Origin of the sequence: Marimonas lutisalis, from assembly GCF_005434965.1 — a bacterium.
Taxonomy (GTDB): Bacteria; Pseudomonadota; Alphaproteobacteria; order Rhodobacterales; family Rhodobacteraceae; genus Marimonas_A; species Marimonas_A lutisalis.
In genome coordinates, this window is sequence record NZ_SKCI01000001.1 from 195,370 (window position 1) to 305,615 (window position 110,246).

At 63.4% G+C, this 110,246-nt stretch carries 120 protein-coding genes and 1 tRNA gene (1 of these 121 running past the window's edge); 92 read left to right on the plus strand and 29 right to left on the minus strand.

Going from position 1 to position 110,246, the window contains the following annotated elements:
- Position 1 precedes the first annotated feature (1 nt).
- From tuf (E0501_RS00925) to nusG, 6 genes are all read left to right on the plus strand, one after another.
- A complete protein-coding gene (gene tuf / locus E0501_RS00925) occupies positions 2–1,177 on the plus strand; it encodes an elongation factor Tu (protein ID WP_137699479.1) in 1,176 nt (391 codons plus the stop codon).
- Positions 1,178–1,352: 175 nt separating this feature from the next.
- Positions 1,353–2,015 carry a CatB-related O-acetyltransferase gene (locus tag E0501_RS00930; RefSeq protein ID WP_137699480.1) on the plus strand — a complete coding sequence of 221 codons (663 nt, stop codon included), beginning with the start codon at positions 1,353–1,355 and terminating at the stop codon, positions 2,013–2,015.
- Positions 2,016–2,074: 59 nt separating this feature from the next.
- Positions 2,075–2,150 (plus strand) — tRNA-Trp (locus tag E0501_RS00935).
- A gap of 226 nt (positions 2,151–2,376) precedes the next feature.
- Positions 2,377–3,135, plus strand: coding sequence for a hypothetical protein (locus E0501_RS00940; RefSeq protein ID WP_137699481.1), 759 nt, complete (start codon positions 2,377–2,379; stop codon positions 3,133–3,135).
- Between the two features lie 55 nt (positions 3,136–3,190).
- Positions 3,191–3,388 carry a preprotein translocase subunit SecE gene (gene secE / locus E0501_RS00945; RefSeq protein WP_137699482.1) on the plus strand — a complete coding sequence of 66 codons (198 nt, stop codon included), beginning with the start codon at positions 3,191–3,193 and terminating at the stop codon, positions 3,386–3,388.
- Between the two features lie 276 nt (positions 3,389–3,664).
- Positions 3,665–4,198 (plus strand): transcription termination/antitermination protein NusG, encoded by a 534-nt coding sequence (gene nusG / locus E0501_RS00950; protein ID WP_137699483.1) that lies wholly within the window; start codon positions 3,665–3,667, stop codon positions 4,196–4,198.
- A gap of 34 nt (positions 4,199–4,232) precedes the next feature.
- Here the strand turns inward: nusG and E0501_RS00955 are convergent, their stop codons facing one another.
- A complete protein-coding gene (locus E0501_RS00955) occupies positions 4,233–5,222 on the minus strand; it encodes a Hint domain-containing protein (protein WP_137699484.1) in 990 nt (329 codons plus the stop codon).
- Positions 5,223–5,677: 455 nt separating this feature from the next.
- Here E0501_RS00955 and rplK point away from each other — a divergent pair, with 455 nt between their 5' ends.
- The 5 genes from rplK to rplL all read left to right on the plus strand — a co-directional run bounded on the left by rplK (position 5,678) and on the right by rplL (position 9,614).
- A complete protein-coding gene (gene rplK, locus E0501_RS00960) occupies positions 5,678–6,103 on the plus strand; it encodes a 50S ribosomal protein L11 (protein ID WP_137699485.1) in 426 nt (141 codons plus the stop codon).
- A 1-nt stretch (position 6,104) separates the two neighbouring features.
- Positions 6,105–6,803 carry a 50S ribosomal protein L1 gene (rplA, locus tag E0501_RS00965; RefSeq protein ID WP_137699486.1) on the plus strand — a complete coding sequence of 233 codons (699 nt, stop codon included), beginning with the start codon at positions 6,105–6,107 and terminating at the stop codon, positions 6,801–6,803.
- 211 nt (positions 6,804–7,014) lie between these two features.
- A complete protein-coding gene (locus E0501_RS00970) occupies positions 7,015–8,364 on the plus strand; it encodes an adenylyltransferase/cytidyltransferase family protein (protein ID WP_137699487.1) in 1,350 nt (449 codons plus the stop codon).
- 278 nt (positions 8,365–8,642) lie between these two features.
- The gene (rplJ, locus tag E0501_RS00975) at positions 8,643–9,155 is read left to right on the plus strand and encodes a 50S ribosomal protein L10 (RefSeq protein WP_137699488.1); all 513 of its coding nucleotides are present in this window, start codon (positions 8,643–8,645) and stop codon (positions 9,153–9,155) included.
- Between the two features lie 75 nt (positions 9,156–9,230).
- Positions 9,231–9,614: a 50S ribosomal protein L7/L12 gene (rplL, locus tag E0501_RS00980; protein ID WP_137699489.1), complete on the plus strand. Its 384-nt coding sequence runs from the start codon at positions 9,231–9,233 to the stop codon at positions 9,612–9,614.
- Between the two features lie 82 nt (positions 9,615–9,696).
- Here the strand turns inward: rplL and E0501_RS21065 are convergent, their stop codons facing one another.
- Positions 9,697–9,852 carry a hypothetical protein gene (locus E0501_RS21065; protein ID WP_161594523.1) on the minus strand — a complete coding sequence of 52 codons (156 nt, stop codon included), beginning with the start codon at positions 9,850–9,852 and terminating at the stop codon, positions 9,697–9,699.
- Between E0501_RS21065 and rpoB the strand changes: the two genes are divergently transcribed.
- Positions 9,851–13,990, plus strand: a complete 4,140-nt coding sequence (rpoB, locus tag E0501_RS00985) for a DNA-directed RNA polymerase subunit beta (protein WP_137699490.1) — start codon at positions 9,851–9,853, stop codon at positions 13,988–13,990. The genes E0501_RS21065 and rpoB overlap by 2 nt on opposite strands.
- Positions 13,991–14,045: 55 nt before the next feature.
- A complete protein-coding gene (gene rpoC / locus E0501_RS00990) occupies positions 14,046–18,293 on the plus strand; it encodes a DNA-directed RNA polymerase subunit beta' (RefSeq protein ID WP_137699491.1) in 4,248 nt (1,415 codons plus the stop codon).
- Positions 18,294–18,544: 251 nt separating this feature from the next.
- Here rpoC and E0501_RS00995 read toward each other — a convergent pair whose 3' ends face one another.
- Complete coding sequence (locus tag E0501_RS00995; protein ID WP_137699492.1) at positions 18,545–19,225, minus strand: hypothetical protein; 681 nt, start codon at positions 19,223–19,225, stop codon at positions 18,545–18,547.
- 251 nt (positions 19,226–19,476) lie between these two features.
- Here E0501_RS00995 and E0501_RS01000 point away from each other — a divergent pair, with 251 nt between their 5' ends.
- Genes E0501_RS01000 through E0501_RS01010 form a run of 3 tightly spaced genes read left to right on the plus strand, consistent with a single transcriptional unit; the run spans position 19,477 to position 22,324 of the window.
- The gene (locus tag E0501_RS01000) at positions 19,477–20,550 is read left to right on the plus strand and encodes a site-2 protease family protein (RefSeq protein ID WP_137699493.1); all 1,074 of its coding nucleotides are present in this window, start codon (positions 19,477–19,479) and stop codon (positions 20,548–20,550) included.
- Between the two features lie 48 nt (positions 20,551–20,598).
- A complete protein-coding gene (locus tag E0501_RS01005; protein WP_235857720.1) occupies positions 20,599–21,435 on the plus strand; it encodes a glycosyltransferase in 837 nt (278 codons plus the stop codon).
- A gap of 1 nt (position 21,436) precedes the next feature.
- Entirely contained in the window at positions 21,437–22,324 is an 888-nt protein-coding gene (locus tag E0501_RS01010) for a DMT family transporter (protein ID WP_193555866.1), read from the plus strand.
- On the opposite strand, the gene E0501_RS01015 is transcribed toward E0501_RS01010, so the two are convergent.
- Entirely contained in the window at positions 22,278–23,168 is an 891-nt protein-coding gene (locus E0501_RS01015) for a glycosyltransferase (protein WP_235857721.1), read from the minus strand. The two genes, E0501_RS01010 and E0501_RS01015, sit on opposite strands and share 47 nt — an antisense overlap.
- A 294-nt stretch (positions 23,169–23,462) precedes the next feature.
- Between E0501_RS01015 and rpsL the strand changes: the two genes are divergently transcribed.
- The 13 genes from rpsL to rplP all read left to right on the plus strand — a co-directional run bounded on the left by rpsL (position 23,463) and on the right by rplP (position 33,005).
- Positions 23,463–23,834 carry a 30S ribosomal protein S12 gene (gene rpsL, locus E0501_RS01020; protein WP_109385713.1) on the plus strand — a complete coding sequence of 124 codons (372 nt, stop codon included), beginning with the start codon at positions 23,463–23,465 and terminating at the stop codon, positions 23,832–23,834.
- 14 nt (positions 23,835–23,848) lie between these two features.
- Entirely contained in the window at positions 23,849–24,319 is a 471-nt protein-coding gene (gene rpsG, locus E0501_RS01025; protein WP_137699494.1) for a 30S ribosomal protein S7, read from the plus strand.
- A gap of 21 nt (positions 24,320–24,340) precedes the next feature.
- Complete coding sequence (gene fusA, locus E0501_RS01030) at positions 24,341–26,458, plus strand: elongation factor G (protein ID WP_137699495.1); 2,118 nt, start codon at positions 24,341–24,343, stop codon at positions 26,456–26,458.
- A gap of 90 nt (positions 26,459–26,548) precedes the next feature.
- Positions 26,549–27,724 (plus strand): elongation factor Tu, encoded by a 1,176-nt coding sequence (gene tuf, locus E0501_RS01035; protein ID WP_137699479.1) that lies wholly within the window; start codon positions 26,549–26,551, stop codon positions 27,722–27,724.
- An 84-nt stretch (positions 27,725–27,808) separates the two neighbouring features.
- A complete protein-coding gene (gene rpsJ / locus E0501_RS01040) occupies positions 27,809–28,117 on the plus strand; it encodes a 30S ribosomal protein S10 (protein WP_037273464.1) in 309 nt (102 codons plus the stop codon).
- A gap of 15 nt (positions 28,118–28,132) precedes the next feature.
- The gene (gene rplC, locus E0501_RS01045) at positions 28,133–28,975 is read left to right on the plus strand and encodes a 50S ribosomal protein L3 (RefSeq protein WP_137699496.1); all 843 of its coding nucleotides are present in this window, start codon (positions 28,133–28,135) and stop codon (positions 28,973–28,975) included.
- Positions 28,972–29,589: a 50S ribosomal protein L4 gene (gene rplD, locus E0501_RS01050; protein ID WP_137699497.1), complete on the plus strand. Its 618-nt coding sequence runs from the start codon at positions 28,972–28,974 to the stop codon at positions 29,587–29,589. The genes rplC and rplD overlap by 4 nt, the downstream gene beginning before the upstream one ends.
- Positions 29,586–29,882 (plus strand): 50S ribosomal protein L23, encoded by a 297-nt coding sequence (locus E0501_RS01055; RefSeq protein WP_137699498.1) that lies wholly within the window; start codon positions 29,586–29,588, stop codon positions 29,880–29,882. Before rplD ends, E0501_RS01055 begins: the two co-directional genes overlap by 4 nt.
- 480 nt (positions 29,883–30,362) lie before the next feature.
- Entirely contained in the window at positions 30,363–31,205 is an 843-nt protein-coding gene (gene rplB / locus E0501_RS01060; protein WP_137699499.1) for a 50S ribosomal protein L2, read from the plus strand.
- A 3-nt stretch (positions 31,206–31,208) separates the two neighbouring features.
- Complete coding sequence (gene rpsS / locus E0501_RS01065; RefSeq protein WP_068348022.1) at positions 31,209–31,487, plus strand: 30S ribosomal protein S19; 279 nt, start codon at positions 31,209–31,211, stop codon at positions 31,485–31,487.
- Positions 31,488–31,491: 4 nt separating this feature from the next.
- The gene (gene rplV, locus E0501_RS01070) at positions 31,492–31,872 is read left to right on the plus strand and encodes a 50S ribosomal protein L22 (protein ID WP_137699500.1); all 381 of its coding nucleotides are present in this window, start codon (positions 31,492–31,494) and stop codon (positions 31,870–31,872) included.
- Positions 31,872–32,579, plus strand: a complete 708-nt coding sequence (gene rpsC / locus E0501_RS01075) for a 30S ribosomal protein S3 (RefSeq protein WP_137699501.1) — start codon at positions 31,872–31,874, stop codon at positions 32,577–32,579. Before rplV ends, rpsC begins: the two co-directional genes overlap by 1 nt.
- 12 nt (positions 32,580–32,591) lie before the next feature.
- A complete protein-coding gene (gene rplP / locus E0501_RS01080) occupies positions 32,592–33,005 on the plus strand; it encodes a 50S ribosomal protein L16 (protein ID WP_137699502.1) in 414 nt (137 codons plus the stop codon).
- 192 nt (positions 33,006–33,197) lie between these two features.
- Here rplP and E0501_RS01085 read toward each other — a convergent pair whose 3' ends face one another.
- Entirely contained in the window at positions 33,198–33,818 is a 621-nt protein-coding gene (locus E0501_RS01085; protein WP_137700804.1) for a 2OG-Fe(II) oxygenase family protein, read from the minus strand.
- Positions 33,819–34,058: 240 nt separating this feature from the next.
- Here E0501_RS01085 and rpmC point away from each other — a divergent pair, with 240 nt between their 5' ends.
- From rpmC to rpmD, 11 genes are all read left to right on the plus strand, one after another.
- Positions 34,059–34,265, plus strand: coding sequence for a 50S ribosomal protein L29 (rpmC, locus tag E0501_RS01090; RefSeq protein ID WP_137699503.1), 207 nt, complete (start codon positions 34,059–34,061; stop codon positions 34,263–34,265).
- Positions 34,266–34,279: 14 nt separating this feature from the next.
- Complete coding sequence (gene rpsQ, locus E0501_RS01095; RefSeq protein ID WP_137699504.1) at positions 34,280–34,510, plus strand: 30S ribosomal protein S17; 231 nt, start codon at positions 34,280–34,282, stop codon at positions 34,508–34,510.
- A gap of 66 nt (positions 34,511–34,576) precedes the next feature.
- Positions 34,577–34,945 carry a 50S ribosomal protein L14 gene (rplN, locus tag E0501_RS01100; RefSeq protein WP_011567679.1) on the plus strand — a complete coding sequence of 123 codons (369 nt, stop codon included), beginning with the start codon at positions 34,577–34,579 and terminating at the stop codon, positions 34,943–34,945.
- Position 34,946: 1 nt separating this feature from the next.
- On the plus strand, positions 34,947–35,258 hold the full coding sequence (rplX, locus tag E0501_RS01105; RefSeq protein WP_137699505.1) for a 50S ribosomal protein L24: 312 nt from the start codon (positions 34,947–34,949) through the stop codon (positions 35,256–35,258).
- Positions 35,251–35,814, plus strand: a complete 564-nt coding sequence (gene rplE / locus E0501_RS01110; protein ID WP_137699506.1) for a 50S ribosomal protein L5 — start codon at positions 35,251–35,253, stop codon at positions 35,812–35,814. The genes rplX and rplE overlap by 8 nt, the downstream gene beginning before the upstream one ends.
- A gap of 19 nt (positions 35,815–35,833) precedes the next feature.
- A complete protein-coding gene (gene rpsN / locus E0501_RS01115; RefSeq protein ID WP_137699507.1) occupies positions 35,834–36,139 on the plus strand; it encodes a 30S ribosomal protein S14 in 306 nt (101 codons plus the stop codon).
- Between the two features lie 12 nt (positions 36,140–36,151).
- Entirely contained in the window at positions 36,152–36,544 is a 393-nt protein-coding gene (rpsH, locus tag E0501_RS01120) for a 30S ribosomal protein S8 (RefSeq protein WP_137699508.1), read from the plus strand.
- 11 nt (positions 36,545–36,555) lie between these two features.
- Positions 36,556–37,089: a 50S ribosomal protein L6 gene (rplF, locus tag E0501_RS01125; RefSeq protein ID WP_137699509.1), complete on the plus strand. Its 534-nt coding sequence runs from the start codon at positions 36,556–36,558 to the stop codon at positions 37,087–37,089.
- 11 nt (positions 37,090–37,100) lie between these two features.
- Positions 37,101–37,460, plus strand: coding sequence for a 50S ribosomal protein L18 (gene rplR / locus E0501_RS01130; protein WP_137699510.1), 360 nt, complete (start codon positions 37,101–37,103; stop codon positions 37,458–37,460).
- A gap of 113 nt (positions 37,461–37,573) precedes the next feature.
- Positions 37,574–38,134 carry a 30S ribosomal protein S5 gene (gene rpsE, locus E0501_RS01135; RefSeq protein ID WP_137699511.1) on the plus strand — a complete coding sequence of 187 codons (561 nt, stop codon included), beginning with the start codon at positions 37,574–37,576 and terminating at the stop codon, positions 38,132–38,134.
- Between the two features lie 12 nt (positions 38,135–38,146).
- A complete protein-coding gene (rpmD, locus tag E0501_RS01140) occupies positions 38,147–38,335 on the plus strand; it encodes a 50S ribosomal protein L30 (protein ID WP_137699512.1) in 189 nt (62 codons plus the stop codon).
- Between the two features lie 404 nt (positions 38,336–38,739).
- On the opposite strand, the gene E0501_RS01145 is transcribed toward rpmD, so the two are convergent.
- On the minus strand, positions 38,740–39,585 hold the full coding sequence (locus E0501_RS01145) for a glycosyl hydrolase (protein WP_235857722.1): 846 nt from the start codon (positions 39,583–39,585) through the stop codon (positions 38,740–38,742).
- A 303-nt stretch (positions 39,586–39,888) separates the two neighbouring features.
- Here E0501_RS01145 and rplO point away from each other — a divergent pair, with 303 nt between their 5' ends.
- The 3 genes from rplO to E0501_RS01160 all read left to right on the plus strand — a co-directional run bounded on the left by rplO (position 39,889) and on the right by E0501_RS01160 (position 42,473).
- Positions 39,889–40,362, plus strand: a complete 474-nt coding sequence (gene rplO / locus E0501_RS01150) for a 50S ribosomal protein L15 (RefSeq protein WP_137699513.1) — start codon at positions 39,889–39,891, stop codon at positions 40,360–40,362.
- Between the two features lie 108 nt (positions 40,363–40,470).
- Positions 40,471–41,832, plus strand: a complete 1,362-nt coding sequence (gene secY / locus E0501_RS01155; protein ID WP_137699514.1) for a preprotein translocase subunit SecY — start codon at positions 40,471–40,473, stop codon at positions 41,830–41,832.
- Positions 41,829–42,473, plus strand: a complete 645-nt coding sequence (locus E0501_RS01160) for an adenylate kinase (protein WP_137699515.1) — start codon at positions 41,829–41,831, stop codon at positions 42,471–42,473. Before secY ends, E0501_RS01160 begins: the two co-directional genes overlap by 4 nt.
- A 23-nt stretch (positions 42,474–42,496) precedes the next feature.
- Here E0501_RS01160 and E0501_RS01165 read toward each other — a convergent pair whose 3' ends face one another.
- Positions 42,497–42,925, minus strand: a complete 429-nt coding sequence (locus E0501_RS01165; protein ID WP_161594524.1) for a BLUF domain-containing protein — start codon at positions 42,923–42,925, stop codon at positions 42,497–42,499.
- Positions 42,926–43,207: 282 nt separating this feature from the next.
- On the opposite strand from E0501_RS01165, the gene rpsM reads away from it, so the two are divergent.
- From rpsM to E0501_RS01235, 14 genes are all read left to right on the plus strand, one after another.
- Positions 43,208–43,576: a 30S ribosomal protein S13 gene (gene rpsM / locus E0501_RS01170; protein WP_137699517.1), complete on the plus strand. Its 369-nt coding sequence runs from the start codon at positions 43,208–43,210 to the stop codon at positions 43,574–43,576.
- A 15-nt stretch (positions 43,577–43,591) separates the two neighbouring features.
- The gene (gene rpsK / locus E0501_RS01175) at positions 43,592–43,984 is read left to right on the plus strand and encodes a 30S ribosomal protein S11 (RefSeq protein WP_137699518.1); all 393 of its coding nucleotides are present in this window, start codon (positions 43,592–43,594) and stop codon (positions 43,982–43,984) included.
- 112 nt (positions 43,985–44,096) lie between these two features.
- On the plus strand, positions 44,097–45,113 hold the full coding sequence (locus E0501_RS01180; RefSeq protein WP_137699519.1) for a DNA-directed RNA polymerase subunit alpha: 1,017 nt from the start codon (positions 44,097–44,099) through the stop codon (positions 45,111–45,113).
- Positions 45,114–45,258: 145 nt separating this feature from the next.
- Positions 45,259–45,687 (plus strand): 50S ribosomal protein L17, encoded by a 429-nt coding sequence (rplQ, locus tag E0501_RS01185; protein ID WP_137699520.1) that lies wholly within the window; start codon positions 45,259–45,261, stop codon positions 45,685–45,687.
- A gap of 122 nt (positions 45,688–45,809) precedes the next feature.
- Complete coding sequence (locus tag E0501_RS01190; protein ID WP_137699521.1) at positions 45,810–47,189, plus strand: trypsin-like peptidase domain-containing protein; 1,380 nt, start codon at positions 45,810–45,812, stop codon at positions 47,187–47,189.
- 1 nt (position 47,190) lies between these two features.
- Positions 47,191–48,507 (plus strand): replication-associated recombination protein A, encoded by a 1,317-nt coding sequence (locus E0501_RS01195; protein WP_137699522.1) that lies wholly within the window; start codon positions 47,191–47,193, stop codon positions 48,505–48,507.
- A 139-nt stretch (positions 48,508–48,646) separates the two neighbouring features.
- Positions 48,647–49,027: a fluoride efflux transporter CrcB gene (crcB, locus tag E0501_RS01200; RefSeq protein WP_137699523.1), complete on the plus strand. Its 381-nt coding sequence runs from the start codon at positions 48,647–48,649 to the stop codon at positions 49,025–49,027.
- Positions 49,024–50,067: an RluA family pseudouridine synthase gene (locus E0501_RS01205; RefSeq protein ID WP_137699524.1), complete on the plus strand. Its 1,044-nt coding sequence runs from the start codon at positions 49,024–49,026 to the stop codon at positions 50,065–50,067. Before crcB ends, E0501_RS01205 begins: the two co-directional genes overlap by 4 nt.
- The gene (locus tag E0501_RS01210) at positions 50,064–50,747 is read left to right on the plus strand and encodes an HAD-IA family hydrolase (RefSeq protein WP_137699525.1); all 684 of its coding nucleotides are present in this window, start codon (positions 50,064–50,066) and stop codon (positions 50,745–50,747) included. The genes E0501_RS01205 and E0501_RS01210 overlap by 4 nt, the downstream gene beginning before the upstream one ends.
- Positions 50,744–51,460, plus strand: coding sequence for an ATP12 family chaperone protein (locus E0501_RS01215; protein ID WP_137699526.1), 717 nt, complete (start codon positions 50,744–50,746; stop codon positions 51,458–51,460). Before E0501_RS01210 ends, E0501_RS01215 begins: the two co-directional genes overlap by 4 nt.
- A 207-nt stretch (positions 51,461–51,667) precedes the next feature.
- The gene (locus E0501_RS01220) at positions 51,668–52,687 is read left to right on the plus strand and encodes an amino acid ABC transporter substrate-binding protein (protein ID WP_137699527.1); all 1,020 of its coding nucleotides are present in this window, start codon (positions 51,668–51,670) and stop codon (positions 52,685–52,687) included.
- A gap of 122 nt (positions 52,688–52,809) precedes the next feature.
- Positions 52,810–54,198 carry an amino acid ABC transporter permease gene (locus E0501_RS01225; RefSeq protein WP_137699528.1) on the plus strand — a complete coding sequence of 463 codons (1,389 nt, stop codon included), beginning with the start codon at positions 52,810–52,812 and terminating at the stop codon, positions 54,196–54,198.
- 1 nt (position 54,199) lies between these two features.
- Entirely contained in the window at positions 54,200–55,543 is a 1,344-nt protein-coding gene (locus tag E0501_RS01230; protein ID WP_137699529.1) for an amino acid ABC transporter permease, read from the plus strand.
- Between the two features lie 12 nt (positions 55,544–55,555).
- A complete protein-coding gene (locus E0501_RS01235) occupies positions 55,556–56,347 on the plus strand; it encodes an amino acid ABC transporter ATP-binding protein (protein ID WP_137699530.1) in 792 nt (263 codons plus the stop codon).
- A gap of 92 nt (positions 56,348–56,439) precedes the next feature.
- On the opposite strand, the gene E0501_RS01240 is transcribed toward E0501_RS01235, so the two are convergent.
- Genes E0501_RS01240 through E0501_RS01255 form a run of 4 tightly spaced genes read right to left on the minus strand, consistent with a single transcriptional unit; the run spans position 56,440 to position 59,357 of the window.
- On the minus strand, positions 56,440–57,489 hold the full coding sequence (locus E0501_RS01240; protein WP_205123436.1) for a TauD/TfdA family dioxygenase: 1,050 nt from the start codon (positions 57,487–57,489) through the stop codon (positions 56,440–56,442).
- A gap of 42 nt (positions 57,490–57,531) precedes the next feature.
- The gene (locus tag E0501_RS01245) at positions 57,532–58,602 is read right to left on the minus strand and encodes a 5-(carboxyamino)imidazole ribonucleotide synthase (protein WP_137699531.1); all 1,071 of its coding nucleotides are present in this window, start codon (positions 58,600–58,602) and stop codon (positions 57,532–57,534) included.
- Complete coding sequence (gene purE, locus E0501_RS01250) at positions 58,595–59,083, minus strand: 5-(carboxyamino)imidazole ribonucleotide mutase (RefSeq protein ID WP_137699532.1); 489 nt, start codon at positions 59,081–59,083, stop codon at positions 58,595–58,597. Before purE ends, E0501_RS01245 begins: the two co-directional genes overlap by 8 nt.
- A 49-nt stretch (positions 59,084–59,132) precedes the next feature.
- Positions 59,133–59,357: a YdcH family protein gene (locus tag E0501_RS01255; RefSeq protein ID WP_137699533.1), complete on the minus strand. Its 225-nt coding sequence runs from the start codon at positions 59,355–59,357 to the stop codon at positions 59,133–59,135.
- Positions 59,358–59,518: 161 nt separating this feature from the next.
- On the opposite strand from E0501_RS01255, the gene E0501_RS01260 reads away from it, so the two are divergent.
- Together E0501_RS01260 and E0501_RS01265 are read left to right on the plus strand one after the other, a co-directional pair.
- Complete coding sequence (locus tag E0501_RS01260; RefSeq protein WP_137699534.1) at positions 59,519–59,932, plus strand: Hsp20 family protein; 414 nt, start codon at positions 59,519–59,521, stop codon at positions 59,930–59,932.
- 3 nt (positions 59,933–59,935) lie between these two features.
- On the plus strand, positions 59,936–60,163 hold the full coding sequence (locus tag E0501_RS01265; RefSeq protein WP_137699535.1) for a DUF1150 family protein: 228 nt from the start codon (positions 59,936–59,938) through the stop codon (positions 60,161–60,163).
- On the opposite strand, the gene E0501_RS01270 is transcribed toward E0501_RS01265, so the two are convergent.
- Positions 60,160–60,801: a hypothetical protein gene (locus E0501_RS01270; protein ID WP_137699536.1), complete on the minus strand. Its 642-nt coding sequence runs from the start codon at positions 60,799–60,801 to the stop codon at positions 60,160–60,162. The two genes, E0501_RS01265 and E0501_RS01270, sit on opposite strands and share 4 nt — an antisense overlap.
- A gap of 96 nt (positions 60,802–60,897) precedes the next feature.
- Here E0501_RS01270 and E0501_RS01275 point away from each other — a divergent pair, with 96 nt between their 5' ends.
- Positions 60,898–61,866, plus strand: coding sequence for a threonine dehydratase (locus E0501_RS01275; protein WP_137699537.1), 969 nt, complete (start codon positions 60,898–60,900; stop codon positions 61,864–61,866).
- A 57-nt stretch (positions 61,867–61,923) separates the two neighbouring features.
- On the opposite strand, the gene E0501_RS01280 is transcribed toward E0501_RS01275, so the two are convergent.
- Together E0501_RS01280 and trxB are read right to left on the minus strand one after the other, a co-directional pair.
- On the minus strand, positions 61,924–63,996 hold the full coding sequence (locus E0501_RS01280) for a bifunctional sulfate adenylyltransferase/adenylylsulfate kinase (protein ID WP_137700807.1): 2,073 nt from the start codon (positions 63,994–63,996) through the stop codon (positions 61,924–61,926).
- A gap of 202 nt (positions 63,997–64,198) precedes the next feature.
- On the minus strand, positions 64,199–65,143 hold the full coding sequence (gene trxB, locus E0501_RS01285; RefSeq protein ID WP_137699538.1) for a thioredoxin-disulfide reductase: 945 nt from the start codon (positions 65,141–65,143) through the stop codon (positions 64,199–64,201).
- A 199-nt stretch (positions 65,144–65,342) separates the two neighbouring features.
- Here trxB and E0501_RS01290 point away from each other — a divergent pair, with 199 nt between their 5' ends.
- A complete protein-coding gene (locus E0501_RS01290) occupies positions 65,343–65,843 on the plus strand; it encodes an Lrp/AsnC family transcriptional regulator (protein ID WP_137699539.1) in 501 nt (166 codons plus the stop codon).
- Positions 65,844–66,124: 281 nt separating this feature from the next.
- Here E0501_RS01290 and truA read toward each other — a convergent pair whose 3' ends face one another.
- Positions 66,125–66,898: a tRNA pseudouridine(38-40) synthase TruA gene (gene truA / locus E0501_RS01295; RefSeq protein ID WP_137699540.1), complete on the minus strand. Its 774-nt coding sequence runs from the start codon at positions 66,896–66,898 to the stop codon at positions 66,125–66,127.
- 153 nt (positions 66,899–67,051) lie between these two features.
- Here truA and E0501_RS01300 point away from each other — a divergent pair, with 153 nt between their 5' ends.
- Genes E0501_RS01300 through E0501_RS01320 form a run of 5 tightly spaced genes read left to right on the plus strand, consistent with a single transcriptional unit; the run spans position 67,052 to position 71,667 of the window.
- A complete protein-coding gene (locus tag E0501_RS01300; RefSeq protein ID WP_137699541.1) occupies positions 67,052–68,467 on the plus strand; it encodes a YcjX family GTP-binding protein in 1,416 nt (471 codons plus the stop codon).
- Positions 68,464–68,886: a GNAT family N-acetyltransferase gene (locus tag E0501_RS01305; protein ID WP_137699542.1), complete on the plus strand. Its 423-nt coding sequence runs from the start codon at positions 68,464–68,466 to the stop codon at positions 68,884–68,886. Before E0501_RS01300 ends, E0501_RS01305 begins: the two co-directional genes overlap by 4 nt.
- Positions 68,883–69,893 carry a YcjF family protein gene (locus E0501_RS01310; protein ID WP_137699543.1) on the plus strand — a complete coding sequence of 337 codons (1,011 nt, stop codon included), beginning with the start codon at positions 68,883–68,885 and terminating at the stop codon, positions 69,891–69,893. Before E0501_RS01305 ends, E0501_RS01310 begins: the two co-directional genes overlap by 4 nt.
- A complete protein-coding gene (locus E0501_RS01315; protein WP_137699544.1) occupies positions 69,890–71,188 on the plus strand; it encodes an SDR family oxidoreductase in 1,299 nt (432 codons plus the stop codon). The genes E0501_RS01310 and E0501_RS01315 overlap by 4 nt, the downstream gene beginning before the upstream one ends.
- Positions 71,185–71,667, plus strand: a complete 483-nt coding sequence (locus E0501_RS01320; RefSeq protein ID WP_137699545.1) for a DUF2269 family protein — start codon at positions 71,185–71,187, stop codon at positions 71,665–71,667. Before E0501_RS01315 ends, E0501_RS01320 begins: the two co-directional genes overlap by 4 nt.
- A gap of 3 nt (positions 71,668–71,670) precedes the next feature.
- Here the strand turns inward: E0501_RS01320 and E0501_RS01325 are convergent, their stop codons facing one another.
- Positions 71,671–72,078 carry a group III truncated hemoglobin gene (locus tag E0501_RS01325; protein ID WP_137699546.1) on the minus strand — a complete coding sequence of 136 codons (408 nt, stop codon included), beginning with the start codon at positions 72,076–72,078 and terminating at the stop codon, positions 71,671–71,673.
- 257 nt (positions 72,079–72,335) lie between these two features.
- Here E0501_RS01325 and ileS point away from each other — a divergent pair, with 257 nt between their 5' ends.
- Together ileS and E0501_RS01335 are read left to right on the plus strand one after the other, a co-directional pair.
- Positions 72,336–75,248 carry an isoleucine--tRNA ligase gene (gene ileS, locus E0501_RS01330; protein ID WP_137699547.1) on the plus strand — a complete coding sequence of 971 codons (2,913 nt, stop codon included), beginning with the start codon at positions 72,336–72,338 and terminating at the stop codon, positions 75,246–75,248.
- A 99-nt stretch (positions 75,249–75,347) separates the two neighbouring features.
- The gene (locus E0501_RS01335) at positions 75,348–75,800 is read left to right on the plus strand and encodes a methylated-DNA--[protein]-cysteine S-methyltransferase (RefSeq protein ID WP_137699548.1); all 453 of its coding nucleotides are present in this window, start codon (positions 75,348–75,350) and stop codon (positions 75,798–75,800) included.
- 121 nt (positions 75,801–75,921) lie between these two features.
- Here E0501_RS01335 and E0501_RS01340 read toward each other — a convergent pair whose 3' ends face one another.
- The 4 genes from E0501_RS01340 to fsa are packed head-to-tail and all read right to left on the minus strand — an operon-like array spanning position 75,922 to position 78,964.
- Complete coding sequence (locus E0501_RS01340; RefSeq protein WP_137699549.1) at positions 75,922–76,626, minus strand: CDP-alcohol phosphatidyltransferase family protein; 705 nt, start codon at positions 76,624–76,626, stop codon at positions 75,922–75,924.
- Positions 76,627–76,643: 17 nt separating this feature from the next.
- Positions 76,644–77,567: a tyrosine recombinase XerC gene (locus E0501_RS01345; protein WP_137699550.1), complete on the minus strand. Its 924-nt coding sequence runs from the start codon at positions 77,565–77,567 to the stop codon at positions 76,644–76,646.
- Positions 77,564–78,271, minus strand: coding sequence for a DUF484 family protein (locus E0501_RS01350; protein ID WP_137699551.1), 708 nt, complete (start codon positions 78,269–78,271; stop codon positions 77,564–77,566). The genes E0501_RS01345 and E0501_RS01350 overlap by 4 nt, the downstream gene beginning before the upstream one ends.
- Before the next feature lie 39 nt (positions 78,272–78,310).
- Positions 78,311–78,964, minus strand: coding sequence for a fructose-6-phosphate aldolase (fsa, locus tag E0501_RS01355; protein WP_137699552.1), 654 nt, complete (start codon positions 78,962–78,964; stop codon positions 78,311–78,313).
- An 88-nt stretch (positions 78,965–79,052) separates the two neighbouring features.
- Between fsa and E0501_RS01360 the strand changes: the two genes are divergently transcribed.
- Positions 79,053–81,248 (plus strand): primosomal protein N', encoded by a 2,196-nt coding sequence (locus E0501_RS01360; protein WP_137699553.1) that lies wholly within the window; start codon positions 79,053–79,055, stop codon positions 81,246–81,248.
- Between the two features lie 7 nt (positions 81,249–81,255).
- Here E0501_RS01360 and E0501_RS01365 read toward each other — a convergent pair whose 3' ends face one another.
- Positions 81,256–82,317, minus strand: coding sequence for a YeeE/YedE family protein (locus tag E0501_RS01365; protein WP_137699554.1), 1,062 nt, complete (start codon positions 82,315–82,317; stop codon positions 81,256–81,258).
- Between the two features lie 110 nt (positions 82,318–82,427).
- Here E0501_RS01365 and E0501_RS01370 point away from each other — a divergent pair, with 110 nt between their 5' ends.
- The 3 genes from E0501_RS01370 to E0501_RS01380 all read left to right on the plus strand — a co-directional run bounded on the left by E0501_RS01370 (position 82,428) and on the right by E0501_RS01380 (position 85,045).
- On the plus strand, positions 82,428–83,663 hold the full coding sequence (locus E0501_RS01370; protein ID WP_137699555.1) for an MFS transporter: 1,236 nt from the start codon (positions 82,428–82,430) through the stop codon (positions 83,661–83,663).
- A gap of 60 nt (positions 83,664–83,723) precedes the next feature.
- Positions 83,724–84,596: a 50S ribosomal protein L11 methyltransferase gene (locus E0501_RS01375; RefSeq protein WP_137699556.1), complete on the plus strand. Its 873-nt coding sequence runs from the start codon at positions 83,724–83,726 to the stop codon at positions 84,594–84,596.
- Between the two features lie 104 nt (positions 84,597–84,700).
- The gene (locus tag E0501_RS01380; protein ID WP_137699557.1) at positions 84,701–85,045 is read left to right on the plus strand and encodes a hypothetical protein; all 345 of its coding nucleotides are present in this window, start codon (positions 84,701–84,703) and stop codon (positions 85,043–85,045) included.
- A 98-nt stretch (positions 85,046–85,143) separates the two neighbouring features.
- Here E0501_RS01380 and E0501_RS01385 read toward each other — a convergent pair whose 3' ends face one another.
- On the minus strand, positions 85,144–85,350 hold the full coding sequence (locus E0501_RS01385) for a DUF1127 domain-containing protein (protein WP_137699558.1): 207 nt from the start codon (positions 85,348–85,350) through the stop codon (positions 85,144–85,146).
- Positions 85,351–85,671: 321 nt separating this feature from the next.
- Between E0501_RS01385 and ruvC the strand changes: the two genes are divergently transcribed.
- The 12 genes from ruvC to argE all read left to right on the plus strand — a co-directional run bounded on the left by ruvC (position 85,672) and on the right by argE (position 96,334).
- Positions 85,672–86,178 carry a crossover junction endodeoxyribonuclease RuvC gene (gene ruvC / locus E0501_RS01390; RefSeq protein WP_137699559.1) on the plus strand — a complete coding sequence of 169 codons (507 nt, stop codon included), beginning with the start codon at positions 85,672–85,674 and terminating at the stop codon, positions 86,176–86,178.
- Positions 86,175–86,855, plus strand: a complete 681-nt coding sequence (ruvA, locus tag E0501_RS01395; protein ID WP_137699560.1) for a Holliday junction branch migration protein RuvA — start codon at positions 86,175–86,177, stop codon at positions 86,853–86,855. The genes ruvC and ruvA overlap by 4 nt, the downstream gene beginning before the upstream one ends.
- Before the next feature lie 3 nt (positions 86,856–86,858).
- Positions 86,859–87,893, plus strand: a complete 1,035-nt coding sequence (ruvB, locus tag E0501_RS01400) for a Holliday junction branch migration DNA helicase RuvB (protein ID WP_137699561.1) — start codon at positions 86,859–86,861, stop codon at positions 87,891–87,893.
- A 210-nt stretch (positions 87,894–88,103) separates the two neighbouring features.
- Positions 88,104–88,730 carry a hypothetical protein gene (locus E0501_RS01405; protein WP_137699562.1) on the plus strand — a complete coding sequence of 209 codons (627 nt, stop codon included), beginning with the start codon at positions 88,104–88,106 and terminating at the stop codon, positions 88,728–88,730.
- Between the two features lie 103 nt (positions 88,731–88,833).
- On the plus strand, positions 88,834–89,364 hold the full coding sequence (gene thpR, locus E0501_RS01410; RefSeq protein WP_161594525.1) for an RNA 2',3'-cyclic phosphodiesterase: 531 nt from the start codon (positions 88,834–88,836) through the stop codon (positions 89,362–89,364).
- A 116-nt stretch (positions 89,365–89,480) separates the two neighbouring features.
- The gene (locus E0501_RS01415; RefSeq protein ID WP_137699564.1) at positions 89,481–90,740 is read left to right on the plus strand and encodes a flavin-containing monooxygenase; all 1,260 of its coding nucleotides are present in this window, start codon (positions 89,481–89,483) and stop codon (positions 90,738–90,740) included.
- A 3-nt stretch (positions 90,741–90,743) separates the two neighbouring features.
- The gene (locus tag E0501_RS01420; RefSeq protein ID WP_137699565.1) at positions 90,744–91,883 is read left to right on the plus strand and encodes an aromatic ring-hydroxylating oxygenase subunit alpha; all 1,140 of its coding nucleotides are present in this window, start codon (positions 90,744–90,746) and stop codon (positions 91,881–91,883) included.
- Between the two features lie 5 nt (positions 91,884–91,888).
- The gene (locus E0501_RS21070; RefSeq protein WP_205123437.1) at positions 91,889–93,064 is read left to right on the plus strand and encodes a LysR substrate-binding domain-containing protein; all 1,176 of its coding nucleotides are present in this window, start codon (positions 91,889–91,891) and stop codon (positions 93,062–93,064) included.
- A gap of 42 nt (positions 93,065–93,106) precedes the next feature.
- Positions 93,107–93,523, plus strand: a complete 417-nt coding sequence (locus E0501_RS01430; RefSeq protein ID WP_137699566.1) for a RidA family protein — start codon at positions 93,107–93,109, stop codon at positions 93,521–93,523.
- A 65-nt stretch (positions 93,524–93,588) separates the two neighbouring features.
- Positions 93,589–94,266, plus strand: a complete 678-nt coding sequence (locus E0501_RS01435) for a DUF1028 domain-containing protein (protein WP_137699567.1) — start codon at positions 93,589–93,591, stop codon at positions 94,264–94,266.
- Positions 94,263–95,201 carry a LysR family transcriptional regulator gene (locus tag E0501_RS01440; protein WP_137699568.1) on the plus strand — a complete coding sequence of 313 codons (939 nt, stop codon included), beginning with the start codon at positions 94,263–94,265 and terminating at the stop codon, positions 95,199–95,201. The genes E0501_RS01435 and E0501_RS01440 overlap by 4 nt, the downstream gene beginning before the upstream one ends.
- Positions 95,198–96,334, plus strand: coding sequence for an acetylornithine deacetylase (gene argE / locus E0501_RS01445; protein WP_137699569.1), 1,137 nt, complete (start codon positions 95,198–95,200; stop codon positions 96,332–96,334). Before E0501_RS01440 ends, argE begins: the two co-directional genes overlap by 4 nt.
- Before the next feature lie 357 nt (positions 96,335–96,691).
- Here argE and E0501_RS01450 read toward each other — a convergent pair whose 3' ends face one another.
- Both E0501_RS01450 and E0501_RS01455 read right to left on the minus strand, forming a co-directional pair.
- Positions 96,692–97,576 carry a helix-turn-helix transcriptional regulator gene (locus E0501_RS01450; RefSeq protein WP_137699570.1) on the minus strand — a complete coding sequence of 295 codons (885 nt, stop codon included), beginning with the start codon at positions 97,574–97,576 and terminating at the stop codon, positions 96,692–96,694.
- A complete protein-coding gene (locus tag E0501_RS01455) occupies positions 97,557–98,012 on the minus strand; it encodes a hypothetical protein (protein ID WP_137699571.1) in 456 nt (151 codons plus the stop codon). Before E0501_RS01455 ends, E0501_RS01450 begins: the two co-directional genes overlap by 20 nt.
- A 373-nt stretch (positions 98,013–98,385) precedes the next feature.
- Between E0501_RS01455 and E0501_RS01460 the strand changes: the two genes are divergently transcribed.
- Both E0501_RS01460 and E0501_RS01465 read left to right on the plus strand, forming a co-directional pair.
- The gene (locus E0501_RS01460) at positions 98,386–98,976 is read left to right on the plus strand and encodes a thymidine kinase (RefSeq protein WP_137699572.1); all 591 of its coding nucleotides are present in this window, start codon (positions 98,386–98,388) and stop codon (positions 98,974–98,976) included.
- A complete protein-coding gene (locus E0501_RS01465; RefSeq protein WP_137699573.1) occupies positions 98,976–99,746 on the plus strand; it encodes a 2-keto-4-pentenoate hydratase in 771 nt (256 codons plus the stop codon). The genes E0501_RS01460 and E0501_RS01465 overlap by 1 nt, the downstream gene beginning before the upstream one ends.
- A 9-nt stretch (positions 99,747–99,755) precedes the next feature.
- On the opposite strand, the gene E0501_RS01470 is transcribed toward E0501_RS01465, so the two are convergent.
- From E0501_RS01470 to E0501_RS01490, 5 genes are all read right to left on the minus strand, one after another.
- Entirely contained in the window at positions 99,756–100,877 is a 1,122-nt protein-coding gene (locus E0501_RS01470) for a beta-ketoacyl-ACP synthase III (protein WP_137699574.1), read from the minus strand.
- 77 nt (positions 100,878–100,954) lie between these two features.
- Positions 100,955–101,905, minus strand: coding sequence for a 2-hydroxyacid dehydrogenase (locus E0501_RS01475; RefSeq protein WP_170222758.1), 951 nt, complete (start codon positions 101,903–101,905; stop codon positions 100,955–100,957).
- Positions 101,902–102,240, minus strand: coding sequence for a tRNA-binding protein (locus tag E0501_RS01480; protein ID WP_137699576.1), 339 nt, complete (start codon positions 102,238–102,240; stop codon positions 101,902–101,904). Before E0501_RS01480 ends, E0501_RS01475 begins: the two co-directional genes overlap by 4 nt.
- Positions 102,233–103,048 carry a pyrroline-5-carboxylate reductase gene (proC, locus tag E0501_RS01485; protein WP_137699577.1) on the minus strand — a complete coding sequence of 272 codons (816 nt, stop codon included), beginning with the start codon at positions 103,046–103,048 and terminating at the stop codon, positions 102,233–102,235. Before proC ends, E0501_RS01480 begins: the two co-directional genes overlap by 8 nt.
- Positions 103,049–103,078: 30 nt before the next feature.
- The gene (locus E0501_RS01490; protein WP_137699578.1) at positions 103,079–103,579 is read right to left on the minus strand and encodes a type III secretion system chaperone family protein; all 501 of its coding nucleotides are present in this window, start codon (positions 103,577–103,579) and stop codon (positions 103,079–103,081) included.
- Positions 103,580–104,163: 584 nt separating this feature from the next.
- Here E0501_RS01490 and E0501_RS01495 point away from each other — a divergent pair.
- The 6 genes from E0501_RS01495 to E0501_RS01520 all read left to right on the plus strand — a co-directional run.
- Positions 104,164–105,411: a branched-chain amino acid ABC transporter substrate-binding protein gene (locus E0501_RS01495; RefSeq protein ID WP_137699579.1), complete on the plus strand. Its 1,248-nt coding sequence runs from the start codon at positions 104,164–104,166 to the stop codon at positions 105,409–105,411.
- Positions 105,412–105,508: 97 nt separating this feature from the next.
- Positions 105,509–106,465 (plus strand): branched-chain amino acid ABC transporter permease, encoded by a 957-nt coding sequence (locus E0501_RS01500; protein WP_137699580.1) that lies wholly within the window; start codon positions 105,509–105,511, stop codon positions 106,463–106,465.
- Positions 106,462–107,751, plus strand: a complete 1,290-nt coding sequence (locus E0501_RS01505; RefSeq protein ID WP_137699581.1) for a branched-chain amino acid ABC transporter permease — start codon at positions 106,462–106,464, stop codon at positions 107,749–107,751. The genes E0501_RS01500 and E0501_RS01505 overlap by 4 nt, the downstream gene beginning before the upstream one ends.
- A complete protein-coding gene (locus tag E0501_RS01510) occupies positions 107,748–108,506 on the plus strand; it encodes an ABC transporter ATP-binding protein (protein WP_137699582.1) in 759 nt (252 codons plus the stop codon). Before E0501_RS01505 ends, E0501_RS01510 begins: the two co-directional genes overlap by 4 nt.
- Complete coding sequence (locus E0501_RS01515) at positions 108,506–109,216, plus strand: ABC transporter ATP-binding protein (protein ID WP_235857723.1); 711 nt, start codon at positions 108,506–108,508, stop codon at positions 109,214–109,216. The genes E0501_RS01510 and E0501_RS01515 overlap by 1 nt, the downstream gene beginning before the upstream one ends.
- Positions 109,213–110,246: the 5' portion of a serine hydrolase domain-containing protein gene (locus tag E0501_RS01520; RefSeq protein WP_193555867.1), read on the plus strand. 169 nt of this gene lie beyond the right edge of the window; 1,034 of the gene's 1,203 nt are visible here — the first part of the coding sequence; the start codon lies at positions 109,213–109,215; its stop codon lies off the right edge, out of view. Before E0501_RS01515 ends, E0501_RS01520 begins: the two co-directional genes overlap by 4 nt.

Consider the following 110,246-nt stretch of genomic DNA (forward strand, 5'->3'; position numbering starts at 1 on the left):
GATGGCAAAGGAAAAGTTTGAACGCACGAAACCGCACGTGAACATCGGGACTGTTGGTCACGTTGACCACGGCAAGACGACGCTGACGGCTGCGATCACGAAGTATTTCGGTGACTTCAAGGCCTACGACCAGATCGACGGCGCGCCGGAAGAGAAGGCCCGCGGGATCACGATCTCGACCGCGCACGTGGAATACGAGACCGAGAACCGCCACTACGCCCACGTCGACTGCCCCGGCCACGCCGACTATGTGAAGAACATGATCACCGGTGCGGCGCAGATGGACGGCGCGATCCTGGTGTGTTCGGCCGCGGACGGCCCGATGCCGCAGACGCGCGAGCACATCCTGCTGGGCCGCCAGGTCGGCATCCCGGCCTTCGTGGTCTACATGAACAAGGTCGACCAGGTTGACGACGAAGAGCTGCTGGAACTGGTGGAAATGGAAATCCGCGAGCTGCTGAGCTCGTACGACTACCCGGGCGACGATATCCCGATCATCAAGGGCTCGGCGCTGGCCGCTCTGGAAGGCCGTGATCCGGAAATCGGCGAGAACTCGATCAAGGAACTGATGGAAGCCGTCGACAGCTACATCCCGACGCCCGAGCGCGCCGTGGACCAGCCGTTCCTGATGCCGATCGAAGACGTGTTCTCGATCTCGGGCCGCGGCACGGTTGTGACCGGCCGGGTCGAGCGTGGCGTGATCAACGTGGGCGACGAGATCGAGATCGTCGGCATCCGCGACACCACGAAAACCACCTGCACGGGCGTTGAAATGTTCCGCAAGCTGCTGGACCGCGGCGAAGCCGGCGACAACATCGGCGCACTGCTGCGCGGTGTCGACCGTGAGGGCGTCGAGCGTGGCCAGGTTCTCTGCAAGCCCGGCTCGGTGACCCCGCACACCAAGTTCGAAGCCGAAGCCTATATCCTGACCAAGGAAGAGGGTGGCCGTCACACGCCGTTCTTCGCCAACTACCGTCCGCAGTTCTACTTCCGCACGACGGACGTGACCGGCACGGTGACGCTGCCGGCCGGCACGGAGATGGTGATGCCGGGCGACAACCTGAAGTTCGAGGTCGAGCTGATCGCCCCGATCGCGATGGAAGACGGCCTGCGCTTTGCCATCCGCGAAGGCGGCCGCACCGTCGGCGCCGGCGTCGTGTCGAAAATCATCGAGTGATTTGTTTGACGGTGTCTTGACGCACCGGATGCACCGATCAGAAAGGCCGCCCTTCGAGGGCGGCCTTTTTCTGTTCGTGGAAACAGGCTATGGACTTGCCTGAAAAATGGAGGGTGAAATGAACAAGACCGCGATCTGAACCTGTTTTCAATTCTCAGATCAAAGGGGTCTTTTCATGCCCGTATTCCCGTCTCCCGAAACCATTCATCCCGTCCTGCTGCCTGATGGCAACGCGCATCAAGGCACAGTATTCCTGAAGCCCGCCATAGACCATCCGCGTTTCGAGGTGGGCGAATACTCCTATGCCTCGGCGCATCGCCCGCCCGAGGACTGGGCGGCGCACCTGGCGCCCTACCTGTTCGCGTTTTCACCCGAGAAGCTGGTGATCGGCAAATTCTGCCAGATCGCAGACGGGGCACAGTTCATCACCGCCTCGGCCAATCACCGGTATGACGGGGTGTCGTCCTATCCCTTTGCCATATTCCACGGCCAGACCGAGGGTGCGCCGTCGCTTCCGGCACCCGGTCCGGACACGGTAATCGGTCACGATGTCTGGATCGGGCAGGGCGCGCGCATTTTGCCCGGGGCGCGGATCGGCAACGGCGTGATCGTGGGTGCCGGCGCGGTCGTGGTGGGCGAGATCCCGGCCTACAGCATCGTCACCGGCAATCCGGGCCGCGTCATGCGTCGCCGCTTTGATCGCGCGGCGATCGAAACACTGGAGGCGCTGGCCTGGTGGGATTGGCCGATCGAGACGATCATCGGGGCCGAGGCGGAGATCTGCGGCGCGGATATCGCGCGGCTTGCCGAGGTTGCCGACGCCGTGCCGAAGGGCTGAATTGGGCGATTTCGGCCTTGCAATGCCCGGGCGCGTTCCGTAAATGCAGTCTCGGCCTTAGGGGTATAGCTCAGCTGGTAGAGCGACGGTCTCCAAAACCGTAGGTCGCGGGTTCGAGCCCTGCTGCCCCTGCCAACACCCTCCAGACACATCCGATCCGTCGAACCGCCGCGCGCGTGCGTTGATCTTGCCGCGGCGATCTCGTCGCAGGCTGTGTCACATTTCCGCCGGAAATTTGCCAACACTTCGCCAAGGTTTTTCCGGATGGTGACGAGTCTGGATGGGGGCGTCCAGGGATGAAAACCCAACTGATTCACGAGGCAAAACGACCGTGGAGCACCGACAGGACCACCGTGCACCTTTGAAGGAACGCCGTGCAAGCGATCTGGCGGGTGAACAAACCACGCCTTTCGACGCGGCCGATCCCACCTTGGATGCCGTCCGTCTGATGATGGAGGCCGAAATGCGCCAGAAGGTCGACGATCCGGCGCACGCCACACCCGAGGCGGCATCCGAAAGGGCGTCTGACGAGTTGCCCGCAGTCAAGAAACTGTCGCGCCGCTTCGCGAAAAAGGCGGATGCGCCCGGCAAGGGGCCCGGCATTTTCCCGGAACTGGATCCGGGTTACGCAGCGCCTCAGGAGACCACCGAAGCCGTTCAGGCGTCTGAAACGCAATCTGTTGGCACGGCACTCGTGGCGCGGCTCAGGCAATACCGTCCGAGCAGGAAGCTGTCGGTCTTCATCGCGATCGTGGCGGTCATGATTTGGCGGCCCTGGCTGCTCCCGGGCCTGTTGTTCCTGGCGCTCTGGATTGCGCTGATCGTCTATCTGACGGTCGGACCCGACCGTCTGGCCGAACTCATCACGCCTTTGCGTGCCCGTCTTGCCGCACGGTATCCTGACAAGGCCGCGGAGATTCGTCGTCGCGCGCAAATCGGCGCGGACCGGGTTGAGGCGCTGCTGGAAAAACTTCCGGCACGCTGGCGCGAGGGAATCTATTTGCCGGATCTCGGACGTTCAGGCGATGACATTGCCGGGCTTGAAAGCAGGCCAGACCCGTTCGAGCGCCTGACGGCCGAACGGGACCGCGAAGTTGATCAGGATCTCGGGCGGGCTTGAATTCATCGTCGGGCCGGCGTATGTGACGCGCTGACAGTCACGAAAGAAGAAGCCCATGGCCCGCACAAACCCCCTCCAGTTCATTCAGCAGGTCCGTGCCGAAGTTGCCAAGGTCGTTTGGCCGACCCGCCGCGAGGTGTTTCTGACGACGGTGATGGTTTTCATCATGGCGACGCTGACCGCGATCTTCTTTGCCCTGGTTGACCTGACAATTCGCAGTGGCCTGCAAGGTGTGCTGAGCCTGTTCGGCTAAGCCGCGTATCCCCCAAAACAGTATTTACGCCGCCCGGCTCGACTCCGGTGTGCTGGCTGCGTGCACCCCGTGCCTCCACGCCCGGACAGTGAAAAATCACGGTGAGGCCTTGAATTTGATAGGGCATCCGGGTAGGTCACGCGCTATTCCCGGAAATGGCGTGCGGCGATTCGTGTTGCACGCCGCTTTTTGTTGCGGGGAGCATCATGGGCAAACGCCCGTGAAACGTGGAATTGATCGGCGGTCCAGCCGGCGTAAGACAGGATCGAAACGCAGATGGCGAAACGATGGTACTCGGTGAGTGTTCTTTCGAACTTCGAAAAGAAGATCGCCGAGCAGATCAGACAGCTGGTGACCGAACAGGGGCTTGAGGACCAGATCGACGAGGTTCTTGTTCCCACCGAGGAAGTGATCGAAGTGCGCCGCGGCAAGAAGGTGACGACCGAGCGCCGTTTCATGCCGGGCTATGTGCTGGTGCACATGGAGATGAGCGACAAGGGCTATCACCTGATCAACAGCATCAACCGCGTTACCGGGTTTCTTGGCCCGCAGGGCCGCCCGATGCCGATGCGCGATGCCGAGGTCGAGGCGATCCTGGGCCGCGTCGCCGAAGGCGAGGAAGCACCGCGCACGCTGATCTCGTTCGAAGTGGGCGAGAAGGTGAAAGTTAACGACGGGCCGTTCGAGGATTTCGACGGCATGGTCGAGGAAGTGGACGACGACAACCAGCGCCTGAAGGTGACGGTGTCGATCTTCGGCCGGGAAACGCCGGTCGAGCTGGAATTCACTCAGGTCACCAAGCAGGGGTGAAGCCCGCCTCGGACCCGACCAGACTAACCAGCGTTCAGTGGATTCGGTTTGGCGTGCTGTCGGCTAGATCCCAAACGCGCTTCACATCATCGCGGTTGGCAACGCGCTGCCGGGCGCGAGGGCCGTTCAGCGGCTGACCCGGTGTGTGATCTGCATAGAGCGCCTGAAGGCGGTGCTTTTCGCCGTGCGGCAACCCGTTCAATACCATGGGGCCGAGCGGCAGGCTTTCGGTCCAAACACCGTTGACGCAGACGATTTCATGACCGGCGAAGGCGAAGTGATTCCAGGTGATCTGCCTGCGGCCGCGCATCTGGCGGATGCCGGGCCAGTCCAGTAGCGATTTTGCCGGAACAAGCGCGTTGTCGACCAGCAGGCAATGCTGAGGTGATACGATCAGATCCGAGACGGCCCCGAATGTTCCAGCCGGGATCAGGATGGGGCGGTCACTGAAATCCGTGCGAAAAAACACCTGCGGCCGCGTATCGGTCCAAAGCACCGGTTGAACGCCACTGTCGAAAGTGTAGACCAGATCGCCGGAATACAGGGTTTCGACCGCGCGGGTGCCGCCCGGGCAATCGACCATCATGCCGGGGGCAAAACAGGGGATCGTGCCTTTATTGGGAGTGGTTTGAGTGTAGTAGCTTGCGCCGCCGTCATCGGATTGCACCGATTCACCGCTCGCGGCCGTGGTGCCGACATGGGTGGGGGTTTCGCCGGCCAGAACGCCGTCTGTCGCGGTGGCCGGAGGGTCATAGAACGAGACAAACTGAATGAGCGTGCCGGTATCATCAATGATGCCGACAGATATATTGGCGCTCAAAGTGTCGTTTAAGACATAAACATCCTTGCCGGCAATGGTTGTCGAGGGCGCCGGAAAGGGCTGTGAATAGAGCCAGTCACCCAGCTGATTGTAATATGTGAGGGTCCAACCGCTGGTATCGGTTCCGGATGTGGCGGCCACTTCGACAAAGTCCGTTGGCGGCGATCCGGCATAACTGGCTTCGGAAACGTATGCGATGGGCACGGTGAGTAACGCTCTGGTATGCGGCTTTCAATCGACGTAGCGGGCCAGGCCGAAAAGGCGGGGCGAATGCTTGCGAGAATAGGGGGTAATGTGAACAATGCGTTTCTGCGATCGCGAAGAACGTGCACGGGCCGACAAGCTGGGTCCGGTAACGTGCCATGGCGGATCAGGGGCGAAACGCGTGAACGGGATGGCCGATATCTCTCCGCTGTAAACACAGTTCGGGTAACGACATGGGATAAGAGACTGCGAGGCAGGGCGTCGCTGTAGACGCGAGTGTCAAGTGAGCGGAAGTCCTATCTTGCAAATGGTCCATTCCCCCTGTATCCCCCGCCCGTCACCTCGCATGGGGTGATTCACCTGTGGGAGGCGAGGGTTTCGCGAAATCCGGACCGGACCACACAACATGGACGCCGCGGAACGCGTTTCGCGGTGGTTGGAAAAGGAGAAGGCCAATGGCCAAGAAACTTGCCGGGACCATGAAACTCCAGGTCCCCGCCGGTCAAGCAAACCCGTCGCCGCCGGTAGGTCCGGCGCTGGGTCAGCGCGGCATCAACATCATGGAATTCTGCAAGGCGTTCAACGCCAAGACCGCAGACATGGAACCGGGCGCGCCGTGCCCGACCGTGATCACCTACTATCAGGACAAGTCCTTTTCGATGGACATCAAGACGCCGCCGGCGTCGTACTACCTGAAGAAGGCGGCCAAGCTGAAATCCGGTGCAAACACTCCGGGCCGCGAGACCGCGGGCACCGTGACCGCAGCACAGGTCAAGGAAATCGCCGAGGCCAAGATGAAGGACCTCAACGCCAACGATATCGACGCCGCGATGCAGATCATCCTGGGCAGCGCGCGTTCCATGGGCATCGAGGTGAAGTAAGATGGCAAAACTCGGAAAACGCATGAAAGCCGCCCGCGAAGCATTCGCAGGCAAGGAAGACGTCACCGTCGAAGAGGCCGTTGCCCTGATCAAGGCCAACGCCAATGCCAAGTTCGACGAAACCGTCGAGATCGCCATGAACCTGGGCGTTGACCCGCGCCACGCCGACCAGATGGTCCGCGGTGTTGTTGGCCTGCCCAACGGCACAGGCAAGGACGTCCGCGTTGCCGTTTTCGCCCGCGGCCCCAAGGCCGATGAGGCGAAAGAGGCCGGTGCCGATATCGTTGGTGCCGAGGACCTGATGGAAACCGTGCAGGGTGGCAAGATCGAGTTCGATCGCTGCATCGCCACGCCGGACATGATGCCGATCGTCGGTCGCCTGGGCAAGGTGCTGGGCCCGCGCAACCTGATGCCGAACCCCAAGGTCGGCACAGTGACGATGGATGTCGCTGAAGCCGTGAAATCGGCCAAGGGCGGCCAGGTTCAGTTCAAGGTCGAAAAGGCCGGCGTGGTGCATGCCGGTGTCGGCAAGGCATCGTTCGACGAAGCCAAGCTGGTCGAAAACATCCGCGCCTTCGTGGACGCGGTGGCCAAGGCCAAGCCAACCGGTGCCAAGGGGTCTTACATGAAGAAGATCGCGCTGTCTTCGACGATGGGCCCCGGCGTGTCGATCAGCGTCGAGAGCGCAACCGGCAACTGAGCCGCGACAAAAACGACTTCCTGAACGGGGCCTTTTCGGGCCCCGTTTCTTTTTGGCTACAGCCTGCGGCTGGATTTCTCAGGTCCTCGAAAGGGTGTTTGTCCCGCGGATCATGCGCAGGTTAAGCTGTCCATAAGCGGCATAGATCGCGAAAGAAGGCATCCCAAAGGCCAGAGTCGGTTTCGGGGGTGTGCGAGGCGGGACAGTAGCAGTGGTTCAGACAAAACCTTTGAAGAAGTGGCAGCGACGTCTGCGCATTCAGGAAATCCGGGACATCGCGGAGCAGCAAATGCACGAGCCCGTAGAGGATTTCCCATACAAGCTCTACCTTGATGAACTCCGGGCGATGGAGCGCCCCTACAAGTCGCCGAGCGATCTGGAAGCGCGGATCATGCTGCTGGTCGGCTCGCGCAGCAGGCCTAAGCGGGTTCGATTGCTAATGCAGACGCTGCGCGACCAAAGGCACGCGAGCGGCGAGTTGCATCGGTTTGAGGCATTCGAGGCCATCCTGACGAACCATCTCGGCACGGATTTTGTGATCGGTCACGATTTTGCGCCGGAAACATTCAGTTCAATGGACCACGATCTGGTTAGGAGCAACGTCGGCCGCGTTATTGAAGAGTTGCAGAAGGTCTCGCGCGGAGTGTTTCTCAATTCCGGCACGCTTCTCGGCGTGATCCGCGACGGAAAACTGCTGGATCATGATGACGATATCGACATCGGCATCTGCCTGCACGCCACGACCGAGGAAAACGCCGCGGCCGAATGGGTGGCCCTGCGTCGTTTGTTGTCGGATCTCGGGGTTTTCAAGGAAGAAGGCACTTCGCCACTGATCTACAAGCTCAAGTCAGAAGGCGGCTATCAGATCGACCTGTTCCCATGCTGGGTGCAGGAGGGGCGGGTTTGCGTCTTTCCGCACACTTATGGTCAGCTGGCGGAGCGCGACATTTTCCCGACGGGCATCTGCGAGGTCACCGGGTTTCCCGTGCCTGCGAGACCCGAAAAGATGCTGGCGGTCAACTACGGTGAAAACTGGAAGACGCCCGACCCCTATTTCCGATTCGACTGGAGATCCGCGCGCGCAAACTTCCGGACCATGCGCCACGAGACCGAGTCCATGTTCGCGCGTGAAGCCGAAACCGGCAAAGCCTTCGGAACCATCCTGACCTACGGCACGTTCGATCTGTTTCACGTCGGCCACCTGCGAACACTGCGGCGCCTGTCCGACCTGTGCGACCGGCTGATCGTGGGATGCACGACCGATGACTACAACGCCGCGCGTGGCAAGCGGACGATCAACGGTTACGCCGAACGCGCGGAGATGCTGAATGCCTGTGGCTACGTCTCGGATGTTTTCCCGTTGGCGAAGCCGGGACGCGAAGGCAAGCATATCAGGCGGTACAAGGCCGATCTCATGGCCGTCGGTTGCGGGACTGACATCAGCATTGGCAGTGCTTGCAGGCTGCTGTATCTTCCGCGTATCGATGATGTTTCGACAGCCGTGCTCAAGGCGCGGATCATCGAAAGACAGGCCGTGATCAGCGATTTGGCGGCAGAATGAACTTTTGCCCTTGGCCTTTCGGTAAATTCTGAATAAACACGCCTCTGCAATCCAGCGTGCGATTCGTCGTGCGCTGTTTTGCGTTTCGTCCAAGACGGTGGGTGGAGCAATCCATAAATCCTGCCTGAGACGGGTAGAAACCAGATTTCTTCGGGTGTCGCCATGTGCGCGTCCCGGGGTGAGTTGGAACGGACCCGTAAGGACCCGATTGCCGGGTTGCTTGACCCGGTGAAACACGAGCCGGAGGGTCCCGAGCCCTCCACAATTGGAGTGAAACTGTGGATAGAGCCCAGAAAGAGAAAGTGGTCGAGGAACTCGGCCAGATCTTCGAAAGCTCTGGCGTCGTCGTGGTTGCCCACTACGCCGGTCTGACAGTTGCTGAGATGCAGGATCTTCGTGCCCGTGCCCGTGCGGCCGGCTCGGCGGTTCGCGTCGCCAAGAACAGGCTCGCCAAGATTGCCCTTGAAGGTAAGCCCTGCGAAAGCATGGTGGAATACCTGACGGGCATGACCGTTCTGACCTATTCCGAGGATCCCGTGGCAGCAGCCAAGGTGGCCGAGGACTTTGCCAAGGAGAACAAGAAGTTCGAAATCCTTGGTGGGGCCATGGGTGAGAACGCTCTCGACCGTGCCGGCGTCGAAGCCGTGTCGAAAATGCCCTCGCGTGATGAACTCATCGCGACCATCGCGGGCATGCTCGGCGCACCTGCCTCGAACATCGCCGGTGCCATTGGCGCACCTGCTTCGAATATCGCCTCCATCCTTTCGACCATCGAAGAGAAGGCGGCGTAAGCAGCAACCGAATGATCGGCGTCGGGAAACGCATCCGACGTTGGAACACAACTTTGAAAACGGAAAGCAAGTAAAATGGCTGATCTGAAGAAACTGGCAGAAGAGATCGTGGGTCTGACCCTTCTCGAAGCACAAGAACTGAAAACCATCCTGAAAGACGAATACGGCATCGAGCCCGCCGCTGGCGGCGCCGTGATGATGGCAGGCCCGGCCGCAGGCGGCGACGCCGGCGCTGCAGCCGAAGAGAAATCGGAATTCGACGTGATCCTCGTCAGCGCCGGTGCCTCGAAAATCAACGTCATCAAGGAAGTCCGTGGCATCACCGGCCTGGGCCTGAAAGAAGCCAAGGAACTGGTCGAAGCCGGTGGCAAAGCCGTCAAGGAAGGCGTTGCCAAGGACGAAGCCGAAGAGATCAAGAAGAAGCTGGAAGAAGCCGGCGCAGAAGTCGAGCTCAAGTAATCGGCTTTACCGGGGGTTCCCGGGAAAAATTCAGGCTGGACCCGGATTCCCGGGTCCAGCCGAACCTGTCTTAGCAAGGGCCTCAACGCGGGGCGTTTTCTAAGGTCTGGTTCGCGGATCGGGAGGCCACCTTGGGACGGTGGCCATGAATTGATCCGAACCAACCGTCTCTGATGGCAAGGCGCCGGGGCCCGACGGCGTGCTTGGCCAGCGAGAAACGAAAGGTGACATAGCTCATGGCACAAACCTTCCTTGGCCAGAAACGTTTGCGCAAGTATTACGGCAAGATCCGCGAAGTGCTGGAGATGCCGAACCTGATCGAAGTTCAGAAGAGTTCTTACGATCTTTTCCTCAAATCCGGTGACCAGGAAAGCCCTCAGGACGGCGAAGGCCTCAAGGGTGTCTTCCAGTCGGTATTCCCGATCAAGGATTTCCACGAAACTTCGGTGCTGGAATTCGTGGACTACGAGCTGGAACAGCCGAAATACGACGTCGAGGAATGCCAGCAGCGCGACATGACCTACAGCGCGCCGCTGAAAGTGACCCTGCGCCTGATCGTGTTCGATGTGGACGAAGATACCGGTGCGCGGTCGGTGAAGGACATCAAGGAGCAGGACGTGTTCATGGGTGACATGCCGCTCATGACGCCCAACGGCACCTTTGTCGTCAACGGTACCGAACGTGTGATCGTGTCCCAGATGCACCGTTCGCCCGGCGTTTTCTTCGACCATGACAAAGGCAAGACGCATGCTTCGGGCAAGCTGCTCTTCGCCTGCCGGATCATTCCCTATCGCGGCTCGTGGCTCGACTTCGAATTCGACGCCAAGGATATCGTGTTCGCGCGCATCGACCGCCGCCGGAAACTGCCGGTGACGACCCTGCTTTATGCCCTGGGCATGGACCAGGAAGCGATCATGGATGCCTACTACGACACGGTGACCTACAAGCTGCGCAAGAAGGACAACGGCTGGATCACCAAGTTCTTCCCCGAGCGCGTGCGCGGCACGCGCCCGCCGTTCGACCTGGTGGATGCCAAGACCGGTGAAGTGATCGCCGAAGCCGGCAAGAAGGTCACGCCGCGGGCGGTGAAGAAGATCATCGACGAGGGCAAGATCACGGATCTCCTGGTGCCGTTCGAGAATATCGTCGGCAAATTCGCGGCAAAGGACATCATCAACGAGGAAACCGGCGCGATCTATGTCGAGGCCGGCGATGAACTGACGCTTGAGCATGACAAGGATGGAGAGATCATCGGCGGCACGCTGAAAGAGCTTCTGGATGCCGGGATCACCGAGATTCCCGTTCTCGATATCGACAACATCAATGTCGGCCCCTACATGCGCAACACCATGGCGCAAGACAAGAACATGAACCGCGTCACCGCGCTCATGGATATTTACCGCGTCATGCGCCCGGGCGAGCCGCCGACCGAAGAGGCTGCATCGGCGCTTTTCGACTCGCTTTTCTTCGACAGCGAGCGTTACGACCTGTCGGCCGTAGGCCGGGTGAAGATGAACATGCGCCTGGCGCTGGACGCCGAAGACACCGTGCGCACCCTGCGCAAGGAAGACATCGTTTCCTGCATCAAGGCCCTGGTCGAACTGCGTGACGGCAAGGGTGACGTGGACGACATCGACCACCTGGGCAACCGCCGGGTGCGTTCGGTGGGCGAACTGATGGAGAACCAGTATCGCGTGGGCCTGCTGCGCATGGAACGTGCGATCAAGGAGCGGATGTCCAGTGTCGAAATCGACACGGTCATGCCGCAGGACCTGATCAACGCGAAACCTGCCGCGGCCGCTGTGCGCGAGTTCTTCGGCTCCTCGCAGCTGTCGCAGTTCATGGACCAGACCAACCCGCTCAGCGAAGTGACCCATAAACGCCGTCTCTCGGCGCTTGGGCCGGGTGGTCTGACACGTGAACGTGCTGGCTTTGAGGTGCGCGACGTGCACCCGACCCACTATGGCCGGATGTGCCCGATTGAAACGCCGGAAGGCCCGAACATCGGCCTGATCAACAGCCTGGCGACCTTCGCCCGCGTGAACAAATACGGGTTCATCGAAACGCCCTATCGCAAGGTCGAAAACGGCCAGGTGACCGACGATGTGCAATACATGTCGGCGACCGAAGAAATGCGCCATGTCGTGGCGCAGGCCAACGCCAACCTCGACGAGAGCGGCAAGTTCGTGAACGACCTGGTGTCGACACGTCAGGCGGGTGAATATACGCTCGCGCCGAACGAAAGCGTCGATCTGATCGACGTGTCGCCCAAGCAGCTGGTGTCGGTCGCGGCCTCGCTCATTCCCTTCCTGGAAAATGACGACGCCAACCGCGCCCTGATGGGCTCGAACATGCAGCGTCAGGCGGTTCCGCTTCTTCAGGCCGAAGCGCCGCTGGTGGGCACCGGGATCGAGGAAATCGTGGCACGGGATTCCGGCGCGGCCATCATGGCTAAGCGTGCCGGCGTGATCGACCAGGTCGATGCGCAGCGGATCGTTGTGCGCGCGACCGAGGATCTGGAACTGGGCGATGCCGGCGTGGACATCTACCGCATGCGCAAGTTCCAGCGTTCGAACCAGAATACCACCATCAACCAGAAACCCCTGGTCAAGGTGGGCGATACCGTGCGCAAGGGCGAAGTGATCGCCGACGGCCCCTCGACCGACCTGGGCGAACTGGCTCTCGGCAAGAACGTGATCGTCGCCTTCATGCCTTGGAACGGCTACAACTACGAAGACTCGATCCTGATCTCCGAGCGGATTGCGCGTGATGACGTCTTTACCTCGATCCATATCGAGGAATTCGAGGTCGCCGCCCGTGATACCAAGCTTGGGCCGGAAGAGATCACCCGCGATATTCCCAACGTTGGCGAAGAAGCGCTGCGTAACCTCGACGAGGCGGGCATCGTCTATATCGGCGCCGACGTGGAGCCGGGCGATATCCTGGTCGGCAAGATCACCCCGAAGGGCGAAAGCCCGATGACGCCGGAAGAAAAGCTTCTGCGCGCCATCTTCGGTGAAAAGGCCAGCGACGTGCGCGACACCTCGCTGCGCGTCAAGCCGGGTGATTACGGTACCGTCGTCGAAGTGCGTGTCTTCAACCGCCACGGGGTGGAAAAGGACGAACGGGCCCTGCAGATCGAGCGCGAGGAAGTCGAACGCCTGGCGCGTGACCGGGACGACGAACTGGCGATCCTCGACCGCAACATCTATGCGCGTCTGAAATCCATGATCGTGGGCAAGGTGGCCGTAAAAGGCCCCAAAGGGGTCAAGGCGAACTCGGAAATCACCGAGGACCTGCTGGAAACCCTGACCCGCGGCCAGTGGTGGCAGCTCGCTCTCAAGGACGAAAAGGACGCCCAGATCGTCGAAGCGCTGCACGAGCAATACGAGGCGCAGAAACGCACGCTCGATGCCCGTTTCGAGGATAAGGTCGAGAAGGTCCGCCGGGGCGACGACCTGCCGCCGGGCGTGATGAAGATGGTCAAGGTCTTCGTCGCCGTGAAGCGCAAGCTGCAGCCGGGCGACAAGATGGCCGGCCGTCACGGCAACAAGGGTGTGGTGTCGAAGGTGGTGCCGATGGAGGACATGCCGTTCCTGGAAGACGGCACTCCGGTCGATATCTGCCTCAACCCGCTTGGCGTCCCTTCGCGGATGAACGTCGGACAGATCCTCGAAACCCACATGGGCTGGGCTGCACGGGGCTTGGGTGTCAGAATCGACGATGCCCTCGGTGACTACCGCCGCTCGGGCGATCTGACGCCAGTGCGCGAAGCGATGCGCGAGGCGTATGGCGACGACGTCTACGAAGAAGGCATCGCCGGCATGGACGAGACCACGCTAATCGAAGCCGCCGAGAACGTGACACGCGGCGTGCCGATCGCGACGCCGGTCTTCGACGGCGCCAAGGAACCCGATGTGAACGACGCGCTGGCGCGTGCCGGTTTCGACACATCGGGCCAGTCGATCCTGTTCGATGGCCGCACCGGTGAGCAGTTCTCGCGTCCTGTGACCGTGGGCGTCAAATACCTGCTCAAGCTGCACCACCTGGTGGACGACAAGATCCACGCTCGGTCCACCGGCCCGTACAGCCTGGTGACCCAGCAACCGCTGGGCGGCAAGGCGCAGTTCGGCGGTCAGCGTTTCGGGGAGATGGAGGTCTGGGCACTGGAAGCCTATGGCGCCGCCTACACCCTGCAGGAAATGCTGACGGTGAAGTCGGACGACGTTGCCGGCCGGACCAAGGTCTACGAGTCGATCGTCAAGGGCGAGGACAACTTCGAAGCGGGCGTTCCCGAGAGCTTCAACGTTCTCGTCAAGGAAGTCCGTGGCCTCGGCCTGAACATGGAACTCCTGGATGCGGAGGATGAGGAGTGACGGGGGCTGACCCCCGTCCCACATTCTTCACCAACGCACATATGAGGACATCACGATGAACCAGGAACTGACCAACAACCCGTTCAACCCGCTGACCCCGCCGAAGATTTTCGACGAGATCCGCGTCAGCCTTGCCAGCCCCGAACGGATCCTTTCGTGGTCCTACGGCGAGATCAAGAAGCCCGAGACGATCAACTATCGCACGTTCAAGCCCGAGCGTGACGGGCTGTTCTGTGCTCGTATCTTCGGGCCTATCAAGGACTACGAATGCTTGTGCGGCAAATACAAGCGCATGAAGTATCGCGGCGTTGTCTGCGAGAAATGCGGTGTAGAGGTGACGCTACAGAAAGTGCGCCGCGAGCGGATGGGCCATATCGAACTGGCCGCGCCCGTCGCGCATATCTGGTTCCTGAAATCGCTGCCCAGCCGGATCGGTCTCATGCTCGACATGACGCTGCGCGATCTGGAACGCGTGCTTTATTTCGAGAATTACGTGGTCATCGAACCGGGCCTCACCGATCTCACCTACGGTCAGATGCTGACTGAGGAAGAGTTCATGGACGCCCAGGACCACTACGGCATGGATGCGTTCACCGCCAATATCGGCGCCGAGGCGATCCGCGAGATGCTGGCCCAGATCGACCTCGAAGCCGAGGCCGAGCGCCTGCGCGCCGACCTGGCCGAGGCGACCGGTGAACTGAAGCCCAAGAAGATCATCAAGCGGCTGAAAGTCGTGGAGAGCTTCATCGAATCCGGCAACCGCCCGGAATGGATGGTGATGACGGTGATCCCGGTCATTCCGCCCGAACTGCGCCCGCTGGTGCCGCTCGACGGTGGCCGGTTTGCGACCTCGGACCTGAACGATCTCTATCGTCGGGTGATCAACCGGAACAACCGTCTGAAGCGCCTCATCGAACTGCGCGCGCCCGATATCATCGTGCGCAACGAAAAGCGGATGCTGCAGGAATCGGTTGACGCGTTGTTTGACAACGGCCGCCGCGGCCGCGTCATCACCGGCGCCAACAAACGCCCGCTGAAATCCCTTTCGGACATGCTCAAGGGCAAGCAGGGCCGCTTCCGCCAGAACCTGCTGGGGAAACGGGTCGACTTCTCGGGCCGTTCGGTCATTGTGACCGGTCCGGAGCTGAAACTGCACCAGTGCGGCCTGCCCAAAAAGATGGCGCTTGAGCTGTTCAAGCCGTTCATCTACTCGCGGCTCGAAGCCAAGGGCCTGTCGTCGACCGTGAAACAGGCCAAGAAACTGGTCGAGAAAGAGCGCCCCGAAGTCTGGGACATCCTCGACGAAGTGATCCGCGAACACCCGGTTCTGCTGAACCGGGCTCCGACGCTGCACCGTCTGGGCATCCAGGCGTTCGAACCGGTGCTGATCGAAGGCAAGGCGATCCAGCTGCACCCGCTGGTCTGTTCGGCCTTCAACGCCGACTTCGACGGTGACCAGATGGCCGTGCACGTCCCGCTGAGCCTCGAGGCGCAGCTGGAAGCGCGCGTGCTGATGATGTCGACGAACAACGTGTTGTCGCCGGCCAACGGCGCGCCGATCATCGTGCCGTCGCAGGACATGATCCTGGGTCTCTACTACACGACCATCGAACGCGAAGGCATGAAGGGCGAGGGCATGTCGTTCTCGTCAATCGAAGAGGTCGAATACGCGCTTGATACCGGAGCCGTGCATCCTCACGCCAAGATCACCGCGCGTATTCCGCAGGTCGATCCGGAAACCGGCGAAACCGTTCTTCAACGCTATGAGACGACCCCGGGACGGGTTCGCCTGGGGGCACTTCTGCCGATGAACGCAAAGGCGCCGTTCGAACTGGTGAACCGCCTGCTGCGCAAGAAAGAGGTGCAACAGGTCATCGACACCGTCTACCGCTACTGCGGCCAGAAAGAGAGCGTGATCTTCTGCGACCAGATCATGTCGATGGGCTTCAAGGAAGCGTTCCGCGCCGGTATCTCGTTCGGCAAGGATGACATGGTGATCCCCGACAACAAGTGGAGCATCGTGGACGAAACCCGCGAGCAGGTGAAAGAGTTCGAACAGCAGTACATGGACGGCCTGATCACCCAGGGCGAGAAGTACAACAAGGTTGTCGACGCCTGGTCGAAGTGCAACGACAAGGTCACCGACGCCATGATGTCGGCGATTTCGTCCGAAATGCGCGACGAGAACGGCGCCGTGCAGGAGCCCAACAGCGTCTACATGATGGCGCATTCGGGCGCGCGGGGCTCGGTCACGCAGATGAAGCAGCTGGGCGGCATGCGGGGCCTGATGGCCAAGCCGAACGGCGACATCATCGAAACGCCGATCATCTCAAACTTCAAGGAAGGCCTGACCGTGCTCGAGTACTTCAACTCGACCCACGGCGCCCGGAAAGGCCTGTCCGACACCGCTCTGAAGACCGCGAACTCGGGCTACCTGACCCGCCGTCTGGTCGACGTCGCGCAGGATTGCATCGTGCGTGAAATCGACTGTGGTACCGACAACGCCATCACCGCCGAAGCGGCAGTGAATGATGGTGAGGTCGTGGCCTCGCTGGCCGAGCGCATCCTGGGCCGTGTCGCGGCCGACGATATCGCGGCGCCTGGCACCGGCGAGGTTCTGGTCGAGAAGGGCGCCCTGATCGACGAGCGCACGGCCGACGCAATCGACGAAGCCGGCGTTCAGTCGGCCCGGATCCGCAGCCCGCTGACCTGTGAAAGCGAAGATGGCGTCTGCGCGATGTGCTATGGCCGCGATCTGGCGCGTGGCACGCAGGTGAACGTCGGCGAGGCCGTCGGCATCATCGCGGCACAGTCGATCGGTGAACCCGGCACACAGCTGACGATGCGGACGTTCCACATCGGCGGTGTTGCGCAGGGTGGTCAGCAATCGTTCCTCGAGGCGAGCCAGGAAGGCATCGTGGCGTTCGAGAACGCTCAGATTCTCGAGAACTCGGCGGGTGAGCCGCTTGTCGTGGGCCGGAACATGAAGCTCATCATCCAGGATGAGAACGGTGACGAACGCGCAAGCCACAAGCTCGGCTACGGCTCGAAACTCTTCGTCAAGGAGGGCGACAAGGTGGCCCGCGGCGACAAGCTGTTCGAATGGGATCCCTACACCCTGCCGATCATCGCCGAAAAAGGGGGCACGGCCAAGTTCGTCGACCTGGTCAGCGGCATCGCTGTGCGCGACGAGACTGACGAAGCCACCGGCATGACCCAGAAGATCGTGATCGACTGGCGTGCCGCGCCCAAGGGCAATGAGCTCAAGCCCGAGATCATTCTCGTGGGTGAGGATGGAGAACCGGTCCGCAATGACGCGGGCAACCCGGTGACCTACCCGATGTCGGTGGACGCGATCCTGTCGATCGAGGACGGTCAGCAGATCGAAGCCGGCGACATCGTCGCGCGGATCCCGCGCGAAGGTGCCAAGACCAAGGACATCACCGGCGGTCTGCCGCGTGTTGCCGAACTGTTCGAGGCACGTCGTCCGAAGGACCACGCGATCATCGCCGAGATCGACGGTTACGTGCGCTACGGTCGCGACTACAAGAACAAGCGTCGGATCACCATCGAACCGGCCGACGAGTCGCTTGAGCCCGTCGAATATATGGTGCCCAAGGGCAAGCACATTCCTGTCCAGGAAGGTGATTATGTCCAGAAGGGCGATTACATCATGGACGGCAATCCCGCGCCCCACGACATCCTGTCCATCATGGGTGTCGAGGCGCTGGCCGATTACATGATCGACGAGGTGCAGGACGTGTATCGACTGCAGGGCGTGAAGATCAACGACAAGCATATCGAGGTGATCGTGCGCCAGATGCTTCAGAAGTGGGAGATCCTCGATAGCGGGGAGACGACGCTTCTGAAAGGTGAGCATGTCGACAAGCAGGAGTTCGAGGCCGCCAACGAGAAAGCGCTGGCCAAGGGCGCCCGTCCCGCACAGGGCGAGCCGATCCTGCTCGGCATCACCAAGGCGTCGCTGCAGACGCGCTCGTTCATCTCGGCCGCGTCCTTCCAGGAGACCACGCGGGTTCTCACCGAGGCATCGGTGCAGGGCAAGCGCGACAAGCTGGTCGGCCTGAAAGAAAACGTGATCGTCGGCCGCCTGATCCCGGCCGGGACGGGTGGGGCGACGCAGCAGGTGCGGCATATTGCGCAGCAGCGCGACAATGTCGTTATCGAGGCGCGTCGCGAAGAGGCGGAAGCGGCGGCGGCTCTGGCGGCCCCTGCCGAGGACGATATCATCGGTGGCGACGAGTTCGACACGCTGGTCGAAACTCCCGAGAGCCGCGAGGAGTAAGTCCTTAGAAAGAAAAGGGAAAAGCCCCCTGCAGACAGGCTCTGCAGGGGGCTTTTTCATGTCTGGCCGAGAGACCGGAAACCCTCGGACGCCGCGGCATGCTGCACCGCCACAGAACGGCGGGGTTAACGCGATTTTTCGCAGAAAAATCGGGGGGTGATCCGCGGCTGCCCTCCGGCTGACATCCGTGCACCGCCGCAACGCGGCATTTCTTTACCCGAAATTAGCTAATGCAGCGCTCGGTCACCGGCTCACAACGTGCCGACGCGGTTGGGGATCACGAACAACCGGTGATGGAAGATGCGCTGCATCTCGACCCGGATCGCCCGCGCCACGCGGCCGGGCGAGACGAGCCCGACCTGCCATTCGAAACGCGCGGGCCGGGGCACGGGTGTGGCGCAGCCCTCGCCGTGCCGACAGGTCGGCGGCAGGGTGGTGCGAAACCCGTCCTGTGCCCAGATCGGGCGGCGGTCGCAGAAGATTTCCAGAAACCCGGTATCGTTATCGGCCAGCCTGATCCGAAGCTCGACGCTGTGCCAATCGCCCAGCCGGGCCGCGGGCACGCAGCTGCGCCCCAGAACGGTGATGCCGCGGCGCGCATCCAGCATCACGGCGACCAACTCGGTTTCGGGATCGCCCCGGCGCAGGAACCGCGCGAGCGTGACCGGTTGGGCCGGGGCCTGCCCGGGGGCAACCCGGACATCGAAGCCCATCAGGTAATTCTGCCAGACGCCCCAATCACGCCCGGTGCTGAGCGAAGAACGCCGCTCACCCGGAGCAAGTCGAAAGATCATCCGTTCGCCCGCAACATGCGGCGCGCGGTCCGAGCCGGGCGTGACGGAGTCGGGCGCAATCACCCACGGATCAAGCGTGTCCGAGGTGGGATAAACGGGGCCGGTGTCGGCACAGGCGGTCACAAGCAGGACCGACATGGCCAGAGCGGCCCGGCGTATCCGGGACGCAATGCTGCGCTTTCGGCCAGAAATACCAGAAGGACCAGTCATATCGCCATCTCCGATTGTCATTTCCCCCGTGGCAAAGGCTAGTGCTGTTGGACCCGGGCAATCAAGCCGGGTGCCGAAAATAGCCCGTGTGGCTGTTTGCCCCGGACGCAGGGACGGCTGGAAACCCGTCCGCGCGTGGCCTACATTTCCACCACCATAAGGCGCGCGGGAGTGCGAACATGAACTGGTCCTTTTCCATCGGCACGGTGCGGGGCACCGAAATCAGGGTGCACGCCACGTTCTTCCTGTTGCTGGCCTGGGTCATGGTCGCGGCGTGGATGGCCGAGGGGCCGGGCGCGGCGGTGGTCAACATGGCATTCATCGTGACCATTTTTGCCTGCGTCGTGCTGCATGAGTTGGGCCACGCGATGATGGCGCGGCGTTTCGGGGTGCGCACGCCTGATATCACGCTGTTGCCGATTGGCGGGCTGGCGCGGCTGGAACGGATTCCCGAGGACCCCAAGCAGGAAATCCTGATCGCCGTCGCCGGGCCGTTGGTGAACGTGGTGATCTGGGTGATCCTGACGCTGTTCCTGGGTGCGCAGGTGTCGCTGAACGCGCTGCAATCGCTGGAAGATCCGGGGCTGGGTTTCGTCGAGCGGGTGGCGGCGGTGAATCTTCTTCTGGTGGCGTTCAACCTGATCCCGGCCTTTCCGATGGATGGCGGGCGGGTGTTTCGCGCGGCCCTGGCGATGTTCATGGACCGGGTGCGCGCCACGCAGGTGGCGGCGCATGTCGGGCAGATCATGGCCTTTTTGTTCGGGTTCCTGGGCCTGACGGGCGGTAGCCCGCTGTTGATCCTGATCGCGGTGTTCATCTTTTTCGCCGCCGGCGCCGAAAGCTCGGACGCGGCGCTGCGGGATCGGGCGCATGGGGCGCGGGCCCGCGATGCGATGATCACGGCTTTCGAAGCGCTACGCCCCGACGATACGCTGGACACGGCGGCGCAGGCGGTGCTGCGCACGACACAGGCCGAGTTCCCGGTGATCGGCCCGGACAGGCGGTTCGCGGGCATGCTGACCCGGGCGGTGATCCTGGCCGCGGGCGAGGACGCGCGCCGCACCGCACACGTGGCGGCAGCGATGGAGCGCGACGTGCCGCAAGTGACACTGGATGCGCCGATGGACGCGGTTCTGGATGCGATGGCCCAGGGCAATGTGCCGGGGGTGGCCGTTTCGGACAGGGCCGGAAATTTCGTGGGCTACATCACGCGCGAGAATATCGGCGAGTGGTATATCCTGTCGCGAAGCTGAGCCCCCGGGGCTTTCCTTTTCCGGCAAAGCCATGTCATGTGAGCGCAAATGCGGAAGAGGGACAGGCGCGGCGTGGCGATTGACGAGAGGATACCGGTGGTGGGCGTTGTCCGGTTTTCGGTTCTGACGCTGGACTATTATGCCGAGAGATTCGGCACGGTCGACAAGATCGCCGAACACATCTTTTCGCCCGAGCGGCTGGCGCTGCGGTTTTCGGTATTCGAGAAACTTTGCCTGCTGTCGCTGGCCCGCCAGAGTGACAGCGATTTCCGGGTGGTCATCCTGACCTCGACCGAGTTGCCGGGCGAGGCGCGCGAACGGCTGGAGGCGCTGGTGGCGCCGCATGACAATATCGGGATCTTCGCCGCCGAGCCGGACAGGCATTATCCGATCACCCGGGCGGCTTATCAATCGGTGCCGCTGGACGGGGCGAGCCACAAGCTGTGGTTCCGGCTGGATGACGACGACGCGCTCGCCATCGATTACATCGCGCGGCTGAAGCGGATCGGGCAGGGGCTGCGCGCGGTGCATGGGGACGAGCCGTTCATGATCGCCTTCAATCGCGGGTTCTATGTCGAGATGGCGGGCGAGGGCGAAAACGAGATCGTCGATTGCGTGGAACGCGCGCCGCTGTCGGTGGGCACGGCGCTGCTCGCTCCGGCGGGGTACGAGCGCACACCCTACCTTTACAATCACCGGGCACTGGGGCAGCATTACAACCTTTACACCGACATCTCGGAACCGGTGTTCCTGCGCACGATCCATGCCGACAACAAGTCCCAGCCGACCAAGCAGGGGATCACCCACAAGATGAAAGCGGCCGGGATCGACGCGCAGATTAAACAGCGCTTCGGCTTTGATACCGCCATGTTGAAGGCTCTGTGAGATGGTGGTGGATGCACGGGACAACCTGAAGGGCGCGGGGCTGATGGTGGTCTCGATGGCGGCGTTCACGTTCAACGACGTGTGCATGAAGGCGCTGGCCGGCGATGTGCCTCTGTTCCAGGCGATTTTCCTGCGCGGTGTCCTGACCAGCCTGCTGATCTGGATCGTCGGGCGGCAGATGGGCGCGATCCGGTTTTCACTGCCCCGGCGCGACTGGGGGCTGGTGGCGCTGCGCAGCCTGGCCGAGATCGGGGCGACGTTCTTTTTCCTGACGGCGCTGTTTCACATGCCGATCGCCAATGTCACCGCGATCCTGCAGGCGCTGCCGTTGACCGTGGCGCTGGCCGCGGCGCTGTTCCTGGGCGAGCCGCTGGGCTGGCGCCGGCTGGTGGCGATTGCCGTGGGGTTCGGCGGGGTGATGCTGATCGTGCGGCCGGGGGCCGAGGGGTTCAGCGTCTATTCGCTCTATGCGCTGGCGGCGGTTTGCTTCGTGACGCTGCGCGACCTGACGGCGCGGCGGCTGTCGGCGGCGGTGCCGTCGATCACCGTGGCGCTGGTCACGGCGGTGGTGATCGCCACGGCGGCAGGTGTGGCCTCGGGCGTGCAGGGCTGGGTGGCGCTGGAGCCGTGGCACATGGGGTTGATCGTCCTGGCGGCGGGGTTCATCCTGGGTGGATACCTGGCCTCGGTCGCGACGATGCGGGTGGGCGAGATCGGGTTTGTTGCACCGTTCCGCTACACGGGGCTGATCTGGGCGCTGGTGCTGGGGTTCGTGGTCTTCGGCGACTGGCCTGCGCCGCTCACGCTGGCGGGGGCGGGGATCGTGGTGGCGATGGGGCTGTTCACGCTTTACCGGGAGAGGCAGCTGCGGCGGAGAAGATCCGCCTGATCCGGTCTTCGTCCAGGGCGAAGCGCCATTTCAGGCGTTTGCGCTGGTCGTCGGTCAGGGGCCGCAGTTCGCCGGTGCGGTAATGCTTGCCCGAGTCGTTGTCGTCATGCTTGGCGCGGATGAACATCTCGGGGCGGGGCTCGACCAGCATGGGCACGGTGTGGTGCATCTTGTGATGCGGGAAGTTCATGATGGTCTTGTCGTCGCCTGCGCGGATCACCATCGCCATGCCGCAGGCCCAGAACGAGGCGGTCAGTTCCTCGGCCAGAACGCCCCCGGGCGAGAGGCTGACGGTGAGGCCGCGGGGAAACTCGATCCCGAAACAGCGCACGCCGTCGCGCAGCGCTTCGCTCCGGTCGGCGAGGGCGCGGCAGCGTTCGACGAAATCGACGGCGACGGCATCGTCGTCATCCAGCCGGAACTGGATGCTTTCGCGGTCCGCACCCAGCCGGGCAAGCTCGGCAACGATGGCGTGCTGGGCGGCCCTGCGCGCCCGGCGGGGCGGCAGCGAGAAAAGCCGCACCTGCGGGATATCCGCGGTGATGTCTCGCAGCCGGTCGAGATAGGGCGCGGGCAGGCTGTCGCCGATGAGCACGACGAAGGAGAAATCCGGATCGCTCTGCGCCGCGACCGAGGGCAGGGTGAGCGCCTCGAAATGGGCGAAACGCTGGGCCATCCGCGTGGGCGCATAGAGATAGGCCTCGCGCTCTTCGGTGCTGTCATGCATGCGCTGAAAGCCGCCGACGGCGGGGTAGGAGAAGCGGCACAGGCCGACCACGTGCCTTTGTGTCATGTCGCGCGTCCGTCCTTGCGTGGCCTTGGTTTCGATGGCATCGTGTCCCATGCGGACGGTCCTGTCCAGCAGGTCCAAGCGATGTGTTGACAAGGTCCGCGACTCCCCCTATACGCCCCCCATCCGGACAGGGGGCATTCCCCGGTGCCGAAATCAGAACTGTAGTGGACACGATCCGGGCGGTAGCGCCCCGATCCTCTGGAAACCCACCGCGTCGTCCTTGGAAAACTGGGGGACGAAGGCGGTTTTTGCGCGTTTCATGGACGCATGAAGCGCGAGGAATTTGGAAACCCGCATGGGGACACCCATGCCGCACATGTGTTGAAAAACGGGGAAAGTGACCCAATGCCGACGATCCAGCAGCTGATCCGCAAGCCGCGGCAGCCCAAAGTGAAACGCTCCAAGTCCCTCCACCTTGAGGGCAACCCGCAAAAGCGCGGCGTCTGCACGCGCGTTTACACCACCACGCCGAAGAAGCCGAACTCGGCCATGCGGAAGGTGGCCAAGGTTCGCCTGACCAATGGTTACGAGGTGATCAGCTACATCCCCGGCGAAAGCCACAACCTTCAGGAACACTCGGTTGTCCTGATCCGTGGCGGCCGTGTGAAAGACCTTCCCGGTGTGCGCTATCACATCCTGCGCGGTGTTCTGGATACCCAGGGCGTCAAGGATCGTAAGCAGCGCCGCTCGAAATACGGCGCCAAGCGTCCGAAGTAAGAGGAACGAAGAAGATGTCCCGTCGTCACGCCGCAGAAAAACGCGAAGTGCTGCCCGACGCCAAATATGGCGACAAGGTGCTCACGAAATTCATGAACAACCTCATGCTCGACGGCAAGAAATCGGCCGCCGAAAAGATCGTCTATGGCGCGCTGGATCGCGTTGAGGACAAGATCAAGCGCGCACCGGTCGAGGTGTTCCACGAAGCGCTCGACAACATCAAGCCGTCGGTCGAGGTTCGCTCGCGCCGGGTTGGTGGCGCCACCTACCAGGTGCCCGTCGAAGTGCGCCCCGAGCGCCGCGAAGCGCTGGCGATCCGTTGGCTGATCTCGGCCTCCCGCGCCCGCAACGAAAACACGATGGAAGAACGCCTCGCCGGCGAGCTGCTGGATGCTGTGCAATCCCGCGGTTCTGCTGTGAAGAAGCGCGAAGACACCCACAAGATGGCCGACGCGAACAAAGCGTTCAGCCATTACCGCTGGTAACCTTTTCAAAGGCAAAGACCCATGGCACGCGATTATCCGCTCGACCGCTACCGCAACTTCGGCATCATGGCCCATATCGACGCAGGCAAGACCACCTGCTCGGAACGGATCCTGTATTACACCGGCAAATCCCACAACATCGGCGAGGTGCATGACGGCGCCGCGACGATGGACTGGATGGAGCAGGAGCAGGAACGCGGCATCACCATCACCTCGGCTGCGACGACCACTTTCTGGGAGCGCACCGAGGACGGCCAGACCCCGGACACCCCCAAGCACCGGATGAACATCATCGACACCCCCGGCCACGTTGACTTCACCATCGAGGTTGAACGCTCGCTGGCCGTGCTCGACGGTGCCGTTGCCGTTCTGGACGCCAACGCTGGTGTCGAGCCCCAGACCGAGACCGTCTGGCGCCAAGCCGACCGCTACAAGGTGCCGCGCATCGTGTTCGTCAACAAGATGGACAAGATCGGTGCCGACTTCTTCAACTGCGTTCGCATGATCGAGGACCGCACCGGCGCAACCGCCGTGCCCGTCGGGATCCCGATCGGTGCCGAGAACGAGCTGGAAGGCCTGATCGACCTGGTCACCATGGAAGAATGGCTGTGGCAGGGCGAAGACCTGGGCGCAAGCTGGGTCAAGGCTCCGATCCGCGACAGCCTGAAGGACATGGCCGAGGAATGGCGCGGCAAGATGATCGAGAACGCCGTCGAAATGGACGACGACGCGATGATGGAATACCTGGAAGGCAATGAGCCCGACGTGCCGACCCTGCGCGCCCTGCTGCGCAAGGGCACGCTGTCGCTCACTTTCGTGCCGGTTCTCGGGGGCTCGGCCTTCAAGAACAAGGGTGTTCAGCCGCTGCTCAACGCCGTGATCGACTACCTGCCGAGCCCGCTCGACGTGGTTGATTACATGGGCTTCAAACCCGGCGACGAAAACGAAGAGCGCAACATTGCCCGCCGTGCCGACGACGACATGCCGTTCTCGGCCCTGGCGTTCAAGATCATGAACGACCCGTTCGTCGGCTCGCTGACCTTCACCCGCATCTACTCGGGCGTCCTGAAGAAGGGCGACACGATGCTGAACTCGACCAAGGGCAAGAAAGAGCGCGTTGGCCGGATGATGATGATGCACTCGAACAACCGCGAGGAAATCGAGGAAGCGTTTGCCGGCGACATCATCGCGCTGGCCGGTCTGAAGGACACCACGACCGGTGATACGCTGTGCGCCGAGAAGGACCCGGTGGTTCTGGAAACCATGACCTTCCCCGATCCGGTGATCGAGATCGCGGTGGAACCCAAGACGAAGAACGACCAGGAGAAGATGTCTCAGGGTCTGGCCCGTCTGGCCGCCGAGGACCCGTCCTTCCGCGTCGAAACCGACCTCGAGTCGGGTCAGACGATCATGAAAGGCATGGGCGAACTGCACCTCGACATCCTGGTTGACCGCCTGAAGCGCGAATTCAAGGTCGAAGCCAATATCGGTGCGCCGCAGGTTGCCTATCGCGAGACCATCGGTCACGAGATCGAGCATACCTACACCCACAAGAAACAGTCGGGTGGCTCCGGCCAGTTCGCCGAGGTGAAGCTGATCATCTCGCCGACAGAACCGGGCGAGGGTTACTCGTTCGAGAGCCGCATCGTCGGCGGTGCCGTGCCCAAGGAATACGTCCCGGGTGTGGAAAAAGGCATCCAGTCGGTCATGGACAGCGGTCCTCTTGCCGGCTTCCCGGTGATCGACTTCAAGGTCGCCCTGGTCGACGGCAAGTTCCACGATGTGGACTCGAGCGTTCTGGCGTTCGAAATCGCGTCGCGGATGTGCATGCGCGAAGGTCTCCGCAAGGCCGGCGCCAAGCTGCTCGAGCCGATGATGAAGGTCGAGGTGATCACGCCGGAAGAATATACCGGTGGTATCATCGGTGACCTGACCAGCCGTCGTGGCCAGGTGTCTGGGCAGGAACCGCGCGGCAACGCCGTTGCGATCAACGCCTTCGTGCCGCTCGCGAACATGTTCGGCTACATCAACACGCTGCGTTCGATGTCCTCGGGCCGTGCGCAGTTCACGATGCAGTTCGACCACTACGATCCGGTTCCGCAGAACATCAGCGACGAGATCCAGGCGAAATACGCATAAGCCGGGTGGCGGGCCACGGGTCCGCCCTACCCACCACCGTAGGGTGGGGTTTCACCCCACCATCCGCATAAGAAAAAAGGAGCCAAGACCATGGCAAAGGAAAAGTTTGAACGCACGAAACCGCACGTGAACATCGGGACTGTTGGTCACGTTGACCACGGCAAGACGACGCTGACGGCTGCGATCACGAAGTATTTCGGTGACTTCAAGGCCTACGACCAGATCGACGGCGCGCCGGAAGAGAAGGCCCGTGGGATCACGATCTCGACCGCGCACGTGGAATACGAGACCGAGAACCGCCACTATGCCCACGTCGACTGCCCCGGCCACGCCGACTATGTGAAGAACATGATCACCGGTGCGGCGCAGATGGACGGCGCGATCCTGGTGTGTTCGGCCGCGGACGGCCCGATGCCGCAGACGCGCGAGCACATCCTGCTGGGCCGCCAGGTCGGCATCCCGGCCTTCGTGGTCTACATGAACAAGGTCGACCAGGTTGACGACGAAGAGCTGCTGGAACTGGTGGAAATGGAAATCCGCGAGCTGCTGAGCTCGTACGACTACCCGGGCGACGATATCCCGATCATCAAGGGCTCGGCGCTGGCCGCTCTGGAAGGCCGTGATCCGGAAATCGGCGAGAACTCGATCAAGGAACTGATGGAAGCCGTCGACAGCTACATCCCGACGCCCGAGCGCGCCGTGGACCAGCCGTTCCTGATGCCGATCGAAGACGTGTTCTCGATCTCGGGCCGCGGCACGGTTGTGACCGGCCGGGTCGAGCGTGGCGTGATCAACGTGGGCGACGAGATCGAGATCGTCGGCATCCGCGACACCACGAAAACCACCTGCACGGGCGTTGAAATGTTCCGCAAGCTGCTGGACCGCGGCGAAGCCGGCGACAACATCGGCGCACTGCTGCGCGGTGTCGACCGTGAGGGCGTCGAGCGTGGCCAGGTTCTCTGCAAGCCCGGCTCGGTGACCCCGCACACCAAGTTCGAAGCCGAAGCCTATATCCTGACCAAGGAAGAGGGTGGCCGTCACACGCCGTTCTTCGCCAACTACCGTCCGCAGTTCTACTTCCGCACGACGGACGTGACCGGCACGGTGACGCTGCCGGCCGGCACGGAGATGGTGATGCCGGGCGACAACCTGAAGTTCGAGGTCGAGCTGATCGCCCCGATCGCGATGGAAGACGGCCTGCGCTTTGCCATCCGCGAAGGCGGCCGCACCGTCGGCGCCGGCGTCGTGTCGAAAATCATCGAGTAAGAAACAAACCCAAGGGTTCGACGAGGGGGGCCGGGTGGTCCGGCCTTCCTCCTATCAACTCCAACGCCGCGAAAGGCTAAATAAATGCAAAGCCAAAATATTCGCATTCGGCTGAAGGCCTTTGACTACCGCGTTCTGGATGCCAGCACGCAGGAGATCGTCAATACGGCCAAGCGGACGGGCGCCCAGGTGCGTGGCCCGATCCCGCTGCCGAACAAGATCGAGAAGTTCACCGTTCTGCGTGGCCCCCACGTGAACAAGAAATCCCGCGACCAGTTCGAGATCCGTACGCACAAGCGTCTTCTCGACATCGTCGATCCGACCCCGCAAACCGTGGACGCGCTGATGAAGCTCGACCTCGCGGCCGGCGTCGACGTGCAGATTTCGGTCTAAGGGAGGGCAGTAGATATGTTGCGCTCTGGTGTTATCGCCAAGAAAGTGGGCATGACCCGTCTGTTCATGGAAGACGGCAAGCAGATCCCCGTGACCGTTCTTCAACTGGACGGCCTGCAGGTCATCGCCCAGCGGACCGCCGACAAAGACGGCTATACCGCTGTTCAACTGGGTGCCGGTTCGGCCAAGGCCAAACGGACCTCGAAAGCCATGCGCGGGCACTTTTCGGCCGCCAAGATTGCGCCCAAGCGCAAGCTGGCCGAGTTCCGCGTCGCGCCCGAGAACCTGATCGCCGTGGGTGAAGAGATCACTGCTGACCATTACTTCGAAGGTCAGTTCGTGGACGTCTCGGGCACCTCGATCGGTAAAGGGTTTGCCGGTGCCATGAAACGCCACAACTTCGGTGGTCTGCGCGCCTCGCACGGTGTGTCGATCAGCCACCGTTCGCACGGTTCGACCGGTCAGTGTCAGGATCCGGGCCGCGTGTTCAAGGGCAAGAAAATGGCCGGTCACATGGGTGCTGCCCGCGTGACCACGCAGAACCTGCAGGTGGTCAGAACCGATGCCGACCGTGGCCTGATCATGGTCAAGGGTTCGGTTCCGGGCTCGAAAGGGGGCTGGGTGACGATCAAGGACGCGGTGAAAAAACCGTTCCCTGAAAACGCGATCCTGCCCGCCGCCCTGAAATCGGCCGCCGAGGAAGCCGCGAAAGCCGCCGAGGAAGCCGCAGCTGCCGCGGAAGCGGAAGCCAAGGCCGCCGAAGAGGCTGCCGCCGCAGAACAAGCCGCGCAGGAAGCCGAGGCCCTGAAACAGGCCGAGGCCGAAATCGCGGCCGAGAAGAAGGAAGGCGAAGAATGAAACTCGACGTGATCAAACTGGACGGCAAGAAAGCCGGCTCGGTCGATCTGGGCGAAGACATCTTCGGCCTGGAACCGCGCGCGGACATCCTGCACCGCGTCGTGCGCTGGCAGCGCAACAAGGCGCAACAGGGCACGCACAAGGTGAAGACCCGGTCGGAGACCAGCTACTCGACCAAGAAGATCTATCGCCAGAAGGGCACCGGCGGCGCACGCCACGGCGACCGCAACGCGCCGATCTTCCGCAAGGGTGGCATCTACAAGGGCCCGACGCCCCGCAGCCACGCCCATGACCTGCCGAAGAAATTCCGCAAGCTGGGCCTGCGCCACGCGCTGTCGGCCAAGATGAAAGCCGGTGAACTGGTGATCATCGACGCCGCCGAGTCGGATGGCAAGACCGCCGCCCTGGCCAAGCAGGTGAAGAACCTGGGCTGGAAGCGCGCCCTGATCATCGACGGGACCGAGGTGAACGAAAGCTTCGCCCGTGCCGCCCGCAACATCGAGGGTCTCGATGTGCTGCCGTCGATGGGCGCAAACGTCTATGACATCCTCCGCCGTGACACGCTGGTGCTCACCAAGGCGGGTGTCGAAGCACTGGAGGCTCGTCTGAAATGAGCGCGACCGCACAACATTACGACGTGATCCGCAAGCCGATCATCACCGAGAAGGCGACCATGGCGTCGGAAGCGAACGCCGTTGTCTTCGAAGTGGCGATGGACAGCACCAAGCCGCAGATCAAGGAGGCCGTCGAGGCGCTCTTTGGTGTGAAGGTGAAGGCCGTGAACACGACCATCACCAAGGGCAAGGTCAAGCGTTTCCGCGGCCAGCAGGGCAAGCGGAAGGATGTGAAGAAGGCCTATGTCACGCTGGAAGAAGGCAACACGATCGACGTGACCACCGGTCTTTGATCGGGTTGGCGGGCTGAAGCCTGCCCTAAGGTGAAATGTGATTGAACCCCGGCTGCGAAAGTAGCCGGGGTTTCTCGTCTTCCGATATAGTCGCCCGTTTGCGCGAAACAGCGGCCGCAGGCCGCCGCGCCTCGCCGGCCCGCCCCCCCGGGGCGGCGATTTGGGGAGCGCAGGCGAGACAGCGAAGCTGGAAGCTCTTGGCGGGGATAAAGTGCGTTGCTGATGCGGTGTGTCGCCACCCCGCGGGTCGGCGATGCGCGGCCTGGGCAGGCGGAGGAGGAATTTGTGCCGCCTGCCTATAGACACCCACCTCCAACCCCGCTATACGACGCCAGTCGCACGGCCTCGGATTCGTTCCGGGGCCTGTGATTTTTGCAGTCGGGGACCTTCGGGGCCCTATCATCAAGGCCACCTACGGGGGGCTATCACATAGGGGAGAGCGCGAGCGCCTCCTCGTTTGCTAAACGGAAGACAGAAAGCATGGCACTCAAGTCGTACAAGCCGACGACGCCGGGCCAGCGCGGGCTGGTGCTGATCGACCGTTCGGAGCTGTATAAAGGGCGTCCGGTCAAATCCCTCACCGAGGGTCTGACCAAGTCGGGCGGCCGGAACAACACCGGGCGGATTACCTCGCGTCGTCGCGGGGGTGGGGCGAAACGCCTTTACCGGATCGTCGATTTCAAACGCAACAAGTTCGATGTGGCCGCGACCGTCGAGCGGATCGAATACGATCCGAACCGGACCGCCTTCATCGCGCTGATCAAATACGAAGATGGCGAACAGGCCTATATCCTGGCACCGCAGCGTCTGGCTGTGGGTGACAAGGTGGTTTCGAGCCAGAAAGCCGACATCAAGCCGGGCAACGCGATGCCGTTCTCGGGCCTGCCGATCGGTACCATCGTGCACAACATCGAGCTGAAGCCCGGCAAGGGTGGCCAGATCGCACGCGCCGCGGGCACCTATGCCCAGTTCGTCGGCCGTGACGGTGGCTATGCCCAGATCCGCCTGAGCTCGGGCGAGTTGCGCATGGTGCGCCAGGAATGCATGGCGACCGTTGGTGCGGTGTCGAACCCCGACAACTCGAACCAGAACATGGGCAAGGCCGGCCGGATGCGCCACAAGGGCAAGCGTCCGAGCGTTCGCGGCGTCGTCATGAACCCGATCGATCACCCCCACGGCGGTGGTGAGGGCCGGACCTCGGGTGGTCGTCACCCGGTGACGCCCTGGGGCAAGCCCACGAAGGGTGCACGCACCCGCAACAAGAACAAAGCGTCGCAAAAGCTGATCATCCGCTCGCGCCACGCCAAGAAGAAGGGGCGTTAACATATGTCTCGCTCTGTTTGGAAAGGGCCCTTCGTCGATGCTTACGTCCTGAAAAAGGCCGAAGCAGCGCGCGAGTCGGGCCGCAACGAAGTCATCAAGATCTGGTCGCGCCGCTCGACGATCCTGCCCCAGTTCGTGGGCCTGACGTTTGGCGTGTACAACGGCCAGAAGCACATCCCGGTCAACGTGACCGAAGACATGATCGGCCAGAAGTTCGGTGAATATTCGCCGACGCGGACCTACTATGGTCACGCCGCCGACAAGAAAGCGAAGCGGAAGTAAGACCATGGGCAAGGCAAAGAACCCCCGCCGCGTGGCCGAAAACGAAGCAATGGCGAAAACCCGCATGCTTCGCACAAGCCCGCAGAAACTGAACCTGGTGGCCGCCATGATCCGTGGCAAGAAGGTGGACAAGGCCCTGACGGACCTGACCTTCTCGAAGAAGCGGATCGCGGAAGACGTGAAGAAATGCCTTCAGTCGGCCATCGCCAACGCCGAGAACAACCACGGGCTGGACGTGGACGAGCTGATCGTCGCCGAAGCCTATGTGGGCAAGAACCTGGTGATGAAGCGCGGCCGTCCGCGCGCCCGTGGCCGTTTCGGCCGCATCATCAAGCCGTTCTCGGAACTCACCATCAAGGTGCGTCAAGTTGAGGAGCAAGCCTAATGGGTCAGAAAGTCAATCCGATCGGCATGCGCCTTCAGGTCAACCGCACCTGGGACAGCCGCTGGTTCGCGAACACCAAGGATTACGGTGATCTTCTTCTGGAAGACATCAAGATCCGCGAGTTCATCAAGGAAGAGTGCAAGCAGGCCGGCGTGGCCCGCGTGATCATCGAACGCCCGCACAAGAAGTGCCGGGTGACGATCCACACGGCCCGCCCCGGTGTCATCATCGGCAAGAAAGGCGCGGACATCGAAGTTCTGCGCAAGAAACTGGCCGCGATGACCGACAGCGAACTGCACCTCAACATCGTCGAAGTGCGCAAGCCCGAGCTTGACGCGCAGCTGGTGGCGGAAAGCATCGCCCAGCAGCTGGAGCGCCGGGTCAGCTTCCGCCGCGCGATGAAACGGTCCGTGCAGAACGCCATGCGGATGGGTGCCCTGGGCATCCGGGTGAACGTGGCAGGCCGCTTGGGCGGCGCCGAGATCGCCCGCACCGAATGGTACCGCGAAGGCCGCGTGCCGCTTCACACCCTGCGTGCCGACATCGATTACGCACATGCCGAAGCGATGACTCCCTACGGGATCATCGGGATCAAGGTCTGGATCTTCAAAGGTGAGATCATGGAGCACGATCCGCAGGCGCGTGACCGCCGTGCGCAGGAAATCCAGGACGGTCCGGCCCCGCGTGGCGCCGGTGGCCGCCGCTAAGGAGGAATTGAGATGCTTCAACCCAAGCGCACAAAATTCCGCAAGATGCACAAGGGCCGGATCAAGGGCCTCGCCAAGGGCGGGTCGGATCTGAACTTTGGCTCCTACGGCCTGAAGGCCACCCAGCCCGAGCGCGTCACCGCGCGCCAGATCGAGGCCGCCCGTCGTGCCATGACGCGTCACATGAAACGTCAGGGCCGCGTCTGGATCCGGATCTTCCCGGATACGCCGGTGACCTCGAAACCCACCGAGGTTCGGATGGGTAAAGGTAAGGGTTCGGTCGATTTCTGGGCCTGCAAGGTCAAGCCCGGCCGCGTGATGTTCGAGATCGACGGTGTCGACGACGAAGTGGCACGCGAGGCCCTGCGTCTGGCGGCAATGAAACTGCCGATCAAGACCCGCATCGTCGTCCGCGAGGATTGGTAAAACCAATCCACGTGGACAGCGCGGTGTAGGCGATTTTTCTGCGAAAAATCGTCCGGGCCGCGCCAAGGTCGAAAACGCGCAGCGTGTTTTGGCCAAGGTGAGAAAAGAAACCCCCGTGCGAGAGATCGCGCGGGGGTTTTCGATTTTCCGAGCCAGATCAGATGCCCCGCCCGGCGTTTCTGCCGTGGGTTCTCAAACCCACTTGTAGTTGAAGCTCACCGAAACCCGTTCATCCTCTGCCATGTTCATCGGCACCTCGTGGCGCAGCCAGGATTCCCACAGCAGAACGTCGCCCACCTGCGGTTTGACATAGATGAAGGTCTGCAGCTCTTCGCGGGCGTCCTTCCGGCGCGCGGGGGCGGCCATCATCCGGGCCGAGCGCGGATCTTCGAGCTTCAGCGCCGAGGCGCCATCGGGCATCGACACGTAAGTGGTGCCCGAGATCACCGAATGCGGATGCAGGTGCGAGGAATGCGTGCCGCCCTCGGGCAGGATGTTGATCCAGAGATCCTCGAGCTCGAGCTTGCCGTCGCCGAGATCGAACTCCAGATCCTGCGCGAAGGCGGCGACATGCAGGTCGAGCGCTTCTTTCAGGTCGGCGAAAACCGGGAAGCGCCAGGGCAGGTCGGTAAGCGAGGCATAGGAGGTATAGCCCGGATAGCCGTTCTCTTCGCACCAGGCCTGTCCGGCCTCGTCATCCTCGGCGATCGAGAAGCAGGAGGCTTCAAGCTCATCTGTGTCGATCGCTGGGCCAAGCTCGGACAGGGCCGCGCGGTAGAGACGGGTGACGAAAAGGGATTTGATCTGTGCCATGCGGACGTGATAGCGCAGGTCGGAACGGCTGGCGAGGGGGGTTTTCGCCGTCGGCGGCAGGCCCCGCCGCGCGGCGGGGCGGGGCGCGGCCGCGCGGCCGCGTTCCTGGCGTGCAAGAAAGCGGCGGAAAGGGGTTGCCATATGCGAGCACCCCGTGTATTGCGCAGCCTTCACTATGAACTCCACCGGATTCGGCGTGACCATTGGGGCGCCCCGGTGATGTTGAAAAGGAAGACGGCCATGAAAGCCAGCGAACTTCGTGAGAAGTCGGTTGACCAGTTGAAAGAAGACCTGGCCAACCTGAAGAAAGAAAGCTTCAACCTGCGGTTCCAGCAAGCCACCGGGCAGCTGGAGAACACCGCGCGCATGCGCAGCGTCAAGCGTGACGCCGCCCGCGTGAAGACCATCCTGAACGAAAAAGCCGCTGCCGCGGCTGCGACCGAGTAAGAGGAGCCTGAAACATGCCCAAGCGTATCCTTCAAGGCACCGTCACCTCGGACGCCAATGACCAGACCGTCACCGTGAGCGTCGAACGCCGCTTCACGCACCCGGTTCTGAAGAAAACCATCCGTAAGTCCAAAAAATACCGGGCTCACGATGAGAAGAACACCTACAAGGTGGGAGATCAGGTCCGCATCATCGAATGCGCCCCGAAATCCAAAACGAAACGCTGGGAGGTTCTGGAGGCGTAAGCCAAAAGAACCTTTCGGTTTGAGCGAAACCCTGGGGTCGTTACCCCAAAGGTCGGGAGAAACCATATGATCCAGATGCAGACCAATCTGGATGTTGCTGACAACTCCGGCGCACGCCGGGTTCAGTGCATCAAGGTCCTGGGTGGTTCCAAGCGCAAATATGCGTCGGTGGGCGACATCATCGTGGTGTCGGTCAAGGAAGCCATCCCGCGCGGCCGCGTGAAGAAAGGCGACGTGCGCAAAGCCGTTGTCGTGCGCACCGCCAAGGAAGTGCGCCGTGAAGACGGCACCGCGATCCGCTTTGACCGCAACGCCGCTGTCATCCTCAACAACAACAACGAGCCGATCGGCACCCGTATCTTCGGGCCGGTGGTTCGCGAGCTGCGCGCGAAGAACTTCATGAAGATCATCTCGCTCGCTCCGGAGGTGCTGTAAGATGGCTGCGAAACTGAAAAAGGGCGACAAGGTCGTCGTGCTGGCCGGCAAGGACAAGGGCAAGCAGGGCACCATTTCGTCGGTTGATCCGAAGGCCGGCAAGGCCGTGGTCGACGGTGTGAACGTGGCGATCCGCCACCAGCGCCAGACCCAAACGAGCCAGGGCGGCCGCATGCCCAAGGCGATGCCGATGGATCTGTCGAATCTGGCGATCGTCGACAAGAACGGCAAACCCACCCGCGTCGGCTTCAAGATGGAAGGCGACAAGAAGGTGCGTTACGCCAAGACCACGGGGGACGTGATCGATGCTTGATGCTGCAACCTATACCCCGCGTCTGAAAGCCGCCTACAAGGACAGCATTCGCGCCGCTCTGAAAGAAGAGTTCGGCTATTCGAATGACATGATGATCCCGCGGCTGGACAAGATCGTGCTGAACATCGGCTGCGGCCGCGCCGCGGTGAAGGACTCGAAAAAGGCCAAGTCGGCCGTCGAGGACCTGAGCACCATCGCCGGCCAGCAGGCGATCCAGACCAACGCGAAGAACTCGATCGCGGGTTTCCGCGTGCGTGAAGGCATGCCGATGGGCGCCAAGGTCACGCTGCGCGGCGACCGGATGTACGAATTCCTCGACCGGCTGATCACCATCGCAATGCCCCGTATCCGCGACTTCCGCGGCGTGCCGGGCACCAGCTTTGACGGCCGTGGCAACTATGCCATGGGCCTGAAAGAGCACATCGTGTTCCCGGAAATCGACTATGACAAGGTCGACGAAGTCTGGGGCATGGACATCGTGATTGCCACCACCGCGAAAACCGACGCGGAAGCCAAGGCGCTGTTGAAGCATTTCAACATGCCCTTCAACAGCTGATCCGCGGGAGGAGATTGATATGGCTAAAAAATCCATGATCGAGCGCGAGAAAAAGCGTCAACGCCTGGTCGAGAAATACGCCGCCAAGCGTGCCGCGCTCAAGGATATCATCAACGACGAGTCGAAGCCGATGGAAGAGCGTTTCCGCGCGTCCCTGAAGCTTGCCAAACTGCCGCGCAACAGCTCGGCGACCCGTCTTCACAACCGCTGCCAGCTCACCGGGCGTCCGCATGCTTACTATCGTAAGCTCAAGGTCAGCCGGATCGCGCTGCGCGAGCTGGGGTCTGCAGGGCAGATCCCCGGCATGGTGAAATCGAGCTGGTAAGGAGAGAGTGAGATGAACGATCCTATCGGCGATATGCTCACCCGTATCCGCAACGCCCAGATGCGCGGCAAGTCGACCGTGTCGACGCCGGCGTCGAAGCTGCGCGGCTGGGTCCTGGATGTTCTGGCCGACGAAGGTTACATCCGCGGCTATGAAAAAGGCACTGATACAGATGGTCACCCGACCCTCGAAATCAGCCTGAAATACTTTGATGGCACCCCCGTCATTCGCGAGCTCAAGCGGGTTTCGAAACCCGGCCGCCGCGTTTACATGGGCGTCAAGGACATTCCGCAGGTTCGTCAGGGCCTGGGCGTGTCGATTGTCAGCACGCCCAAGGGCGTGATGTCGGATGCGAACGCTCGCAGCCAGAATGTTGGCGGCGAAGTGATCTGCACGGTCTTCTAAGGAGAGCGACAATGTCTCGTATTGGCAAAAAACCGGTCGAGCTGCCGTCGGGCGTCACCGCCACGATCTCCGGCCAGACCATCGAAATCAAGGGCCCGAAGGATACCCAATCCTTCACCGCGACCGATGACGTGACCATCGCGCAGGAAGACAATGCCATCGTGGTGACCCCGCGCGGCAAGTCCAAGCGCGCGCGCCAGCAGTGGGGCATGAGCCGCACGATGGTGGCCAACATGGTCCAGGGTTGCACCGAGGGCTTCAAGAAAGAGCTTGAGATCAACGGTGTTGGTTACCGGGCGCAGGTGCAGGGCAATGTCCTGAAGCTGAACCTCGGCTACAGCCACGACGTGGATTTCCAGGTTCCCGCTGGCGTGACCGTCACCTGCCCCAAGCAGACCGAGATCGTCGTGGAAGGCACCAACGCACAACTCGTCGGCCAGGTCGCGGCCAATATCCGCGAATGGCGTGAGCCCGAGCCCTACAAAGGCAAAGGCATCAAGTACAAAGACGAGTACATCTTCCGCAAGGAAGGCAAGAAGAAGTAAGGACCGGACAGATGGCAAACAGCAAACGACAACTGTTCCTGAAACGCCGCCTGCGCGTCCGGAACAAACTTCGCAAGGTCAACAGCGGCAAGATGCGCCTGTCTGTGCACCGTTCGAACAAGAACATCAGCGTGCAGCTGATCGACGATGTGAACGGCCGCACCGTGGCCGCCGCCTCGTCGCTCGAGAAAGATCTTGGCATCATTGGCAAGAACAACGTGGAAGCTGCCGCCAAGGTGGGCGCCGCGATTGCCGAGCGCGCCAAGAAAGCGGGCGTCGAAGAGGCCTATTTCGACCGTGGCGGGTTCCTCTACCACGGCAAGGTGAAGGCCCTGGCCGACGCCGCACGCGAAGGCGGGCTGAAGATCTAAGACCCTGTGGGCCGCGGCGCTGGTCGCGGTCCCGATGATCCGGGGGCGCATGCCGCGCCCACCTGGATTGATACGAACCAAGGCCAGAGCGCCAACCTTGAAAGGAATGCCTGATGGCAAGAGAAGGTCAACAACGGGGACGCGGCCGCGATCGCGACGAAGCCCCGGAATTCGCAGATCGCCTGGTGGCGATCAACCGTGTGTCGAAAACCGTGAAAGGTGGTAAACGCTTTGGCTTTGCCGCGCTGGTGGTTGTCGGCGATCAGAAAGGCCGTGTCGGTTTCGGCAAGGGCAAGGCCAAAGAGGTGCCCGAGGCGATCCGCAAGGCGACCGAGCAGGCCAAGCGCCAGATGATCCGCGTGCCGCTGCGCGAAGGCCGCACGCTGCACCACGACATCGAAGGCCGTCATGGGGCCGGCAAGGTGGTGATGCGCACCGCCCCGGAAGGAACCGGGATCATCGCCGGTGGTCCGATGCGGGCCGTGTTCGAGATGCTGGGCATCAAGGACGTGGTTTCGAAATCGATCGGATCGCAGAACCCCTATAACATGATCCGCGCCACGATTGACGGGCTGCAGAAGGAATCGAGCCCGCGCATGGTGGCCCAGCGCCGCGGCAAGAAGGTGGCCGACATCCTGAAAAAGGATGAAGCCCCCGCGGAAGCGGAAGCGTAAGGAGACGGACCCATGGCAAAAACCATCGTCGTCAAACAGATCGGCAGCCCGATCCGCCGCCCGGCCAAACAGCGTGCAACGCTGGTGGGCCTCGGCCTCAACAAGATGCACAAGACCCGTGAGCTTGAGGATACCCCCTCGGTGCGCGGCATGATCGCCAAGATCCCGCATCTGGTCGAGATCATCGAAGAGCGCGGCTGAACAGCCCTGCGGTGCGCATAATCGCGCATCCTGCGACAATAGAAGCGCCCCTGGTGAGAGCCGGGGGCCTTTTCTTTTAAGGGTGGATTCGTGCAGCTATGCGCCCGGCGCATGGCGAGACTGCGAAACCCGTGCTGGTGAAATCTCTGCCGGGGCCGTATCCCGTGGCCAAATCCAAGGCACGAACAGAAGGTTTCACATCCATGACATTCGTCACTTTCCCCGCCCGCGCCGTGGCGCGCGCCGTCAAGGCCATCGTTTCGGCCAAGCCGGTCCCCTGCTGGACCGAGTACCTGCGCGAAACGGGCGGTCTGCGCGGCTGAGACGCCAGGCGCAAGAGACCAGTGAAAACGCCCCCGGCCTTGTCTGCCGGGGGCGTTTTTCTTTTTGGGCAGGTCGGTGGCTTACTCCGAGAGGCTGGCGAGGCCGCGGGCGCTGACGCGGCGCACCACGTCGTTGAACGCGACGCCCACCGGTGTCGGCGCAAGGTTGCTGTCTACGAGGTTGATTTTCGGTGTGCCGCCCTTCCAGGGATAGGGATTGGCGGCGAACCAGGCGTGGCGTTCCACGAAAGGAAGACGTTCCATCATCAGGATGGCCTCCTGCGCGAAGCGCGCGTTCTGGGCATAGGTGACCTTACCCGGGCGCTTCCAGTCGATCAGGGCGAACTCGGTCACCCAGATCGGGCGGCGGTATTCGCGGTGCACGGCTTCGAGCCAGCGGCGGAAGGCGTTCACGTCGCCATTGGTGGAATAGTAGTGCACCGCCATGAAATCGACCCGCAGGCCGCGGCGTTCGGCCTCGGTCATGAAGCGGCGCTGCCATGAATTGGCGCCGAGGGTCTGCTCCTGCGTGGTCGCCGGGCTGCCGAGCCGCAGGCCGCGCGCTTCGAGCCTGGGCCAGAGCGCGATGGCCTCGGCCACGGACAGGCCCGCCTGGTGCGCGCCGGTTTTCTGATCGGGTTCGTTGAAGGCCAGCAGGTGACGGACCCTGCGGTTGGACACGATACGTTTGTTCACGTCCCTGGCGGAATGGATCATCGGCACGAATTCGACGGTGCGCGAGGTGCCGCCGCGGTGCCACATCTGATCGGGTCGCCAGTTGTAGTACCAGGACAGCCCCGGCTGATCCTCGATCCACTCGAGTGTCGTCTTGGCGGGGTTTTCCCAAGCGCCGACCCCCGCCTTTTGCGCGGCTGCGGGCAGAGCCATCAGCATGATCCCGAAAACAAAGGCTGCAAGTCTGAGCATATGTCCCTCGTGCGATTGGAGCGAGGATATAAAGTCGGCGGGTTAAGAATTGGGAAACCGTGTGGCAAGAGTGGGGCAATTGGCGAAAACACGCGAAATTAGCGCCTTTGCGGGGCGGAGGGGCGCCGGCGCGCGCCGGGACGTGTGACAGGCCGGGCGGCGGCCAACAGCGCGCTTGCATCGCGCGGGTGTTGCGTCTATACGCCCGCGGGTGGCCGGAGACGGCCCGACTCGGAAAAAACAAGAAACGCCGTGGTTGGCCCATCACGCTTCGGGGGCCACATCCGGCAAAGGAGAAGCGACATGAAACTGCATGAACTGCGCGACAACGACGGCGCAACCAAGAAACGCAAGCGCGTCGGCCGTGGCCCGGGCTCGGGCATGGGCAAGACCGGTGGCCGTGGTATCAAAGGCCAGAAATCGCGTTCGGGCGTGGCCATTGCCGGCTACGAAGGCGGCCAGATGCCGCTCTATCAACGCCTGCCCAAGCGTGGCTTTAACAAGCCGAACCGCAAGAAATTCGCGGTTGTGAACCTCGGGCTCATCCAGAAATTCGTCGACGCCAAGAAGCTGGACGCCAAGAAAGCCATCACCGAGGACGTGCTGGTGGAATCGGGCGTTGTGCGCCGCAAGCTGGACGGTATCCGCGTCCTGGCCAAGGGCGACGTGTCGGCCAAGCTGACGCTCGAGGTGACCGGCGCATCGAAAGCGGCTGTCGAAGCCGTCGAGAAAGCCGGCGGTAAACTGACGGTCACTTCGGCGCAGGCGGCCGAATAAGAGGTTGTCCCCGGAGCATCCGGGGCTTAGATAACCTCAAGTTTTCCAATTCAGCGCCGCCGGGCCGGGAAAACCGCCCCGGCGGCGCATGCATGAAAGAGACCGCGCATGGTATCTGCCGCAGAACAAATGGCCGCCAACACGAGCTGGGCGGCACTCGGGAAAGCAACCGACCTTCGCAACCGCATCCTGTTCACGCTGGGCCTGCTGATCGTCTATCGGCTGGGCACCTTCATTCCGGTCCCCGGAATCGACGGGCAGGCGCTGCGCGACTTCATGGAAGGTGCGGCGGCCGGCCTGGGCGGGATCCTGACCATGTTCACCGGCGGCGCGCTGGGGCGGATGGGTATTTTTGCCCTTGGCATCATGCCTTATATCTCGGCCTCGATCATCGTTCAGCTGCTGACATCCATGGTGCCTGCGCTGGAACAGCTGAAAAAAGAGGGCGAACAGGGCCGCAAGAAGATCAACCAGTATACCCGTTACGGCACGGTGTTCCTGGCCACGCTGCAGGCCTATGGCCTTGCGAAAAGCCTGGAAGCCGGTGATCTCGCGACCGATCCGGGCCTGTTCTTCCAGTCCTCGACGGTGATCACGCTGGTCGGGGGCACGATGTTCCTGATGTGGCTGGGCGAACAGATCACCGCGCGCGGCGTGGGCAACGGTATTTCGCTGATCATCTTCGTCGGCATCATCGCCGAGATTCCGGCCGCGCTGGCCCAGTTCTTCAGCCAGGGCCGTTCGGGCGCGCTGAGCCCGGCTGTCATCATCGGCGTGATGATCATGGTGGTGGCGGTGATCGCCTTCGTTGTCTTCATGGAACGCGCGCTGAGAAAGATTCATATCCAGTACCCGCGCCGCCAGGTCGGCATGAAGGTCTATGACGGCGGCAGTTCGCACCTGCCCGTCAAGGTCAACCCGTCGGGCGTGATCCCGGCGATCTTTGCCAGCTCGCTTCTGCTGCTGCCGACGACGATCAGCACCTTCAGCGGCAACCAGACCGGCCCGATCATGTCGACGCTGCTGGCCTATTTCGGCCCCGGTCAGCCGCTCTACCTTGCGTTCTTCGTCGCGATGATCGTGTTCTTCGCCTATTTCTACACCTTCAACGTCAGCTTCAAACCTGACGAGGTGGCAGACAACCTGAAGAACCAGAACGGTTTTGTCCCCGGTATCCGCCCGGGCAAGAAGACGGCCGAGTACCTGGAATATGTCGTCAACCGTATCCTCGTGCTGGGCGCGGGTTACCTTGCCGCCGTGTGCCTGCTGCCGGAAATCCTGCGCAGCCAGCTGGCGATCCCGTTCTATTTCGGCGGCACATCCGTGCTGATCGTCGTCTCGGTCACCATGGATACGATCCAACAGGTGCAAAGCCATCTTCTGGCGCACCAGTATGAGGGCTTGATCGAAAAATCGCAGCTGTCCGGCAAGGGGCGGCGGCGCAAGAAGAAAGGACCGGCACGGCGATGAACATCATCCTGCTTGGACCGCCGGGGGCCGGCAAGGGCACCCAGGCGCGGCATCTCGTTGAAACCCGCAACATGATCCAGCTTTCGACGGGCGACATGCTCCGCGAAGCCAAGGACAGCGGCACGGAAATGGGCAACAAGGTTGCCGAGGTCATGGCGCGCGGTGAGCTTGTCACCGACGAGATCGTCATCGGCCTGATCCGCGAGAAGCTGGAAGGCGACAAGCAGGGCGGCTTCATCTTCGACGGGTTCCCGCGCACGCTGGCCCAGGCCGACGCGCTGGCGGCGCTTTTGGCCGAATGCGGTGAGACGCTGGATGCCGTGATCGAGATGCAGGTGGATGACGATGCGCTGGTCGACCGGATCACCGGCCGATACACCTGCGGCAATTGCGGCGAGGTCTATCACCGCACGACGAAGCCGGAGAAGGTGGAAGGCACCTGTGACAAGTGCGGCGCGCAGGACATGAAGCACCGCGCCGACGATAACGAGGAAAGCCTGCGCACCCGGCTGATGGAATATTACAAGAAGACCAGCCCGCTCATCGGCTATTACTATGCCAAGGGTCAGCTGAAATCGGTTGACGGCCTGGGTGAGATCGACGCGGTTCAGGCCGCGATCGCCGGCGCGCTGGACGGCTGAGGGCGATCGGGGAGTGGCGCGGGCTACTCCCTGAGCAATGCCGCCCGGCCCGAGATGGCGCCACGTGCGGCGGCCAGTTCCTCGAACGACTTTATCAATTGTGCGACGTCCTGGTCGGGCAATCCCTTCGCGAAGAGGCTTGCCGCTGGGTCGTCCTCGACCGCTTCGGCATAGCCCATTGCCCAGTTCGGGAAACGCCGCCGGGCAAGCGGGCCTTCGGACAGGAGGCGCACATTGCTGTGCCGCTCGTCGGCGCTGATCCGGGTATAGAGCCTGTCGAGCTCCTCGCGCGGGCCTTCGAGGATCTGGAAAAACTCGTGCATCGTGCGCACGAGATAGCCGCTGATGCCGACACGCTGGTTATGCGCCCAGGCGGTGCGCAGGATGTCGAAATCGCTGAGATGGGGGAAAGGATGGCGTGCGTCGCTGCGGTAAATGAGATAATGCGTCATGTCGTCTTCTGGTCGGCGCGCGTTCCACCGTTTATCGCGTATTCGTCCGCGTTCCGGAAGGGCCAATCGATGCAATGGCAGGGAGGCGTCATGCAGCCCTTGACGGCCCGGCCAAATCCAAATAACCAGCACCATCCCTTAAGGGATTGATTCTGTCCGGGTCGCACCCGTGCATGAATGACAACCTCGAATTCAGCTGCGGCCCGGAGCGGAAAACGCCTCGGGCTTACGTTGTGAAAAAAGGTTCCGGAACTACGGAACCGCAACGAAAGGAAAGATAACGTGGCACGTATCGCCGGCGTCAACATCCCGACGCACAAGCGCGTTCCGATCGCGCTCACCTACATCACCGGAATCGGCCATGCCTCGGCCAAGGCCATCTGCGATGCCGTTGGCATCGACCACGCCCGCCGGGTGAACGAGCTTTCGGATGCCGAAGCTCTGGCCATCCGCGAGCACATCGACGCCAACTATACCGTCGAAGGTGACCTGCGCCGTGAAGTGCAGATGAACATCAAGCGCCTGATGGACCTTGGCTGCTACCGCGGCCTGCGTCATCGCCGCAACCAGCCCGTGCGCGGCCAGCGCACCCACACCAATGCGCGCACGCGCAAAGGCCCGGCGAAACCCATCGCCGGCAAGAAGAAGTAAGGGAGGGCAGCACCAATGGCACGTGATACCCGTCGCGGAGGCAAGAAAAAGGTCTCCAAGAACATCGCCGCTGGCGTCGCGCATGTGAACTCCAGCTTCAACAACACCAAGATCCTGATCTCTGACGTGCAGGGCAACGCGATCTCGTGGTCGTCGGCCGGCACGATGGGCTTCAAGGGCTCGCGCAAGTCGACCCCCTATGCCGCGCAGATGGCTGCCGAGGACGCAGGCCGCAAGGCGCAGGAACACGGCGTGAAAACGCTGGAAGTCGAAGTGCAGGGCCCCGGTTCGGGCCGCGAGTCGGCGCTGCGCGCGCTGGCTGCTATCGGCTTCAACATCACGTCGATCCGCGACGTGACGCCGATCGCCCATAACGGCTGCCGCCCGCCGAAACGTCGCCGGGTCTGATCCGATTATAAAGATGTGGCCGGGCCTGTGCCCGGTCCCATCGTCGTCATTTTGAAACCTCGGGCGTCTTTTGCCTTTGGACATGGGGCAGGAGACAGGAATGGAGGGACGCATGATCCATAAGAACTGGCAGGAATTGATCAAACCCACGCAGCTGGAGGTGAAGCCGGGCAACGACCCGACCCGCCAGGCAACCATCGTGGCCGAACCGCTGGAGCGCGGCTTTGGCCTGACGCTGGGCAACGCGCTGCGCCGGGTGCTGATGAGCTCGCTGCAGGGCGCCGCCATCACCAGCGTGCAGATCGACAACGTGCTGCACGAGTTCAGCTCGGTCGCGGGTGTGCGCGAAGACGTCACCGACATCGTTCTGAACCTGAAGGGCGTTTCGGTGCGCATGGATGTCGAAGGGCCCAAGCGCCTGTCGATCAACGCCAAGGGCCCGGGTGTCGTCACCGCCGGTGACATCTCGGACAGCGCCGGCATCGAGATCCTGAACAAGGACCACGTGATCTGCCACCTCGACGAGGGCGCGGATGTCTACATGGAACTGACCGTCAACACCGGCAAGGGCTATGTCGCAGCCGACAAGAACAAGCCCGAGGACGCGCCCATCGGCCTGATGCCGATCGATGCGATCTATTCGCCGGTCAAGAAGGTTTCCTATGACGTGCAGCCGACGCGGGAAGGCCAGGTCCTTGACTATGACAAGCTGACGCTGAAGGTGGAAACCGACGGCTCGATCACCCCCGATGATGCGCTGGCCTATGCCGCGCGCATCCTGCAGGACCAGCTGTCGATCTTCGTGAACTTCGAAGAGCCCGAATCCGCCGGTCGCCAGGAAGAGGACGAAGGTCTCGAGTTCAATCCGCTTCTGCTGAAAAAGGTGGACGAGCTGGAGCTGAGCGTGCGTTCGGCCAACTGCCTGAAGAACGACAACATCGTCTATATCGGCGACCTGATCCAGAAGACCGAAGCCGAGATGCTGCGCACCCCGAACTTCGGCCGCAAGTCGCTGAACGAGATCAAGGAAGTGCTGTCCAGCATGGGCCTGCACCTTGGCATGGATGTCGAGGACTGGCCGCCGGACAACATCGAAGATCTGGCGAAGAAGTTCGAAGACGCGTTCTGAGAACCCAGGGTGGGGTAAAACCCCACCCTACAATGCCCGCATTGGCGGGGAACAAGCAGGGCAAGCGCCCCAAGGAGAGCCGGTGACACGCATCGCCGGCCAGACAAAGCAAAACCGCCCGTAGAGGGCAAAAGGAGTTAGAAACATGCGTCACGCAAAAGGCTATCGTCGCCTCAACCGCACCCACGAGCACCGCAAGGCGCTCTTTTCCAACATGGCCGGCTCGCTTATCGAGCATGAGCAGATCAAGACCACCCTGCCCAAGGCCAAGGAACTCAAGCGGATCATGGACAAGCTGATCACGCTGGGCAAGCGCGGTGACATGCACGCCCGCCGCCAGGCCGCCGCGCAGCTGAAACAGGACAAGGACGTCGCCAAGCTGTTCGAGGTTCTGGGCCCCCGTTACAAAGAGCGCAACGGCGGCTACACCCGCGTTCTGAAGGCCGGTTTCCGTTACGGTGACATGGCCCCGATGGCGATCATCGAACTGGTCGACCGCGATGTCGACGCCAAGGGCGCCGCCGACAAGGCCCGCCTGGCCGCCGAGGAAGCCGCGGAGATGGAAGCGGAGTAAATCCCGCTCCGATCACGGATTTTCAAGCCCCCGCCTTTTCGGCGGGGGTTTTGCTTTGTGCACGCCGCTTGCATTCGCGGCCCGCGCTTCGCATATCTGGGCTGACGATGAAGGAAGGTGACATGCTGCGTATCCTTGCGTTCATTCTGGCCATGGTCGCCGCGCCGCTGGCGGCAGAAACCCGCGTGCCGCAAAACCAGGCCGAGATCGCGCTGGGGTTCGCCCCCCTCGTGAAACAGGCTGCGCCCGCGGTGGTGAACATCTATGCCAAGCGCGTGGTGCAGGTGCAGACCAGCCCCTTCATGAACGATCCGTTCTTCCAGGAGTTTTTCCAGGGCTTCGGCACGCCGCGCCCGCAGGTGCAGAACAGCCTCGGCTCGGGCGTGATCCTGACCGCCGACGGCATCGCCGTGTCGAACTACCACGTGGTGGGCGAGGCGCAGGATATCCGCGTCGTGCTGAACGACCGGCGCGAATACGAGGCCGATATCCTGTTGGCCGATGAAGAGGCTGACCTCGCGATCCTGCAGCTGCGCGAGGCGCAGGACATGCCCTATCTGCCGCTGCGCGACAGTGACACGGTCGAGGTGGGCGAGCTGGTGCTGGCCATCGGCAACCCCTTCGGCGTGGGCCAGACCGTGACCAGCGGCATCGTTTCGGGGCTCGCCCGGTCGGGCACGGCGACGGGCAGCGCGCGGGGCTACTACATCCAGACCGATGCGCCGATCAACCCGGGCAATTCGGGCGGGGCGCTGGTGGATGTGAACGGCGCGCTCATCGGCATCAATACGCGTATCCTGACGCGCTCGGGCGGGTCGAACGGGATCGGCTTTGCCATTCCCTCGGCGCTGGTGCAGCGCTTTGTCGAACAGGCGCAGACCGGGGCCGACCGCTTCAACCGGCCCTGGGCCGGAATGAACGGACAGCCGGTGGACAGCGACATCGCCGAGAGCCTGGGGCTCGACGCGCCGCGCGGCATCGTGATTTCCGAGCTGCACGCGGTCAGCCCCTTCCTGGCGGCCGGGTTCCGCAAGGGCGACGTGATCCTCGAGGTGGGCGGCCAGCCGGTGAACACGCCCGATGAAATGGTCTTCCGGATGAGCGTGGCGGGCCTTGGCAACAAGGTTGCGATCACCCGTTTCCGCGCTGGCGAAACCGATGAGGTCGCGGTGGAACTGGTGGCCGCGCCGGATGTGCCGCCGCGCGATCCGCGGCGCAGCACGTCGCGGGCGGCCATTCCGGGGATCGAGCTGTCGAACATCAACCCCGCGGTTCTGGCCGAGCTGGGCCTGCCGCTGTCGGTCGAAGGGGTGGTGGTCACCGATCCCGGCCCGGCCGGCCAGCGCGCGGGGCTTGCGCGCGGCGATATCCTGCGTGCCATCAACGATGTCGCAGTCAGCGACAGCGCCACGGCGGTTCAGCTTCTGGAAAAGGCCAGTCGCTGGCTGCTGCTTGACGTGCAGCGCGGCAATCAGCGCCGCGTGCTGCGGTTCCGGCTCTGACATGGCCGATCTTTTCGATACCGCGCCGGGGCAGGCCGATGCGCCCAAGGGGCCGCGCCCGCTGGCCGACCGGCTGCGCCCGAAAACGCTGTCCGAGGTGATCGGGCAGGAGCAGGTGCTGGGCCCCGAGGCGCCACTGGGCGTGATGCTGTCATCTGGTTCGTTATCCTCGCTCGTCCTGTGGGGGCCGCCCGGCGTGGGCAAGACCACCATCGCGCGGCTTCTGGCGGATGAAACCGACCTGCATTTCGTGCAGATCAGCGCGATCTTCACCGGTGTGCCCGAACTCAGGAAAGTGTTCGAGGCGGCAAAGCATCGCCGCGCCAACGGGCAGGGCACGCTTTTGTTCGTGGACGAGATCCACCGCTTCAACAAGGCGCAGCAGGACAGTTTCCTGCCGCATATGGAGGATGGCACGATCCTTCTGGTCGGCGCGACCACGGAAAACCCCAGCTTTGAATTGAACGCCGCTGTGCTGAGCCGTGCGCAGGTGCTGGTGCTGGAGCGGCTGGACCTTGCGGACCTTGAGCGGCTGGCGCAGCGGGCCGAGAAAGAGCTGGAGCGCGGCCTGCCGCTCGATGGCCCGGCGCGCGAGGCGCTCCTGGAAATGGCCGATGGCGACGGGCGCGCGCTTTTGAACCTGATCGAACAGGTGATGGCGTGGAAGGTCGAGGGCAAGCTCGATACCGCGCAGCTGACCACGCGGCTGATGCGGCGGGCGGCGAAATACGACAAGTCCGGCGATGAGCATTACAATCTCATCTCGGCGCTGCACAAATCGGTGCGCGGGTCCGATCCCGATGCCGCGCTTTACTGGCTGGCGCGGATGCTGGAAGGCGGCGAAGACCCCCGATATCTCGCCCGCCGGATCACCCGCATGGCGGTCGAGGATATCGGCCTTGCCGATCCCAACGCGCAGACCCATTGCCTGCACGCCTGGGAGGTGTATGAGCGCCTTGGCAGCCCCGAGGGCGAGCTGGCGCTGGCGCAGGCCGTGGTCTACCTGGCGCTGGCGCCGAAATCAAACGCCGCCTACACCGCCTATAAGGCCGCGCGCGCGCAGGCCAAGAAAACCGGCTCGGAACCGCCGCCCAAGCATATCCTCAACGCGCCGACGAGCCTGATGAAGGACCAGGGCTATGGCGATGGTTATGCCTATGACCACGATGCAGAGGACGGGTTTTCAGGGCAGAACTACTTCCCCGAGGGCATGAAACGCCCGGTGCTTTACACCCCGGTCGAGCGCGGCTTCGAGCGCGAGCTGAAAAAGCGGCTCGACTGGTTTTCCGGTCAGCGCGCCAAGCGCGGGAAGCCCTGAGCCCGGGCTTCATCTTGACTGAAATATCCCGGGGGAAAGGTGCAAAACAGCGTCCAGCAGTTTTGCACCTTGGGGGCAGCGCCCCCACGACATGCCGCCTCAGCTTGACAAACGCCGCCCCCCCTGAGACAGACCGCCCATGTTTTCGACCCTTCTTCAAGTAGCCCTTGGCGGCGCGATCGGCGCATCGGCGCGCTACCTCACCTCGGTGGGGGCGATGCGGCTGATGGGGCCGGGCTTTCCCTGGGGGACGCTGGCGGTGAATATCGCGGGTTCGTTCCTGATGGGGGTGCTGGTGGTGGTGCTGGCACACAAGGATGGCGGCATGAAGATCGCGCCCTTCCTGATGACCGGCCTCCTGGGCGGGTTCACCACGTTTTCGGCCTTTTCGCTGGATGCGCTGACGCTGTGGGAACGCGGCAATCACGCACTGGCCGGATTCTATGTCGCGGCTTCGGTGCTATTGTCGCTGGGGGCCATCATCCTGGCGCTCTGGTTCACCCGGGGGTTCTACCAGTGAGCGGCGTGCAAACCCTGACCGTCGCGGCGGGCGAAGGCGGCCAGCGGCTTGACCGGTGGTTCCGCCGCCAGTTTCCGCATGTGCCGCAGGGCCGGATCGAGAAGATGTGCCGCAAGGGCGAATTGCGCGTGGATGGCGGACGGGTGAAACCGGCAACGCGCGTGGAAGAGGGCCAAAGCGTGCGCGTCCCGCCGCTGCCGGACCCGGACGGGCCGGCGCCCAAGCCCGTGGCGCCGCAGGTTTCCAAGGCCGATGCCGAGATGATCCGTGCCGCGGTGATCTGGAAGGATGACCACATCATCGCGCTGAACAAGCCGCCGGGCCTGCCGACACAGGGCGGCAGCAAGCAGACGCGCCACGTGGACGGGCTGGCCGAGGCGTTGAAATTCGGACTGGATGAAAAGCCGCGCCTCGTGCACCGGCTCGACAAGGATACTTCGGGCGTTCTGCTCCTGGCGCGCACCCGGGCGGTGGCGCAGGCGCTGACCGCCGCGATCCGCCACCGCGAAACGCGCAAGATCTACTGGGCCGTCGTCGCCGGTGTGCCGCGCCCCTACCTGGGTGAGATCAAGTATGGCCTCGTGAAGGCCCCGGGCGGTGGCAAGGGGCAGGGCGAAAAGATGCTGTGCATCCACCCCCGCGAGGTCGAGCGCACCCCGGGCGCCAAGCGTGCGGTCACGCTCTATGCCACGCTTTTCCGCGTGGCCGAGCGCGCCAGCTGGGTGGCAATGGAACCGATTACCGGCCGCACGCACCAGCTGCGCGCGCATATGGCCGAGATCGGCCACCCGATCGTGGGCGATGGCAAGTATGGCGGCTCGAGCCAGGAGAACCTGGGCGATGGCTGGGGCGCGAAGCTGGGCGGGGTCATCTCGAACAAGCTGCACCTGCATGCGCGGATGATGCGGTTCGAACACCCGGTCACCGGCAAGCTGGTGACGATCACCGCACCGCTTCCCGAGCACATGGCGCATACGTTCGAAACCTTCGGCTGGACGCCCGACCTGGCCGCCGAGGACCCGTTCGAGGCGCTGGGATGAGTGAGCGTCTGCGTCTCGTGGTTTTCGATGTCGACGGCACGCTGGCCGACAGCCTGGCCGAGATCGTCGCCGCCATGGGCGCGGCCTTTGCCGGCGAGGACCTGGAGGCGCCGTCGCGCGGCGAGATCCTGTCGATTGTCGGACTGTCACTGGATCAGGCAATGGCGCGACTGGCACCAGAGCTGAGCGCCGGAAAACACGCGGCGCTGGTCGAGGGCTACAAGCAGGCCTATTTCCGGCAGCGGCAGGAAAACGGGGCGTCGCCGCTTTACCCCGGCGCGCGCGAAATGCTTGAGATGCTGGCGCAGGACCCGTTCCTGCTGATGGGGGTGGCCACGGGAAAGTCTAAACGCGGCCTTGATGCATTGATCGAGGCGCATGGGCTGGAGGCGTTTTTCGTCACCCGGCAGGTGGCCGATTTCCACCCGTCCAAGCCGCATCCCGCGATGCTGCACGCGGCGCTGGCCGAGGCCGGTACGAGCGCGGGGGACGCGGTGATGATCGGCGACACCACCTATGATATCGATATGGCCCGCGCCGCGCGGATGCGCGCCATCGGCGTGAACTGGGGCTATCACCCGGCCGACCGGCTGGGCGCCGATGCCATCGTCGAAGACTTCGCAGCGCTGCCCGGCACGATCGAGTGGCTTGTCCCCCGCAACCCGGAGAATCGTTCATGAGTGAATGGAAATCCAAACGCTTCTGGAAAGAGGTCACCACCGCGCCCGAAGATGACGGGTTCGCGGTTTTGCTCGATGGCCGCCCTGTGCGCACGCCGGCCAAAGTGCCGCTTGTGTTGCCGACCGAGGCGCTGGCGCGCGAAGTGGCCGCCGAATGGGCGGCCCAGGAGGGCGAGATCGCCCCGGTCAGCATGCCCTTCACCCGTTCGGCCAATGCGGCGATCGACAAGGTGCGCACCCAGTTCGACGAAGTGGCCGAGATGCTGGCCGCCTATGGCGACAGCGATCTGCTGTGTTACCGCGCGGAAGGCCCCGAGGCGCTGGTGGTGCGCCAGGCCGAGGGCTGGGACCCGTTGTTGGAATGGCTGCGCAAGGCGTTCGGGATTGCGCTGAGCCCGGTTTCGGGGGTCATGCATGCGCCTCAACCTGCTGAAAGCATGGTGAAAATCCGCGAGATAACACAGCAGATGAGCGCATTCGAGCTGACCGGTTTCCATGATCTGGTCTCGCTCAGCGGCTCGTTCGTGTTGGCACTGGCGGCGACGCAGGGCCTGCATCCGCCCGAAACACTCTGGGCGTTGTCGCGCATCGACGAGACCTGGCAGGAAGAACAATGGGGACGCGATGACGAGGCCACCGAGGCCGCCGAGGTGAAAAAGGCCGCGTTCCTGCATGCCCACCGTTTTTTCCAGGCTGCCCGCAAAGGCGGCTGAATGCCCCCTGAAACATCAAACGGTTGACCATGCGGAACCCGCACGAGAGATCGCGATGATTTGCGCATTGGTCCCTTGACCTTCCGCGCCAATTCCGACCAAACTCCTCGCCATTGAGAAGGGTGCACCTTCTCGGATATCGACCCCGGCCCAGAAAAGGCCGGGCCAACCGTCCGTGAAAGGGCGGACAATCAGGAAGAGGTAAACATGAAAAAAACCGTATTTCTTGGTGCTCTCACCGTTGCAGGCCTGGCCGCTGGCGCAGCCGCCGCAGGCACGCTCGACGATGTGAAGGCACGTGGCAAGCTGAACTGTGGTGTGTCCACCGGTCTGGTCGGCTTTGCTGCACCCGATGCGAATGGTGAATGGAACGGCTTCGACGTGTCGGTTTGCCGCGCCGTCGCTGCGGCCGTGCTGGGCGATCCGGCTGCCGTGGAATTCGTGCCGACCACCGGCAAGACCCGCTTCACCGCGCTCGCCTCGGGCGAGGTTGACATGCTGGCCCGGAACACCACCTGGACCTTCTCGCGCGACGTGGACCTCAAGTTCACCTTTGTCGGCGTGAACTACTATGACGGCCAGGGCTTCATGGTCCCGAAAGAGTTGGGCGTGAGCTCGGCCAAGGAACTCGACGGCTCGACCGTCTGCATCCAGACCGGCACTACGACCGAGCTGAACCTGGCGGATTTCTTCCGCTCGAACAACATCAGCTACGAGCCGGTTCCGATCGAAACCAACGCCGAAGCGCAGCAGCAGTACCTGGCCGGCGCCTGTGACGTCTACACCACCGACGCATCGGGCCTCGCCGCGACCCGCGCAACCTTCGAGAACCCGGCCGATCACGTCGTTCTGCCGGAAATCATCTCGAAAGAGCCGCTCGGCCCGCTCGTGCGTCATGGCGACGACGAATGGGGCGACGTGGTGCGCTGGACGCTGAACGCGCTGATCACCGCTGAAGAGCTGGGCATCACCTCGGCCAACGTCAAAGAAATGGCGTCGGCAGCCGGCAACAACCCGGAAATCAACCGTCTGCTCGGCACCGAGGGCAACCTGGGCGAAATGCTGGGCCTCTCGGCTGACTGGGCGGTCGCTGCTCTGTCGTCGGGTGGCAACTACGGCGAGATCTTCGAGAAGAACATCGGCGAAAACACCCCGATCGGCCTGTCGCGCGGCCTGAACGCGCAGTGGACCGAAGGCGGCCTGATCTACTCGCCGCCGTTCCGTTAATCGGACGATGGCAAGGGCGCGGGACATCCCGCGCCCTTTTCCAAATATAAGAACGGGTCCGTTGCGAGCAGGGCAAACCCTGCCGGAGACCGGGTCCGAGAAGACAGACAGGGACGTCTTCCATGACCACACTCACCGACCCGCCGAAACAGGCGTTTCGGCTGTCTCAGCTGATTTACGATACCCGGTATCGCTCGATGACCATTCAGGTCATCGCGATGATCGGGTTCCTGATCCTGATCGGCTGGCTGATCTCGAACACCGCGCAGAACCTGGCGGACCTGGGCAAGGAGCCCTCGTTCCGCTTCCTGGGAGAGCCTGCGGGCTATGACATCAACCAGCGCCTGATCGACTATAACAACCAGGACACGCATTTGCGGGCGGCCTTTGTCGGGTTGCTCAACACACTTCTGGTGGCCTTCCTGGGCTGTATCACCGCCACCGTGCTGGGCGTGATCATCGGGGTGTTGCGCCTGTCGAAAAACTGGCTGGTGGCGCGGCTGATGACAGTCTACGTGGAAATGTTCCGCAACGTGCCGGTGCTGCTGTGGATCGTGTTCGTCATGGCGATCCTGATCGAGAGCCTTCCGGCGCCACGGGCTTTCCGAGGCGACAATCCCGAAGCCACCATGAAGGTGTTCGATTCCGTCGCTGTTACCAATCGCGGGGTCTACGTGCCCGAACTGCTCTTTGGCGTCGATGCCAGGGATGAAAAGGGTGAGTACCTCGATGCGCCCACGGGCTGGCGCGTGGGCCTGGGCGATCTGCCCATCGGGGCCAGCGCCGACAATCCCGCCTGCGCAAGCTACTATGCCACCGAAGGCGCCATGGCTGGTGAGCCGGGGCCGGGCTGCGGCACGTTCCAGATCAGCCTGGACCTGATGGCGGTGCTTTTCGTGCTGATTGCAGGGTTCTATTCCGCGCACCGGATCAAGCTGCGCGCCGACCGCATTCAGGAGGCCACCGGCGAGCGGCCGACTACCTGGTATCTGCGCCTTGGCGTTGTGGTCGTGCCCCTGTTGATCGTGCTTTACGCACTGGGCGCCTATCTCGCCTATCCCGAGCTCAGGGGCTTCAACTTCCGTGGCGGGACGCATATGCGCAACTCGCTGATTGCGCTCTGGCTGGCGCTGTCGCTTTACACGGCCGCCTTCATCGCGGAAATCGTGCGCGCCGGGATCATGGCCATCAGCCACGGCCAGACCGAAGCCGCGGCGGCGCTGGGTCTGCGTTCGAACCGGATCATGTCTCTCGTGATCCTGCCGCAGGCGCTGCGGGTGATCATTCCGCCGCTGATCTCGAACTACCTCAACCTCACCAAGAACAGCTCTCTGGCGATCGCGGTGGGATATATGGACATCACCGGTACGCTGATGGGCATTACCCTGAACCAGACGGGCCGCGAGCTCGAGACGGTTCTTCTGGGCATGCTCATTTACCTGACGATCAGCCTCAGCATCTCGGCGGTGATGAACTGGTACAACAACCGTGTGAAACTGGTGGAGCGGTAAGATGAGCGATCTGTCCTTTGTCCGCACCGAAATGCTGCCCGAGAAAGAGCCACCCGCCTCGACGGTCGGGGCCATCGGGTGGGCACGTGAAAACCTGTTCTCGGGCTGGTTCAACTCGATCCTGACCGTGGTCTCGCTCACGGTGATCTACTACGTGCTCTCGACCCTGCTGACCTGGGCGATCTCGCCCACCTGGAGCGCGACCTCACTGGGCGAATGCCGCGACATCCTGGCGGAAGTGGGCCGCGAAGGCCACTATGCCGGGGCCTGCTGGGGCGTGATCCGTGATCGCTGGATCCAGCTCCTCTTCGGCTTCTACCCGTCCGAGCTCTACTGGCGTCCGATCCTGGCCTTCATCCTGCTGGGTGTGGCGCTGGCGCCGGTGCTCTTCTCGGATAAGGTCACCCCCAAGCTTCTGTGGTTCTCGGCGGTCTTTCCGTTCCTGTTCCCCTGGCTTCTGTGGGGCGGCACCATCTGGGCGCCGCTGGCGGTGATCGCCGGTTTCGTCATCGGCTGGTTCGTCTACAAGGCGGTCGATGCCTCGGCTGGCAGCCTGGCCGGGATCATCGCGGCCGTGGTCGCCGCCGTGGTCTGGTGGATGTTCCTGTCGGGCTACGTGGTCAACGGGGTGCCGAACCCCGATGATCCCAATGCCGTCGGTGGTCTCAACGCCCTGCTGCCAATCGGGATCGAAGCGGTGGAAAGCCGCAATTTTGGGGGCTTTATGCTGTCGATCACCATCGGGGTCGTCGCCATTGCCTGTTCGCTGCCGCTGGGCATCGTGCTGGCGCTGGGGCGGCAATCGGACCTGCTGATCGTCAAGGCGCTCTGTGTAGGCTTTATCGAATTTATCCGCGGCGTGCCTCTGATCACGCTCTTGTTCGTGGCCTCGACGCTTCTGAACATCTTTATGCCGCCGGGCACGAATTTCGACATCATCCTGCGGGTGATCATCATGGCGACGCTGTTTGCCTCGGCCTACATGGCCGAAGTGATCCGTGGCGGTCTGGCCGCGCTGCCCAAGGGCCAGTACGAAGGCGCCGACAGCCTCGGGCTGAATTACTGGCAGGCGCAGCGGCTCATTATCATGCCGCAGGCGCTGAAGATCTCGATCCCCGGTATCGTCAGCACCTTCATCGGGCTGTTCAAGGATACCACGCTGGTCTCCATCATCGGCCTCCTGGATCCGCTGGGCCTGTCGAACTCGATCCGCGCCGACGCGGCGTGGAACGGCATCGTTTGGGAAATCTATGGCTTCATCGCGCTGATGTTCTTTGTCTTCTGCTTCGCCATGTCCCGTTATTCCATGTATCTCGAGCGCAAGCTCCATACTGGCCATCGCTAAGGAGGGCCCATTATGTCAGAACTCGCCATCGAACGTGAAATCGACCGTTCCAAGATGCAGGTGAGCGACGAGGTCGCCATCGAAATCACCAACATGAACAAGTGGTACGGGGCCTTCCACGTGCTGCGGGACATCAACCTGACCGTTCAGCGCGGCGAACGCATCGTGATCGCCGGGCCGTCGGGCTCGGGCAAGTCCACGCTGATCCGCTGTATCAACGCGCTGGAAGAACACCAGCAGGGCCAGATCGTGGTGGATGGCACGGTGCTCAGCTCGGACCTCAAGAACATCGACAAGATCCGCTCCGAGGTCGGCATGGTGTTCCAGCACTTTAACCTGTTCCCGCATCTGACGATCCTGGAAAACTGCACGCTGGCACCGATCTGGGTGCGGAAAATTCCGCGCAAGGAAGCGGAAGAAACCGCGATGCATTTCCTTGAAAAGGTGAAAATCCCCGAACAGGCCGACAAATACCCCGGCCAACTTTCGGGCGGGCAGCAGCAGCGCGTGGCCATCGCCCGGTCGTTGTGCATGATGCCGCGGATCATGCTTTTCGACGAACCCACCTCGGCGCTTGATCCGGAGATGATCAAGGAGGTGCTCGACACCATGATCGAGCTGGCCGAGGAAGGCATGACCATGCTGTGTGTGACACACGAGATGGGCTTTGCCCGCCAGGTCGCCAACCGGGTGATCTTCATGGACCAGGGCCAGATCGTGGAACAGAACGAACCCGAAGAGTTCTTCAACAACCCGCAAAGCGACCGGACCAAGCTGTTCCTCAGCCAGATCCTGGGGCACTGACACGGGCTGAACGGATTTCACTGGGCGGGGCATGACCCCGCCCTTTTTAGTTTTGTCCGCCATTTCGGTGAAATCGCCGGTATCACCGGGCCTCAGTCAATCGGCGCGTGAAGTCTGGTTTCCGAGGTGATGATCCCGCCGCGATTGCCGATTTCGATACTGCCATAGCGTTCCCTGAAAACCTCGGGCAGAGGCCGGTCGCCGGGCATCGAGAGCCAGAGGCGGAACAGGTGCCGCCGCTTTTTCGGGTCGGGCCAGTCGGTGAACCCGGTCCGGTCATGCAGTTGCGAGTGATTGTAGACGAACTGCATGTCGCCCGGGCGCAGCCGCATTCTGAGGTGCATTTCCGGATCGTCGCAAAGCTTGTCGAACAGGTCCAGGGCCGCCCGCTGGCGTGCGTCCATCTTGGGCGCGCCGTCAAAGCGCTGGGCGCTTTCGATATACTGGCGCTGGTAGAACACGGTCAGGAACCCGTCGAACCAGCTCAGGACCGGGATCGTCATCCACTCCTGCATGCCCGCGGGCACCTCGCCGCGCCGGTCGGTGGCGATGGGTTCAAACAGCGCCCGGGCCAGGTCGGGAGCCTCCTCCAGCATCCTGTTGAACACCGAAACCGCGCTCACCAGGAGCGAGTCGCCACCCTCTTTGGCATCTTGCAGGCAGAGCAGGGCGACCACATCCGCGCTGTCGGTGTGAAAGCTTTGCCGCGCGCTGGTCTGATAGATGCGCGCCTTGGGGTCATTGGCATCCATGCCGATGTCGCGCACATGGCCCAGGATGTGGCCGGCGGCATTCTGTGAACGCGCAGTGCCCAGATGCGCACCGATGCCGCAGAACACGGCCGCGTTGGTCAGCTGATCGTGTTTTTCGACCGGCCAGCCGGACAGAACCTCAAAGCCGCAACCATGCAGCAGCCGGTGGGCCATGGCTTTCAGATGGTCCGAAAACCGGGGCAGGGGGAAATCGCGGGCGGTAATTTCGCCGACGTCGCGGCCCAGCGAGAGGTAGTGGCGCGCGGCCTCTTCAAGCTCGGCAATGGTGTCCCGGGAAAAAGTCACCTGCCACGCGTCGCGCCGCGCGTCCATGTCAGGCCCCAGCCAGGCACTCGGCCCGGTGATCGGGCTCTCGGGCATCGTCACCATTTTCACGTTCCTCCCCGTCGCAAATAAACGCCGGGGCGCGGCTTATGGCAAGATCACGCGGTTCACATGGCCCATCTTGCGGCCGGGTTTCACATCCGCCTTGCCGTAAAGATGGATCGACACGTTGCGCTCCCCGGCCAGGGCCGGCACGCGGTCCATGTCATCGCCGATCAGGTTTTCCATCACCACGTCGGCATAGCGCGATCCATCGCCCAGCGGCCAGCCGGTGATGGCGCGGATGTGCTGTTCGAACTGGTCGATGGCGCAGCCTTGCTGCGTCCAGTGGCCGGAATTGTGCACCCGCGGCGCGATTTCGTTGACGAGCAGGCCCTGCGGCGTCACGAAAAGCTCGACCCCCATCACGCCCACATAATCCAGCGCGTTCAGGATCTGCGCGGCGAGCAGCACCGCGTCCGAGCGCTGCGCCGCCGTGAGGCGGGCGGGCACCGTTGTGGTGCGCAGGATGCCTTCGCGGTGCACGTTCTCGCCCGGATCGAAACAGGCCACCGACCCGTCGATCCCGCGTGCGGCGATAACCGATACCTCGTGGCTGAAGTCGACGAACCCTTCCAGAACCGACGGTGCGCCCTGCATGTCGGCCCAGGCCGAAGCGGCGTCGTCCGCCGATGACAGCCGGACCTGGCCCTTGCCGTCATAGCCGAAGCGGCAGGTCTTCAGGATCGCCGGCGTGCCGATCTGTTCGATCGCCGCCGTCAGGTCATCAAGCGAGTTCACCGCCGCGTAGGGCGCGGTTTTCAGCCCCAGCCCGGTCAGGAAATCCTTCTCGATGATCCGGTCCTGGCTGACGCGCAGCGCCTCGCGCCCGGGGCGGATGGGTTTGGCGTGTTCCAGCACATCCAGCGCCGAGGTCGGGATATTCTCGAATTCGTAGGTGATGACATCGACGCTGTCGGCAAAGCGTTTCAGCGCGTCTTCGTCGTCATAGTCCGCCTGGATGTGGAAATTCGCCACATGGCTGGCCGGGCAATCGCCGCCCGGTTCGAACACGGCGGTCTTGTAGCCCAGCCGGCTGGCCGCGACCGACAGCATCCGGCCCAGCTGACCGCCGCCCAGCATGCCGATGACCGATCCGGGAGGCAGGGGCTTACTCATCGCGGGGCTCCTCGGGGATCGAGGCTGACAGCTCCGCGCGCCACTTGTCGAGCCGGCCCGCCAGGTCCGCGTCACCGATGGCCAGGATGCCGGCAGCCATCAGCCCGGCATTGGCTGCCCCCGCGGCACCGATGGCCATCGTCGCCACCGGATAGCCCTTGGGCATCTGCACGATGGAATAGAGGCTGTCGACACCCGAAAGCGCCTTCGTCTGCACCGGCACACCGATCACCGGCACGCGCGTCTTGCTGGCCATCATGCCCGGCAGGTGCGCGGCACCCCCGGCGCCTGCGATGATCACGTGCAAACCGCGGTCAACCGCCGATTTGCCATAGTCCCACAGCCGGTCCGGCGTGCGGTGGGCCGAAACGATTTTCGCCTCGTAGGCCACGCCCAGCTGATCCAGAATATCCGCGGCTTCCTTCATCGTCGGCCAGTCCGACTGGCTGCCCATGATTATGCCGACCTTGATGTCGCTCATGATCTGTCCCCAAGTTCAAGGAAGGGCGCACTATAGGCAAAAACGCCGCTCAGGCAATGATGTCCGGGGTCAGCCGGTCCTCGATCAGGGCGATCTTGTCCTTGAGACGCAATTTCTGCTTTTTCAGCCGCTTGATGGTCAGCTGATCGGCGGTGCCCTTCTCCTCAAGCGCGCGGATCGCCTCATCGAGATCGCGGTGCTCGCGGCGGAACACCTCGAGCTCCACGCGCAGAACCTCGTCGGTTTTCATCGAGATATCGGAAGGTGCATTCACAGGCGGTGATTCCTTGCAGGCTGTGACGTCCAAGATACTGAAAAGACTGTGTTCAGCAAAGCCCTTGCAGGCCCCTGGCCCAGTGCCCATATTTGGCCTGCGGGTTGCTGGAACGGGACCCGGAAACAAGCACTGTCGCTTAAGAGTGAAGGACCGTGTCGATGACAAAACTTACCCTTGGGTCGCACCCGTATCTTCTGGGGTTCGAACAGCTCGAGCGCCTGCTCGAACGCAACGCGAAATCCGGAAACGAAGGGTATCCGCCCTTCAATATCGAGCAGACCTCGGAAAACTCCTATCGTATCACGCTGGCCGTGGCCGGGTTTTCCGAAAGCGAGCTGTCGATCACGGTCGAGGATCATCAACTGGTGATCCGTGGTCGTCAGAGCGACGACGGCGAAGGGCGCATCTTCCTGCATCGCGGTATCGCCGCGCGCCAGTTCCAGCGCAGTTTCGTCCTGGCCGATGGGGTCGAGGTGGGCGAGGCCATCATGGAAAACGGTCTGCTGCATGTCGATCTTTACCGCGCCCAGCCGGAAACCGTCGTTCAGACCATCAAGATCAAAAGGGGGTAAGCCATGAACACGAAATTCGATTTCGACGCAAACGATGAAAACCGCATCGTTTATGTGCGCAAGGTCGCGGTGAAGGACCTGCCCGAAGAGGTGCGCGAACAGGCCGGCGGGCTGGAAAGCCTCTATGCCGTGCACAGCTCGGACGGCGAGCAACTCGCGCTGGTGCGCGATCGCGCGCTGGCCTTCGTGCTGGCCCGCCAGAATGACTTGGCGCCGGTAACCGTCCACTAACCCGGCATTTCGGGCCACAGCCCGGTTTCCATCTGAATATGTTCAGCCGCGCGGGCGTAATGATCCGCGCGGTTTTCGTCCTGAAGCGGGGCAGGGGCGGCGAACGGGGTGACCTTCGCGCGGGCCTCGGGGCAGGGCCGGATTTTGAGCCCGGCCAGCGCCATCTGCGCCGAAAGCCACAGGTCATCGGCCGCGCGGCAGGCCGCGGGCGGCGGCGCGAAGCGCAGGCCGGCCGGTATCAGAACCCCGGCAAAGCCCTGCGCCACCAACCCGCCCCGCCGTTTCAGACGCGCCACATCGAACACCGCGCCCGCCGCCGCCACGCCCGGCGCGGCCCCGGCCCCGAGTGCGGCCAGCCATCCAGGCCCATAAACGCAATCATCGTCACAGTAGACGATGTCCGCGCCGGGACACGCCGCCTGCGCCGCCAGAAGTTTCGTCGCCGGGCCTTGATCATCGCACCACAAGATTTCGACACCTCCCGGCACGGGCGGGGGAGAGACCGGCCCGGGAAACCGCGCATAGGCCCGTGGCAGCGCCAGCACGACCCGTTCGGCGCCTTGCGCCAGCAGGCTTTCCAGCACCGGGCCCAGCCCGGAAAACCGCGGCGGGATCGAGGTGAGCGAAATCACGGTCATGCCCCGGTGATATATCGTGCCGGCGCAAATGCGTAGACCCGGGCTTTACCCCGGCGTGCGCCGCTGCCACTCTGAGCAAAACGCAGCGGAGGGCCGATGTTCACAGAAACAGACCTGCAGGAGGCGCATGCGCTTGTCACCCGCCATATGGCGCCCACGCCGGCGCATGACTGGCCGCTTCTCGCGCAGGCGCTGGGCACGCAGGTGATCGTCAAACATGAAAACCACGCCCCCACCGGTGCCTTCAAGGTGCGCGGCGGCATCACCTTCATCGACTGGCTGAAACGCACCCACCCCGAAATGGAGGGCGTGGTGACCGCGACGCGCGGCAACCATGGCCAGAGCCAGGCACGGGCCGCGGTGGCGATGGGGCTGCGGGCGAAAATCTTCGTGCCGCATGGCAATTCGGTGGAAAAGAACGCCGCCATGCGCGCCTTCGGCGCCGAGCTGATCGAGCACGGCGCCGATTTCGACGAGGCCCGCGAAGAGGCGATGCGCGTGGCGGCGACCGAGCCGCTCTACCCCGTGCCGCCCTTCCACGCCGAACTGGTGCGCGGCGTGGCGACCTATGGGTATGAGCTTTTCTCCGCCCACCCCGATCTCGACGTGGTCTACGTGCCCATCGGCTGTGGCTCGGGCCTTTGTGGCACGATTGCCGCGCGCGATGCGCTGGGTCTTCAGTGTGAAATCGTCGGCGTCGTCTCGGATCGCGCGGCGGGCGCGAAGCTTTCGGTCGAGGCCGGCCACCTGGTCGAGACGAACAGCGCCGACACTTTCGCCGATGGCATGGCGGTGCGCGTGCCGGTTCAGGCGGCCTTTGATATCTATTCCGATAAAGCCCATCACATCGACAGCGTCAGCGATGACGAGATCGCCGCGGCGATCCGGCTCTACTACGCGGCCACCCACAACCTGGCCGAGGGCGCGGGGGCCGCGGCACTGGCCCTGGCATTGAAGGAAAAGGACCGGCTGAAGGGCCGCAAGGTGGGCGTGGTGCTGTCCGGCGGTAATATCGACCGGCCGCTCTACAGCGAGATCCTCGCGGATCGCACCCCGGTGGTTTGACAGGAGAGCCCCCGGCGCCAATCGGCGCCGGGGGCTCAATTCGTTGTCGCGGTCGCCTTACTGCGCGGCGATCAGGCCCATGGATTCGAGCTTGAGGATCACCTGGTGGGCGCAGTTGTCGACGTCCACGTTCTCGGTTTCCACGCTCAGCTCGGGGTTCTCGGGCACGTCATAGGGGTCGGAAATCCCGGTGAACTCCTTGATTTTGCCTTCCCGCGCCAGCTTGTAGAGGCCCTTGCGATCACGGCGCTCGCATTCCTCGATCGAGGTCGCGACATGCACTTCGACAAACGCGCCGTATTGCTCGATCTCTTCGCGCACGGCGCGGCGGGTGGCGGCATAGGGCGCAATCGGTGCGCAGATGGCGATGCCGCCATTCTTGGTGATCTCGCTGGCGACATACCCGATGCGGCGAATGTTCAGGTCACGGTGCTCTTTCGAGAAGCCCAGTTCCGAGCTGAGGTTCTTGCGCACGATATCGCCATCCAGAAGCGTCACAGGGCGCCCACCCATTTCCATCAGTTTCACCATCAGCGCGTTGGCGATGGTCGATTTCCCCGAGCCCGAGAAGCCGGTGAAGAACACGGTGAAACCCTGCTGGCTGCGTGGCGGCCGGGTGCGGCGCAATTCGCTGACCACCTCGGGGAACGAGAACCAGTCGGGAATTTCCAGGCCTTCCTGCAACCGGCGGCGCAGTTCGGTGCCGCTGATGTTCAGGATCGTGACATCGTCCTTGTCCTTGATCTCGTCCATCGCCTCGTATTGGGCGCGTTCCTGCACATAGACCATGTGTTTGAAATCGACCATTTCGATGCCGATCTCGTCCTGGTGTTCGCGGAACAGGTCCTGGGCGTCATAGGGGCCATAGAAATCCTCGCCCGCGCTGTTCTTGCCCGGTCCGGCATGGTCGCGGCCGACGATGAAATGGGTGCAGCCGTGGTTCTTGCGGATAAGGCCGTGCCAGACCGCCTCGCGCGGGCCGGCCATGCGCATCGCCAGGTTCAGAAGGCTCATCGTGGTGGTCGAGGCCGGGTACTTGTCCAGCACCGCCTCGTAGCAGCGCACGCGGGTGAAGTGATCGACATCGCCCGGCTTGGTCATGCCCACGACCGGGTGGATCAGCAGGTTGGCCTGTGCCTCGCGCGCGGCGCGGAAGGTCAGCTCCTGGTGGGCGCGGTGCAGCGGGTTGCGGGTCTGGAAGGCGACAACCTTGCGCCAGCCCAGCTTGCGGAAATAGGCACGCAGTTCATTGGGCGTGTCCCGGCTGCCGCGGAAATCGTAGTGCACCGGTTGCTGGATGCCGGTCACCGGCCCGCCGAGATAGATCTTGCCGGCGGTGTTGTGCAGGTAGTTGACCGCCGGATGCGCATCGTCATCGGCGCCGAACACCTTCTCGGCCTCGCGCGCCTTGTCCGGCGCCCAGCGGTCGGTCACCGTCATGGTGGCCAGGATCACGCCTTCCTGATCGCGCAGGGCGATGTCTTGGCCCAATTCGATGCTGTCGGCGAATTCCTCGCTCACATCCAGCGTGATCGGCATCGGCCAGAGCGTGCCATCGGCCAGGCGCATGGACTCGACGACGCCGTCATAGTCTGCTTGCGAAAGGAAGCCCTTGAGCGGGTAGAAGCCGCCATTCATCAAGAGCTCTAGGTCGCAGATCTGGCGCGGGGTCAGATCATGGCTGACCAGGTCAGCAGCCTCGACCTTCAGCTTCTGGGCGCTGTCGTAGGAAACGTAGAGTTCGGGGATGGGGGCAAGGTTGTTCTGCACTAGTCTGTTCCTGTGTTTTAAGGGAACAAAGCCGCTGGTCGTGCCGGTCAGTTCGGCATGCAGCGCGTCGTATTCGGCGAACTTGCGGGCAAGAAACCGGTCGGTGAGCCGCACTTTTTCCGCAGCGCCTCGCGATGTCAGCGCATAGGCGAACCGCTGGCGTTTGTCAGGGCCCGCGCGTTCGCTGACCTTGATGAACCCTGCTTCGGTTGCCGCGCGCAGCCACGCATTGAGCCGGCCCAGCGAAATGCCCAGCGCCGCCGCCGTCGCGCGCTGCGACGCATCCGGCGCCAGGTCGAGCTGGCGCAGGAGACGGAAGAGCTGATCTTCCTCCGGCAGGTTCGGCTTCACATCGGGCATTGTCACCGCATGCGGATAAAGTGTGTTCACGGATGAACGCATTGCATATTTCGCACCCGCGGCAAAGTTTTTTGTTACCGGGCGCCTCGATTTTCAATGATGTGCCGGAAATGCAACGCCGGAAACGCGAAGGGCGCCCGCCTCGGTGGCGGACGCCCTTGATGCATCGCAAAGCCCGCCCGGGGCGCGCAGCCCCTGGGGCTTAGTCTTCGTGCTCGGCGAGGAAGCGTTCGGCCTCCAGCGCGGCCATGCAGCCCATGCCGGCGCTGGTCACCGCCTGGCGATACTTGTGATCGGTCAGGTCGCCGGCCGCGAAAACGCCCGGAATGCTGGTCTCGGTCGAATCGGGTTTGGTCACCACATAGCCACCCATATGGGTTTCCAGCACGTCCTTGACCAATTCATTGGCCGGCGCGTGGCCAATGGCGACGAAGACGCCCTTGGCCGGGATCTCGGTAATCTCGCCGGTCTTCACATGCTTTACCTTCACGCCGGTCACGCCCAGCGGGTTATCTTCGCCCACGACCTCTTCCAGTACGTGATCCCAGACCGGCACGATTTTTTCGTTCTTCATCAGCCGGTCGATCAGGATCTTCTCGGCGCGCAACTCGTCACGGCGGTGCACCAGCGTGACCTTGCTGGCGAAGTTGGTCAGGAACAGCGCCTCTTCGACGGCGGTGTTACCGCCACCGACCACGATGATCTCCTGCCCGCGATAGAAGAACCCGTCGCAGGTGGCGCAGGCGCTGACACCGAAGCCCTTGAACTTGTCCTCGCTCGGCAGGCCCAGCCACTTGGCCCGCGCGCCGGTGGCCAGGATCACCGCGTCGCAGGTATAGGTGGTGCCGCTGTCGCCCTTGGCAGTGAAGGGCCGCTTGGACAGGTCCAGATCGTTGATGATATCCGAGATGATCTCGGTGCCCATGGCGCGGGCATGCTCTTCCATCCGCACCATCAGTTCGGGGCCCTGCACTTCGGTGTCGCCCGGCCAGTTCTCCACCTCGGTGGTGGTGGTCAGTTGCCCGCCCGGTTCGATCCCCTGCACCAGGATCGGCTCCAGCATGGCTCGGCTGGCATAGACGCCCGCGGTATAGCCCGCCGGACCCGAACCGATAATCAGAACCTTGGTGTGACGTGTCTCTGCCATGCTTTCCCCCGCCATGCAGTGATGGTTTCGATTTCTTCCCACGCGATATAGCCTTGCACGGGCCGGCAGGAAAGCCCCGGTGCGGCTTTGTCGTTTTGCGGAATGAATGCCTAATGATCTTGCGGTCATGCGAAACATTATTGCGCGCGCTGCGCGGGGTGCTATAACATCCGCAAACATCAGCAGGAAAGCCCGACAGATGCCCGGTTCCCGACTCGATCCGATCGACCGCAAGATTCTCGCCGAACTTCAGGCCGATGGGCGCATGACCAATGTCGAACTTGCCAAGCGCGTCGGCATCTCGGCGCCGCCGTGCCTGCGCCGTGTGCGCACGCTCGAAGAGCAGGGCTTCATTCGCGGCTACCACGCCGATGTGAACCCGCGCGAACTGGGCTTCGAAGTGCAGGTCTTTGCCATGGTCGGACTGCAGAGCCAGGCCGAGGCGGATCTTTCGAAATTCGAACAGCGCTGCCGTGACTGGCCGCTCGTGCGTGAGTGCCACATGCTGAACGGTGAGGTGGATTTCATCCTCAAATGCGTGGCCCCCGACCTGTCGACATTCCAAAGCTTCCTGACCGAGGAACTGACAGCCGCCGAGAACGTGGCCAGCGTCAAGACCTCGCTCGTCATCCGCTGCGCCAAGGACGAGCCCGGCGTTCCCTTCGATGTGCTCGAAAACCGCCTGTCCCGCTCGGCCTGACCCACCTGTGCGCTGGCGCGCGCAGGGTTGATTGCGTTCAGGCCACGCAGGCCTTGGGGGTTTTACCCCCAAACCCCCAAGGTATTTCCGGTCAGATGAAGCAGGGGATCTGCGCCAGATCCGGCCCCCCGCACGGAACGAGGGGCCTTCACCTGACGCGGTCATCGGCTCCTCAGCCTGTACCGCAGGTCTGACGCTGCCACAGCAGGGTTAATGATCCGTTACTTCATCTGACCGGAAATACCTCGGGGGTGCGGGGGCTGGCCCCCGCATTTTTCCTTTCAACCCGTGCCGAAGGGATCATCAGGATAACCAACCCCGGACAGGTAGAGCCCGTCCGGCGGGCAGACCGGGCCGCAGGTGGCGCGGTCGCGGGCGGCAAGTGCCGATTTCACCGTGTCCGGCGCCCAGGACCCGGCGCCGACGCGCTCCAGCGTGCCGACGATCGAACGGACTTGGTTGTGCAGGAACGAGCGCGCGCGCAGCCGGAAAACAAACTCGGTTCCCACCGTGCGGGGATATTCCTCGATGGTGATCTCGTCGAGGGTTTTCACCGGGCTGTCGGCCTGGCACATGGTCGAGCGGAAAGTGGTGAAATCATGCCGTCCCACCAGGTGGACCGCACCCGCCTGCATCGCCGCCAGGTCGAGCGGTTGCTTGACCTGCCAGACCAGTCCCCTGTCATGCGTGGCCGGGGCGCGGCGCACCAGCAGGCGGAAAAGATAGCGCCGCTCGCTTGCCGAGAAGCGCGCATGCCAGTCATCCGCCACCCGTGCCGCCGCCAGGATCGCCACCGGCTGGGGCTTGAGGTGATAATTCAGTGCCTCGGCCAGGCGGAACGGGTCCCAGTCCCTGTCCAGGTCGCAATGCGCGACCTGCGCCAGCGCATGCACGCCGGCATCGGTGCGCCCGGCCGCGGCGATGGTATGGTCGCGCGGCTCGAGCCGGGCCAGGGCCGCTTCGATCGCCCCCTGGACCGAAGGCCGGTCAGCCTGCCGTTGCCAGCCCGCGAAGGGGCCGCCGTGATATTCCACCATGAGCGCGTATCTGGGCATGCCTTCCCATAGCCGCGCGGCAGGTCACCGGCAAGAGTGGGGGCAAGAGTGCGGGCAAGAGTGGGGGGAAGCGCGGCGCAAAGCTCCCCCCCTAGCATGTGGGCCGGGCGAGGGCTATCTTTCACCTAGAGGCAGGCGAAAGGGGGCGCCCGGGTGGTCATTTCAACGCTGGCAGACGGAATAGCGCGCCGCGTCGAGAGCGTGAATGATGCGGTCTCGGAGGCGCTGTTCGAGCCGGTCGTGCGGCTGGGCGTCACCGGGCTGGCGCGGGCGGGCAAGACCGTTTTCATCACATCGCTCATTGCCAACCTGATGGATCGCGGCCGTATGCCGGGGCTGAGCGCCGAGGCCCAGGGCCGGATCCGCGCGGCCTTTCTGCAGCCGCAGCCCGATGACACCGTGCCACGCTTCGACTACGAAGCGCATCTGGCCGCGCTGACCGGCAGCACCCCGCGCTGGCCCGACAGCACCCGGGCGATTTCCGAGCTGCGTCTGTCACTCAGGGTGCAGCCGGCGGGGCTCCTCGCGGGGCTTTCGGGGCCGCGCACGGTGCATCTCGATATCGTCGATTATCCCGGCGAATGGCTGCTGGACCTTGGGCTGCTGGAGAAGAGCTATGCCGACTGGTCGGCCGAGGTTCTGGCGCGGATCGAGGCACGGGACGAGGCGGCGGGTTTTCTTCAACTGGCCCAAGTCACCGATGGCGCCGCCCCCCTGGACGAGCCGCGGGCGCAGGCGTTGGCGCAGGCCTATACCGGATACCTGCACGCCGCGCGCGATGCCGGGTTTTACGATTGCACGCCCGGGCGGTTCCTGCTGCCGGGTGATCTTGCAGGGAGCCCGGCGCTGACTTTCGCGCCGATGGCCCAGCCCGAGGCGCCGCCGCGCCGGTCGCTCTGGCGTGAATTCGAACGCCGGTTCGAGGCCTACAAGTCGCGTGTCGTCAAACCCTTCTTCCGCGATCATTTCGCCCGTGTGGACCGGCAGGTCGTTCTAGTCGATGCGCTGGGCGCGATTCACAAGGGCCCGCAGGCGGTCGAGGACATGCGCCGCGCCATGGCCGATATCCTGGGCGCCTTCCGCCCGGGGCGGAATGCCTTTCTTAGCCGTCTTCTGATGGGCCGGCGGGTGGAAAAGATCCTGTTTGCCGCCACCAAGGCCGATCACATGCACCACACGCAGCATCCGCGGCTGACCGCGATCATGCAGGCGCTGGTGCGCGAGGCCGCCGACCGCGCCGATTTCGCCGGGGCCGAAACCCGGGCGATGTCGATCGCCGCGTTGCGCGCCACGGTCGAGGAAACGATCACCCATGACGGCAAGCCGCTCGATTGCGTGCGCGGGCGGCTGCTCGATACCGGCAAGCAGGCGGCGTTCTATCCCGGCGACCTGCCCAAGGATCCCGCGCGCCTGTTGGCACCGGCGCTCGAGGGGGCGGAAAAATGGCTGGATGCGGATTACGCGGTGATGCAGTTCGCCCCGGCGCAACTCAGCCTGAAACCCGGCGAGGGGCCGCCGCATATCCGGCTGGACCGCGCCGCCGAATTCCTGATCGGAGACAGGCTATGACCCCCCGCCGCGCCCGCCTGTGGCATCTGCCCGCGATCGCCCGCATCCTGTGGCGCGAAACCGGCTGGCCAGCGGCGCGCCGCGCCGATCTGGCGCTTCTGGCGCGGCTGATCCGCCGGGGGCAGGTGCGTGTGGTGGCCGGGCCGGCGGGCCCGCGCGGTTTCATCATCCGCGATGGTGCACTTGTGCACGCGCTTTACACCCATCCCCGCGCCCGGCGGCAAGGCATCGGCTCGCGCCTACTGGCCGAGGCGCAGGAGGCCGCCCATCGGCTGGAATTGTGGACTGGGCAGGACAACGGCGCCGCCCGCGCCTTTTATGCCCGCCACGGGTTCTATCCGGCGATGCTGAGCAACGGAGAGGGCAATGATGACGGCGTGCCCGATGTGCAGATGATCTGGGAAAGGAACGCGCCATGACCAATGGCCCCGTGCTGATCGATCTGGAGGGGAAGGCGCCCAAGGCAGGCCCGGCCGAGGCCCCGCCCGTGCCCGATGACGCCGCGCTGCCCGAAGGCCGGGCGATGCAGTCGGTGGCGGCGCTGGCCACCGCGCGGCCCTCGCGGCTGGCGCGCTGGTTCTGGGGGTTGCTCACGCTGTTGCTGACCACGGTTCTTTCGGTGGCGGCTTGGGATTTCGTGACCGGGTTGATGAACCGCTCGCCCATTCTGGGCTGGGCGATTACAGCGCTGGTCGCGGCTTTCCTGCTGGTTCTGCTGGCGATCGCCCTGCGCGAACTGGCGGCATTTGCCCGGCTGAAACGCATGGACAGCCTGCACCGCGCCGCGCAGGAGGCGCTGGCGGGGGACGATCTCAAGGCCGCGCGCGACGTGGTAGCGCGGCTGGACACTCTGTATGCCAACCGCGATGCGCTGAAATGGGGGCGCGAGCGGCTGGCCGAGCGCGCGGGCGAACAGTTCGATGCCGCGACCCTACTGGGCCTGGCCGAGACCGAGCTGATGGCGCCGCTTGATGCACAGGCAAGCCGCGAGGTCGAGGCCGCGGCCCGGCAGGTGGCCACCGTCACCGCCATCGTGCCATTGGCGCTGGCCGATGTCTTTGCCGCGCTCACCGCCAATATCCGCATGATCCGCCGCATTGCCGAGGTCTATGGCGGACGCTCGGGCACGCTGGGCAGTTGGCGCCTGGTGCGCGCGGTGCTGACGCATCTGGTGGCCACAGGCGCCGTTGCGGTGGGCGATGACATGCTGGGCAGCCTGGCCGGTGGAAGCATGTTAAGCAAACTTTCACGCCGGTTCGGCGAAGGTATCGTCAACGGGGCCCTCACGGCCCGAGTCGGCGTGGCCGCGATCGAGGTCTGCCGCCCCCTGCCGTTTTCGGCCGGGCGGCGCCCTTCGGTATCGGCGCTGGTCGGCCGGGCCCTGAAAGGGCTGTTCGCAACCGGACGGGATAAGGGCAAAGCATGAGCACGGTTCTGGTCATCGGGGCCTACGGCCTGATCGGCAGCGGCGTGGTGCGCGAATTGCGCGCCTGTGGCCACCGGGTGATCGGGCTGGGCCGGGACAAAGTGCAGGCGAAGGCGGCGTTTCCGGACATCGATTGGTTCATTTCCGATCTCGCCCACCTGACCGAGCCGCGTGCCTGGTCGGATGTTCTGGAAGATGCCGATTTCGTCGTCAATTGCGCGGGCGCGCTGCAGGATGGCGGCGGCGACCGGCTTGCCACCGTGCATCACGATGCGATTGCGGCGCTGGCCTCGATCTGTGCGGAGTCCGGCATCGGGCTGGTGCAGATTTCCGCCGCAGGGGCCGAGCCCGACGCGCCCACCGCCTTCATGCGGACCAAGGCCGAGGGCGATGCTTCGATCCGCGCGTTCGGCGGTGATTACTGGATTTTAAGGCCCGGTCTCGTGTTGGCCGACAGCGCCTATGGCGGCACCGCGCTCTTGCGCCTCCTCTGTGCGGTGCCGGTGGTGCAGCCCCTGGCGATGGGGCGCAAGCCTGTGCAGTGCGTGGGCCTGCCCGATCTGGCCCGCGCCGTGGTGTCCTGTATCGAGGGCGATATCCCGCCCGGCACCGAAGCCGACCTGGTCGAGGACGAGCCGCATCGCCTGTCCGAGGTGGTCCGCGAAATGCGCAAATGGCTGGGGTTCCGGAAGGCGCGGCTGACGCTGCCGGCGCCGCGCTTTGCGCTCTATCCGGTATCGTGGATTGCCGATGCGCTGGGGCGTCTGGGCTGGCGCTCGCCTCTGCGCTCGACCGCGGTGAAATCGCTGGCCCAGGGCATCACCGGCGATGCCGAGCCATGGCGGCAGGCGGGCGGCACGCCGATGAAATCGCTGCGCGGAATTTTCACCGAATTGCCCGCGCGCCCCGAAAACCGCCTGGCTGCGCGGATGCAACTGCTGATGCCACTGGTGATCCTGACGCTCGCGGTTTTCTGGATAGCCTCCGGCGCGATCGGCCTGATCCGGCTTGACGCGGCCCGGGCGGTGCTGGCCCCCACCGGCTGGGATGAACCGCTGCGCAGCGCCGCCGTGGTCGGTGGCGCGGTTTTGGATATCTTCCTGGGTCTCATGGTGCTGGTCCGGCGCACGGCGCGCCTGGCGTGCTGGGGCATGGGGCTGGTCAGCCTGGGCTACCTCGCCGCGGCCAGCACATTCCTGCCCGGGCTCTGGCTCGATCCGCTGGGCCCGCTGGTCAAGGTCGTGCCGGGGATTGTGCTGGCGCTGGTGGCGCTGCCGCTTCTGTCGAAACGATGATCGAACTGGCCGACCTGTTGCGCTGGCTGCACGTGATCGGCGCCACCGTCCTCTTTGGCACCGGCGCAGGGATTGCGTTTTTCATGCTGATGGCGCATCGCACGGGCGATGCGCGCCTCATCGCCCATACCGCCGGCATCGTCGTGCTGGCCGATACGATCTTTACCGCCACCGCTGTCGTGGCCCAGCCCGTCACCGGCACCTGGCTGGCATGGGAGCTGGGCTGGAGCCTGACCGAGGGCTGGTTGCTGCTGTCGATCGCGCTCTATGTGCTCACCGGGGCGTTCTGGCTACCCGTTGTCTGGATTCAGATCCGCCTGCGTGACCTGGCCCGCCAGGCAGAGCAGTCCGGCGCCCCGCTGCCTGCACGCTATCACCGCCTCTTTCGCATCTGGTTTGTCTGCGGGCTTCCGGCCTTCCTGGCCGTGCTGGCGATCCTTTGGCTGATGCTGGCGCGGCCCGACATCGCGCTTGTCTGACGCCTAGCGCAGGATCGGCACGCCGCCCGGGCCCTGCATCTTTTCCACCACGCCCGCGCGCAGGCTGCGCCCGATCTTATGCGCGAGCGCCGACCAGGCCTGTGCCTGCTCGGGCCGCAACTCCTGCGCCAGCACATGATCGAACAACGCCAGCCAGGTATCGAACATTCCCGGCCGCACATTGCCGGCATCGCGATGCACCGCCACCGGGTTTCCATCGTAAACGCGCTCGTGCAGGATCGAATTGGCCCAGAAATCGGCCACCCGCGCCTCGTGCGCGGGCCAGTCATCCACATGCACGGCAAAGACCGGGCCCAGCCCCGGATGCGTGCGCACCCGCGCATAGAAGGCGGCGACGACGCGCTCGATCTCGTCGCGGGTGATGTCGAAGCGGGGGGGAATCTGTGCCATCTGTCCTGCCTTGGGTGCTGCCCCGGTGATATCGTGCGGTCGCAAGGGACGAAAGACGCCAATCCGCCGCGTGTTCTGCCACTGGACGCCCCGCCGATGCCGCCCTATAACCCGGGGCAAGATGATGGGTTTCGCGATCATTATTCGAATTATATCCCCGGCGCTCTGACCCAGAAGAGCCGCCGGGCAAAGGCGTATGGGACCCCGCGCCGATCTCGAACCCCACCCTTCCTCAGATAGACGAGAAAGAGACGGTCATGACCGACCAAACCCCCGATTACAAAGACACGCTGAACCTGCCGAAAACCGATTTCCCCATGCGCGCCGGCCTGCCCACGCGCGAGCCCGAATGGCTGGCCCGCTGGGAAAAGATTGGCATCTACGACCGTCTGCGCGAAAAAGAGGGCCGCCAGAGCTTCGTGCTGCACGATGGCCCGCCCTATGCCAACGGTCACCTGCATATCGGCCACGCGCTGAACAAGACGATCAAGGACATGATCGTGCGCTCGCACCAGATGATGGGCTATGACAGCCGCTACGTTCCCGGCTGGGACTGTCACGGCCTGCCCATCGAATGGAAGATCGAGGAGCAGTACCGCGCAAAGGGCCAGAACAAGGACGAGGTCGATGTCGTCGACTTCCGCCAGGAATGCCGCAAGTTCGCCGAGGGCTGGATCGATATCCAGCGCGAGGAATTCAAGCGCCTGGGCGTCACCGGCAACTGGGCCGATCCCTACCTGACGATGGATTTCCACGCCGAGGCGGTGATCGCCGCCGAGTTCCAGAAATTCCTGATGAACGGCACTTTGTATCAGGGCTCAAAACCGGTGATGTGGTCGCCCATCGAGCAGACGGCGCTGGCCGAGGCCGAGGTCGAATACCACGACAAGCAAAGCTTCACCATCTGGGTGAAGTTCCCCGTCGCGACAGAAGGCGACCTGAAGGGCGCAAATGTCGTGATCTGGACGACGACCCCCTGGACCATCCCCTCGAACAAGGCCGTGGTCTACGGCGACAGCTTTGCCTATGGCCTTTACGAGGTCACGGCCACGCCCGAGGAATGCTGGGCCAATGTCGGCGACAGGTTCATCCTTGCCGACAAGCTCGCCGGCGATGTGATGGTGCGCGCGCGTCTTTCCGACGATCAATGGAAACGCGTCCGTGATGTGAGCGCCGATGAGCTTGCGGGCCTCTCGCTGCAGCACCCGCTCGCAGGGGCCGAAGGCGCGAACGGCGAATGGGACGACCTGCGCGATTTCCGTGCCGCCGACTTCGTCACCGACGAAGAGGGCACCGGCTTTGTCCATTGTGCGCCGTCGCACGGGATGGAGGAATACGAGCTCTACCGCGATCTCGGCATGCTTGATCAGGTCATCACCTATAACGTGATGGACGATGGCAGCTTCCGCCCGGATCTGCCCTTCTTCGGTGGCAAGCATATCCTGCGCTCCAAGCCCAAGAAGGGCGATTGGGAAGGCGACGCCAACGCCGCCGTCATCGACAAGCTGATCGAGGTGGGCGGCCTTCTGGCCCGCGGCCGGATCAAGCACAGCTATCCGCATTCCTGGCGCTCCAAGGCGCCGGTGATCTATCGCAACACGCCGCAATGGTTCGCCGCCATCGACGTGCCCGCCGGGGGCGACGATACCTATGGCAAGACGATCCGCGAACGCGCGCTGACCTCGATCGACCAGCTGGTGAAATTCACCCCGCAAACCGGTCGTAACCGCCTTCATTCGATGATCGAAACGCGGCCCGACTGGGTCCTGTCGCGCCAGCGCGCCTGGGGCGTGCCGCTCACCTGCTTTACGAAAAAAGGTGCGCCGCCCACGGACGAGGGCTTCCTGCTGCGCGACGAGGCCGTCAATGCCCGCATCGTCGAGGCGTTCGAGGCCGAAGGCGCCGACGCTTGGTACAAGGACGGCGCCAAGGCGCGTTTTCTGGGCAATGACTATGATCCCGAGGAGTGGGACCAGGTCTTCGACGTGCTCGACGTCTGGTTCGATTCCGGGTCAACCCACGCGTTCGTGCTGCGCGACCGGCCCGATGGCGTGCCCGACCAGATCGCCGATGTCTACATGGAAGGCACCGACCAGCACCGCGGCTGGTTCCACTCGTCGTTGTTGCAGGGCTGCGGCACGATCGGCCGCGCGCCCTATCGCAACGTGGTCACCCATGGCTTCACGCTGGACGAGAAGGGCAACAAGATGTCCAAATCGCTCGGCAATACCATCGTGCCCGAGGAAGTGGTCAAGCAATACGGCGCCGATATCCTGCGCCTCTGGGTGGCGCAGACCGACTATACCGCCGACCAGCGGATCGGCCCGGAAATCCTGAAGGGGGTGGCCGACAGCTATCGCCGGCTGCGCAATACCATGCGCTTCATGCTGGGCAGCCTGGCGCAGTTCGACGAAAGCCAGCGCGTCGCGCCCGCCGACATGCCCGAACTGGAACGCTGGGTGCTGCACCGCCTGGCCGAGCTCGACCAGAAGGTCCGCGACGGCTACAAGGCGTTCGACTTCCAAGGCGTCTTCTCGGCCATCTTCAACTTCTGCACCGTAGACCTGTCGGCCTTCTATTTCGACATCCGCAAGGACGTGCTCTATTGCGATGGCGAAAGCGCCCGCGCACATGCTGCGCGCACCGTGCTCGACATCCTGTTCCATCGTCTCACAACCTGGCTTGCCCCGATCCTCGTCTTCACCATGGAAGATGTCTGGCTCTCGCGCTTCCCGGGTGAGTTGAGTTCGGTGCACCTGCAGGACATCCCCGAGACGCCGGCAGACTGGCTGGACGAGGCGCTGGCGGCGAAATGGGCGATGATCCGGCGCGCGCGCCGCGTCGTCACCGCGGCGCTGGAAATCCAGCGCGCCGACAAGGTGATCGGGGCCTCATTGGAGGCCGCCCCGGTGGTGCATGTGCGCGACGCCGACATGCTGGCGGCCCTCAAAACGGTGGATTTCGCCGATCTCTGCATCACCTCGGCCATCTCGCTGACCAACGATCCGCTGCCGCAAGAGGCCTTCCGCCTGCCGGAAATCGAGGGCGTCGGCGTGGTGTTCGAAAAAGCCGAGGGCGAGAAATGCCAGCGCTGCTGGAAGATCCTGCCCGATGTCGGCACGCATTCGCATCCCGGCGTTTGCGGGCGCTGTGACGACGCGCTGGTCTGACCCGGCCAAGGGGTGGGCGCGTGCCCACCCCTACCGGCCCCGTAGGGTGGGGTTTCACCCCACCTTCCCCTGCCGCGTGATTTCGCGCATCCTCTCCCCATGCCGCGCCTGACTGTCGATACCCCCACTGGCCCGCTGACCGTCACCGAACAGGATGGCGCAATCACCCGCGTGAGTTGGGAGGAGGGCGGTACCGATGAAACCCCGCTTCTGATCGAGGCGCGCCGTCAGCTGAGCGAATATTTCGCGGGCACGCGCGCGGCATTCGATCTGCCGCTGCATGTCGCGGGGTCGGATTTCCAGCGCGCGGTCTGCGACGCGATGCTGGCGATCCCCCTGGGCGAAACCCGCACCTATGGCGATATCGCCCGCGACCTGAACCATCCGGCGCAGGCTGTGGGCCAGGCTTGCGGCGGCAACCCGATCCCGGTCATCATTCCCTGTCACCGGGTGCTCGGGGCGAATGGGTTGGGCGGTTTCTCGGGTGGCACGGGGATCGAAACCAAGGTCTGGCTCCTGCGCCACGAAGGCGCGGCGGGCCTCCTGATCTGACGGGGCACCGCGCGCAGCATTAAGTAAATTCGGGTTCACGAAACCCGCCATCCCACGGCAGCCGGATGTAAGCCGGGCGGTGCACGCATGTCACCCCCCGATTCCTGGGGCGGAAACTGCGTTAACCGGCCCGTGCGCCGCGTTCAGGAATGATTTGCTGGGCGATGCCGGCAAACATCAGGTAGACGCTGGTGATAATCAGCCCCCAGCTGGCCCAGCTTTCAGGGTGGAAATCCACCCAGGCCGCCCAGCCGGCAAAGAACGTCCAGGCAAACGCCATCGGCAAGGTCATCGTGCGCCAGCGTTCCGTGCGCACCGGATGGACGAATTTCAGCGGTGTGAACATCGCAATGGCCAGCAGCACGACCAGCGCCAGGATCACCCAGAAATTCGGTGTCAGCGCGAACATCACGATCGCGAACATGTTCCAGCATCCGGGGAACCCGGAAAAGGAATTGTCCTTTGTTTTCATCCGCGTATCGGCAAAATACATGGCGCTGGCAAAGGTGATGACGATGATCGCGGCCCAGCCCGTCCAGCCCTCGAAGAGCCCCGATTCAAACAGGGCATAGGCCGGGATGAAGACATAGGTCAGGTAGTCGATGATCAGGTCCAGCAGCACCCCGTCGAACTCGGGCGCGTTGTGCTTGACGTGGTATTTGCGCGCCAGAGGCCCGTCGATGCCATCCACCGCAAAGGCCACCACCAGCCAGACGAACATCAGGTCCCACTTGTGATCGGCCGCCGCCAGCATCGCCAGCATGGCGAAAACCGCACCGGTGGCAGTCAGCAGGTGAACGGATAAGGCTTTGAAACGGTTCGACATTACGTTCTTTCTTGCACTCAGCCGGCCTTGGGGTGGGCCTTGTCGTAAACTTCCATCAACCGCGCCTGGTCGACACTGGTATAGGCTTGGGTCGTGCTCAGCGAGGCATGGCCCAGAAGCTCCTGGATGGCGCGCAGGTCGCCGCCCGCACTCAGAAGATGGGTGGCGAAACTGTGCCGCATCGCGTGCGGCGTGGCGCTCGAGGGCAGGCCCAGCTGCATGCGCACCTGTGCCATGACCTTTTGCACCGCCCGCGGGCTCAGCCTGCCACCGCGCATTCCGCGGAACAAGGGCTCATCCGATTCGTGCGGCCACGGAGACAGTTCGAGGTACTGGTCCACCGCCTGCCGCGCGGCACCGATCACTGGCACAACCCTTTCTTTACCCCCTTTGCCGACAATCCTCAGAACATCCGGCAGCGGTGCATCCCGCCCATCCAGCCCCAGTGCCTCGGAAATCCGCAGCCCGCAGCCGTAAAGAAGGGTCAGAACCGCCATGTCACGCGCAGCAACCCAGGGGCTCTGGCTCTGGTTTTCGACTGTGTCGATCATCGCCCTGGCGGCATCCTCGGCCAATGGGCGGGGCAGTTTGCGCTGGAATTTCGGTGCCCGCGCCGACAACACCGCCGACACGTCCACTGCTTCGCGTTCGGACAGCCAGCGAAAAAAGCTCTTCACGGCCGACAGCTTGCGCGCCATTGATCGCGCGGAAACACCCTGGCCACGGGTAAAGGCCATCCAGCTGCGCATGTCCGACACGCTCAGCGCCATCAGGGGTTTCAGGCCCTGCGCCTCGCCCTTGTGCGTGGCGATGAAGGCCAGGAATTCCGAAACGTCGCGGCCATAGGCATCAATCGTGTTGTCCGAGGCCCCCTTGAGCGCGCGGTGCCAGGCCAGCCAGCCTTGCAGCGCATCGCGCGCGGCTGGCGAAATCAGGCTCATGCCAGCCAGCGGCGCATGGCCCTTTCAAACACGCCTGCGAAAAAGGCAAGAAGATCAGTGCCTTGTTGCGGTGTAAACTGGTGGGGATCCTCGGATCCCATGATCAGCATACCGGGCAGGCGCCCTTCGCCGAAATCAAGTTTCAGACAGGCCTCAGAGCGGATCCAGCCGGCCTTGTCGCCGTAGATTTCGGGCGCGCCTTCGTTCAGCTGGCGAAGGGTGACCTGCCGCACCGGCGCATCGCGTCCACCGGCAAGATAGCTGTCGATAAAGCCCGGTTCCGCCACCGACAGGACGTCGCCCAGCCGCTGCACTACCGGATCGTCGTCGTTCTGCACCGATTCCAAAACCAGCTTCACGCAATCGACGCGCAGGATATCGGCCACGTCGCCGCCGAGGTCCTTCAGGAACACCTCGAATTCGACCGGGTCGAGCATGCGCAGGATCGCGCGGTGCAACTGGTTTGTGCCAGCCAGGTTCTCATAGGCGGCCGCGATCACGCTTCGGTGGGTGTCTTCCAGCCGGTCGAGCCGCGCTTCCAGACGCTCCATCGCGATGCCGCGCAGGTCGACGATATTGCCGCCCATCGAGCGTTCGTTCGCGGCGATCAGGGCGCACATAACATCTTGGTCTTCCAGAATAAAATCCGGTTCCGCAATGATCTTCTCGCGGAGGGTGTCTTCCATCCGGGGCTTGCTGCTCATTCCTGCCTCAATTCGTATTTTGGGCCTTATAACATGCCTTTACAGGATTTTCTGCCCTGTTTTTTCCCAATCGGCCAAAAACGTGGCCAGGCCCTTGTCGGTCAGCGGGTGATTGACCATTGCCTTGATCACGCCGGGCGGGGCGGTGATGACGTCGGCGCCGATACGGGCGCTTTCGGCGATATGGTTCACGCTGCGGATCGAAGCGGCGAGGATCTCGGTTTCGAACCCGTAATTGTCATAGACCTGCCGGATATCGGCGATCAGGTCCATGCCATCTAGGTTGATATCGTCCAGCCGCCCGATGAACGGGCTGATGAAGGTCGCCCCGGCCTTAGCGGCCAGAATCGCCTGGTTGATGCTGAAACACAGGGTCACGTTCACCATGTGGCCATCGGCGCTCAGCGCCTTGCAGGCCTTCAGTCCGTCCCAGGTCAGCGGTACTTTCACGGCGATGTTGTCGGCGATCTTGGCCAGCTTGCGGCCCTCGGCGATCATCGCCTCGGCTTCGGTCGCCACCACCTCGGCGCTGACCGGGCCGTCGATCATCTCGGCGATTTCTTTCGTGACCTCAAGGATATCGCGACCCGATTTCATGATGAGAGACGGGTTCGTCGTCACCCCGTCGGCCATGCCCAGATCATTGAGCTCGGCGATTGCGTCGATCTCGGCGGTATCAACGAAGAATTTCATTTGTTGTGCCCCTGCGTGGGTTGGGTTTTGTCAGCGCTCGCTTTACCCGATACTAACATGTCTCGAAACCCCCTAACCCGGAGCGGCCATGGGCCAGAAGGACTTTTTTGACGAAGGCGATCTCGTTGCGGTTTTGACGACACAGCCGCTCGACCGCCTTCTGGATTACCGGGCCCCTGAAGGGGGCTGCCACCTAGGCGCGTTCGTCGAGGTGCCGCTTGGGCCACGCAAGGTGCCGGGGGTCGTCTGGGCCGAAGGGCGCGGTGATTTCGACCTGTCACGCATCCGCTCGGTCATCCGTGTGCTCGATGTCGCGCCGATGCGCGAGGAGATGCAACAATTCCTTGAACGCGCGGCGGCCTACACGCTTACGCCCATGCCGGCGATGCTACGGCTTGCCACGCGCGCGCCGGGGTTGGGCGATCCGCCGTCGATGCGCAAGGTCTATCGCCCCGGCGATACCACGCCTGAACGGATGACCGACGCGCGCCGCCGCGTTCTGGAGGCGCTGGATGAATATGGCGGGTTGTCCTTCACGCTCAAGGAGTTGAGCGATGCCGCCGGGGTTACACCCTCTGTCGTCAAGGGCTTGGTCAAGATCGGCGCCGTGCGGGAAGAGGACACGCCGCGCGACATGCCCTTCCCGATGCTGGACGAAGGCTATGCCCGCAAGGCGCTGACCGAGGATCAGGCCGCCGCGGCTGAGAAACTGCGCGCGGGTGTGCAATCGGGGGGCTATGGCACGACGCTTCTGCGGGGGGTGACGGGATCAGGCAAGACCGAGGTCTATCTCGAAGCTGTGGCCGAATGCCTGGCGCTTCGGCGGCAGGCTCTGGTGCTGCTGCCGGAAATCGCTCTCAGCGCCGAGTTCATCGCGCGGGTCGAAGAACGGTTTGGCGCGAAACCCGTGGAATGGCATTCGGGCGTGACCATGACCGAGCGCCGCCGGGCCTGGAAGATGGTGGGGCAGGGCGGCGCGCAACTGGTTGTCGGTGCGCGCTCGGCCCTGTTTCTTCCGTTTCTCGATCTTGGCCTGATCGTCGTGGATGAGGAGCATGACACCTCCTACAAGCAGGAAGATGGCGTGCTTTACAATGCGCGCGACATGGCGGTTTTGCGCGCGTCGATCTGCGGCGCGCAGGTCGTGCTCGCTTCGGCCACGCCCAGTTTGGAAAGCTGGACCAATGCCGAGGCCGGCAAATACGAAAAACTGGAACTGACCAGCCGATTTGGCGAGTCTGTCCTGCCGGACATGCGCGCGCTGGATATGCGCGGGGTCGATCTGCCGTCGAACCGCTGGATTTCGCCGCGCCTGAAGACCGCAGTCGAGATACGGATACAGCAGGGTGAACAGGCCCTGCTGTTCCTAAACCGCCGTGGCTATGCGCCCGTTACGATCTGCCGGGCCTGCGGACATCAGATCGGGTGCGACCATTGCGATGCGCGCATGGTTGAACACCGGTTCCTGAAACGGCTGGTCTGTCACCAATGCGGCGAAACGAAGCCGATGCCGGAAACCTGCCCGTCCTGCGAGGCCGAAGACCGCCTGGCCGCCGTGGGCCCAGGTGTCGAGCGGTTAAGCGAGGAAGCTGCGGAGCTGTTTCCCGAGGCGCGGATCGCCACGCTGTCGTCAGATCTTTTCGGCTCGGCCCGGGCCTTGAAGGCGCGGATCACCGAGATCGCCGAAGGCGGCGCCGACATAATCATCGGCACGCAACTGGTGGCGAAGGGTCACAATTTTCCTCTGTTGACGCTGGTTGGCGTGATTGATGCCGATCTCGGTTTGCAGGGGTCTGACCTGCGCGCGGCTGAACGCACGTTCCAGCTGATGCGGCAGGTATCGGGCCGGGCTGGTCGTGCGGACAAGCCCGGTGAGGCGCTTTTGCAGACCTACCAGCCGGAACATCCCGTCATCCGGGCCATCCTGGCGGGCGACGAACAGGCGTTCTGGCGCGCCGAGGCGGAGGAGCGCCGCCATGCGGGCGTGCCGCCCTTCGGTCGGATGGCCGGGATCATCCTGTCATCGACGGATATGCAGGAAGCCTTTGACGCCGGTGGTTTCCTTGCGCGCGAGGATGCGCCACTGCGCCAGATCGGGGCGCAGGTTTTCGGCCCGGCCCCGGCACCCGTGGCGCGCATCCGCGGACGCCATCGCGTACGATTGCTGGTCAAGGCGCCAAAGGGCGTTGCGCTGCAGCAGGCGGTTGCGAAATGGGTGGCGCAGGTGAAGGGCAGCACCAACCTGCGCCTGACGGTCGATATCGACCCACAGAGCTTCTACTGAGACCGGTTCAGACGGTCGCGGCGACGCGGGTCTGGTCGACCAGCATGTCGGTGATCATTGCCCCGATCCACATGCAGAACAGCGCCAGCCAAGCCGTGCCCGCGAAAATCGAGCCACCGGTGACACCTGCGCCGATGGCGCAGCCGCCCGCCAGCATCGCGCCAAATCCCATCAGGACTGCGCCGGTCATCGAGCGACGCATGTTCGATTCATCGGTGAAGCCCTGGAACTTGAATTCACGGGCCAGAATGGACGAAAGGAAAGACCCGATCACCACCCCCGGCACCAGGCCGATGTCGAATTCAAGCACGGCATTGCGATCGAGAAAGAACATCAAGGTGTTGGCCGACGGCCCCGAGAAAGTGGCGCTTTCGATCGGCATGGGATCAAAGGAGATCTGGCTGAGCGTGTATGTCAGCACCCATCCAAGCGCGACCGCGAACCCGACACCCGAGGCGAACACCAGGCGCGAGAACCCGATCCTGTTGCGATAGGAAATGAAAAGCGCCAGCCCAGCCGTCACGAGGCCCAGAAGCAGGCCGAAGTAGTCGGGCAGGTGGAAGAAGGTCAGCAGATCAAGGTTGTGGCCGCCCTTGGTGATCCAGAGGCCCGCCAGCTTGTCCCGCAGGGGCGATAGCCATCCCGAGAGCGACATCTGCGCCACCACGGCAAAGACAAGCCCCGAGACCACTGAGCGCAGGTTGCCCGTGGCGGCCAGAACCAGGAGACGGCCCGAGCAGCCGCGCGCCAGCACCATGCCGACGCCAAACATCAGGCCACCGATGATCGCGCCCGACCAGCTGCCCGGCACGGCCATCATGCGGGCATCATCGCTGCGCATCAGGCCCAGAAGCTCGGCGCCCTGAACCCAGACCAGCGCGGTCGAGAAGGTGAGCAGCCACACGGCCACCTTGTCCTGCATCAGCCCGCGGGCGAATTCGACCGTGGCCGCGCGTAGGCAAAAACGCGAGCGCTGCGCGGCGACACCGAACACGATTCCGGTGATCAGGCCGAAAAGCGCGGCCGTCGGCCCCTCTCCGATCCGTTCGACAATGGCGATAAGGTCCATGTGCTTGTCCTGCTGTTTGCTGCGCTGGACATATGCAGTTTCGATGATGCGTTTCCTTGATCCAGATCAGTTGTTCTGGGCAACGTGCGGGAAAAGGCGTATTCGAGGCTATGAGTAAGACGATTCCACTCGATCAGACGGACCACCTGCCGCTATGGCGGCGTCCTGTCGGGCTGTTGTTCGTGATGGCGGCGGCGATGCCGATCGCATTCGCGACATGGTCTGCGTTGCTCAACAACTTCATTATCGAGGTTGGCAAGTTCGACGGGTCCGACAATGGATGGCTGCACACGGTGCGGGAAATTCCCGGTTTCCTGGCCATCGGTGTGATCGCCATCATCATTTTCGTGCGCGAACAGGTGCTTGCGCTGGTGTCGCTTGTCCTGCTCGGCCTGGCGACGGCACTGACGGCGTGGTTCCCCTCGATGGCGGGGATTCTGACCATCACCATGCTCAGCTCCATCGGGTTTCACTATTACGAAACGGTCAACCAGTCGCTGCAGCTGCAATGGCTGCCGAAGGATCGGGCGCCGCAGGTTCTGGGCCTGCTTCTGGCCGCCGGCTCGGCAGCAACTCTGGTGGCCTATGGGTTGATCGTACTGACATGGCAAGCCTTCGATCTGAGCTACAACTTCGTCTACATGGTTTCGGGGGGTGTCACCGCGTTGATCGCGGTTGTCTGCTTTTTCGCCTACCCGCAATTCGAAGCGCCAAATCCGCAGGTCAAGAAGATGGTGCTGCGGCGGCGCTATTGGCTCTATTACGCGCTGCAGTTCATGGCCGGCGCACGGCGGCAGATCTTCATCGTGTTTGCAGGCTTCATGATGGTCGAGAAATTCGGTTTCGACGTGCACGAGGTGACAGGTCTCTACCTTATCAACCTTGTCATCAATATCGTCGCTGCGCCGCTCTTCGGGCGGGTTGTCGGCCGGTTCGGAGAGCGCAATTCGCTGGCCTTTGAATATGTCGGGCTTGTCTGTGTGTTCCTTGCCTATGGCGGGATCTACTTTTTCAGCTGGGGTGTTGTCCTTGCGGCTGTGCTCTATGTGCTGGATCACATGTTCTTTGCGCTGGCACTAGCGTTGAAGACCTATTTCCAGAAAATCGCCGATCCGGGCGATATCGCGCCCACGGCGGCCGTGGCTTTTACCATCAACCATATCGCGGCGGTGTTCCTGCCGGCATTGCTGGGCTATCTGTGGCTGGTCTCACCGGGAGCGGTGTTCGTGTTGGCGGCCTGCATGGCGTCGGTTTCGCTGTTTCTGGCGCTGCTGATCCCGCGCCATCCCGAACCGGGTAACGAAACCGTTTTTGCGCGCTTCGTGCGCGCGGCCCCGGCCGAGTGATAGTGATATTGACGCCTGCGCGCCTTGGTTTTAGGCGCAAGAAAAACACCGGAGTGACCCATGCCCACCTTTACCGCCCTCACGACCCTTGCTGGCAAGGCAGCTGCAGAAGCGCTTGGAGAGGCGATGGAGCGGCTTGATCCCGAACCCACGGGCGTTGGCGTTTTCGAACTCGAGGACGGTTCGGGCCTTTGGGAGGTCGGCGGCTATTTCACCGAAGAACCTGACCGGGCCGGCCTGGCATTGCTGGAAGCGATGCATGACGCTCGGCCCTTCGTGATCTCGGAACTGCCTGAAACCGATTGGGTGGCCAAGGTTCGCCGTGAACTGGCCCCGGTCGAGGCGGGACGGTTCTTTGTCTATGGCAGCCATGACGCGGACAAAGTGCCGGTTGGAAGCGAACCGTTGCTGATCGATGCGGCGATGGCCTTTGGCACGGGACACCATGGCACCACCTTGGGCTGTCTGCAGGCGCTGGACCGCCTGATCGAGCAGGGGTTCGAGCCGCGAAGTGTTGCCGATATCGGCTGTGGCACCGCCGTTCTGGCGATGGCCGCCGCCCGGATCTGGCCGGCCGCGATCATTGCCAGTGACATCGACGAGGTTGCGGTGGACGTGGCCGAGGCAAACGTGCGTGCCAACGGGTTGGAAGGGCGTGTGAAATGCATCGAAGCCGCCGGGTTCGACCACCCCGAACTGCGCGCGGCGGCGCCGTTCGACCTGATATTCGCCAATATCCTGAAAGGTCCGCTGATCGCGTTGGCCCCCGATCTGGCGGCGGCGCTGGCGCCGGGGGGGCGGGCGATTCTTTCGGGCATTTTGAACGAACAAGGCGATGATGTGGTGGCCGCTTATGCCGAAGCTGGCATCAATCTTGAGTATCGCGCCCAGATTGGTGAGTGGACGACGACAATCATGAAAAAACCGGAATAAGGCGCGTCGGATTTTCGCCTTATTTTAGGGGTTTGCCACAAATTCGCCACAATCGTCGGCGATCAACAGATGAACTCCGGTGGGGGCATGCGCTGGAGGCTGCAATGGCAGATGACTTCAAGAACTTCGAAAAACGGTTGAGCCGTATCGATCGCGCGCACAATCGTGTCTCGGACGGCTATCGGACGACGGTTGGGCCGGACGGTCTGATCGCGGTACGGGCGCGCCGGCGGCTGCCGCAGGTTCCCTTGAAGGGGCTTGCCTATCTTTTTCTCGGATTTTGTGTGTTCAAGAGTGTTGCCGTCGCCCATTTCGGCATGACGGGTTATCAGGAACGTGTCGAGACGCTGCGCTCGGGCACGGTGATTGAACAGGCGGGGGCCTGGGCATTGCAGCTCGACGCGCTTACCGTCTGGATCGCATCAAAGGTTGATCCCTTTATCAACTAGGCCGGAATATCCGGCCATCAGTTCAGGCGTCTGAAAAGACAAAGCGCCGCGTCCCCCTCCAGGGCGCGGCGCTTCGCTTTTTCGGAACTGAAAAACGGTCAGTGCTTGGATGCGATGAAGTCGATGTCACCGCGGCACAGGCCGATATCTTCCAACTCGCGGTCGCTGAGCTGGGACAGTGCATTGCGGGTCACGCGGGCATCGTTCCATGTAACGATCATCGCACGCAGCGATGCGAAGATCTGGCCGATACGGCCGTTGGTGCCAGCGGTGAGCTGAACGCGGGGGGTGTCGATTGCAGCCATATCCGTATTCCCTTTGGTTAGAGTGATGGTCATTGCGATTTCGATGGGGCAGATAGGCCGATCGCCTGAAAAGGACAAGCAGCGAAAATGGCATATGACCTATGCAGTTTCTGCATAGGCAAAATATGAATTAAACATCAGAAAATAAGGCGAAAATCTGCCTGAGCTCATGTCGCTTTCTGCATTTGCGAAGGCGTTTTCCGGCGCCGGGTGTCGCCATGGTGCCGGGGCTGTCGTTTTTGAGCCCCATGCGTATAGACGTTGGCAAATGTTCCCCTTTCGTGCTAGTGGTTCAAAAAGGCAACAGAGCAGGCGAAAACGATGCGGGTTTTAGGGATCGACCCCGGGCTTCGAAACCTGGGATGGGGGGTGATCGATGTCGACGGCAGTCGCCTGAGCCACGTCGCCAATGGAATCTGCCATTCGGGAAGCGGGGAATTGGCGCAGCGCCTGCTGCGATTGCATGAGCAGCTGAGCGCGGTGGTGGCGCAGTTCCGGCCCGATACGGCTGCGGTTGAGAAGACATTCGTCAACAAGGATGGAGCGGCAACACTGAAACTGGGCCAGGCGCGGGGCATTGCCATGCTGGTGCCGGCGCAGGCGGGGCTGAGCATCGGGGAGTACGCCCCGAATGCGATCAAGAAAACCGTTGTCGGCGTCGGCCATGCAGATAAGACCCAGGTTGCGCACATGGTGAAAATGCAGCTGCCGGGGGCCGTTCCGGAAGGCCCGGACGCAGCGGATGCTCTGGCGATCGCGATCTGCCATGCACATCACGCGCAGCCAGCCGCGGCGGTGGGAGCAGCACTGAGAAAGGTGGGCACATGATCGGAAAGATCAGCGGGCGGCTGGACTACAGGGGCGACGATCACGTGCTGATCGATGTGCGGGGGGTGGGTTACCTTGTCTATTGTTCGGAGCGCACGATGGCCACGCTGCCCGGCTCAGGCGAGGCAGTGGCGCTTTACACCGACCTGCTGGTGCGGGAGGACCTGCTGCAGTTGTTCGGTTTTCCATCGCTGATCGAAAAGGAGTGGCACAGGCTGTTGATGAGTGTTCAGGGCGTGGGAGCAAAAGCGTCGATGGCCATTCTGGGCACGCTTGGTGCAGAAGGCGTTAACAGGGCGATCGCGCTGGGCGACTGGAACGCCGTGAAGGCGGCCAAGGGGATCGGGCCGAAAACCGCGCAGCGCGTTGTGAACGAGTTGAAGGACAAGGCCCCGGCGGTGATGGCGATGGGGGGTACGCTGAGTGCCACGCTGGAGCCCGAGGCGGATACCGGCGATGAGTTGATCGAACCGGTCACATCCGCACCACGCAAATCGGCGCAAACAGGCGGCGGCAGTGCCGCGGCGCAATCCGAGGCGCTTTCAGCGCTGTCGAATCTGGGATATGCGCCGGGTGAGGCGGCAAGCGCCGTCGCGCAAGCAGCGGGCGAGGCGCCTGAAGCGGATACCGCCGCCCTGATCCGGGCGGCGCTCAAGCTCCTGGCTCCGAAGGGATAAATCATGACGGAACCCGATCCGACATTGCGCGCCGAGGCCCTGCCCGAGGATGCGGACCGGGCATTGCGCCCGCAGATGCTGGACGAGTTCGTGGGCCAGGAAGAGGCGCGGGCGAACCTGGCGGTGTTCATCCAGTCGGCGCGGATGCGCGGCGAGGCGATGGACCACACGTTGTTTCACGGCCCGCCGGGGCTGGGCAAGACGACACTGGCGCAGATAATGGCGCGCGAGCTGGGCGTGGGGTTCCGGATGACCAGCGGGCCGGTTCTGGCCAAGGCCGGCGATCTGGCGGCGATCCTCACCAACCTCGAGGCGCGGGATGTTTTGTTTATCGATGAAATTCACAGGCTTAACCCGGCGGTGGAAGAAGTGCTCTATCCCGCCATGGAGGATTTCGAGCTGGATCTGGTGATCGGCGAGGGGCCGGCGGCACGCACGGTCCGGATCGAGCTGCAACCCTTCACGCTGGTCGGCGCGACCACGCGGCTGGGCCTGCTGACGACGCCGCTGCGCGACCGGTTCGGGATTCCGACGCGGTTGCAGTTCTACGAAATTCACGAGCTGAACCAGATTGTGAGCGCCAATGCGCGTAAGCTGGGCATCGAGGCCGAGCCGGAGGGTGCGCTGGAGATCGCAAAGCGGTCGCGCGGGACCCCGCGGATTGCCGGGCGTCTGCTGCGCCGGGTGGTTGATTTCGCCGTGGTCGAGGGCGGGGGGCGGATCACCCGCGCGCTGGCCGATGCGGCGCTGACACGGCTGGGCGTGGACGAGCTGGGCCTCGACGGGGCGGACCGGCGCTATCTCACGCTGATTGCAGAGAATTATCACGGCGGGCCGGTGGGGATCGAGACCATAGCGGCGGCGCTGAGCGAGCCGCGCGACGCGTTGGAAGACGTGATCGAGCCCTACCTTTTGCAGCAGGGCCTGATCCAGCGCACGCCGCGCGGGCGGATGCTGGCGCACAAGGGGTGGAGCCACCTGGGGCTGACGCCGCCGGCGCCGGCGGGCAAAGGCCAGACCGACATGTTCGACGGCTGAGCGCGCGGGGCGTTAACCGGGGCCTTTGGGCCGAAAACAGGGTGGGTGACTTGCGTGCACCGTCCGGCTGACATCCGGCTGCCGGGCAATCGGGGTCTGCGACTCGGCGAAAAAGTTAACGGCGGCGCGAGGCGCACGCGAGCGTGCGCCGGGTTGCACCGCCCGGGCGGCTGGGGCATCACGTGCCCGCAGCCAGGAGGGACCCCGCGCATGACACCGCAAGAGATCGAGCAGCTCTTTACCCGCGACGATGGCAGCTATCTGTTTGCGCGCTGGGCAAGGCCCATCGTGCCGGTGGTCTTTGGCGTGGACGACAAGACGCTGGCGGTGGTCAAGGGCGCGATCGAGGCGGTGGTCACGCTGGCGGGCCACAAGATGGCCGAAACCGATCCGGAGCTGGGCGGCAACCTGATGCTGTTCTTCTTCCGCGAGTGGGACGAGCTGCTTGGGCTTGACGGGCTGGAGAAGATGGTGCCGGGGCTGGACGACACGGTCGAGCGCCTGAAAGCGCAGGACGCCAACCAGTACCGGTTCTTCCGCTTCGAGGAGAGCGGCGCGATCAAGGCGGCCTTCGTGTTCCTGCGGATGGATGCGGCGCTGTCGCAGATGGCGGTGGAGGACCTGGCGCTGGCCCAGGCGGTGCAGGTGATGCTGCTGTGGGGCGCGCGCGCCTTTGCCGAAACCTCGCCGCTGGCGAAACTTCCCGAGGGGCAGGTGATCCTGCGGCCCGAGATCGCGGGGGTGATCGCCGCCGGCTATGACCCGGTACTGCCGGTGATGGCGGAAGACGGTGCGTCACACAGTCTGCGGCTGTTTGCGCGGATGCAGGCGGGCTAGGCATGCGGTTTGCGGCGGTTGACATGTCCGCGATCGGCATGTGGGGGCCAGCCCCCACACCCCCGGGATATTTGGGGCAAGATGAATGGATGGGGGCAGGGGGATGAGGGTGTTCGTGGCGATCGAGCTGCCCGAGGATATTCTGGATGGGCTCTTGCCTTGGCAGGACGGGTTGCCGGGGCGGCTGGTGGATGAGGAGAACCTGCACCTGACGCTGGCCTTCCTGGGCGAGGTGGACGAGGCGCGGCTGGCGGAGGTGGACGAGGCGCTGGCGGGACTGCGGCTGGCGGCGCCTGTGCTGCGGGTGACGGGGCTCGACGTGTTCGAGGGGCGCAAGCCGAAGCTGGCCTTTGCCACGGTCGAGCGTCGCGCAGCATTGGAGACAGTGCAGCGCGCAGTGGCCCAGGCGGTGCGCGGCGCGGGCGTGGACCTGCGCCGTGAGCGGTTCCGCCCGCATGTGACGCTGACCCGGTTCGGGCGCGAGATGTCGCGACGTGACGAGGTGCAGCTGGCTGGGCAGTTGGGACCGATCCCGCCGCTGGAGGCGCGCGCGGAGGCGTTCGGGCTCTACCGCTCGGAGTTGCGCCCGGACGGGCCGCGCTATGTCGCCTTGGCGCGCTATGAATTCTATTAGATTTTCGCTAATCTAAAGTCCGGAATAATATTCTTTTGCCTAAGTTTAGCTGCGGGCATCCTGCAGCGGCGCGCACCCGGCGGATGGCCGGGGCGAGACAGGAAAAGGACGCGGGAATGGGAATCGAGACAACGGACACGCTCATCGTGGGCGGGGGGCAGGCGGGGCTTGCCATGAGTGCGCATCTGGGCAAGGCGGGTATTCCGCATATCGTTCTGGAGCGCGGCCGGATCGCCGAGCGCTGGCGCTCGGAGCGGTGGGATTCGCTGGTGATGAACGGGCCGGCCTGGCATGACCGCTTTCCCGAGCTGGAATTCGCGGGCGAGGATCCGGACGGGTTTCCGGACAAGGAGCGGGTGGCGGAGTATTTCGAGGAATTTGCCGGGCAGATCGATGCGCCCATTCGCTGTGGCGTCGAGGTGCTGAGCGTGACGCGCAACGCGGGGCGCGGCGGGTTCACGGCCGAGACCAGCGCCGGCGTGATCGAGGCGCAGCGGATCGTGGCGGCGACGGGGCCGTTCCAGGTGCCGGTGATCCCGCCCATCGTGCCCGAGGCGACCGACGTGGTGCAGATGCATTCGACGGGGTATCGCAACCCCGAGGACCTGCCCGAGGGGGCGGTTCTGGTGGTGGGGGCCGGATCGTCGGGCGTGCAGATTGCCGATGAGCTGAACCGGGCCGGGCGCAAGGTGTACCTGTCGGTGGGGCCGCATGACCGGCCGCCACGGCGTTATCGCGGGCGTGATTTCGTCTGGTGGCTGGGGGTGCTGAACCTGTGGGACATGGCCGCGCCGCCGAAAGGCGCCGAGCATGTGACCATTGCCGTCAGCGGCGCCCAGGGGGGCGAGACGGTGGATTTCCGCCGCCTTGGCAACGAGGGCATCACGCTGGTCGGCATGACCGAGACCTGCGAGGGCGGCGTGATGCGGTTTGCGCCGGACTTGGCCGAGAACATCCGGCGGGGCGACGAGAATTACCTGTCGTTGCTGGACCAGGCCGATGCCTATGTGGCGCGGATGGGGCTGGACCTGCCGGAAGAGCCCGAAGCGCGCGCCTTCGGCCCCGAACCGGACTGCGTGAGCGATCCGCTGCGTGCGCTGGACCTGGCCGAGGCCGGGGTGGGCACGATCATCTGGGCCACGGGCTTCAGGACGGATTATTCCTGGCTGAAGGTGGACGCCTTTGACGAGGCGGGCCGGCCGGTGCATCAACGGGGCGTGTCGCCCGAGCCGGGGGTCTATTTCCTGGGCCTGCCGTGGCTGTCGCGGCGGGGGTCGTCCTTTATCTGGGGGGTGTGGCATGACGCGAAGTTCCTGGCCGACCAGATCGGCATTCAGCGCGGCTATGGCGCCTATCGCGCGCCGGGGGAGGTGTGAGCCATGGCCAATGACCTGAGACCAAATGCGCTGGCCGAACTGGCCGAGAATGTGGGCCAGCCGTTCGAACAGGCCCGGGCGATGCCGCCGTCGGTCTATACCAGCCAGACCTTCATGGAGCGCGAGATTTCGGAGGTGTTTGCGAAGGAATGGTACTGCGTGGGCCGCGCCGATGCGCTACGCGAGGCGGGCGATTACGTGACCGCCGAGCTTGCCGGACAGCCGGTGGTGGTGCTGCGCGACCGCGAGGGCGGGTTGCGCGCGCTGTCGAACGTGTGCCTGCACCGGATGAGCACAATGCTGGAGGGGCGGGGCCATGCAAGGGCGCTGACCTGTCCCTATCATGGCTGGACCTACAACCTTGATGGCAGCCTGCGCGGGGCGCCGGCGATGAGCCTGAACGAGGGGTTCTGCAAGGAGGCGTACAAGCTGCCCGCGGTGGGCTGCGAGGAATGGCTGGGCTGGGTGTTCATCACGCTGAACCCGGAGGCGCCGCCGGTGGCCCGGCAACTGGCCGAGGTCGGGGAGATGGTCGCGGGCTATGACATGACCAACTATTCCGAGAGCTTCTATGAGGAGCATGTCTGGGACACCAACTGGAAGGTGCTGGCCGAGAACTTCATGGAAAGCTATCACCTGCCGGTCTGTCACGCGGGCACGATCGGGGGGTTGAGCAAGCTGGAGGAGATGGTCTGTCCGCCGGGGCGGGCGGCGTTCAACTACCATACGATCCTGAAGGACGATTCCTTGCGCATCGCGATGGCGCATCCCAGCAATGACCGGCTGGAGGGTGACATGCGGCGCACCACCTTCCTGCTGGCGATTTACCCGTCGCTTCTGATCACGCTGACGCCGGGGTATTTCTGGTACCTGAGCCTGCACCCGGTGGAACCGGGCAAGGTGCATATCCGTTTTGGCGGGGGCATGTCGGACGATTACAGGGGCGATGCGGATGCGCAGCAGAACTTCGTCGACCTGAAAACCCTGCTGGACGAGGTGAATGTCGAGGACCGGGGCTGTACGGAGAAGGTTTATGCCGGGTTGAAGTCGGGCCTTGCAAGGCCGGGCCACCTGAGCCACCTTGAACGCCCGAATTATGATTTCGCGAAATACCTTTACGCGAAGACATCTGGCCAAGGATGAACGACATGACCAGCCCCCGTGCCGCCGAACTGCGAGACAGGTTCATCGGCGGCATGAGCCATGCGGCAAGCACGGTGAGCGTGGTGACCACGGACGGGCCCGCGGGGCGCGGTGGCGTGACCGTCTCGGCGATGTCGAGCGTGAGCGCGGACACCCCGCGCCCGACGCTGCTGATCTGTGTCAACGAAGCGAGCCCGGTGGCGGCGCAGATCATCGGGAACGGGGTGTTCTGCGTGAACATCCTGAAGGATGACCAGGCCTATATCTCCGACACTTTCGCGGGCCGGTTCAAGGACCAGGTCGCCGACAAGTTCGACTGCGCGGACTGGCGGGCGATGCCGTCGGGCGCGCCGCGGGTGGTGGACCCCTTGGTCGGGTTCGACTGCCATGTCGTGTCGTCCGAGAAGGTGGGCACGCATCACGTGTTCTTTGGCGAGGTGGACGATATTTTCATCGCCGAGGGCGGTTCGCCCCTGATCTATGCGCGCAGATCCTATAGCGCGGCGACGCGGATCGAGACGCCGGCCACGGTGACGGTGGCGGGCAAGGGCGCGCGCAGGCGGTTGACCGTGGGATGTTTCCACACCTTCGGGCCGGTCCTGTTGCCCGACATCGTCCGGCGCATGACCGAGGCCGACGAGGGGCTGCAGATCGAGTTGATCGAGGGCGATCAGCGCCGCGTGCAGGAGGCGGTGATGGCGGGCGAGGCCGACCTGGCGCTGCTCTACGACACCGGCCTGCCCGAGGGGTTGGAGGCGATGCTACTGACCGAGCTGAGCCCCTATGTGCTTCTGGCGCAGGATCATCCGCTGGCGGAAAAGCACACGCTGACGCCCGACGACCTGGCCGAGCATCCGATGATCCTGTTGGGGGAAAGCCCAAGCGGGGACTATTTCACATCGGTTCTGGAACGGGCGGGCGTGGCGCCGCGCGTGGCCTATCGCAGTTCGAATTTCGAGATGGTGCGGGGGCTGGTCGGCCAACGGCTGGGATTTGCCCTGCTGGCGACGCGGCCGGCGGCGAGCGTGAGTTATGACGGGCATCTTCTGGTGACCCGCCCGCTGATGGCGGATGTGGAGCCGACCCGGGTGATGCTGGCCACGCGGCGCGGCGTGCCGCCGAGCCCGCAGGCAGAGCGGTTCATCTGGTTCTGCCGCGACTATTTCGACCTGAATGAATGACGCGCGGTGCGTTTGGAGCGCACCGAATTGGGAGCTGTGACGATGGCGCATGAACGAATTCGCAAGTTCAACACGAAAGACACCTACCCTGAACAGAATCTGGACAATGACCTGTGCCAGGCGGTGGTCACGCGGGGCGGGCGCACGGTGTGGATGCGCGGGCAATGTCCGCAGAACCTGGACGATGCGAGGAACATCGACAGCCATGACCCGGCCGAGCAGACCCACAAGGTGATGCAGAACATCCGCCAGCTGATCGAGGAGGCCGGCGGCAGCATGGAGCACCTGGTGAAGGTGGTGGTCTACATCACCGATGTGCGCCACCGCGAGGCTGTGTACCGGACGATGGGGGAATACATCAAAGGGGTCTACCCGGTTTCGACCGGGCTGGTGGTGCAGGCGCTGGCGCGGCCCGAGTGGCTGGTCGAGATCGACGCTACGGCGGTGATTCCGGATTGAGAGCTGCGTGGGGGCGCTGCCCCCGCACCCCCGGAGTATTTCCGGCAAGATGAAGGAGCGGGGAGATGACATTTTCACTGGTGGCGCGTTGTGCGGAGACGGGCATGTTCGGCGTTGCGATTTCATCGTCGTCGCCGGCGGTGGCGGCGCGCTGTGCTTATGCGCGCGCGGGTGTCGGCGCGGTGGCGAGCCAGAACGTGACCGACCCGACGCTGGGGCCGTTGGCGCTGGATGTGATGGGACGGGGCCTGAGCGCGGGCGAAGCGATCGAGGAGGTGCAGCGCTGCGGGCGTTACATCGAGTACCGGCAGGTGCTGGCAATCGACGGGCAGGGGCGCACGGCGATCCATTCAGGGCCCAATTCGCTGGGGATCTGGACCCAGGCCGAGGGCCGCGACGTGGCCAGTGGTGGCAACCTTCTGGCCAATGACGGCGTGCCGGCGGCGATCGTGGCGGGGTTCGAGGCGGCGGAGGGCCACCTGGGCGACCGGCTGATTGCCGCGATGCGCGCGGGGCTGGCAGCGGGCGGCGAGGCAGGACCGGTGCATTCGGCGGGCCTCTTGCTGGTCGATGACGTGTCCTGGCCGGTCGCCGAGCTGCGATGCGACTGGATCGACGAGGGCTGCCCGATCGAGGCGGTGGCGCGGGCCTGGGAGGTCTACAAGCCGCAGCTGCGCGACTACGTGACCCGGGCGCTGAACCCCGAGGCGGCGCCGTCTTATGGAGTGCCGGGGGACGAATGAACCGCGTCACGCTGCGCCAGCTGGAATATTTCGCGGCCGTCGGCAAGACCGGCTCGATCGCGCGGGCGGCGGAACTGGTGAATGTCTCGTCGCCGTCGATCTCGACCGCGATCGCACAGTTGGAGGAAGCGTTGGGGCTGACGCTCTTTGTGCGAAAGCGCGCGCAGGGGCTGTCGCTGACCCAGGCGGGGCGGCAGATGCTGGCGCAGGCGGGCCGGGTGCTGGACGAGGCCGAGGCGCTGAACCGGTTGGCCGGCGATATCGCGGGCACGGTGCGCGGGCCGCTGGCGGTGGGCTGCCTGCTTACCTTCGCGCAGATCATCCTGCCCGGGCTGCGGCGCGGGTTCGAAAGCCGCTATCCCGATGTGCAGGTGCGCCAGTTCGAGTTGCATCAGCTGGAGATTTTCGAACGGCTGCGCAGCGCCGAAATCGATGTCGCGCTGAGCTATGACCTGGATATCCCGCAGGATCTGCACTTCGTGCCGCTGGTGGCGTTGCGGCCCTTTGCGGTGATGGCGCGATCGCACCCGCTGGCGGAGCTGCCCGAGGTCACGGTGGAGGACCTGAAAGATCATCCGATGATCCTGCTGGATCTGCCGCACTCGGCCGAGTATTTCCTGTCGTTCTTTGCCGAGACGGGCGCGCGGCCGAAAATCGCTGAGCGCACGCGCGACATGGCGGTGATGCGCAGCCTGGTGGCCAATGGCTATGGCTATGGCATCGCCAATATCCGCCCGCTGAGCGACCGCGCGCCGGACGGCAAGCCGCTGGTCTTCGTGCCGCTGGCGGGTGGGGTGCGGCCGATGCAGCTGGGCCTGGTGATGGCAAAGGGGGCCGAGGCGCTGCTGGGCATCCGGGCCTTTGTCGCGCATGCGCGGGATTATGTGACGGCTGGCAATGTGCCGGGAATCGAGCCGGCGGGAGAGAGAGCATGACGCGCACGCTGGAGCACCTGGAGCGGTTGATCGGGTTTCCATCGCTGACCGACACCCCCAATGGCGAGATCATCGGTTATATCGAAAACGTGCTGGCGGCAGTGGGCGCGCGGGTTTGGCGGATCGAAGCGCAAAGCGGGGATCGCGCCGGGATTTTCGCCTCGGTCGGGCCGGAGGGCCCAGGGGGTGTGATGTTATCGGGCCATGTCGACGTGGTGCCGGTGGACGGACAGGACTGGACCGCGGATCCCTTTGAACTGCGGCGCGAGGGGAGCCGCGTCTATGGGCGGGGCACGACCGACATGAAGGGGTTCCTGGCGGCGATGCTGAGCGCGGCGGAACGTGCAGAAGGGTTGAAGCAGCCGCTGAAACTGGCGTTTTCGTGGGATGAGGAGATCGGATGTCGCGGGATCCCGGAGATGCTGGCGCAGATCGACGAAACGGTGGGGCGACCCGATATCTGTATCGTGGGCGAGCCGACGCAGATGCAGGTTGCCACGGGACACAAAGGCAAGACGGCGCTGCGCGCGGTGGCAAGGGGCGAGGCCGGGCATTCATCGGATGCGCCGGACTATGCGAACGCGCTGCACCTGGCGGCGGATTTCATCGGGGCGCTTCGGCAGGAACAGGCGCGGTTGATGCGCGAGGGTGCGCGCGAGGCGGGCTATTCGACGCCCTTCTCGACGGTGCATGCGGGGGTGATGCAGGGGGGGAGGGCGCTGAACATCGTGCCGGACCGCGCCGAGATCATGTTCGAGATCCGCAACCTGGCGGCGGATGCACCCGGAGCGATCATCGCCCGGCTGCGCGAGGCGGGGCGGGAGATCGCGGCGCGAACCGGCGGGGCGGCATCGCTGGAGATCGAGGAGACGGGCGGCTATCCGGGGCTGGCGACGCCCGAAGACAGCGCGGCGCTGGCTTTGTGCCAGTCCCTTCTGCCTGAGGCCGAGACCATAAAGGTGTCTTATGGCACCGAGGCCGGGCATTTCGCGGCACATGGGATCGCATCGGTTGTGTGCGGGCCGGGATCAATGGCGCAGGGACACAAGCCTGACGAGTTCATCGAGGCCGACCAGCTGGTGCAGTGCGATGCGATGCTGGATCGGATGCTGGCACGGCTAAGGGCAGGGTGAGTCGGGAAGTTGGGATGATCCGCGCCGAAAACCTATAAGAAATGACAGGTTATGGCGATGAGCCTGTCAGAATCGTCACGCCGCGGGACGTGGATGAGCGCGTAATCGGTCCGCGGAGAAAAAGGTTAACGGGTATTCTGTAATTAGTGGGAAGATCGCGGAGACGGGGGTGGATGTTCCCCAGACCGAAGCCCTCTCGTCCATCGGGTGCCTGACTGATGCGGCGATGATCTTCCCGACAGGCATTTCTGCCGTGGCGGAGCATGTATCCCTTGCCCGCTGGCAGGAAAATCATACACGAAGGCATTTCATCAAATCGGGGCATCCCGCAGGGGATGCCCCTATTGTCGGGCATGATCAACGCCGGTGAATGCCGCCTTCGTCCATTTCGATCAGCACTTCATCGGCATCGTTTCCGGGACCATGCAGTGGATCGGGCAGAATGCCGAGCCCCATGGCCAGCGTGGCCAGTTCCGTCCGGGTGCTCAGGCCGGTTTTCTCCATCAGCGTGTGCAGACGCTGGCGCACAGCGGAGATGGAAATTCCGAGTTGATCGGCGATCTGTTTGTCCTGGAGGCCCTGCCCGATCAGTTCGAGCAGTTCCGTTTGCTTGGGCGAGACGTGGTTGCGTTCGGGAAACTCGGCGGCGAAATGCATCACGTAGCGTTGATGCGCGGCCAGGGCGGCGACGTTCAGTGTCCAGCCGTGGGCCTTGACGATGGCTATCATGTCACGTCGAGAGTGATTGCCCGAAAAGGTGAGCAGCGCGGCCTGCGGCGGGGCATGCACGCGCAACGGGATGGAAAATCCCGCGCGGATGCCGTGCTTGGCGGCGCGGCGCAGAATCTCGGCCCGCTTGGCGGGGATATGATGGTATTCGTCGATGAACTCGATCCCGACCATGATCGGTGTCAGGTGGTGCATGGCGTGGCTGCGGAAATAGGACCAGCGGTGCAGATCGGGATCGCGGTTGAGTTCGTTCAGCCAGGTCGAATCGTAGGAGGTGCGGATGAACAGCGTCTTGCGGAAATCGGCCAGCGAACTGGCCGAGATGAAGTCGATATAGGGCAGGTTCAGCTGCTTGCCGAGCCCGACGATCAGGGCCCAGACATCACGCGAATGCCCGGTGGTTTCGAGATCCGCCAGGAAGCGGTGCAGGAGCTCGGGCGTGTAGCGCTCGGCTTCAATCAGCCTGCGTTCCGGGCCCGGACGATCCACAGGGTCAGCCCGTTTCGTGTTCAAGGTGCAGCTTCATGTCGATCAGCACCTGTTGCAGGGCAACGGTTTCTTTCAGGAGGCGTTTGGCTTCGTTCACGGTGATCACGCCATCCTCGATGGATTGCTGGTATTCCGCCATCAGCATGGCAAAGCGCTGCGACAACGCGATCACGTCGGAATTCACGCCGCCGCGGCTCGTGTTCTTGCGGCGGTCGTCATAGCTCAGCGTGATGCCCTTCAACTCGGCCAGTGCCGAGGTGACATGCGGATAGGAGGCGGCCTCTTCCAGCGCGGCGACGGCGTTGATTGGCATGAACCGGTCGGCATGTTCGTCACTATCGGAATAGTACCGTCCGAGCGTCGCCTTCGACTTGCCCGTCAGTTCGCAGGCCGGCTCGATGCCGACGTCCTTTACCAAGGCCTCGGTATGTTTTTTCAGATAGCTGCCAATGCCTGTCATGTCAGTTTCGTCCCTGTTCTTCACCCCGCCTTGCCCGCGCGGGGAAATCGTTAAGCCTTTTCCCATTAGTCTTTTTGTTCGCGGATGTCATTGATGAATTATGCCCGAGCGATCGGGTACAGCAGGGTCCGGCGCCGTAAAACGCGCCGGTCAGAGGCAGGGCCCGGCGCAGAAATTGCGCCTGGTGTCGCGGGTGCCAGTCATCCCCGGCACGGCGGGCACGGAAACAACGAACGGGCGCGTGCAAGCTCCATCCCCAGTGGCCAGTCCTGCACGCAATTGCCCGTTACCCCGTGGCTGTCGGCCCTGTCCGCACACGGTCCATGTCTGCGTGATCTTGCATTGGCGGATCGGAGCGGCGAAAACCGCAGACATGGCCAAGCTCTACTTCAACTACTCGACGATGAACGCGGGCAAATCGACCGTGCTTTTACAAGCGTCGCACAACTATCGTGAGCGGGGCATGGAAACCTACCTGCTGACGGCGCAACTGGATGACCGGGCGGGGCCGGGGCGAATCGCGAGCCGGATCGGAATTGCCCAAACGGCCGACACGTTCGCGCCCGAGGATGACCTGTTTGCCCGGATCGAGGCGCGACAGGCCGCTGGCGCGGTGGCCTGCGTGTTCATCGACGAGGCGCAGTTCCTGAGCAAGGAACAGGTCTGGCAACTGGTTCGGGTGGTCGATGACCTGGGCGTGCCGGTGATGTGTTATGGTCTGCGGGTAGATTTCCGCGGAGAGCTGTTTCCGGGCTCGGCGGCGCTTCTGGCGCTGGCCGACGAGATGCGCGAGGTGCGCACGATCTGCCACTGCGGAAAGAAGGCCACCATGGTGGTGCGCATGGGGCCAGATGGCCGCGCGCTGCGCGACGGGGCGCAGGTGCAGATTGGCGGCAACGAAACCTATGTGAGCCTGTGTCGCCGCCATTGGCGCGAGGCCGTGGGCGACAGGGAGGTGACGTGATGGAGATCGAGGCAGTCGGCCGGGTTTTGGCCGAGGCGCGGCAGGCGGGCCGCAAGCTGGAACGCTATCCCGGCGCGCAGCCTTCGATGGCGCAGGCGCTGGCCATTCAGGAGGCGATGGCCGTGGCGATGGGCGTGCCCGTCGCGGGCTGGAAAGTGGGGCTGACCTCGGCCAGGGCGCAGGCGCTTTGCGGGGTGGACGCACCGCTGGCCGGACCGGTCTTTGCCGACTGCATCTGGCAGGACGGGGCGGAGATCGCGATGGTCGCGGGAGATTTGGGTATCCTGGAGGCCGAGATCGGGTTCCGCATGGCGCGGGATCTGCCGCCGCGGCAGGCGCCCTATGGCCGGGACGAGGTTCTGGCGGCGGCGGGCGAGGTGATGCCGGTGATCGAATGGGTCAACAAGCGCTTGCCGGGCGATTTGCGAGAGGCGCCCGAATGGCTGGTCGCGGACGGGGTGATCAACCGCGGTCTGGTGGTTGGGCAGGCGATGCGGTTTGAGCCAGCCAGGGACCTGAAAGCCGAGACGGTGCAGGTTTGGGCAGACGGCACCAGGGTGACCGAGGGCATCGGCGCCAATGCGCTGGGCGATCCGGCAGAGGTTCTGGTTTGGCTGGCCAATGACCTGAGCGCGCGGGGCAAGGGGTTGCGCAGGGGCGATGTGATCGCCACGGGGCTGATCTGCGATGTGGTGCAGGCCGAGCCGGGCAAGCGGGTGGAAGCGCGGTTCGGAGCTCTCGGGCAGGTGGCCTTGGAGATTCTAGCCTAGCGGCGGGCGTCAGGCCCGCTCGACCAGCACCGAGCCCACGGAGTAGCCCGCGCCGAATGAGCAGATCAGGCCCTTGTCGCCTGGTTGCAGGTCATCGGAATACTTGGAAAAGGCGATGATCGAGCCGGCCGAGGAAGTGTTGGCATAGTCCTGCAGGATGTTGGGTTGTTCGCCGGGTTCGGGATCGCGGCCCAGGACCTTCTTGCCGATGAAATCGTTCATCGTCTTGTTGGCCTGGTGCAGCCAGAGGCGTTTGAGGTCGGAGGCCTCGACATGTTCTTCGGCCATGTGACTGGCGATATGGGCCGACACCATCGGCAGCACTTCCTTGAACACCTTGCGGCCATTCTGCATGAACTGCATGTCGCGCCGATCTTTCATGCCGTCGGGGCGATTGCGGCGCAGGAAACCGTTGTTGTTGCGGATATTGTTGGAAAACTCGGTCGCACAGCGCGTCGAGAGCACGCGGAAGTGCGGGCCCTTGGCGTCTTCTTCACGCTCAAGCACGGTGGCGGTGCAGACATCGCCGAAGATGAAGTGACAATCGCGGTCGCGCCATTCGAGATGGCCCGAGGTGATCTCGGGGTTGACGACGATGGCCTTTTTCACGCTGCCCGCGCGGATCATGTCGGCGGCGGCCTGGATGCCGAAGGTGGCCGAGGAGCAGGCGACGTTCATGTCGAAGGCAAACCCGCCGGCGCCGATGGCCTTCTGGATCTCGACACCGACCGCAGGATAGGCGCGTTCCATGTTCGAGGCCGCGCAGATCACGAGATCGATCTCGGAGGCGTCGATGCCGGCCTGGGCCAGCGCCTTCTGGCAGGCGTTCAGGGCAATCTCGGTCATAAGGCCCGGTTCGTCATCGCTGCGCTGGCGGAAATGCGGATACATCCGGTCGGGGTCCAGCACACCCTCTTTTTCAAGCACGTAGCGCTGCTCGATCCCAGAGGCCTTGATGATGAATTCCGTGGAGGACATTTCCATGGGCGCGAGCGTACCAGCCGCGATCTCGTCGGCGTGATCGGCGTTCCATTTCTCGGCATATTTGTTGAAGCTTTCGACAAGCTCGTCATTGGTGATGACGTTTTCCGGCGTGAAGACGCCGGTGCCTGTGATGGCTGGCTGATACATGGGACCCCTCCCTGAAATTGGTCAACAGATCACCCGACGGCGCCGTGGAAATCAAGGGGAGAACGCCTGCCGCAAGCTCACAACGCGTTGGGCGGCGTTTCCCCGTTCAGATGAGCGCGCAGGTTGTCGATCGCCATCAGGCCCATCGCCTGGCGCACGTCGAGCGCGGCGGTGCCGAGATGCGGCAAGAGCGTTGCGTTCTCAAGTGCGCGCAGGCGGTCGGGCACATTCGGTTCGTGTTCATAGACATCGAGACCGGCACCGGCGATGCGGCGCTGTTCCAGCGCGTCGATCAGGGCGGATTCGTCGATTACGTCGCCGCGCGAGATGTTGACGAGATGCGCGTGCGGGCGCATCGAGCCCAGAAAACCCGCCCCGATCAGGTGATGCGTTTCGCGCCCGCCCGGCACGGCCACGACGACGACATCGGCGTGGCGGGCCAGTTCGTGTTGCGACATCTGTTCGGCGGGAAACTCCATGCGTTTCTCGGACCGGTTGGCATAGATCACCTTCATGCCGAAGCCGTAATGGCAGCGCCGGGCGATGGCCTGGCCGATACGGCCCATGCCGATGATGCCCACGGTTTTGCCGGTGACATGAAGACCCAGGAGCTGCGTCGGGTGCCAGCCCTGCCATTTTCCCGCGCGCAAGAGCCGCTCGCCTTCGCTGGCGCGCCGGGCGCTCATCAGCATGAGCGTTAGTGCGATGTCGGCCGTGGCATCGGTGACGGCGCCGGGCGTGTTGGTGACGGTGATGCCGCGGTGGCGGGCGGCCTCGACATCGATGTGGTTATAGCCGACGCCGAAATTGGCCAGGATGCGCGCCCGGGGGTCGGGCACGGCGGCAAAGATCTCTTCCGAGAACATGTCGCCCAGCGTGGGCAGCACCGCGTCATAATCGGTGAGCGCGGCGTGCAACTCCGCGGACGAGAGCGGGTCATTGCTGTCGCGCACGGTAACTTCGGCGATCTCGCGCGCGGCAGCGAGAACCGCATCCGGGTGGTGACGCGTGATCAGGAGCCGGGTCAATGCATGCGACCTCCGTTCGGGACAGGCTTGTCCGGCGATAGTAGCACGATTCCCCCGTTTTCGTCGGACAGCCCGAGGACAAGGCATTCGGACATGAACTTGCCGATCTGGCGCGGCGGGAAATTCACCACGGCGATCACCTGTTTGCCGACAAGGGTTTCAGGCGTGTAATGCGCGGTGATCTGGGCCGAAGATTTCTTTTCGCCGACCTCGTCGCCGAAATCGACCCAGAGCTTGATCGCGGGTTTTCGGGCCTCGGGATAGGGCTCGGCCCTGGTGACGGTGCCGACGCGGATATCGACGGCGAGGAAATCATCGAAACCGATCTCAGCCATTGGCGAGCTCCTTTGAGCGGTTAGTGGCGGCGGCCACGGTTTTCTGTATCAGCGGGGGCAGCCCGGTGGCTGGGTCCATCAGCACTTCGAGCCCGGCCTGGGTGGTGCCGTTGGGCGAGGTGACGTTGATACGCAGCTGTTCGGGGCTTTCGCCAGATTCCATGGCGAGCGCACCGGCACCGGCCACGGTGGCGCGGGCCAGCCGCATCGCCAGATCGGGCGCGAGGCCCTGCGCAGCGCCGGCGGCGGCCAGGCATTCGATCAGGTGAAAGACATAGGCCGGACCAGAGCCGGAGACGCCGGTGACCGCATCCATCTGGGCTTCGGATTGCAGGCGGACCACCTCGCCCACGGCGGAGAGCAGGTTTTCGGCGGCGTCGAGATGCGCCGCGGTGGCCTGGGTGTTGCCGATGATCGCGGTGATGCCGCGGCCCACGGCGGCCGGGGTGTTGGGCATGGCGCGGATGATCGGCGTCTTGTCGCCGAGCACGCGTTCATAGGTTGCGATCGGGGTTCCGGCGGCCACCGACAAAAACAGCGTATCGGCGTTGCCCATGGGGGCGATGACGGGGAGGGCGTCCTGCATCATCTGGGGTTTGACAGCGATCAGAACGATGGCGGGGGCGTCAGGCAGATCGGCGTTGATGTGCACGCCTGTGCCCTTGAGCCAGTCGGACGGGGCGGGATCGCGGACATGCACGGATGTGGGTGGCAGGCCGCCTTCAAGCCAGCCCTGCAGCATGGCCGACCCCATCTTGCCGCAGCCCAGAAGCACGAGCCCGCGGCGGGCAATGTCATCCATGTTCATTTAGTCCCCCTTTCGTTGCGGGGGACAGTGTTACGCGCGGCCGTAGGCCTCGGCAATGGCGACTTGCAGCGCCTCTTCGGTGCTGCGGCCGGCCCAGACGATCAGCTGGAAGGCCGGGTAGAAGCGCTCGGCCGAGAGAACGGCGGCGCCGATCATCGTGTCGATCTGTTCAGGGCTGGCGATCTGCCCGCCGGCCAGGACAAGACCATAGCGGTAGACCATCAGTTTCTGTTCGGCCCAGTAGGTGAAGGCGCCGGCCCAGCATTGATCGTTGACGGCGTTGAGACCGTCGAGAAGGGCCGGAATCCGGTCCTCGGGCGGCTCCATTTCGAAGGAACAGACCATGCGCAGGGTTTCGTCGTAGGGCGACCAGGCCAGGGTGATGGAGTAGGTCCGCCATTGCCCTTCGACGGCCATCGCGATCTGGTCATCGGCGATCCGGTCGAAATCCCAGTCGTGATGCGCGGCCAGGGTTTCGACGATGTCGATTGGATGAATCTCGTCTTCGAGATACTGCTCGCTGAGTGCCATGACGCCACCTCTTTGGTTATTAGCGCGTGGGTCTGGCAGCGCCCCAAGCGCTAGGTGCCTGCTCTAGAAACTGGGGCGAATGCCCCGCCTCATACGAGATATGGTGAGGGGTGAAGGCCCACCTGTAAAGCCATTTGTTGGGGATAACCTCAATAAGTTGTGGATTTCTCAGGTTGAGACACAAAACGTGAGCATATCGCCGTGCCGCAACTGTGATGACGGCGCGGTTGAGCCGTGTCACCTGTCGGCAGTAGTCTGGGCCTGTGGTTCGGCGCGCCGGATGCGGGACGCGGCATTCTGACGCTACGTAATGGGGTCAGGGCGCAACAAAGGCTTGAGTTGCGCGGTTCGGGTTTTCTTAATGGTTCATGCCTCTTGGCACGGAAACCGGAGCGCACGGTCGGAACAACCCGTCCGGAGAGGGAGGGAGAAAAACACGAGAACCTTATTTAGCCGTACCCCCGCGACAGAACCACAAGGCATATGGAGAATGCCGGAGGGGGCGCAGCGGCGCATCAACCGTGCCAAGGACGACGACAAGTCCAGCGGACCAAAACGATTTAATCCATGGGAGGAGAAATCACATGAAATCCATCAAGAAACTCGCGCTTGGCGTGGCTGTTGCGGGTCTTGCCGCGACCGGCGCCCTGGCCGAGAACGTCAAGATCGCCTTCATCGACCCGCTGTCGGGGCCCTTCGCGGCGACCGGCACCAACGGCCTGCACCAGTATGAATTCGCAGCCGAGAAGCTGGTGAACGAAAAAGGCGGCGTTCTGGGCGGCACCAACTTCGAGATCGTGCCCTTCGACAACAAGATCAGCCCCAAGGAATCGCTGATCCAGCTGCAGGTCGCGATCGACCAGGGCATCCGTTACATCGTGCAGGGCAACAGCTCGGGCGTGGCGAACGCGCTGACCGATGCGATCAAGAAGCACAACGAGCGTAACCCCGACAGCCGCGTTCTGTTCCTGAACTACTCGGCCGTCGATCCGGCGCTGACCAACGAGAAGTGCAACTTCTGGCATTTCCGTTTCGACGCCAATGCCGACATCAAGATGGACGCGCTGACCGACGTGATCGCGCAGAACCCAGACATCAAGAAGATGTACATCATCGGCCAGGACTATTCGTTCGGTAAGGCCGTGGCATCGGCCGCCGTCAGCATGCTGGGTGCCAAGCGCCCCGACATCGAGATCGTCGGCAACGAGCTGCACCCGATCGGCAAGGTCAAGGACTTCACCCCCTATGCCCGCAAGATCACCGCGTCGGGCGCCGATGCCGTGATTACCGGCAACTGGGGCTCGGACATGCTGGGCCTTGGCAAGGCGATCATCGACAACGGTTTCGAAGGCCCGATCTATACCTACTATGCGGCGGCTGACGGGATCACCGCGGCATTCGGGGAAGCCGGGGTCGGTACCCTGAAACTCGTGGCGGAAGGTGGCGATGCGCCGCCCGAGAAGCCCGAGGCACAGGAATACCAGAAGGCGTTCAAGGCCAAGTATCCCGATGGCAACATCAGCCAATCGCGGATCACCAACGTGATCCAGATGCTGGCCATGGCGATCGACGAGGCCGGCACCGCGACCGATGTTGTTGCAGTGGCCAATGCACTGGAAGGCATGACCTTCAACGACAGCCTGTGGAGCAACAACCCGATGACCATGCGGGCCAGCGACCATCAGCTGATCCAGGACGTGCATATCTATGCGCATACCCAGGTCGAAGCGCCGTTCGACATGGATAATTCGGGCTTTGGCCTGAAATATGAGAACTCGATCGCTGCAGCCGGCGAGGCCCTGCCGACCAGCTGTGAGATGGAGCGCCCGTAAGGCGATCCGATCAGATTCCGGGCGCGGCACCCCGCGCCCGGGCCTTTCATCCGACATCTGAACCGCAGAGTTCTGACCGAGGGCAGGAGCAAGACCCATGTCGCTGTTTATCGTCAACATCCTGGACGGGTTCGTCACGGGACTGTTGCTTTTCATGCTGTGCAGCGGGCTGACGCTGATCTTCTCGATGATGGGCGTGCTGAACTTCGCCCATGCAAGTTTCTACATGCTGGGGGCCTATTTCGCCTATCAGATTAGCCTTTTGACGGGCTTCTGGGTGGGCCTGATCGTGGCCCCTGTGATCGTGGGCGTGATCGGGGCCTTCATTGAACGATACGGGTTAAGACGGGTGCATAAATACGGGCACGTGCCCGAACTGATTTTCACCTTCGGCCTGGCGCTGCTGATCGAAGAGATCGTTCAATTCTTCTGGGGCAAGAGCCAGATGGCCTATGAGGCGCCGGAAATCCTGGATTTCGCGGCCTTCTCAATCGCTGGCAATACCTTCCCTGCCTACAAGGTGTTCATGATCTTCGTCGCGCTGGGCATCTTCCTGGTGCTGCTTTACATCCTGACGAAAACCCGCGTCGGCATGACGATTCAGGCCGCGCTGAGCTATCCCGAAACGGTGCAGAACCTGGGCCACAACGTGCCGCTGGTGTTCATGGGCGTCTTTGGCGTGGGCACGGCGATGGCGGGGCTTGCCGGCGTGATTGCCGGGCCGGTTCTGGGTACCTTCCCCGGGATGGCTGTTTTGCTGGGCTCGATCGTGTTCGTGACCATCGTGATCGGCGGTCTTGGCAGCCTCTGGGGTGCGCTTGCGGCGTCTCTTATCATCGGCTGGCTGCAGACCTTCGCCGCATCCTACAACGTGCGGATGGAGGATATCCTGACCGGTCTGGGCTTTACCAAGCCGGAGCCGATCTGGGACAGCGCCTGGCAGGATCTTTGGACCCTGACCCTGCCGCAGATCGGGCCGATCCTGCCCTATCTTCTGATGATTATCGTCCTTGTGGTGCGTCCGCAGGGCCTTTTCGGGAAGCGTGAAACATGAGCACACCTTCGAGCACACCTCTCAAGGCGGGCACGCAGCGGCTCATCCCGCTTAACCATGCGCTGCCATGGATCATCGCGGCGGTTTTCCTGCTGATCCTGCCTTACATCTTCGACTCGCGGTCGGCGCTGACGATCATGAACCAGATGGCGATCACCATCGTCTTCGCGCTGAGCTACAATATGCTCTTGGGGCAGGGCGGCATGCTGAGCTTCGGCCATGCCGTCTATATGGGGCTTGGCGGCTTCTTCTCGATGCATGTTCTGAACTGGATGAGCGATGATCCCTGGATTTCGCTGCCCTTCCTGCCGATCTTTGGCGGGCTGTTCGGGCTGATGTTCGCGATCATGATCGGGGCGTTTTCAACCCGGCGGGCCGGCACGGTTTTTGCCATGATCTCGCTTGGCGTGGGCGAACTGGTGGCGGCGATGTCTGTCATCATCGTGATCTTCTTTGGCGGCGAGGAAGGCGTAAGCGGCGACCGCACCGAACTGCTGGATTTCTTCGGCATGAGTTTCGGCCCGCAGCGGCAGGTTTATTACCTGACGGCGGTATGGCTGCTGATCGCGGCGCTGGGCATGTATCTTTATTCGCGCACGCCGATCGGGCGGATCGCCAACGCGGTACGCGACAATGAAGAACGTGCCGAATTCCTGGGCTACAGCCAACGGCATGTGCGCTGGATCAGCTTCTGCGCCAGCGGGTTTTTCGCCGGGATCGCGGGGGCGCTTTTCGCGATCAACTTTGAGATTCTGACCGAAGAGAACCTGAACCTCGCGACGTCGGGCAGCATTCTTCTGGTCACGTTCCTGGGCGGTGTCGGTTTCTTTGTCGGGCCGATCATCGGCGCGATCGTCTTTACCCTGCTGCAGACGGTGCTGAGCCTTTATACCGAGATCTGGGCGCTTTACCTGGGTATCCTCTTTGTCAGCACGGTGATGTTCTTTCCGTTCGGCCTGACCGGCCTGCTGGCGATCCATATCCAGCCGTGGAAGCTGGGTAAGATCAGCCACCTGGTGGTGCCTTATGCCAAGATGTTCATCCCGGCCGTTGTCGGCGTCCTGTCGGCGGCGGCGGTGCTGGAAATCCTGTTCCACGCGCGCCATGCGGGACTGGGCGAAGAGGAGATGAACCTTTACGGCATCACCTTCGACAGCCATGCCGCGATGCCGCTGATCATTGCCATCGTTCTGGCGGTGGCCAGTTTCTTTGCGCTGGTCAAGCTGGCGCCGGGGCTGAAGGCCGCCTGGGATGAGGCCACGCATATGGGAGGGGCGAAACAATGAGTGTTCCCGCCATCGAACTGAGAAACCTGGAGAAGAGTTTTGGCCTGGCCAAGATCATCCAGGGTGTGAACCTGAAGATCGGCAAGGGCGAGCGCCACGCGATCATCGGGCCGAACGGGGCCGGGAAATCGACGCTGTTCAACCTGATCACCGGGAAATACACGCCGACCGCCGGGCAGGTCCTGATGCATGGCACGGACGTGTCGGGCATGAAGCCCTATCAGATCAACCGCATGGGGCTGAGCCGCAGTTTCCAGATCACCAACATCTTCCACAACATGACGGTGTTCGAAAACGTGCGCTGCGGGCTGCTCTGGAGCATGGGCTACAAATACAGCTTCTGGCACATGGTGAACCGGCAGCGCGACCTGACGGAAAAGGCCGATGAGATCCTGGAACAGATCAACCTGTCGAGCCGCCGCAACATGGTGGCGGGCGCACTTGCCTATGCCGAGCAGCGCGCGCTGGAGATCGGCATCACCATCGCGGGCGGGGCCGATATCATCATGCTGGACGAGCCCTGCGCCGGCATGAGCCATTCGGAAACCGACCTGATCGTCGATCTGATCCGCAAGGTGACCGAGGACAAGACGCTTATCATCGTCGAGCACGACATGGGCGTCATTTTTGACCTGGCCGACAGGATCAGCGTGCTGGTCTATGGCGAGATCATCGAAAGCGATACACCCGAGAAGGTGCGCGCCAGCACGGCCGTGCAGGAAGCCTATCTCGGCACCACCGTGGAGGAGGCGTGATGTCTGCGATGCTGGAAGTCACCGATCTGCACGCCTATTACGGCAAGTCCCACATCCTGCAGGGTGTCAATTTCAATGTGCAGGAAGGCGAGATTGTCGCCCTTCTGGGCCGCAACGGCGTGGGCCGTTCGACCACCTGCAAGGCGGTGATGGGCGAAGTGACGCCGACGGGCTCGGTGAAGTTCCGTGGCAATGAACTGGCCGGCAAGCCATCCTACGAGATCGCCAAGGCCGGGATTGGCTATGTGCCCGAAAACCGGGATATCTTTCCCGGCCTGACCACGCGGCAGAACCTGATCCTGGGGCTGAAACCCGGCCAGAAGGACGGGCAGGGGCGCTGGTCGATGGAGATGATGTTCGACGAGTTTCCCAACCTGCGGGAGCGCGCCGATGTCGACGCCTCGGTTCTGTCGGGCGGCGAAAAACAGATGCTGACGGTCTGCCGGTCGCTGATGGGCGATCCGGATTACATCATGATCGACGAGCCGACCGAGGGCCTGGCGCCGAAGATCGTCGAGCAGGTGGGCGACATGCTGGAAATGATCGCCAAGCGCGGCGTTTCGATCCTGCTGGTCGAGCAGAAGCTGACCATCGCTTTGCGGGTTGCGACGCGGGTCTACGTGATGGGACACGGTCATATGGTCTTTGAGGGCACGCCTGACGAGTTGATGGCGAACGAGGCGATCCGAAAGGAGTGGCTGGAGGTATGAGCGCGGCGAGCACGGGCCTTGACCCTGCGCGTGTGGCGCGCATCGACGACTGGATGGTGCGCAACCGCGAGGGTGGGCGCTATTCCGGTTCATCCCTGCTGATCTGGCGCGACGGGCGCGAGGCCTATTTCGGCTGCGATGGCCTGCGCTCGGTCGAGCGGGCGCTGCCCTATGAGCGCGATACGATCGCGCGCATCTACTCGATGACGAAGCCGGTCACCTCGGCGGTGCTGGCCATGCTGATGGAGCGCGGTCTGGTGCGGCTGGAGGATCCGGTCAGCGCCTACATCCCCGAGTTCGCCGAGTGCCGCGCTCTGATCGCCGGCGCCGAACGCGACGACCAAACCGAGCGCGCGCCGGCGCCGACGCTGGCACAATGCCTGACCCATTCCTCGGGGCTGACCTACAGTTTCAACCCTGGGCTGGCGGCGCGCATCTACGAGCGCGAGAAGGTGGATTTCGGGCCGCGCATGGGCGTTCTGGCCGACATGAGCGCACGTGCGGCGGCCCAGCCGCTGGCGTTCCAGCCCGGCAGCAAATGGGAATACTCGATCGGCATCGACATCATCGGCCGGGTGATCGAGGTGGTCACCGGCAAGCCGCTGGATGAGGTGTTCCGCGAGGAGGTGTTCGCGCCCCTGGGCATGGTGGACACCGCCTTCTCGGTGCCGGCCGGCAAGCTCGATCGCTTTGCCGACTGCTACAACAAGACCGAGGACAACCCGCTGGCGCTGCTCGACCCGGCGACCGACAGTTCCTTTGCCGAGGCCAAGGTGACGATGTTCTCGGGCGGGGGCGGGCTGGTTTCGACGCTCGACGACTACATGCGCTTCGGCGAGATGATCCGCCGCGGCGGCGAACTGGACGGTGTTCGCCTGCTGGGACGCAAGACGGTGGAATTCATGCGGCGGAATTTCCTGCCCGGCGACATCGCCTCGATGGGGGCGGAGAGCTTCATGGAAATGCCCATGGCGGGCATGGGCTTCGGCATCGGCGGGGGGGTGCTGCTCGATCCGGCAAAGGCGCGCAT

Coding starts and splice junctions, on each gene's coding strand:
- tuf (WP_137699479.1), top strand. CDS start 2: ATGGCAAAGGAAAAGTTTGAACGCACGAAACCGCACGTGAACATCGGG.
- E0501_RS00930 (WP_137699480.1), top strand. CDS start 1,353: ATGCCCGTATTCCCGTCTCCCGAAACCATTCATCCCGTCCTGCTGCCT.
- secE (WP_137699482.1), top strand. CDS start 3,191: ATGGCCCGCACAAACCCCCTCCAGTTCATTCAGCAGGTCCGTGCCGAA.
- nusG (WP_137699483.1), top strand. CDS start 3,665: ATGGCGAAACGATGGTACTCGGTGAGTGTTCTTTCGAACTTCGAAAAG.
- rplK (WP_137699485.1), top strand. CDS start 5,678: ATGGCCAAGAAACTTGCCGGGACCATGAAACTCCAGGTCCCCGCCGGT.
- rplA (WP_137699486.1), top strand. CDS start 6,105: ATGGCAAAACTCGGAAAACGCATGAAAGCCGCCCGCGAAGCATTCGCA.
- rplL (WP_137699489.1), top strand. CDS start 9,231: ATGGCTGATCTGAAGAAACTGGCAGAAGAGATCGTGGGTCTGACCCTT.
- rpoB (WP_137699490.1), top strand. CDS start 9,851: ATGGCACAAACCTTCCTTGGCCAGAAACGTTTGCGCAAGTATTACGGC.
- E0501_RS21065 (WP_161594523.1), bottom strand. CDS start 9,852: ATGAGCTATGTCACCTTTCGTTTCTCGCTGGCCAAGCACGCCGTCGGG.
- rpoC (WP_137699491.1), top strand. CDS start 14,046: ATGAACCAGGAACTGACCAACAACCCGTTCAACCCGCTGACCCCGCCG.
- E0501_RS00995 (WP_137699492.1), bottom strand. CDS start 19,225: ATGTCGGTCCTGCTTGTGACCGCCTGTGCCGACACCGGCCCCGTTTAT.
- E0501_RS01000 (WP_137699493.1), top strand. CDS start 19,477: ATGAACTGGTCCTTTTCCATCGGCACGGTGCGGGGCACCGAAATCAGG.
- E0501_RS01005 (WP_235857720.1), top strand. CDS start 20,599: ATGCGGAAGAGGGACAGGCGCGGCGTGGCGATTGACGAGAGGATACCG.
- E0501_RS01010 (WP_193555866.1), top strand. CDS start 21,437: ATGGTGGTGGATGCACGGGACAACCTGAAGGGCGCGGGGCTGATGGTG.
- E0501_RS01015 (WP_235857721.1), bottom strand. CDS start 23,168: ATGGGACACGATGCCATCGAAACCAAGGCCACGCAAGGACGGACGCGC.
- rpsL (WP_109385713.1), top strand. CDS start 23,463: ATGCCGACGATCCAGCAGCTGATCCGCAAGCCGCGGCAGCCCAAAGTG.
- rpsG (WP_137699494.1), top strand. CDS start 23,849: ATGTCCCGTCGTCACGCCGCAGAAAAACGCGAAGTGCTGCCCGACGCC.
- fusA (WP_137699495.1), top strand. CDS start 24,341: ATGGCACGCGATTATCCGCTCGACCGCTACCGCAACTTCGGCATCATG.
- tuf (WP_137699479.1), top strand. CDS start 26,549: ATGGCAAAGGAAAAGTTTGAACGCACGAAACCGCACGTGAACATCGGG.
- rpsJ (WP_037273464.1), top strand. CDS start 27,809: ATGCAAAGCCAAAATATTCGCATTCGGCTGAAGGCCTTTGACTACCGC.
- rplC (WP_137699496.1), top strand. CDS start 28,133: ATGTTGCGCTCTGGTGTTATCGCCAAGAAAGTGGGCATGACCCGTCTG.
- rplD (WP_137699497.1), top strand. CDS start 28,972: ATGAAACTCGACGTGATCAAACTGGACGGCAAGAAAGCCGGCTCGGTC.
- E0501_RS01055 (WP_137699498.1), top strand. CDS start 29,586: ATGAGCGCGACCGCACAACATTACGACGTGATCCGCAAGCCGATCATC.
- rplB (WP_137699499.1), top strand. CDS start 30,363: ATGGCACTCAAGTCGTACAAGCCGACGACGCCGGGCCAGCGCGGGCTG.
- rpsS (WP_068348022.1), top strand. CDS start 31,209: ATGTCTCGCTCTGTTTGGAAAGGGCCCTTCGTCGATGCTTACGTCCTG.
- rplV (WP_137699500.1), top strand. CDS start 31,492: ATGGGCAAGGCAAAGAACCCCCGCCGCGTGGCCGAAAACGAAGCAATG.
- rpsC (WP_137699501.1), top strand. CDS start 31,872: ATGGGTCAGAAAGTCAATCCGATCGGCATGCGCCTTCAGGTCAACCGC.
- rplP (WP_137699502.1), top strand. CDS start 32,592: ATGCTTCAACCCAAGCGCACAAAATTCCGCAAGATGCACAAGGGCCGG.
- E0501_RS01085 (WP_137700804.1), bottom strand. CDS start 33,818: ATGGCACAGATCAAATCCCTTTTCGTCACCCGTCTCTACCGCGCGGCC.
- rpmC (WP_137699503.1), top strand. CDS start 34,059: ATGAAAGCCAGCGAACTTCGTGAGAAGTCGGTTGACCAGTTGAAAGAA.
- rpsQ (WP_137699504.1), top strand. CDS start 34,280: ATGCCCAAGCGTATCCTTCAAGGCACCGTCACCTCGGACGCCAATGAC.
- rplN (WP_011567679.1), top strand. CDS start 34,577: ATGATCCAGATGCAGACCAATCTGGATGTTGCTGACAACTCCGGCGCA.
- rplX (WP_137699505.1), top strand. CDS start 34,947: ATGGCTGCGAAACTGAAAAAGGGCGACAAGGTCGTCGTGCTGGCCGGC.
- rplE (WP_137699506.1), top strand. CDS start 35,251: ATGCTTGATGCTGCAACCTATACCCCGCGTCTGAAAGCCGCCTACAAG.
- rpsN (WP_137699507.1), top strand. CDS start 35,834: ATGGCTAAAAAATCCATGATCGAGCGCGAGAAAAAGCGTCAACGCCTG.
- rpsH (WP_137699508.1), top strand. CDS start 36,152: ATGAACGATCCTATCGGCGATATGCTCACCCGTATCCGCAACGCCCAG.
- rplF (WP_137699509.1), top strand. CDS start 36,556: ATGTCTCGTATTGGCAAAAAACCGGTCGAGCTGCCGTCGGGCGTCACC.
- rplR (WP_137699510.1), top strand. CDS start 37,101: ATGGCAAACAGCAAACGACAACTGTTCCTGAAACGCCGCCTGCGCGTC.
- rpsE (WP_137699511.1), top strand. CDS start 37,574: ATGGCAAGAGAAGGTCAACAACGGGGACGCGGCCGCGATCGCGACGAA.
- rpmD (WP_137699512.1), top strand. CDS start 38,147: ATGGCAAAAACCATCGTCGTCAAACAGATCGGCAGCCCGATCCGCCGC.
- E0501_RS01145 (WP_235857722.1), bottom strand. CDS start 39,585: ATGCTCAGACTTGCAGCCTTTGTTTTCGGGATCATGCTGATGGCTCTG.
- rplO (WP_137699513.1), top strand. CDS start 39,889: ATGAAACTGCATGAACTGCGCGACAACGACGGCGCAACCAAGAAACGC.
- secY (WP_137699514.1), top strand. CDS start 40,471: ATGGTATCTGCCGCAGAACAAATGGCCGCCAACACGAGCTGGGCGGCA.
- E0501_RS01160 (WP_137699515.1), top strand. CDS start 41,829: ATGAACATCATCCTGCTTGGACCGCCGGGGGCCGGCAAGGGCACCCAG.
- E0501_RS01165 (WP_161594524.1), bottom strand. CDS start 42,925: ATGACGCATTATCTCATTTACCGCAGCGACGCACGCCATCCTTTCCCC.
- rpsK (WP_137699518.1), top strand. CDS start 43,592: ATGGCACGTGATACCCGTCGCGGAGGCAAGAAAAAGGTCTCCAAGAAC.
- E0501_RS01180 (WP_137699519.1), top strand. CDS start 44,097: ATGATCCATAAGAACTGGCAGGAATTGATCAAACCCACGCAGCTGGAG.
- rplQ (WP_137699520.1), top strand. CDS start 45,259: ATGCGTCACGCAAAAGGCTATCGTCGCCTCAACCGCACCCACGAGCAC.
- E0501_RS01190 (WP_137699521.1), top strand. CDS start 45,810: ATGCTGCGTATCCTTGCGTTCATTCTGGCCATGGTCGCCGCGCCGCTG.
- E0501_RS01195 (WP_137699522.1), top strand. CDS start 47,191: ATGGCCGATCTTTTCGATACCGCGCCGGGGCAGGCCGATGCGCCCAAG.
- crcB (WP_137699523.1), top strand. CDS start 48,647: ATGTTTTCGACCCTTCTTCAAGTAGCCCTTGGCGGCGCGATCGGCGCA.
- E0501_RS01210 (WP_137699525.1), top strand. CDS start 50,064: ATGAGTGAGCGTCTGCGTCTCGTGGTTTTCGATGTCGACGGCACGCTG.
- E0501_RS01215 (WP_137699526.1), top strand. CDS start 50,744: ATGAGTGAATGGAAATCCAAACGCTTCTGGAAAGAGGTCACCACCGCG.
- E0501_RS01220 (WP_137699527.1), top strand. CDS start 51,668: ATGAAAAAAACCGTATTTCTTGGTGCTCTCACCGTTGCAGGCCTGGCC.
- E0501_RS01225 (WP_137699528.1), top strand. CDS start 52,810: ATGACCACACTCACCGACCCGCCGAAACAGGCGTTTCGGCTGTCTCAG.
- E0501_RS01230 (WP_137699529.1), top strand. CDS start 54,200: ATGAGCGATCTGTCCTTTGTCCGCACCGAAATGCTGCCCGAGAAAGAG.
- E0501_RS01235 (WP_137699530.1), top strand. CDS start 55,556: ATGTCAGAACTCGCCATCGAACGTGAAATCGACCGTTCCAAGATGCAG.
- E0501_RS01240 (WP_205123436.1), bottom strand. CDS start 57,489: ATGGTGACGATGCCCGAGAGCCCGATCACCGGGCCGAGTGCCTGGCTG.
- E0501_RS01245 (WP_137699531.1), bottom strand. CDS start 58,602: ATGAGTAAGCCCCTGCCTCCCGGATCGGTCATCGGCATGCTGGGCGGC.
- purE (WP_137699532.1), bottom strand. CDS start 59,083: ATGAGCGACATCAAGGTCGGCATAATCATGGGCAGCCAGTCGGACTGG.
- E0501_RS01260 (WP_137699534.1), top strand. CDS start 59,519: ATGACAAAACTTACCCTTGGGTCGCACCCGTATCTTCTGGGGTTCGAA.
- E0501_RS01265 (WP_137699535.1), top strand. CDS start 59,936: ATGAACACGAAATTCGATTTCGACGCAAACGATGAAAACCGCATCGTT.
- E0501_RS01270 (WP_137699536.1), bottom strand. CDS start 60,801: ATGACCGTGATTTCGCTCACCTCGATCCCGCCGCGGTTTTCCGGGCTG.
- E0501_RS01275 (WP_137699537.1), top strand. CDS start 60,898: ATGTTCACAGAAACAGACCTGCAGGAGGCGCATGCGCTTGTCACCCGC.
- E0501_RS01280 (WP_137700807.1), bottom strand. CDS start 63,996: ATGCCCGATGTGAAGCCGAACCTGCCGGAGGAAGATCAGCTCTTCCGT.
- trxB (WP_137699538.1), bottom strand. CDS start 65,143: ATGGCAGAGACACGTCACACCAAGGTTCTGATTATCGGTTCGGGTCCG.
- E0501_RS01290 (WP_137699539.1), top strand. CDS start 65,343: ATGCCCGGTTCCCGACTCGATCCGATCGACCGCAAGATTCTCGCCGAA.
- truA (WP_137699540.1), bottom strand. CDS start 66,898: ATGCCCAGATACGCGCTCATGGTGGAATATCACGGCGGCCCCTTCGCG.
- E0501_RS01305 (WP_137699542.1), top strand. CDS start 68,464: ATGACCCCCCGCCGCGCCCGCCTGTGGCATCTGCCCGCGATCGCCCGC.
- E0501_RS01310 (WP_137699543.1), top strand. CDS start 68,883: ATGACCAATGGCCCCGTGCTGATCGATCTGGAGGGGAAGGCGCCCAAG.
- E0501_RS01315 (WP_137699544.1), top strand. CDS start 69,890: ATGAGCACGGTTCTGGTCATCGGGGCCTACGGCCTGATCGGCAGCGGC.
- E0501_RS01320 (WP_137699545.1), top strand. CDS start 71,185: ATGATCGAACTGGCCGACCTGTTGCGCTGGCTGCACGTGATCGGCGCC.
- E0501_RS01325 (WP_137699546.1), bottom strand. CDS start 72,078: ATGGCACAGATTCCCCCCCGCTTCGACATCACCCGCGACGAGATCGAG.
- ileS (WP_137699547.1), top strand. CDS start 72,336: ATGACCGACCAAACCCCCGATTACAAAGACACGCTGAACCTGCCGAAA.
- E0501_RS01335 (WP_137699548.1), top strand. CDS start 75,348: ATGCCGCGCCTGACTGTCGATACCCCCACTGGCCCGCTGACCGTCACC.
- E0501_RS01340 (WP_137699549.1), bottom strand. CDS start 76,626: ATGTCGAACCGTTTCAAAGCCTTATCCGTTCACCTGCTGACTGCCACC.
- E0501_RS01345 (WP_137699550.1), bottom strand. CDS start 77,567: ATGAGCCTGATTTCGCCAGCCGCGCGCGATGCGCTGCAAGGCTGGCTG.
- E0501_RS01350 (WP_137699551.1), bottom strand. CDS start 78,271: ATGAGCAGCAAGCCCCGGATGGAAGACACCCTCCGCGAGAAGATCATT.
- fsa (WP_137699552.1), bottom strand. CDS start 78,964: ATGAAATTCTTCGTTGATACCGCCGAGATCGACGCAATCGCCGAGCTC.
- E0501_RS01360 (WP_137699553.1), top strand. CDS start 79,053: ATGGGCCAGAAGGACTTTTTTGACGAAGGCGATCTCGTTGCGGTTTTG.
- E0501_RS01365 (WP_137699554.1), bottom strand. CDS start 82,317: ATGGACCTTATCGCCATTGTCGAACGGATCGGAGAGGGGCCGACGGCC.
- E0501_RS01370 (WP_137699555.1), top strand. CDS start 82,428: ATGAGTAAGACGATTCCACTCGATCAGACGGACCACCTGCCGCTATGG.
- E0501_RS01375 (WP_137699556.1), top strand. CDS start 83,724: ATGCCCACCTTTACCGCCCTCACGACCCTTGCTGGCAAGGCAGCTGCA.
- E0501_RS01380 (WP_137699557.1), top strand. CDS start 84,701: ATGGCAGATGACTTCAAGAACTTCGAAAAACGGTTGAGCCGTATCGAT.
- E0501_RS01385 (WP_137699558.1), bottom strand. CDS start 85,350: ATGGCTGCAATCGACACCCCCCGCGTTCAGCTCACCGCTGGCACCAAC.
- ruvC (WP_137699559.1), top strand. CDS start 85,672: ATGCGGGTTTTAGGGATCGACCCCGGGCTTCGAAACCTGGGATGGGGG.
- ruvA (WP_137699560.1), top strand. CDS start 86,175: ATGATCGGAAAGATCAGCGGGCGGCTGGACTACAGGGGCGACGATCAC.
- ruvB (WP_137699561.1), top strand. CDS start 86,859: ATGACGGAACCCGATCCGACATTGCGCGCCGAGGCCCTGCCCGAGGAT.
- E0501_RS01405 (WP_137699562.1), top strand. CDS start 88,104: ATGACACCGCAAGAGATCGAGCAGCTCTTTACCCGCGACGATGGCAGC.
- thpR (WP_161594525.1), top strand. CDS start 88,834: ATGAGGGTGTTCGTGGCGATCGAGCTGCCCGAGGATATTCTGGATGGG.
- E0501_RS01415 (WP_137699564.1), top strand. CDS start 89,481: ATGGGAATCGAGACAACGGACACGCTCATCGTGGGCGGGGGGCAGGCG.
- E0501_RS01420 (WP_137699565.1), top strand. CDS start 90,744: ATGGCCAATGACCTGAGACCAAATGCGCTGGCCGAACTGGCCGAGAAT.
- E0501_RS21070 (WP_205123437.1), top strand. CDS start 91,889: ATGACCAGCCCCCGTGCCGCCGAACTGCGAGACAGGTTCATCGGCGGC.
- E0501_RS01430 (WP_137699566.1), top strand. CDS start 93,107: ATGGCGCATGAACGAATTCGCAAGTTCAACACGAAAGACACCTACCCT.
- E0501_RS01435 (WP_137699567.1), top strand. CDS start 93,589: ATGACATTTTCACTGGTGGCGCGTTGTGCGGAGACGGGCATGTTCGGC.
- E0501_RS01440 (WP_137699568.1), top strand. CDS start 94,263: ATGAACCGCGTCACGCTGCGCCAGCTGGAATATTTCGCGGCCGTCGGC.
- argE (WP_137699569.1), top strand. CDS start 95,198: ATGACGCGCACGCTGGAGCACCTGGAGCGGTTGATCGGGTTTCCATCG.
- E0501_RS01455 (WP_137699571.1), bottom strand. CDS start 98,012: ATGACAGGCATTGGCAGCTATCTGAAAAAACATACCGAGGCCTTGGTA.
- E0501_RS01460 (WP_137699572.1), top strand. CDS start 98,386: ATGGCCAAGCTCTACTTCAACTACTCGACGATGAACGCGGGCAAATCG.
- E0501_RS01465 (WP_137699573.1), top strand. CDS start 98,976: ATGGAGATCGAGGCAGTCGGCCGGGTTTTGGCCGAGGCGCGGCAGGCG.
- E0501_RS01470 (WP_137699574.1), bottom strand. CDS start 100,877: ATGTATCAGCCAGCCATCACAGGCACCGGCGTCTTCACGCCGGAAAAC.
- E0501_RS01480 (WP_137699576.1), bottom strand. CDS start 102,240: ATGGCTGAGATCGGTTTCGATGATTTCCTCGCCGTCGATATCCGCGTC.
- proC (WP_137699577.1), bottom strand. CDS start 103,048: ATGAACATGGATGACATTGCCCGCCGCGGGCTCGTGCTTCTGGGCTGC.
- E0501_RS01490 (WP_137699578.1), bottom strand. CDS start 103,579: ATGGCACTCAGCGAGCAGTATCTCGAAGACGAGATTCATCCAATCGAC.
- E0501_RS01495 (WP_137699579.1), top strand. CDS start 104,164: ATGAAATCCATCAAGAAACTCGCGCTTGGCGTGGCTGTTGCGGGTCTT.
- E0501_RS01500 (WP_137699580.1), top strand. CDS start 105,509: ATGTCGCTGTTTATCGTCAACATCCTGGACGGGTTCGTCACGGGACTG.
- E0501_RS01505 (WP_137699581.1), top strand. CDS start 106,462: ATGAGCACACCTTCGAGCACACCTCTCAAGGCGGGCACGCAGCGGCTC.
- E0501_RS01510 (WP_137699582.1), top strand. CDS start 107,748: ATGAGTGTTCCCGCCATCGAACTGAGAAACCTGGAGAAGAGTTTTGGC.
- E0501_RS01515 (WP_235857723.1), top strand. CDS start 108,506: ATGTCTGCGATGCTGGAAGTCACCGATCTGCACGCCTATTACGGCAAG.